We start from the raw sequence: 109,062 nt of genomic DNA on the forward strand, positions 1-109,062 counted from the left end.
CGACAGGCGGCTGGGGATCGCTGAGATCCTTGGTCCGCAAGGCGCGAGGCGAAGGCCTGCTGTTGTCAGGGATATGGAGCACGCTGCTCAAGCAGAACAAGGCCGACGGCTATATGTGCGTGTCTTGCTCATGGGCAAAGCCAGCCCAGCCGAGGCCTTTCGAATTCTGTGAAAACGGCGCCAAGGCGACGATGTGGGACCAGACCAAGCTGCGCTGCGAACCCGCTTTCTTCGCCGAGCATTCGGTGACGGAACTGCTCGATTGGCCGGACCACGATCTGGAGAAACAGGGCAGGCTAACAGAGCCCATGCGCTACAGTGCCGCCACCGACCGTTACGAGCCGGTCTCCTGGGACGATGCGTTCCGCGACATAGCTGCCGAATTGCGGCGGCTCGATCCCAAATCGGTAGTGTTCTACACGTCTGGCCGGGCCTCGCTCGAGGCCTCGTTCATGTACCAGCTTTTTGCGCGAATCTATGGGTCTTCGAACCTGCCCGATTCGTCCAACATGTGTCATGAATCGACCTCGGTCGGCTTGCCGGAATCGATCGGCTCGCCGGTCGGGACCGTGCAGCTCGAAGACTTTGCGAAATGCGACATGATGTTCTTCTTCGGGCACAACACCGGGGTGACGGCGCCGCGCCTGCTGCATCCGCTGCAAGAGGCACGTCAACGCAACGTGCCCGTCTTCACCTTCAATCCCTTGCCCGAGCGGGGACTGAAACGCTTCAAGAACCCGCAAAACCCTGTCGACATGCTGTCGCCCGGGCCTGGCACCAAAATGTCCAGCGACTTCTTCCAGGTTCGTTCCGGCGGCGACATTGCCGCGATAACGGGCATCGCCAAAGCGTTGCAGGCGCTCGACGATGCCGCCCGCGAAAGCGGCAGGACGCGTGTCCTCGACACGGCTTTCATCGCCGAGCACACGCATGGCTTCGCCGAGTTCGAAGCCTTCCTGCGCAAAACCCAGTGGAGCGATATCGTCGCGCGATCCGGCATTGCGCAGACCGACCTGGAACATGTCGCCGAGGTCTACAGCCATGCCAACGCGGTGATCGGCAATTACGGCATGGGCCTGACCCAGCATCGGCACGGCACCGAGAACGTCCAGATGCTGTGCAACCTTTTGATGCTGCGCGGCAATATCGGAAAAGCCGGCGCCGGCATTTCGCCGCTGCGCGGGCATTCCAATGTCCAGGGGCAGCGCACCGTCGGCATATCGGAAAAACCCGAGCTCGTCCCGCTCGACAAGTTCGCCGAATTCTATGCCTTTGAACCGCCGCGCGAGAAAGGTCGCGATACGGTCGAAACCTGCGAAGGCGTCATCGACGGATCGGTCAAGGGCTTCGTCGGACTGGGCGGCAATTTCGTGCGGGCCGTTCCGGAAACCGGCCTGGTCGAAAAGGCCTGGCGTGGGCTCGACCTGCATGTCGAGATCGCGACCAAACTCAACCGCAGCCACCTGATCGCCGGGCGGACAACCTATTTGCTGCCTTGCCTGTCACGGCTGGAAAGAGATCATCAGGCAAGCGGCGACCAAAGGGTGTCGGTAGAGGATTCCACCGCCTGTATCCACGGCTCGTTCGGATCGCGACCTCCGGCTTCGCCGCATCTGCTTTCCGAGCCCAGGATCGTTGCCGAGCTTGCCAAGGCGACAGTGCCGGGCAGAAGTTCGATCCCATGGGACGAGTGGGTTGGGGATTATTCCCGCATCCGCGACGAAATCGAGCGCTGCTACCCCCAACATTTCCGCGACTTCAACGAGCGTTTCCTGACGCCCGGCGGCTTCCATCGCGACATCAAGGCGAGCAAGCGGGTGTGGGAGACGCCGAACAAGAAGGCCAACTTCAAGCTGCCAAGTGGCCTTGAAACCGATCCCGACATCGATGTCGCCGGCCGTGATGTGCTGACACTGATCACGGTGCGCTCCAACGACCAGTTCAACACGACCGTCTACGGCTACAACGACCGGCTGCGCGGCATCAGCGGCACACGCATGGTGCTGTTGATGAACGAGAAGGATATCCAGCGCCTCGGTTTGAGCGCCGGACAGGAAGTCGATCTCGAAGCCAATGCGCAGGACGGTGTGGAGCGCCGCGTGCACGGGCTGCGCGTTACACCTTACTCGGTGCCGGAGGGAAATTGCGCCGGTTACTACCCCGAGCTCAACCCGCTGGTTCCTTTGTGGCACAGAGCCGAGAAGGCTCATGTTCCGGCGGTCAAATCGGTACCGGTGCGGATATTGCCATAGGCGTTCGTCGTTCGCGGCAGGCACGCACCACGCCGATGTGACCTGGCGCGACTTTCAAATCGCGACCTCAGCCGGCTCGCGCGAGTTCATCCACGGCATTCAGGATCGCACTCTGGCTCGCCGGCTTCTGCACGATCCTGCAAGCGCGGAACCCGGCCGGAATTTCGCGTTCGCCAAAGCCTGAGAGGAAGGCGAACGGAACACCACGCGTCCGCAACGCTTCCGCAATCGGATAGCTGGTTTCGTCGTTCAACTGGATATCCAGTAACGCCGCGTCGACGCCGCCTTCGCCAACGAGCCGGAGTGCCGCCGTCACCGACGAAACAGGTCCAACCACCTGATGGCCGGCTTTGCGCAGGTAAGCCGCCGCATCGTCGGCGATCAGCCATTCATCCTCGACGATCAGCACACGCACCTTTCCGGTCACGACGAGCCCTCGCGGGTCAGAGGAAATGCGATTTCCGCCTCCAAACCATTTGAGCGGAAACTTGTTTCAACTTTTCCGCCCAGCCTATAGCCGATTTCTCCGCGTAGAAGGGTAAGGCCGAAGCCGCTGTCGGTTGGCTCCTTGACGCGGGGGCCGCCCTTCTCGCGCCAGACGAGCTTGAAGGTTCCGTCGGCCACCGACCATTTGACAACTATCCGCCCGGCAGGCCTCGACAGTGCGCCATACTTGGCGGCATTCGTCGCCAGTTCGTGGATGGCCATGCCGAAGGAAAGCCCTTGTGCCGGCTTGAGATTTACCCTCTTGCCATCGAGCTCAAACCGTTCGGGGCCGAAGGGATCGAGTTCCTGACGCAGCAGTTCCTCGACGGAGGCTTCCGTCCAGCTCTCGCGCGAGAGCAGACTATAGGCTCGTGACATGGCATGCAGGCGCCCGATCAAGGCTTCGGCGAACTCCTCTTTCGATGCCGAGTTTTCACGGGTCCGGTTGGTGATGCTGGCCACGACCGCCAGCATGTTCTTGACGCGATGGTTCAGCTCGGAGATGAGCACCTGCTGACGCTCTTCCGCCTGCGCCAGCGTCGTCACGTCGATCAGGGTCACGACGACGCCCTGGATGCTGCCGCTCTTGTCCCGGTACGGGTTGATGCGAACCAGGTAGAACCGGCCCTTGTCGTCGCGCGCAAGGTGATGGTTCAGGATCTCTCCCGTCTCGAGCACTGCCTCGATGTGAGGCCTCAGCTCGGGATAGTCGAGCTGGCTTGAAAGGTCGGTCAGCGGCCGTCCGACATCGGATGGGCGCAGATTGAAGAAGGCCGATGCAGCGGGGGTAAAGGTCCGCACCACAAGGTTGCGGTCGAGGAATATGGTTGCGATCTCTGTGCTTTCGAACAGGTTTCTGAGATCGCTGTTGGCGCGGTCGAGCTCCTCAATCTTGCTGGTCAGCTCTGCGTTGATGGTGCTGAGCTCTTCGTTGAGCGACTGCTTCTCCTCCTTCGAGGCCTCAAGCTCCTCATTAGTCGACTGCGCCTCTTCATTGGCGGAGAACGTCTTCGTCTTATAGCTGGAAAAGTCGTGACCGGAATGGCCGCGCAGAGTGGGGTCGATTTCATCGGCGGCCCGACCCATGTCAGCCTTGTGCTCGCCACCCCCCTCGGCCAGCCCGTTCAGCACATTGAAGCCGCGGCCAAACGCCTGAAGCTTTGCGCCGATCTCCTCGGCGGGCGCTGCGATATCGATCAGGCCGCTCGAAATCGCGCTTTGCGGCATGTCCGGGTTGCGCGCGCCGGAACCGTTGGAGGCTTGGGCAATCGTCAGTCCGCCATGTTCCTTGATCGCCCGGGCGCCCAGCGTGCCGTCCGAATCGCCCCCCGACAGGATGATGCCTATGGCGTACTCCCCTTGGTCCTCGGCCAGTGCACGGAAGAAGATGTCGATCGGTTTGCGCTCGCGGTTAAGCGTGTTCGGCCGGCGCAGCGAAAGCGCGCCCTTACGGATGGTGAGGACGACGTTTTGCGGCATCACATAGACTTGGTCGGGTTGGACCGCCATGCCCTCCTCGGCGACGATGACCGGCATGCCGGTGTAACGTGCGATAACGTCATGCAGCAGGCTTTCGCGCTCTGGGCTCAGATTAGTGACGACGACGAACGCCATGCCGGTGCCGCCGGTCAGTCCTTTGAACAGGCCCTCCATCGCGGGAATGCCGCCGGCCGATGCGCCGACGCCGACAATGGGAAATCTTCCGTTCTGGAACACCATGCCACGCCTCGGTAACAGCCGCGGCTGCGAAACCGCCAAATCGGACCTCAGACTAATGCATGTCGCGCAAAAGTGTGCAGCGGTTTTGCGATAACGAGATGAATAAAAACAACAGCCTAAAGCGCGTCGCATGAGGCCGGCAAAACGCGACGTGCTTTAGGACCGGACCGAGCCTCAGGCCAGTAAATAGTCCTCGAACGGAACAAAGCACCGCCGGTGGGCATTAACATCCGGTTTTCGAGGCGGTTCCAATGGCAAAACGACCACCTGAGATAAAGCCGGCAAAACAAATCTCGTTACGTTCGCCGGATCTGGCCAAGGTCCCGGTATCCGAAGAAATCCCGCCTCGTCTGCTCGCGCGCGCGGAACGGTTGCAAGAGGCTTTGTCCCGTCATTTTGTACAAGTCCGCGCCGACAGCCGTGACTCCCGCAGAAAGAAGGAACAAAGAGGTGCGCGACCTGCAAGGCTTGCATATCCTGATCGTCGAGGACGAATGGATGCTGGCGGGCGATCTTGCACGTTATTTCAGCAAGATGGGCGCCGTCGTGCTTGGCCCCGTGGCGACGGTCGAACAGGCGTCGAAGCATACCGATGAGGCGGAAGCCGCAATCCTGGACGTCAATCTCAACGGAAGACGGGTATTCCCGATCGCGGACGAACTGATGCGCCGCGGCGTGCCGTTCGTGTTTTTCAGCGGCGACGAAGACATCGTTATTCCTGAGCGCCTTCGGTATGCCAGCAGCCTCAGAAAATCCTCGGACGGCCAGGCTGTTTTCGATGCTCTCTTCCCCTCCGAGCCCAAAGCATCAAGCGGAAATCTGGCGACCGAGCCGTCAGACGACGTATTTTCCCTGCTGCCTAAGCTCAGGCTCGCAGCGCGTCTGCTGCTGGGAGACGTTGACGCTTCCGACCGGCTGGTCGAGCGGACGCTCGAGCAGGCGATCGGCGAGATCGACAGGAGACGATCCGGTTCCTCCACCGAGGACTGGCTTAACGGCATCATGCGAAACATCGTCAAGGCACGCGGAGCAAACCTGCTGCACTGACCATGCCCGCCGGCAACTAGTATCTCTGCACATGGATTATGACTCTTTGGCGGTTGGCTTTGGATAGGCCTTGGCCAATTTGAGGCGCGCCTGTTCGGTTGAGAACATCCAGTTGCGGCGGGCGCTAGTTTTGTTTCGCAGGTGCTCCCAGGCAGCGGTCTCTGTGACGAGGCGATCGTAGCTGTCGATGCGACGATCGAGGCACTGGCCGCGCAGAACGCCGATTTCGATCTCGACCATGTTGAGCCAGCTGGCGTGCTTGGGCGTGTAGTGGAACTCCAGCCGTCGCAGGATGCGTCGCACCTCTGATGGCGGCAGGGCCTGATAGGGCGCGGCGGGCGTGTGGGTTGATAGATTGTCGAGCACCACCCTGACGCGTTCGGCCTGGGGTAATGAATATCGACGAGGTCGCGCATGCAGTGGGCAAAGTCTTGTGCTGCGCGCCGTTCGGCGACCTTGACCTCACGCCAGGAACGATGCGCGTCGAGGAGACGAACAGGTTTGCGGTGCCGTTGCGCTTCTTCGGCGTCACCGCACCTTCAGTCCATCAGATGGTGCTCGCCCTTGAGCGCGCTGGATTGATCCGCAGGCAACCGGGCCTCGCGCGCTGCATTGAATTGCTTGTCGAACCCGATATCTTACCCAGGCTACAACCCATCGAACCCGTCATTGCTGTGATATCAGGAGCACCCACTGCCAATGACCGAACAGGAAATGATTATCAACGCGTTGGGTGTCGCTCCCAGTGTTGACGTCGCGCTGGAAGCACGCCGGCGTATCGACTTTCTCGGCACGTATCTGCGTGCATCGGGCCTCAGCACCTATGTGCTGGGGATCAGCGGCGGGGTGGATTCACTCGCCGCGGCCCTTCTGGCTCAACGAGCCGTCGAAGAACTGCGATCGGCTGGATACGACGCCAAATTCCTGGCCGTTCGGCTCCCGTATGGCAACCAGGCCGACGAGAGCGACGCCCAGCGGGCTTTGGACACCATAGGGGCGGACGAAGTGCATCGGGTCGACATCAAGCCGGCTGCCGACGCAATGCTAGATTCGATCAAGCGGGCTGGTGTCGAGTTCGGCGACGCAGGCCGCGAGGATTTCTTGCTTGGCAACATCAAGGCGCGTCAGCGCATGATTGCCCAGTTCGCGCTCGCCGGCGCCAGCCGAGGACTGGTCATCGGCACCGACCATGCGGCCGAGGCACTGATGGGCTTCTTCACCAAGTTCGGCGACGGCGCCGCCGATATCCTTCCTCTTTCGGGGCTAAACAAACGCAGGGTGCGAGCCTTGGCCGCGCATCTGGGCGCTCCGCCCGAACTCGTCGACAAGATCCCGACCGCCGACCTGGAGAACCTTGTCCCGCTTCGTCCTGACGAAGATGCCCACGGCGTCACGTATGAACAGATCGACGATTTCCTCGAAGGCAAGGAAATCGACGAGGCCGCGCGGACGCGGATTCTTCATGTGCATTCCAGCACGGCACATAAGCGCGCGCTTCCGGTGACAGCGATTGCGCTAACACTCTCGCCATGACGGCATTGGCAATAATTCCATGATACCGTTTCGTGGTCAGCACCTCGTGGAGATTGCTTCCGCATGTTGGCAACCGCATCGATGAGCACTGTGACGGCATGAACAGCCGGACCCTCGATAACATTCCGCACTCGGGTTTGCTACCTTCGAGCGCCTGAGCAGGTTGGCCGATCCGACGTAGGCGGCGACGCCATCTGCAAGCACGATCCTCACGTGAAAGGGTTCTTGCGTGAGGTCGCCGCCGCCATAGTCGATGATGCGCGTCGTCGCCTTTTCCAGGCGAAGTCTAGCCTCGGCGCACCCCGAGAGTTGGGAGGCATCCCTTATGACGAGGACGCGCTCGATCGCTTCCGTCGTCTCGAATAGTTCTGCGGCCAACGCGCCATGCAGCGCTTCTTCAGCGTCACCGCGCCTTCCGGCCATCAGATGGTGCTCACCCTCGAGCGGGCCGGATTGATCCGCAGGCAACCGGGCCTCGCGCACAGCATTGAACTGCTCGTCAAACCCGATATCCTACCCAGGCTACAACCCATCGAACCCGTCGAACCCTCTGCGCAGGGGTACTAGACGATGTTAGCCTTTCCGGCTGCGCTCGACGAACTTGTTGAAGCGGCTAGTCTTTCCGCCGCTGGTCTCATCCTGGTAGAGGAACGCCAGTTCGTTCTCATCGAAGATCCTGAAGAACTCGTCCCATTCAACGGGCTCGAACGTCTCTTCAGGCTCGCCGAAGTCGATGCGCAGTATGCCGCCCTCGCCCTTGGTGCGCACCACCGCCGGCCGCCCGTCGCGATCCTCGGCCCAACGGCGGATTTCGTCGTGATCGGTGGTCGTCTTCGATTCAGACATCGCAATCTCCCTTCGATTCCACCGCAGACCGCGAGACCCCGCGTTGCCGGTCTGCCTCCACACAACCAGCAGATGCATCGCTGCCCGGCATGTGCGCGGTTGGTCGAACATGGCTCCTAACACCAAGCAGCCTTCGATGTTCCCACGCCTGGTTGAACCTACCCCGGCGAGCCTCCTGAACTTTGTTGAAGCAAGGGAACAAACCTTTCGCCCGGAAGTTTGGGGCGGCAAAGCCATTCGTATGAGGAGTTGTCGTGAAACGTATACTGGTCACGGGAGGCTGCGGTTTTATCGGCCGCCACGTCGCCCAGGAACTCGTTGAACATGGCTATGGGGTTTCAATTCTCGATGCGCTGCTGGACCAGGTGCATGGCGGCGAGGCAATCAGCCTGCCGGCAGGCGCCAAGCTGATCAAAGGCGACGTTCGTGATCGCGACGCCATCGCAGAGGCGGTCGACGATGTCGACGCGATCATTCACCTGGCGGCTGAAGTGGGTGTCGGCCAGTCCATGTACGAGATCGCCCGCTATGTCGGCGCCAACGACCTCGGCACCGCCACGTTGCTGGAAGCACTGATCAAACGCCCGATCGAACGGATCGTCGTTGCTTCGTCGATGAGCGTCTATGGCGAGGGTCTCTATGCCACGCCGGACGGCCGGCGCATCGACAATGCAAGACGGCAGCCGGACGACATCCGCAGCGGCCAATGGAATCCCCTGTCGCCGGAAGGAGAAGTCCTGTTGCCCCTGCCGACCGACGAGCAGAAACCCGTCGACCTCGCCTCGATCTACGCGTTGACGAAATACGCCCAGGAACGAGCCGTGCTGATCTTCGGCGAAGCCTATGGCGTCGATGCGGTGGCGCTGCGCCTGTTCAATGTCTTCGGTGCCGGACAGGCACTCTCCAACCCGTATACTGGCGTGTTGGCGAACTTCGCCTCGCGCATCGCCAATGGCCAGCGGCCGCTGATTTTCGAAGACGGCGAACAGCAGCGCGACTTCGTTCATGTACGCGATGTCGCCCTCGCCTTCCGGCTGGCGCTGGAACAGCCCGAGGCGCGCGGCCACGTCATCAACATCGGCAGCGGGCGGGCCTACGCGGTCAGCGAGGTCGCCCGGCTGCTCGCCGAAGCCATGGGCGTGCCTGGGCGCCAGCCCGAAATCCTCGGCAAGGCACGCTCCGGCGATATCCGCAACTGCTTTGCCGATATCTCCAAGGCGCGCGAACTGCTCGGCTTCCAGCCGCAGCACCGGCTGGAGCATTCGCTCGGCGATTTCGCCGCCTGGGTGCGCAACACGGTCGCCATCGATCGCAGTGCAGAGATGAAGCGGGAACTCGAAGCGCGAGGGCTGGTATCATGAGACCGGATTCACGCAATTTTCGCGAAGCGCCCGTCGCCATTATCGGCGGCAGCGGCTTCATCGGCTCGAACCTCGCCGATAGCCTGTTGTCGGACGGCGAGCCGGTGCTGGTCATCGACAATCTGAGCCGTCCCGGCGTCGAGCAGAACCTGGAATGGCTGACGCAAAAGCACGGCAACCGCCTCGCTGTCGAGATCGCCGATGTCCGTGACGCCGAGGCGCTCACGCCGTTGGTGGCAGGCTCGAGGGCGGTTTTCCACTTTGCCGCGCAGACCGCCGTCACCACGAGCCTGGTTCGGCCGGACGAGGATTTCGACATCAACCTGCGCGGGACGTTCAACGTCCTGGAAGCCGCTCGCCGCAGCGGCAAGCGCATCCCCGTCGTTTTCGCCAGCACCAACAAGGTCTATGGCCGCCTCGCCGACCTCGCCATGCGCGAAGAAGACGGCAGATACGCGCCTCGCGACGCGGGCATCCGTGCGCATGGCGTCGACGAGACGCGCGGCCTTGATTTCTGCACGCCCTATGGCTGCTCCAAGGGCGCGGCGGACCAGTATGTCCTCGACTACGCCAAGTCATACGATCTGCCGACGGCGGTGCTGCGCATGAGCTGCATCTATGGACCGCGCCAGTTCGGGACGGAGGATCAGGGCTGGGTCGCCCATTTCCTGCTTAACGCGTTCTCCGACCGGCCGATCACCATCTACGGCGATGGCAAGCAGGTGCGCGACATCCTCCACGTTGCCGACGCGGTCGCGGCTTACCGCGCCGTGCTCGACCGCATCGAGGCGATCAAGGGCCAAGCATTCAATCTCGGCGGCGGACCGGACAACGCCGTCAGCCTGCGCATGCTGCTGAAGGAGATTCGCGACATAACGAAACGGGACGTTCCGATTCGTTACGACCGCGAACGCACCGGCGACCAACCGTTCTTCGTCGCCGACACACGCGCGATCGAGGCGGCACTGGGATGGAAAGCGCACGTCCCGTGGCAAAACGGCATCCGCGACCTCGCCGACTGGCTGCAGCGTCATCGCCTCGACGCGCATCCCGAACCGGCGAGGTACGTGGCATGAGGGTCGCTCTGGTCAATCCGTCCTGGACGTACCAGGACAGCATCTATTTCGGCTGCCGCCAGCCGCATCTGCCGCTCGAACTCGGCTATTCGAAAGCGCTGCTCGAAGCAGCTGGCCACGAGGTGCTGATGCTGGACGGGCAGATCCAGAAGCTCGACAACGCCGCGCTCGCCGATCGCGTCGCCGCATTCGAGCCTGACATGACCGTCGTCAGCACCGCGCCGACCTACCTGTTCTGGCGCTGCGCACCGCCCGAGTTGCGCGTGCCGGCCGATTTCCTCAATCATCTTGCCGGGCGCGGCGGTCGCACCGTCGCCGTCGGGCCGCATGGCTCGGCGACGCCGACGCCGACTTTGCGCAAGCTTGGCGTCGACATTGTCGTGCGCGGCGAATGCGAGGAAGTGGTCGCGGAACTTGCCCGGCGCGACGACTGGACCGCGGTGCCGTCCACGGCCCATTTCGAGGATGGAGAACTGGTCTCGAACGGCGGCGTCCATGCGAGCTCGTTCATCGATCACCCGCCGCTCGAATGGCCGTCGGACTGGATTGCCGCGCATTCGCACCACCATCACCGCTTCGACGACAACCAGGTCGGTTTCGGTGCGGAGGTCGAGGCGTCGCGCGGCTGCCCGTACAATTGCAGCTTCTGCGCCAAGATCGATTTCCGCGATGCCTATCGCCGCCGGAACCACGAAGCAGTTATCGCCGAGATCGACCGGCTGATCGCACAGGGCGTCGGCTACATCTACTTCATCGACGAGATCTTCCTGCCGCAAAAGGCTTTGCTGGAGGCGCTGGTCGATCGCGATGTGAAGTTCGGCGTGCAGACCCGTATCGACCTCTGGAAACCGGAACTGCTGAGACTGCTCGGCGCCTCCGGCTGCGTCTCCATAGAGGCGGGGCTCGAAAGCCTGACTGTGGAAGGCCGCGCCATGCTGGCAAAACGCTGCCGTTTGGGCACCGAGGAGCTGGCCGCGTTGCTGGTCGACGCAAGGCGCCACGTGCCGTTCGTGCAGGCCAATCTGATCGGCGTGGTTGAGGACGATCCCGCGCTCGTCGATTATTGGCGGAAGCACCTGATCGACAACGGCGTTTGGGCCAACGAACCGGTGCCGCTCTATCCTTATCCGAGTTCGCCGAGCTACCGCGAACTTTGGGGCGAGCCGGACGATCTCGCCTGGGAGCGCGCGCATGAACATTATCTCGCATCCTTCCGAACGTTCAGCGACATCCAGGAGAAGCGGCCGCGTCCGCTGGCCGAATTGGAGGCCACATGTTGCGGACACTGAGCCCGCGGCCGCGGCGTATCCTGATGACTGTCGATGCCGTTGGGGGCGTCTGGCGTTATGCGCTCGATCTGGCCAGGCAACTGGTCGCCGGCGGCGACAGCGTCGTGCTTGCCGGGCTTGGTCCGGAACCGTCCAGGCAGCAGGCGGAGGAGGCCCAGTCATTCGCGGCGCTGACATGGCTCAACACGCCGCCCGACTGGATGACCCGCAACGAGCACGACCTCGACACATTGCAGCAGGAGCTGCACCCGCTCATACGTGACTACGCCGTCGAAATCGTCCATCTCAACGCGCCGACGCAGGCCGCGGGGCTCGATGTGCCCTGCCCGGTGGTAGCGGTCTCGCATTCCTGCGTGGTGACATGGTTCCACGCCGTCAAGGGACAGGCGGCGGACGGCGAATGGGCTTGGCAGAAGGACCGCAACCGGCGCGGTCTCGACAAAGCAGGCATTGTCGTTGCGCCGAGCCGCAGCCATGCCGACATGCTCGAAACCTGCTACGGGCCGATCGCGCGCCTGTGCGTCGTCGGCAACGGCGCACGGCCCGGCGCGAAGAGCGAAAGGCGGGAATCGGTCGTTTTCGCCGCCGCGCGCTGGTGGGACGAAGGAAAGAATGCGGCGGTGCTGGACCAGGCCGCCTCCCTGACGCAATGGCCGGTCTTCGTCGCCGGCTCGCAGCAAGGGCCGGACGGCCAGCATGTTGGCTTCAGTGGCGCCGTTCCCCTCGGGCCGGTGCCACATGAGGAAGTGCGCTCGCTGATGGCTCGGGCCGGTATCTTCGTATCGCCGTCGCTCTACGAACCGTTCGGCCTGGCCACGCTGGAAGCCGCAATGTCGGCAACGCCCTTGGTGCTCGCCGATATCGCGACCTACCAGGAACTGTGGGACGGCGCGGCCCTGTTCTACGACGTGCGCGATCCGAGTGATCTCGCCAGCTGCATCAATGGCCTTTGCAATGACGCGCAGCGCCGGCGAGAGCTCGGTGAGGCGGCGGCGCGCCGAAGCCGCAGATTTTCACTGGCAAGGCAGGCGACCGCCATGCGCGGCGTCTACGACAAGGCGGCCCTGGCCACCATGGCGGATAATTGATTATGCGATTTTTATTCTACACCCATTCGATCGTTTCCGACTGGAACCACGGCAACGCACATTTCCTGCGCGGCATCATGCGCGAGCTGGTCGTGCGCGGGCACCAGGCGATCGCGCTGGAACCCGCCGACGGTTGGAGCCGGTCGAACCTGGTAGCCGAGAAAGGGTCCTTCGCGATCGAGCGATTCCGGAAGGATTTCCCCGAGTTGATGCCGGTGACCTACGATGCCGCTTTCGACCACGAAGCCTGGATATCCGATGCCGATGTGGTGATCGTGCATGAGTGGACCGAGCCGGACCTTGTTGCGCGGCTGGGCAAGGCGAAAGCAACTGGCGGCCGTTCCACGCTGCTGTTCCACGACACGCACCATCGCGCCATCTCGGCCACGCAAGCGATTTCTGCCTTGCAGCTTGAACATTACGACGGCGTGCTCGCCTTCGGCGCGGCGCTGCGGGAAAGCTATCTTCGCGCCGGATGGGGCAAGCGGGTCTTTACCTGGCACGAGGCAGCCGATGACCATCTGTTCGAGCCCCATCCTGAAATCGAGCGCTGCGCCGACCTGATCTGGATCGGCAATTGGGGCGACGACGAGCGCAGCGCCGAAATCAGGGAATTCCTGGTCGAGCCGGTGCGTGAGCTCGGATTGAGCGGCACTGTCCACGGCGTTCGCTATCCACGGCAAGCGCTCGCCGACCTTGCGGCCGCCGGCCTGCAATACGAAGGTTGGATCGCCAACGCCGACGTGCCGAAGGCGTTTGCAGCAAACCGCATCACAGTGCACATCCCCAGGCGTCCATACCGCGAAAGCCTGCCAGGCATCCCGACCATCCGTATGTTCGAGGCGCTCGCCTGCGGCATCCCGCTGGTTTCGGCGCCGTGGTCCGATGTCGAACGCCTGTTCAGGCCCGGCGTAGATTTTCTGTTTGCAAACAACGGTTCCGAGATGCGGCGTCATCTTCGCGCCGTGCTGCACGACGCGGATCTCGCCGCCTCTCTGGCGACTTCGGGCCTCGAGACCATCCGCTTGCGGCACACATGCCGGCACCGGGCGAATGAGCTGTTCGGCGTGCTCGCCGAATGCGGGCACCGCCAAGCCGCCGACACGATCCTTGCAAAGGAGGCCGCCGAATGAAGATCGCATTTTACGGGTCGAGCCTGCTGTCGTCCTATTGGAACGGCGCGGCCACCTATTACCGCGGACTGCTCAAGGCCCTGGCAAGGCTCGGCTATGACATCACCTTCTACGAGCCGGACGTCTACGATCGCCAGAAGAACCGCGATATCGCGGCGCCGGACTGGTGTGCCGTCGTCGTCTACGAGGCCACTCCGCATGCCATGATGCAGGTGGCGGCGCGGGCGGCGGAGGCAGATATCGTCGTCAAGGCAAGCGGCGTCGGTTTCGCCGACGACGCGCTGTTGCGGGCGGTGCTCGATCACGCCCGTGCCGATGCGCTCACCGTATTCTGGGATGTCGATGCGCCGGCGACGCTTGGCCAGTTGCGCGACGAGCCCGATCATCCGCTGCATCGCGCGCTGCAGGAAATCGACCTGGTGCTGACCTATGGCGGCGGCGACCCGGTGGTCTGGGCCTATCGGGCAATGGGGGCGGCCGAATGCGTGCCGATCTACAACGCGCTCGATCCGGAAACGCATCATCCGGTCGGCAAGGACATGCGCTTTGCCTGCGATCTCGCCTTTCTCGGCAACCGGCTGCCGGACCGCGAGGCGCGCGTCGAGGCCTTCTTCCTCGACCCGGCCGGCCGCTCGGCCGATCAGCGCTTCCTGCTCGGCGGATCGGGCTGGGGCGACAAGCAGATGCCCGCCAATGTCCGATGGCTCGGCCATGTCGGCACGCGCGACCACAATGCATTGAACGTCACGGCCAAAGCGGTGCTGAACATCAGCCGCGACAGCATGGCGGCCAATGGCTTTTCACCTGCGACGCGCGTTTTTGAGGCGGCGGGCGCCGGCGCATGCCTCATCACCGACGCCTGGCTCGGCGTGGACCTGTTCCTGAAACCCGGCGAGGAAATCCTGGTCGCGCGCGATGGCGAGGACGTCGCCGAGATCATGCAAAGCCTTAGTGCCGAACGGGCTAAGGCGATCGGAACATCGGCGCTTCGGCGCGTGCTTGGCGAACATACCTATACGACACGTGCCGTTTTAGCCGACGCCATCTTCAGGCGCCATTTCGAGCGTCCGACCGTGGAGGCGGCCGAATGACAAAGCCGCTCGACATCGTCTTTCTTGGCCTGTCGCTCTCCTCATCCTGGGGAAACGGCCACGCCACCACCTTTCGGGGGCTGCTTAAAGGTCTCCACGAACTCGGCCACCGCGTCACTTTTCTCGAACGCGACGTGCCGTGGTACGCAAGTCACCGGGATCTGCGCGATCCCGATTTCTGCGCCTTGCGCTACTATGAAACGATCGATGATCTTCGCCGCAATTTTGCGCGCTGCCTGCGCGATGCCGATATCGTGGTCGTCGGCTCCTTCGTTCCCGAAGGCCCTGAAATCATCGACGTCGTGGCATCGCTGTGCACGGGTCAGTTCTGCTTCTACGACATCGACACTCCGATCACGCTGGCAAAGCTTTCGGCCGATGATTGCGAGTACATTGCCAGGCGGCAGGTCCCGTATTTCGACGTCTACTTCTCCTTCACCGGCGGGCCGACGCTTGCCCGTCTGACGGCGGAATTCGGCGCGAGGCGGGCCGAGCCGCTCTACTGCTCCGTCGACCCGGAACGGCATCACGGAACCGGTGATCCAATCCGCTGGGATCTCGGCTATCTCGGCACCTACAGCCCCGACCGCCAGGCGACGCTGGAAGCCCTGCTGTTCGAACCGGCGCGTCGCATGCCGGAGCGCCGCTTCGTCGTGGCAGGCTCGCAATATCCGCGCGAAATCGCCTGGCCGGACAATGTGGATCGCATCGAACACCTGCCGCCGGCAGATCACGCCGCCTTTTACAGCCGCCAACGCTACACGTTGAACGTCACGCGCAGTTCCATGATCGCGGCCGGATGGTCGCCCAGCGTGCGCCTCTTCGAGGCAGCCGCCTGCGGCACGGCGATCATCAGCGATAGCTGGGCCGGACTGGACAGCCTGTTTCCAGAGCGGACGATCCACACGGCGCGCAGGACCGAGGACGTAATCGGTATCCTGTCTGGGGAATCCGACGGCGCCCGGCTTGCCATGGCCAGGCAGGCGCGCGTGCTCATCCTCGCAGCTCACACAAGCATCGCAAGAGCCCGCGAATTCGTTTCGCTGCTGGCGCAGACCAAATCGCCACGTTCTGTTCTCGATCTGGACGTCGAGAGCGCAGCATGACCCGCAGACGGGAGAAGATAGAGATGCAGCTATCAAGAAAGGCGCAACGGACCAAGACCGTGCTTGTCGCCGGCGGCGCAGGTTTCCTCGGTTCGCATCTTTGCGAGACAATGCTCCAGGCCGGCTGGCGCGTGATCTGCGTCGACAATTTCCTTACCGGCCGCATGGAGAACATAGCATCGATCGCCGATCGTCCGGATTTTCGGCTGATCAAGCAAGACATTTGCCGACCGTTGGAGCTTGGCGAACCGGTGGACCGCATCTTCAACATGGCGTGCGCGGCCTCGCCACCACGCTATCAGGCCGACCCGGTCCACACGACACGGACTTGCGTCATCGGGACGCTCAATCTGCTGGAGCTCGCCGCCCGCAATGGTGCCCGCTTCCTGCAGGCGTCCACCAGCGAAGTGTATGGCGATCCAGAACAGCATCCGCAAAATGAGGACTATGTCGGCCACGTAAATTGCATCGGCCCCCGCGCCTGCTATGACGAAGGCAAGCGCACCGCCGAAACCTTGTGCTTCGACTATCTGAGAATGGGAAAAGCCGATATCCGTGTCGCGCGCATCTTCAACACCTATGGTCCCAGGATGGACCCTGCGGACGGACGGATCGTTTCCAATCTGATCATGCAGGCACTCGAGAGACGGCCGCTGACGATATTCGGCGACGGGCTGCAGACCAGGTCGTTCTGCTACGTTTCCGATCTGGTCGACGGCTTGATCCGGTTGATGGAGGTCGATCCCAACCCGCGCCAGCCGATCAATCTAGGCAATCCGGGGGAGTTCACCATCCTGCAATTGGCGGGCCTGGTGAGAGGCATGACCGCCACCAAATCGGACTTGAAATTCCTGCCGCTGCCGCAAGACGATCCTCGTCGTCGGCAACCCGACATTTCCCGTGCAAGGAAGCTTCTCGGCTGGTCGCCAAAAGTGCCGCTCAGGCAGGGTTTGATGCGCACGATCGGCTATTTTGCCGAGCTTGAGACGGCGCAGATGATCGACAGAAGACGTCGAATTGCCGCCACCGTGCGTTCTGCATCAGGCCGGCTGCAAAATCTGCCGGCCTGAGGCGGGGAGCGTCTGGCCGCTGCTTGGTCACGACGGAAAGCGCCGTCGTCTCGGATTTGGTCACTTTTTCTCGTCGCGGGAACAACCCGTCCAGCTTCTGGTTCTGTCAAGGTACCGGCATGGAGACGATTGTGCATCCGAAGCGATCCGCCAAAGACATCGAACAAATGGCCGCAAAGGAGACGGCTGCCTTCCTGCGGCGCGCCTCCATCACCTATCTGGAATGTTGTGTGAGCCTGATGATGACGCATCTTCAGCGCGAGGAGGTAGCGGCCATCCTCGAAAAGGAAGCGGATATGCTGCGCCGGCTGGACTGATCCCGCTCGAGCGGCGGCAGGTCGCCTTGGCTTTCCAGGAAACGAAGCAGCGCGGCAGCGTAACGTCTTGCCGCGGCCGCCAGCCGGATCTGTTCCCGATCATCGCCCGATCGCTCAGCCATGCTCCACAAGCCAAGCTGGAAGGCGAGATAGCAGGGCTCGTAGTAGTGGACCAGATTGGCATCGACGGGACGAGACGTAGTCGCCTCGACAGCTTTGCACAGTGCCGCAGTCGCCGCGTCGGCGAGGCTGTACTCGACACGGGCGCCAGCAATGTCCCAGGCGATGTCCTGGCAGCCGACCAGATCGTGCGACCGACAATGGTCGAGGGCGTCCGTCTTGATCAGCGTTCCGCCGCGCGAAAGGATGAACTCCCACGGATGAAGCCGCCCGTCGATTTCGACCCGCTGCATGGTCTTTGGTGGAGCCTGTTTCGAGAACCAGTTCCGCAGCTCCGCCGCGCGGCTTTCGCCCAAAGCCTCGCTTGTATTCTGCACGGCCATGTCGGCAAGCGCCTCCAGCGAGGCGCCCGGTTCGGAGGCGGGCAGATTGGCTGCGCGCCAGGACAGATAGCGCGCGAGATGAGCGACCATTTTTTCTTTCGAATGCCTTGCCCGCTCCAGCGTTGTACCGTCGATCCAGCGTTCAACGAGAAAGCCATGGCACAGCCCGGCGATGTCCGGGCCAAAGCCTGCGTCATTCAGCCTAGTGGCAGTCTCGGCCTTGTGCATTCCGATTTCACCGAGGCCGACGAATTTGACCGACCATTTTTCCCGGCCCGCAGAAGCAAGAAACTTTCGCCGCTCGAAGCCGCGGTGAACAGGTGGCCAATGTTCCTCCGTCCTGTCTCGAAAGCGACGCCACTCTCCGCCAGATATTTCGGTCAAGTTGACCGCTGTGCTGCCGATCGTCCTGGCCACCCAATCCCGCAACGTCGGGACAGCGGATCCAGCGGGGAAAGTCCGTTCGAAATCCGCGGTGTGTTTTTGGCAAACCGTCCATGCCTCACGACTGTCCGCCGATGCCTCGGGACCCGGCCCACCCGAATGGCTGGGGAACAGATGGATGCGCCCGGCATCGATATCCAGCGCTTGCAGCCATGCGACGACTGCGTGAAACGAGCTGCCGGACAGGCCCGGGCCCTCATCGACGACAGCGAAATGGGCCGATGGCCTTGTCCTCCAGCCGCCGATCAGTTCCGGATCGGCGGCAAGCCGCCTGCGAAACGGATGACCGGTCGGACGGACGCTGACGGGTGCCGGCGCGCCGATGGCTGCCGCCACCATCGCTGCCAATCCCAGGCCGATGCTGCGGATGCCGATTACGCATGTGTTCGCATCGAGACCCGACTGCCGTGCGGCGACGAAATAGCTCTCCGGATAGAGCGCGTAATGGGCGTAGCCCTCGGCCGTGCCGATGAGGATTTCGCCATCGCAATCGAGTTCGGCCAGCATTCGCGGCACTTCGGCATCGACCGGGCCGTCGATGGCGAATCCGGCCGCCCACGATCTGCCCACGTCCCGGGCCAAGCCGACCAGGAGATTTGCGCCCGCGATCCGTTGTCGGGAATTCCTGTCCATGCCGTTGGCCTCGAATTCAGCATCGGCAAGCCCCTGGACCAATTCCGAGATCTTGATGAACAGGCCGACCAGGGCTGCGTGGCGTTCGATCCCACTTGGCATGTCCGCAATGTGCTCGGCCGCTTTGCAGGCTGAGCCGCGAACATGTTGCGCGCTCTGCATTCGCTTGTGGTCGCCATAGACGATCATTGTCCGTCCCGGTTGGCCTCACTGCACAACTCGGCGAGCGCTACTTTGATCCACCATCGGTTGCACGATTTTTGCAGCCGGCAAGGAACAATCAGCGAGGCAGGTGGTTTGGCACGAAGAACTTACCTTCAACAGCATAGGCAGCGGTTTCGTGGGATCGAAGAAAGTTCGGATCGGAATAGTAGGCGTCGGCAACTGCGCCTCCTCCCTTATTCAGGGCATCACCTATTACCGTGACGCAAGGAGCAATGAGCCCATCCCCGGGCTGATGCATGCCGATCTTGGCGGCTACCATGTCAAAGACATCGAGGTGGTCTGCGCTTTCGATGTCGCCAAGGGCAAAGTCGGATGCGATGTGGCAGACGCGATCTACAGCGCGCCGAACAATACTTTCCGCTTTGCCGATGTGGCGGCTACCGGCGTTCGCGTCGAACGCGGGCCGACACTGGACGGCATCGGCAAATATCTGCGCGACGAGATCGCGGAGGCCGACGAGCCGGTCGCCGACGTCGGCAAGATCCTCGCCGAAAGCGGCGCCGAAATCCTGGTGTCCTATCTGCCTGTCGGTTCGGAGGAGGCAACGCGCTTTTATGCCGAGTGCGCGCTCGAGGCGGGCTGTGCCTTCGTCAACTGCATACCCGTCTTCATCGCCTCGCGGCCGGAGTGGCGCCGGCGCTTCGAGCAGCACGGCCTGCCGCTGATCGGCGACGACATCAAGAGCCAGGTCGGTGCGACGATCGTCCACCGGCTGCTCGCCAACCTGTTCCGCGAGCGCGGCGTGCGCATCGATCGCACCTACCAGCTCAATTTCGGCGGCAACACCGACTTCCTCAACATGCTGGAACGCGAGCGGCTGGAATCGAAGAAGATCTCAAAGACGCAATCCGTCACCAGCCAGATCGACGTTCCCCTGGAGCCCGGCAACATTCACGTCGGGCCGAGCGACCATGTGCCGTGGCTGACCGATCGCAAGTGGGCCTATATCCGGGTCGAAGGTACGACCTTCGGCGGTGTGCCGCTGAATGCCGAGCTCAAGCTGGAAGTGTGGGATTCGCCCAATTCGGCCGGCGTCGTCATCGATGCGGTGCGTTGCGCCAAGCTGGCGCTCGACCGCGGTATCGCGGGCGCGCTGACCGGTCCCTGCAGCTATTTCATGAAATCGCCGCCCGAGCAGTTCACCGACGCGGAAGCCCGCCAGCGCACGCTCTCTTTCATCGCCGGCAAGGACGAGCCGATGCTCGATGCCGCGGAATGACGACGACGTTCTTTCTGGTGCGCCACGCCGCGCACGACAATGTCGGCTGTTATCTTGCCGGACGGATGGCCGGCGTTTGCCTCGGCGAAGCCGGCAAGGCACAGGCCTCGCATCTGGCAGACCGCATGGCACGCGAGGCGATAGCGGCAATCTTCTGCAGCCCGCGCGAACGCACGCAGGAGACCGCCAATCCGATCGCGCTCGCCTGCAATGCCGGTGAAATCGTGATCCGCGAGGAACTCGATGAGATCGACTTCGGCACCTGGTCGGGAAAGACCTTCGAAGAGCTGAACCAGGATGCCGACTGGCGGGTGTGGAACGACCAGCGTCAGCAGGCGAGAACACCGAGCGGCGAGACCATGCTGGACGTGCAGCAACGCGTCGTCTCATTGATCGAGCAGGTCCGCGGCACCTACCAGAACCAGGGCGTCGCACTGGTCAGCCATGCCGACGTCATCAAGGCCGCCGTGTGCAAGGTGCTCGGCCTGTCGCTGGGAAACTGCTTTCGCTTCGATATCGACCCAGCGTCGATCACCACGGTTGTTTGGGGGGACTGGGGGTCGAACCTGATCAGACTCAACGAAGCTGCCTGACGAGGAATTGCCGGATGCGCATGGTCATTTTCGGTCTTACCGTGACATCGTCGTGGGGCAATGGGCACGCCACGCTGTGGCGCGGATTGATCCGGGCGATGGCCGGGCTGGGCTGGTCTATCACCTTCTTCGAACGCAACACTCCCTATTATGCCGGGACGCGCGACCTCGACCAGTTGGATGGCGGCAACCTCGTCCTTTATCAGGATTGGGAGGACATCCAGCGCGTTGCCGAGCAGGCGATGAATGAGGCCGATGTGGTCATCGTCACCTCCTATTGCCCCGATGCCGTGAGCGCGTCGCGCCTTGCCCACCAGGCCTGTCGCGGGCTGAAGGTGTTCTACGATCTGGATACGCCGGTGACGCTGGCGCGGATCGAACAAGGTGATCCTCCGGCCTATTTCGGGCCGGAAGGGCTTCGCGATTTCGATCTCGTGCTGAGCTACACGGGAGGAACCGCGATCGACGCATTGAGGTCGATGCTGGGTGCGCGTCGCGTCATGCCGCTCTACGGCCATGTCGATCCAGAGCGACACCGGCCCGCCCCGCCCAGGCCGGAGTTTGCCGGCGACCTTTCCTATCTTGGAACCTATGCGGCAGACCGCCAGGCCGGGGTCGAGAGGCTGCTGGTCAGTCCGGCTGCGCGCCTGCCGGAGCGCCGCTTCATCATTGGCGGCGCACAATATCCGCAGGAATTCCCGTGGAGCGACAATATTTTCTTCGTCCGGCATCTGCCGCCGGCCGACCACCCCGCCTTCTTTTCATCATCACGGCTGACCCTGAACGTGACCCGCGAGGCGATGGCCGAAAGGGGCTGGTGTCCTTCCGGCCGGCTGTTCGAAGCCGCCGCTTGCGGTGCCGCGATGGTGAGCGACACATGGCCGGGACTGGAGGCCTTTTTCCGGCCCGGCGAAGAGATCGTCGTGGCGAACAGCACCGACGACGTGGTCGCCGCGCTCGACCTGTCCGACGCCGAGCTTGACGCTATCCGCCGCCGAGCGCGCGAGCGGGTGCTGGACGAACACACCTCGGCGCGGCGCGCGAAGGAATTCGACCGCATCCTGTCCGATGCACTGCACGGCTCCACGCATGGCGAGCCGTTGAAGGAGGCAGTTTGATGTTGGGCATCGTGCCCGCAGCCGGACGGGGAAGCCGCATCCAGCCGCTCGGCTTTTCGAAGGAGCTTCTGCCGGTCGGCAGCCGCATCGAAGGCAACACCGAGCGGCCTTGCGCGGTCAGCGAATACCTGGTGCGCCGCATGGTGCGCGCGGGCGCCGACAAGATCTGCTTCGTCATCGGCTCGGGTAAGTCGGATATCCTCGAATATTATTCTGCCGGCTATGCCGACGCGACTGCGCTGTTTGTGGTGCAGCCCTCTCCGGTCGGCCTTTGCGACGCCATCTTCCGTGCCGCACCGCTCGTCACAGCCGATGAGACCGTTCTGGTCGGGTTGCCCGATACGATCTGGTTTCCCGAAGACGGCTTCCTGGCCCTCCCGGACGACGGCCTGTCCTTCCTGCTGTTTCCAGTGGACCAGCCGGAGTTCTTCGATGCCGTCGTTGTCGACCAGGACGACCGGGTGAAGCAAATCCAGGTCAAGCAGCAGAATGCCCAATCGAACTGGATCTGGGGTGCGTTCAAGATGCCCGGCCGCACCCTTCACCAGCTCGCCGCGCTGTGGCGGGAACGGGACCGGTGCGACGAATATATCGGCACGCTGGTCAATGCCTATCTTGCCGCCGGAGGCGATGCCTATGGCATTAAGGCTGGCACCGCCTATGTCGACGTCGGCACCTTCAACGGCTACCGCACCGCACTTCGCCTGCTTGAAAGCGCCGCCGGTACCAAGGACGACCAAGTCGCCATTACGCTGCCCGGCCACCAGCACGTCCCTGTCCTCGCAGGCGAAGGAGGCTAGCCATGCTGCATTCCGATGCCGAAATCCGCCGCCGTATCGATGCGCTCGGCCCATGGTTCCACAATATGGAACTGGCCGGCATCGAAACCGCTCCCGACCATTTCCTTGGCAACTATCCGCTGATCAAATGGCGCAAATTCGCGGACGCGATTCCCGCCGATCTTTCCGGCAAGGCGGTGCTCGACATAGGCTGCAATGCGGGTTTCTATTCGATCGAGATGAAACGCCGCGGCGCCGGCCGCGTGCTTGGCATCGATTTCGATGAGGCTTACCTGGCGCAGGCGCGCTTTGCCGCTGAGGTTGCGGACTGCGACATCGAATTCCGGCAGCTCTCGGTCTACGACGTTGGCGCCCTGCATGAGCGGTTCGACATCGTGCTGTTCATGGGCGTGCTCTACCATTTGCGCCATCCCTTGCTCGCACTCGATCTGATCCGTGAGCACGTCGCCCGGGACCTGATGATCTTCCAGTCGATGCAGCGCGGCAGCACCAACGTGCCGGCGCTCGAGCAGAATTATCATTTCTGGACCCACGACCTGTTCGACCGGCCGGAGTTCCCAAAGCTGCATTTCATCGAGCATCGCTATGCCGACGACCCGACCAACTGGTGGATTCCCAATCGCGCCTGCACCGAAGCCATGCTGCGCAGCGCCGGCTTCGAGATCGTCCTGCAACCGGAGCAGGAGGTCTATTTCTGCCGCACCGCCGACGTGCCGGCCGGTGGCGGCGTCGTCTACCCGTCGAAAGGACAAATAAATGATTGAAGCCGCGATGATCTGGAACGAGCCCAACAACAAATCCCACTGGGATCCCGAGCTCGACCCCGACTGGAGCCGCTTCGCCAACATGGCAACCCTGGTCGCCGACGCGATCGCGTCGGAGAATCCGGCCTTGACCAAGGTCCTTGGCGGCATCTCGCCGATCGATGCCGGTTTCATGACACGGATGAAGGAGTTCGACGTGCTCGATCATGTCGATGCTGTCGCCGTGCACGGTTTCCCGCTCGACTGGAACCTCTGGCAGATCCACGAATGGCCGCAGAAGATCGGGGAGATTTCGGCTGTCACCGATCTTCCGGTATGGGTCAGCGAGGTCGGCGTGTCGACCTTCGGCGCCGAGGAGGTACAGGTCTGGGGCCTGCGCCGGACCGCGGAATTGCTGATCGGCAACGCACCGCGCATCCAATGGTATAGCCTCTACGACCTGCCGCGCGAGTGGGAAGCGACGACGCGCCATCGCGAGGCGGAAGGCTCGTCTTACTACCGCCATTTCTACATGGGCCTGCTCCGCCAGGACGGCACGCCAAAGCCCGCGCTCGAGGAGTTCCTGCACCACACGCCGGCAATGGGACTGGTGCAGTGGTTCCATTTCGAAGATCACCGGCTGGGTGACGCCGTCGCCTGGATGAAACGGCTCGGCGTCACCAATCTGCGCACCGGGCTTTCCTGGGCCGACAGCTTCAGGCCGAACGCACTTGACTGGTTCGACCGGCAGATGGAGGCTTTGGCCGACTTCGACGTGACGGTTACTTTCTGCTTCACGCCGGAACACCGCGGAATGATGCCGCACCACAGCAGTCCGCCGCTGGTGCCGGAGGAATTCGCCGACTTCTGCGCGGCAATGACGCGCCGATATGCCGGCAGCATCGCTGCCCCTTCGGTCGGCAGGCTGCGCGCCTCCGCAGCGTGAGGAGCTTCGGCTCTCCAGCCATGACGCTCACCGTCCTCAACGTCGCCTATCCCCTCGCCCCGGTCGGGCCGGATGCGGTCGGCGGCGCCGAGCAGGTTCTGTCGATGCTCGACCAGGCGCTCGTACGCGCCGGACACCGTTCGATCGTGATCGGCTGCCAAGGCTCGAGCGCGGCGGGTGTCCTCATCGAGACGCCGGCCGAACCGGGCGTGCTCGATGAAGCGGCGAGGCACCGGGCACAGCGTGCTCATCGCGCCGCAATTGCTGCCGCGCGCGCCCGTTGGCCAATCGACGTGGTTCATTTGCACGGCATCGATTTCGACGCCTATCTGCCGGGCGACGGGCCGACATTGGTGACCTTGCATTTGCCGCTCGACTGGTATCCGGCCGACGCTCTCAATCCGGCGCGAAACGATCTATGGCTGCATGCTGTATCCGCGGCTCAGCAAAGAACCGCGCCGCCGGGAGCCAGGCTGATCGGGCCGATTCCCAACGGAGTGGACGTCGACGCGCTGAGCGAACCGCAGGCCAAACACGACTTTGCGCTCGTGCTCAGCCGCGTCTGCCCGGAAAAGGGCATCCATCTGGCGCTGGACGCAGCCAAGAAGGCCAGCGTGCCGCTGGTCATCGGTGGCAAGGTCTACCCCTATGAAACGCACACAGCGTATTTTCGCGACGAGGTCGAACCCCGGCTGGACGACCGGCGCCGCTTCCTTGGTCCGCTCGGCTTTGTCGCCAAGCGGCGCCTGCTGAACACAGCCCGCTGCCTAGTCATCCCGAGCCTTGCCGCGGAAACCAGTTCGCTCGTCGCCATGGAGGCGCTCGCCTGCGGCACCCCCGTGGTGGCCTTCCCGAATGGCGCACTGCCGGATGTGGTCGAGCACGGCAAGACCGGGTATCTGGTTGGGGATGTCGACAAGATGGCCGAAGCCATCGCTGCCGCACCCAGCCTGGACCCCGAGACCTGCCGGGCCGAGGCGCGGCGGCGCTTTTCACTCGACCGCATGGTTTCCTCCTACATGGACGCCTATCGGGCGCTGGCACGGCTCGGCACAGACAGCGGGCAGCTCGCGACGGCAAAGTGAGCGCGACATGCTCCGCAGTGAGATCATCGACGATCCGGCGGACCTCGAAGCCCTCGAGCCGCACTGGTGGGAACTCTGGTCGAGCAGTCCCTCGGCGACGCCGTTCCAGTCTCCCGCATGGTTGCTGCCATGGTGGCGGACATTTGCTCCCGGCGACCTAGCGACGGTCGCCATCTGGCGTGGCGACGATCTGGTCGGCCTGGCGCCACTCTATCTGGAACGCCACGACGCCGGCGCGCGATTGCTTCCGCTCGGCATTTCGGTGAGCGACTATCTGGATGTCCTTTGTCTTCCCGAGATCGCCGAACCGGTCGGCGCAGTCATCGGTGGCGCCGTTCTTTCCGTCGGCTGGTCACAGTGGATCTTGCAGGACCTGCCTCCCGGCGGCGCCGGCCTTGCCATCAGGCATGCCGCGCTCGAATCGTGCCAAGCCGTCGGTCACGCCGCTTGCCCGGTGCTCGCCCTCGCCGGCGACCAGACGCTTCAAGGCTGTGTTCCGGCGCGGCGGAGGCGTCAATTGCGCCGCGCCCACAGGGCCGCGTCGAGACGCGGCAGTGTCTCCATCGAACCCGCTTTGTCCGATCCGCAGACATTCCTCGACCACCTGATCCGCCTTCACCGCGCGCGCTGGGCCGGACACGGCGACGGCGTGCTGTCCGATTCCCGCGTGGAAGAATTCCACCGTCAGGCGCTGCCGCAAATGGCCGCCCAAGCGCTTGCCCGATGCTGGCTTATCACGATCGGTAACGCGATCGTGGGCGCCTATTACGGGTTCCATCATCGTGGCCGCGCTTGCGCTTATCTCGGTGGCTTCGATCCGACCTATGCCGAGGAAAGTCCCGGCGCGCTGCTCATCGGCCAAGCGATAAGGCAGGCGATCTGCGAAGGCGCGGAAGAGTTCGATTTTCTGCGCGGGCAAGAGGCCTACAAGTACAGCTGGGGCGCCGTAGACCGGTGGACGATGCGCAAGATCTGGACGCGGAGCAAAGGGCGATGAGCGCGACGCAGCCAGGATCTCGGCGGTCGACATCAGCAAGGCGGGTGCTGGAGGACTGCATGGCAGACGGTGCCGGCGTCGAAGCCGTCATCGCCAGGCTGGCTCTCCGTTTCGAGACAGGAATCGATGCTGCAGAACTGGCGAAGATTGCACAAAACACACATTCGGCCGATTCGCGAAAGACGGCAAAACTACGACGGATTGCCGACCTGCTTCAGCGCAGGCCCGAGATCTTCGCCACGCTGCGCAAAACAGGTGGTGCCGTTCGGCACGAGCGTGGCGAGGACGAGACCGACGATGCGGTCGTCAAGCGGCTGGCGGCCGGGTTTGACGCGGCGGCGGCGATCTCCCCGGCGGCGAGCGTCCAGCTGTCATCGCTGGGCAATGAGGAAAAGCTCTCTGCCGCTACGGCTGAGATCGTTGCATGGCTGGAGAGGCGAGGCTTTACCGGCACTGACCGCGACATACTGGATATCGGCTGTGGTATCGGTCGGTTCGAACAGGCGCTCTCCGCTCTGTCGCACCGGATCGTTGGCAGCGATATATCCCCAGCGATGATCTCGATCGCCCGCCGGCGATGCGCCGGGCTCGGCAATGTAGAATTCCGCCCTGCGCGCGGTTTCGATCTTGCCGATTTTTGCGATGCCAGCTTCGACCGCGTGCTGGCCGTCGACAGCTTTCCCTATCTGGTGCTGGCCGGCCTTGCGGAGCGACATTTCGTGGAAATCGCGCGCGTGCTGAAGAGGCCGGGCATGGCCGCGCTTTTGAATTATTCATATCGCGGATCGCCGGCGCTGGATCGCGCCGATGTCCATAACTTCGCCAACGCAAATGGCATGCAAGTCCTCGTCGACGGCGAAAAGCCTTTCCGGCACTGGGACGGCGATGCCTTCCTGCTTACGATTTCCGGCGGAACATTGCGGCCCAACGATGGTTCGGATGCCGAACGGGAAAAGCCGCTATTCGACAGTATGAAGGAGGACAAGATGGCGTCCGGCAGCAAGAAGCACATCGGTCGCGGCAGTCACGGCAAAGGCGCTGGCGCTGGCGCGATGACCGATCTTCCCAAGGACAAGATCGGAGAGAACGCCGTTCTGTCCAACAGAGACAAGAAGCAGCACACCAAGGAGCGTGGGCTCGACGGCAATCGGGTCAAGTCCGAGCAGTACCAGGATCATTCAGCGGATCGGCGGCCTGAAGACTGATCGTTGCGGCAGCATGTGGCTTGCAGCCGGTGAGCAATTGAAAGGCGGCGAGAGCCCAACCGCTGACGAAGCTGTGCAAGGACCGATGCCGGTCGCATGGACGCCCTGCAAATTCTTGCAAACTCGCACTGTTGCCACCAGAGTGAGGTGAAGGAACCAACATTTGCCAAGAGAACGCGATGTCTCGCTCAAGGGAAGATTCCGGCAGCAGGCGTGCCGATCTGACGATAGATCGGGAAATCGCTTCCTTGCTTGCGGCCATCGAGCAGGAAAGGGTTCCTGACCGGCTGACCAAACTTGCGATCGAATTGCAGCATGCGCTTATCGAAAGGCGCTTGCGCGAAACCAGTAACTAACGTGACGTGTATTAGCGGCGCCTCTCGGCTTCGAAGTCCAGTTGTCCTTCGGACAGATAGCTGCGCCTTTCCATCAGGGTTTGCGAGGAACTTTCGCCAAGATATTCCAGCACGCCGGCGCGTGCCCTGTTGAGCCGGCTCTTCACGGTTCCCACCGCGCAACCGCATATTTCGGCCGTTTCCTCATAGCTGATGCCCAGAACGCCTATCAACATCAGAACCTCGCGCTGGTGCTCAGGAAGACTCTGGATGGCCTGGTGGACCTCCTTGCCCTGTACGGACCATTCCTGCGTCGCTTCCGAGATCGGCCGCAGCGAAGCGCAGTCGAGCAGGCCGGGCGCTTCCCTCACCGCGGCCCTGACACGCGTGTAGTAGGTGTTGCGCATGATCGTGAAGAGCCATGACTTCATGCGCGTTCCAGCTTCGAACTTGTCAATGTTGGCCAAGCCCTTGGTCAGCGTCTCCTGGACCAGGTCGTCGGCATCATCGGGAGTGCGGCAGAAGGTGCGGGCGAAAGCCCTCAAAGCGGGTATGAGGTCGACGATGGAAACTTCTTCGGTTTCGCGAGTCGCCAAGGCGTAGGCTGTAGGTGGCAATGGTCCAGCTCCCGTCCAGAATGAGTTCGTGAGCGCAGACCAGTTAAATGCATTGGGCGAAAGATCGTTCCGGCTGGCGAAAATCACCCGGATCGGGAACCGGAGCGGCTTGGCTGGGCAACCCAGCCGGCGGTGATATTTTTGACGGAACAACCACCGGTATCGCGGAGTTGGAATCCAGGCCGTCCGAAAATCCGGGGCGCCGCCATTGGCGTGTCGAAACGCGATTTTCGCAGCGAGCCTGGGCCGCCACCTTAAGGACAGTCCGCCACCTCAAAACAGGAGGAACCCATGACAGGAAACAAGCACGCCAAAGGCAAAACGCCGGCCGATAGCGACCTTGCCAACGATCCCGGCATCGGCAGTTCCAAGGGCACGATCAAGGAGGGCGACCGGCTCGATCAGGGCGACAACACGTTCGAAGGCGATGTCGAGAACGACACCACGCCTCAAGGCGGTATCAATCCCCGGCAAAAGATGCGGACCAACAAATGACGCCAGCATCGGCCGGCGCACGATCGAACAAACCCGCTGCAACCCGTGCAGCAATCCCGCGTTAAAGAGCATGGGCCTCGCGTCCGCCCAGCGTTGATGCGACAGGCTCTTTCGCGGAGACACAGATGACAAAAAAATCGTTTGGCCGCCCCGTTCCAATTCTCGTCGGCCTTGGTTTCCCTCGCCATGTCGAAAATATCTGGCAGGCCTATGACGTCTTGAACGAATGGCCGAGTCGCGGCCCGGCGCACAAGGCGGCGTTCGACGCCTGTCGCGCCGGGCTGGCTGACGAGGTCGATGCCGAGACCGTGCGCGCGGCGTTCGAAGCATTCGCCCGCAAGGCGGGCATTCTGGCGCACGATGTCGCCGCCGAAATACCAGCAGGCACCAATCCCACTGCGGTTCGCGACGTCGGCTAAAATGCCCAGCAGGCCATGTGACCTGCTGAGGCTAATTTATATCAAGGGTGGTTAAATCGGGAGGACCGCCATGCTGGAGATAAAGTTCGATGCTCCGGTTTGCATCTACTTCGGCAAGCCGGGACGATCGCGAATGGTCAGCTCCGTTTTCGAGGCTTCTTACTGCCTCAAAAGCGAGAAATGGCCTGCCCGCAATGCCCCGTTGTCGCTGATGGCGGGAGATGCATTGGATGGCGCCCAGATCGGCCAGATTACGGCAGCGGAAGCCCGCGAAGCATTTATCGACGCGGCTTTGGAAGCGAAGATTCTTGTCGAAGGCGAGCCGCATGACACACATGCCCGGACGGCCTTCATGCCGGACGGCGGGTGAACCGGCAGGCTGCTTCCCCGCAGAGCCGTTTATCACGAATGGCTGGCTTCCTCGGCCTTTTTCTCCCGCTGCTGCCTGAGGACCTCGTCGGTTCCGACCAGCTTCTTCGATCCGCCGGGGATCGCGGTGGAAACAACAGCCGGCGGGTCGCTTGCGGGGAAAGAATCCTCCAGACCCGCCTGCAGCTGGTCTTCCAGCGTCTGCGGCTCTTCCGAGCGGCCAGGGGTCCTTCGGGTGTCTACATTCTCCAGCGGCTGTGTCATGTCCGGTGAAGACCTGACTTCTCGAATCCAGCCATAGAGCTGTTCGATGGCAAATTCCTTCATTGTGTCGAAATCGGCCTTTTCGTCACGCGATGCCTCGATTTGGTCAACCATGGTCTTCTCGAACCGTTCGAGGCTCTCGCTTCCACACGCTCGGCAGAGACGCACCAGCGCCTCGCGCAGTATGAGCGGCGCAAAGTGCGCTGTCGCCTCGAGCCTGAGCTGCTGCAAACGCTCCGGGGTAGCGGCTTGGAACTTCGACATGCTCGACCTCTTCGCCTAGTGGAGCATGTCAACGAAAATTGTCGGCGGATGTTCCATCGGCGGCCGCTGCATCGCTCGATCCTCAGCGGTGCGCTCCACCACCGACTGCCATGCGGATACCGAGACAGACGACGAAGCAGCTGTGCCGGATGACCGTCCGGCCGCCCGCTATGTAGAACCCATGCGGCCACTTCGGCCCGGGTTCGCCAGATGCCTTGGTGCCATCGTTGGACCTGCCGGCATTTCGCATCATCTTGAGTGCTTCGTCCCTGGTCAGGCCGCACCTGCGGGCAAAACAATCGATCTCATAGGCCAACTCGGCCGACAGGTCGTGTTTGGCATGCATTTTTCGCTGGTGTTTGCGTGCGCCCATTCAGGCTCGGTCCCGGATCAGCCGGTTCCCAGCGCCTGGCCAATCCGTTTCCGCAAGTTTTCTCACGCGCCGTCTGGCCGGCCCACCCTGTCCTTGAGTTCGTTCAGGAATGCGAGCAGCGCGTCCTCAGGATCGTCGGCCGCTTCGGTCAGCATATCGATGCCCCAGCGGCCGAGGACAGCCTCCTGGACGATGCTCGGCTGGGACATGAAGATGAAGGATTTCGGGCGATTCTTCTCATAGCCGGAGCGGCGCCAGGTCTGCCAAAGCCGGTGCAGCAGCAGACGGATGTTCATGTCGGACATGCTGTAGCCGATGAACAGGATGGTGCGCCCGAGCGCGTCAGCGCGAAACTTCACGTCGAGCGGCGAATCGAACGAAAGCCGCTCAAAATAATCGGTCTCCGCCAGAACCAGCGATTTGTCGTCGTCGAAATCGCCGTGGAATTTTATGATCTGCGTCACCTCGCCGGTGGCCTTTGGCAAGTCCTTTGCATTGGCGACTTTGACAAAGGGCCGGCTATGGATCTCGAAGGCAACCTCGAGATTGCGATCATAATTGGTGGTGTAGATGATCGGAAAATCGAGCGATACGATGAGCTTGTGGATTGCCGACCGCTGCACTTCTTCGCGCGATACGCTCCATTCGCGATCCATCCAGCTGCGCAAAGGGCCGAGGCTCCCCTGCTTCAGCCGGTAGTATTCGGCAAGGGCCTGATAGCTGGCCTCCGGTGCGCCGATCATGTCCTCGTGAAGGCCGAGTTCGCTTTGCATGTGCTCGATGAGCTTTTGCCAGGACGGCAAGCCGACGCTCATCGACACCCCGGCTCCAACGAACAAGATAGCTCGTCGCTCTTTCACCGATTGAGCCAGTTGCTCGACTGCAGACAGCATTCGACACAACTGCGATAGGCGCCGCTCCGTTCCAGCCGAGCCCGGACCGCCGCCGGAATAGATTTACTTCCGACGTGAGTGCGAACACTCGGATCGGCTGTTCCGAGCGCCCGGCCGCCGACTTTGGCCAACCGAACCCGACATTTATTTCGTTGCATTTGGCACTTCTGCGCCGCTCACGCGTTGGAGAGTGTTCAACAAACACGGCGCAGCTGCAGCTAATGGAGCTCTGCGCCAACGTCGGCAAACTCGACAGCCAATGAGGCAAGCGCGACTGGTGGCGGCGAAAAATAGGGTGCCTGGCAAAAGGGGAAAGAGGCCATTGGCTGCGATGCTGGGATGGACGCTGCTGGCAAGCTTCGCGCTGACTACCGCGGCGGTTGCTCAGTCAACGTCAAGCTTTGCGATAAATCCGCCTGCCGCAGCTGCTCCGCCCGACGACGGCCAATGGGCGATGCCGGCAAAGAACTACGCCTCGACTCGCTACAGCGAACTTGCGGAGATCACCGAAGACAACGTCAAAAACCTGCAGGTGGCCTTCACCTTCTCGACCGGCGTCAACAAGGGTCAGGAGGCTGCGCCCCTGGTGGTCGGCAACACGATGTACATCGTGACACCGTTTCCCAACATTCTCTACGCGCTTGACCTTACCAAGCCCGGCGCGCCGATGAAGTGGAAGTTCGAGCCCAATCCCGAGCCTGCGGCGCAGGGCGTTGCCTGTTGCGACGTGGTCAACCGCGGTGCAGCCTTCTTCGAAGGGCGCATCTATTTCAACACGCTCGATGGCCACACGATCGCCGTCGATGCGGCCACCGGCAAACCGGTCTGGAACACCCACATCGGCAACATCAACATCGGCGAGACCATCACCATGGCGCCGCTGGTGGTGAAGGGCAAAGTGCTGGTCGGCAATTCCGGCGGCGAAATGGGCGTACGCGGCTGGATCAAGGCGCTCGACGCCGGCGACGGGCACGTCGTCTGGACGGCCTACAATACCGGACCGGACGCCGAGGTGCTGATCGGCCCCGATTTCAAGCCGCATTACGACATGGACAAGGGCAAGGATCTCGGCGTGACGTCGTGGCCGCCCGACGCCTGGAAGATCGGCGGCGGCAATGTGTGGGGCTGGATCTCCTATGACCCGGACCTAAACCTGATCTTCCATGGCACCGGAAATCCCGGTCCGTGGAATCCGGATCTGCGGCCCGGCGACAACAAATGGACCGCCGGCATCTTTGCCCGCGATCCCGACACCGGCGCAGCCAAATGGTTCTATCAATGGACCCCGCACGATTTGCACGACTACGACGGCATCAACGAACAGGTGCTGCTCGACATGACCTGGCAGGGCAAGCCCCGCAAGGTGCTGGTCCGACCGGAACGCAACGGCTACGTCTATCTGTTGGATCGCACCACAGGCGAGGTCCTGTCGGCAGTCCCCTTCGGGCCAGTCAATTCCAGCACGGGCGTCGACCTCAAGACCGGCCGGCTGATTGTAAATCCGGACAAGAAGACCGGCACCGGCAAGGTCGTGCGCGACATCTGCCCGACCGCATCGGGCCTCAAGGACTGGCAGCCTTCGGCATTCTCGCCCAAGACTGGTCTGCTCTACATCCCGCACAACAATCTCTGCATGGACGAAGAGGGCGTCGAGGTGAATTACATCGCCGGCACGCCCTATGTCGGCATGAACGTGCGCATGATCCCCGGGCCGGGCGGCAATCGCGGTGCTTTCACCGCCTGGGATGTCGCCGCCGCCAAGCCGGCGTGGAGCCTGAAGGAGAACTTTCCGGTGTGGAGCGGCGCCGTCGCCACCGCCGGCAACGTCGTGTTCTATGGCACTATGGAAGGCTGGTTCAAGGCGGTCAGCGCCAGGACCGGCGAACTGCTGTGGCAGTTCAAGACGTCGTCCGGCATCATCGGCCAGCCGATCACCTATCGCGGCCCGGACGGGCACCAATATGTCGCGATTCTTTCGGGCGTCGGCGGCTGGGCCGGCGCGATCGTATCCGCCGATCTCGATCCGCGCGACGCCACCGCCGCGCTCGGCTTCGTCAACGTCATGAAGGATCTGAAGGATGTAACCACGCCGGGAGGTGCGCTGTATGTGTTCCGGCTGCCTTGAGAAGATCGGCCGAGTTGCGCGCGCACGGAGAAAATCTTCCCGGCGGTTTGGCGCCGCGGTCGGCGCACTGGCGCTCTCGCTCGTCGCCGCCGTTGCCGATGCGCGCGAATTGAGGATCTGCGCCGATCCCAACAACATGCCGTTCTCCAATGCCGCCAGGCAGGGCTTTGAAAACAAGATCGCCGAACTCGTCGCGACGGAGCTTGGCGCAGCGGTTTCCTACACGTGGTGGGCACAGCGGCGCGGCTTCGTCCGCAACACGTTGAAAGCTGGCTTGTGCGATCTTGTGCCCGGCACGCCCGCCAATCTCGAGATGCTGCGCACGACCGCGCCCTACTACCGGTCTTCTTATGTGTTCGTGACACGCCAAGATGTGCCCGAAATCACGTCCTTCAACGATCCTCGCCTGCGAGATCTGCACATCGGCGTCCAGCTGATAGGCGACGATGGCGCCAACTCGCCCCCCGTCCAGGCGCTTGGCCGTCGTGGCATCGTCGGCCATCTCATCGGTTTCCCCGTCTATGGCGACTATTCGGCGCCGAACCCGCCAGCACGCATCATTGAGGCGGTCGCGAATGGCGACATCGATATGGCCGTCGTCTGGGGACCGTTGGCCGGCTACTTCGGTGCCAGGCAAGAAATACCGTTGCGGATTACGCCGGTTGCGCCGCGCATCGACGGTCCGCTGCTGCCGATGATCTACGACATCTCGATGGGTGTGCGCCACGACGACGATGCGCTGCGCAGCGAGGTAGACGCAGCGCTCGCCAAACACCGCGCCGAGATCGATGCAATCCTGGCGGAATATGGCGTGCCTCGCCTCGACGTCGCCGGGGCGGCAGTGCGATGAACCGCTGCCTTCCATGCTTGCTGTCGGCGATGCTCGTCCTTGCCGCTTGCCAGCGTGAGGAACGCGAAACGCGTCCACAGTCGGCGCTCGGCTCGGGCGATCAACCGGCAGCCGTGACGGCCCTCGAGCCGGGCGGCCAACGGCCGACCTCGTCCGACAACAAGGCCGGCGTGTTCGAGGCCAACGCCTTCCACCTCAGCGAGGGCAAGCGTCTGTTCAACTGGTTCAACTGTTCCGGCTGCCATGCCAATGGCGGCGGCGGCATGGGCCCGGCCCTCATGGACCAGAAGTGGCTCTATGGCAGCTCGATCGAAAGCATCCACGCCACGATCAGGGACGGCCGGCCCAACGGCATGCCGAGCTTCCGCGATACGATCCCGGATGACCAGATCTGGGAGCTTGCTGCCTTCGTCCGGGCACTGAGCGGTAACGCACCGTCCTCCGCCGCGCCGGGCCGCGACGACGACATGATGCCCCATCCATCCGAGAATCGCCTGCCGGACGCCGCGACGCTGGGGAAGTCGCCGTGAGCCGCGGTGTCTGGACGGTGTGCGGGTGCACGGCCTGCATCCTGCTCCTCGCAGGATGCAGCGGCTGGCAATCCGCGCTCGACCCAAAGGGCCCGGCCGCGGGCGAACTCGCATGGCTGATCTGGTTGTTCACCGCGCTGTGCACGGTGGTCTGGCTTCTGGTGATGGCCGTGCTGATCGTGCCATTGGCCCGGCGCGCGGCGCCGCTCGGCGACCCGCTTGTCCTCGACGCTGCGGCCGAGCGCAGCAAGATGCGAATTGTCGTCGCCGCACTCGCCGCTACCGCCCTGATCCTGGTCGGCCTGACGCTGCTGAGCTACTTCGCTAACCGGACGCTCGCCGCCATCGGCTCGGATGCGGCGCTGACGATCCGGGTGACCGGGCATCAATGGTGGTGGGAGGTGCGCTACGAAAACGATCAGCCGAACCGCATCCTGACGACCGCCAATGAAATCCACATCCCGGCGAGCGAGCCGGTGCGGCTTGTGGTGACCTCGACCGACGTTATTCATTCCTTCTGGGTGCCGAACCTCTCGGGTAAGCTGGACCTTATCCCCGGCCACGAGAACGTTCTCGATCTGAAGGCGGACAAGCCCGGCGTCTATCGCGGGCAATGCGCCGAGTTCTGCGGCGCGCAGCATGCCAATATGAGCACCTTCATCATCGCCGAACCTCGGCCCGTCTTCGATGCCTGGCTGAACGATCAGCTGCGGCCGGCGGCCGCCCCCGTGTCGGCCGAGGCCAAAACCGGCCACGACCTGTTCCTCAAACGGCCATGCGTGATGTGCCACAAGATCGGCGGCACCATCGCCGGCGGCACGGTCGCCCCAAACCTCACCCATATCGCAAGCCGGCAAACGCTCGCTGCCGGCACGCTGACAATGAGCCGCGGCAATCTCGCAGCCTGGATAGCCAATCCGCAGGGGATCAAGCCAGGCGCCCACATGCCCGTGGTGCGACTGGACGGGGACGAACTGAATGCGATCGTCGCCTATCTCGAGGGCCTGAAATGAGCAGCGCCCGTGAGCGTCGGCTCGCCGGCGAGGGAGCAGCGGCCGGCAAAGGAGACCTGGCCCCCGAGCGCGACGGTCCTCGCGATACCAGCCTCGACGACTCCAGCCTTGACCGCTGGCTGGCGCGGACATGGCAGACGGCGCCGGGCATCATCGGTGCGCTCTCGAGCGTCGACCACAAGATTGTCGCGCGGCGCTACCTGATCACCGCTTTCGCCTTCCTATGCCTCGGTGGCCTCAGCGCCGTTGCCATGCGCATCCAACTGTCGGGGCCGGAGCGCGGGCTGATCGGGCCCGACCGCTACAACCAGCTGTTCACCATGCATGGCGTGACGATGATGTTCCTGTTTGCGGTGCCGATCGTTCAGGCGACCGGCATCTACCTCGTGCCGCTGATGGTCGGCACCCGCAACATCGCCTTTCCGCGCCTCAATGCATTCAGCTTCTGGATTTATCTCTCCGGTGGCCTCTTCGCCTGGGTGTCGTTTGCTCTCGACATGGCGCCCGACGTCGGCTGGTTCTCCTACGTGCCGCTGTCCGGTCCTGAATTCGGGCCAGGCAAGCGTTCCGACGTGTGGGCGCAGATGATCACCTATACCGAAGTGTCATCGTTGGCGGTCGCGGTTGCCACCATCGTCACCGTGCTGAAGCAGCGTGCGCCGGGCATGTCGCTGGACAAGATTCCGCTCTATGTCTGGGCGATGCTGGTCACCTCCTTCGTCATCGTGTTCGCCATGCCGGCGGTCATGATCACGTCGACGTTCCTGATCCTCGACCGCCTGGTCGGCACCCATATCTTCAATCCCGCCGAGGGCGGCGACGTATTGCTGTTCCAGCACCTGTTCTGGTTCTTCGGCCACCCCGAAGTCTACATCATATTCCTGCCGGCTACCGGCATGGTGTCCTCGATCATCACCGCTTTCGCCCGGCGTCCGGTATTCGGCTATCTGGGCATGGTACTGGCCTTGATCGCGGTCGGCTTTCTGTCGTTCGGCCTGTGGGTTCACCACATGTTCGCAACCGGTCTGCCCAAGCTCGGCGCGAGCTTCTTCACCGCCTCGAGCATGCTGATCGCCATCCCGAACGGGCTGCAGATCTTCTGCTGGCTGGCGACATTGTGGGACGGACGCCCGATAATCAGAACGCCGCTGCTGTTCGTGTTCGGCTTCTTCTTCACGTTCGTCGCGGGCGGCCTGACTGGGGTGATGCTGGCGTCGGTGCCATTGGACCTGCAAGTGCACGACACCTATTTCGTGGTCGCGCATTTCCATTACGTGCTGATCGGCGGGTCGGTGTTCCCGCTGCTCGGCGCGACCTATTTCTGGTTCCCCAAGATCACCGGCCGGATGATGAGCGAACGTCTCGGACGCTGGCACTTCTGGCTTGCCTTCCTAGGCTTCAATGCGGCGTTCTTTCCGATGCACGTTGTCGGCCTGTGGGGCATGCCGCGGCGGGTCTACACCTATCCGGTGGAACTCGGCTGGGGCAACATCAACCTGTTCATCACAGCCGGCGCGGTCATCCTGTTCCTAAGCTTCGTTCTGTTCACTATAAACCTGGTGTACAGCGCCTCGAGGGGCGCCCCGGCCGGGGACAATCCCTGGAATGCCGGCACGCTGGAATGGGCGACGAGCTCTCCACCGCCGAGCTATAATTTCGCTCGGATCCCGGTGGTTACCCACGCCGAGCCGCTCTGGGCCGAACGTGACACGCTGCCTGTCGCGACCGGGCTTCGCGTCGACGCGCGCGAACTTGTCATTTCGACCGTGGCAGAGGCGCATCCAGATGTGCGCGAGAAGTCGGCGACGCCGTCGATCTGGCCATTGTTCGCCGCGCTCGCCGTCGGCGCCACCTTTCTCTATTCGATCTTCAGCCCGTGGGCGGTGGTCTGGGGAGCCGGGCCGATCGCCATCACTTTGATCGGTTGGTTCTGGCCGAAAGGCGATCCGGAGGATGAGGAATGAAACAGCGTCCTGCCGCCGATCTTTCCAAACTCCCGACCTTCGGGATCGGACCGCGCAGCCCGACCTGGTGGGGCACCCTCGCCTTCATGGCGCTGGAGGGCACCGGCTTCGCGCTCGCCGCAGGCACCTATCTTTACCTCGCCTATCTGTCGCCCAAATGGCCATTGGGCGTGCCGCCGCCCAACCATTGGCCGGGCACCATCGTCACGCTGTTGCTGCTCGCCAGCGTGGTGCCCAATCACATACTGAACCGCTACGCCGAAGCCTGTGCCATGGTGCCCGTGCGCATCGGCCTGATCGTCATGTCGCTGCTAGGTATCGCACCGCTTGTCGTGCGGTGGTTCGAATTTCCGGCCCTCAACATTTATTGGGATACCAATGCGTACGGCTCGATGCTGTGGGTCCTGCTCGGCCTTCACACAACGCACCTGATTACCGACGTCGGCGACACGCTGGTGCTGACGGTCCTGATGTTCACGCGCCATGGCTATAGCGGCCGGCGTTTCGGGGACGTTGGCGACAACGTCTTCTACTGGGATTTCGTGGTCGCGACCTGGATCCCGATCTATCTGTTGATCTACTGGATGCCGAGGCTTGACTGAGATGCGTGCGCTTCGCTTGGGCACATCATGGGGCGGGCTGTTGTCCGGGCCTTTGGCCTGGGCGGTGTCGACCCAGCTGAATTATGCGTTCGTGGAGTGGCAGTGCGCCCACGGTATTCCCGTCATACCGGTCATTGCGCTGGTGCTGACAGTGCTGGCCTTGCTCGGCGGCGTGCTTTCGTGGCGGGCGCGACAGCAAGGTGGCGCCGCCTTTAAACCGGATCGTACGCGCGGCACCGAGCATTTCGTCGCCAATATCGGCATTCTCAGCGCGGTGCTGTTTGCGCTGGTAATCGTCATGCAAGGCGCGGCTTCGCTCATTGTTGACGGCTGCCTACGATGAGCTTCGACGCGCTCTTCTCGACCTCGATCTGCTACGGTGCTGGCGCCCCGCAGGCCGGCTGGACGCTGGCGTTGCCGATCACGCTGCCGCTAACCATGGTCGCACTGCTTTACGCGGCAGGCGCCTTTCGGCTGTGGCGGCGGAGTGCCCGCAGCCGCCCGTTGCGGTTGCGGCAAGCCCTGCTGTTTGCGACCGGCTGGGCCATTTTGGCGGCAGCACTGGTCAGTCCGCTCCACGCATTCGGTGAGCGCGTTTTCACCGCCCACATGATCGAGCACGAGCTGTTGATGGCGGTGGCGGCACCCCTGCTGGTCGCCTCCCGTCCGGCGGCGGCGATGATGTGGGCATTGCCGATCAAGCTGCGGCTGGCATTTGGCGCAGCCGGGCAGGCGAAGGTGCTTCGAATCGTTTGGGCCGCCGTCAGCCGCCCTCTAGCCGCGACCTTCCTGCACGGCGTCGCGATATGGGCGTGGCACGTTCCGGCGCTGTTCGAGGCGGCGCTTGCACAGGGTGTCCTGCATTATGCGCAACATGCCAGCTTCTTCGGTACGGGGCTGCTGTTCTGGTGGGTGCTGCTGCCGCGTTCAGGCCGCGAACAAGCCTACGGCAGCGCAGTCATGCACCTCTTTTTCACCTCGCTGCACACCGGCCTGCTCGGGGTGCTGCTGCTGGTCTCGCCAAGGCTGTGGTACCCGGTAAACGCAGCCGGCGCGGAATTGTGGAGCCTTAGCCCGCTCGAGGACCAGCAGCTCGCCGGCTTGGTGATGTGGGTTCCGGCCGGCCTGATTTATGGCGGAGCCGCGTTGCTGCTGGCCGGTCTGTGGATTCGCTCAAGTGGACAGAGAAGATGGGAGGCGTCGCATGCGCTCCAGGCTGTCTAAGCTGGTCATTGGTACCGGGACGGCAATTGCCGTGCTGGCCGCAGCTTGGGCGGCGCTGACGTTGTGGCCGGAGCGCCTCGTCAGGGTCGCGCATAAGACGGACAATGCCCCTGGCAGCATCGGCGTGCGCGCAACATCGCGCTTCACTCCGTCCGGACCCATCCTCGGCGCCGCGGCAATTGTCGTGCTTGTTGCAGCCCTGGCCGGGATCGCGTTGTACTTTGAGCAAAGCCGTCGAGTGGAGCAGAAGGCCGACAATGCAACCGGCGGTGTTGGCGCCCGCGCCATACCAATCATCATGGCCAATGGCTGTGCCGGATGCCACACGATCACCGGCGTGCCCGGCGCGCAGGGACTGGTCGGTCCACGCCTCGACGCCAGCTTGGCCACCCGGGTCTATATCGGCGGCGTATTGTCCAACAACCCGCGAAACATGGTCCGTTGGATACGCGCCGCAAGAGAGATCAATCCGCACACGGCAATGCCTTCGACCAGAATTTCCGAGCAGGAGGCGCGGGATATCGCGGCCTATCTCTATTCGCTGAAATGAAAGTCATCGCTCATCCCGGCAGCTGCACGCGGCCTGTCTTCACCAGTCGATCGCAGGCCGAGTGATCATCAGCCAGAAAATCCCGAGTACCGCAGCGAAGGCGGGGAAGCCGAAGGCGAACCACAGCCAGAAGAGCCGATGATAGCGCGGCGGCAACGGCGCGCCTGCAGCGGCGGCTTGCGATGCCAGCTTGCGCATCTGCATTTGCATCCAGACGACCGGGAGCCAGAACATTCCGGTGAAGATATAGAGCGCGATCGAAAGTACGATCCAGCCCTCCGACAGCGAGTAGCCTGCCTGCCAGGCGAGCGCGGCTCCGGTCAAAGGCTGCGCGACCACGGCCGTCGCGGTGAAAAGGAAGTCGGCGACGACGACGATACGCGCCACGGCCGCAACCGTCGCGGCATTGCCGGTCCTGTGGGCGAGCAGCATGAAGAAAGCGATACCGGCGCCGGTACCAAGCAGCACGGATGCGCCGATGACATGCAGAAATTTCAGCAGGAAATAGAGCATCAACGCTCCTCCAGCACTGCCAAGGCCACAAAGTGCAGCACCAGGATCGGCAACACCTTGAGGAACGGCCCAAGCGGGTCGTTCCACAGATCGGGGCTCAGGAAGCTTCCGACGACCAGGTAGAAGAGCGAGAGCGCGATGCCGCCATAGAGGCCTTTTCGCGTCGCTGGCCGCCAGGCTAGGAGCGCGCCGACGGCGATGTCGGCAAGAGCACCGGCTATCACGGTCGGCGCCGACAAGATGCCAGCCCCCGTGCTTTGCATCAGCTCGATGCCACCGTTATAGCCGGTGGTCAGCGACACAATACCCGTCACGATCCAGAAGAAGGGCAGGACGACGAAGATCGCAGGCTTGATGAAATACAGCCGGGCAAACCATTTTTCCTGCACCGTTGCCGGATTGAGCGCGAGGAAGCCCGCCAGGGTTTGCGGGCGTATGCCGGTCGCGGCGGTCCAGTCCGAGGGATCTCCAACCGCTCCTCGGGCGATCTCTCTGGCCGCGTTGGTGCGCATCGGTGGACGCCAGCCGAACATCGCGGCAAGGTCGCCGAGGCGGTAGAGAAGCCTTGCAACAGCCGCCGGCAAGACAAACCTGGCTGCAGGAGCCCAGCCGAGCCATCGGCGATAGCTGCCGACGACCTCGTCCATGCTCAGCTGTTCGGGACCGACAAGTTCCAACACGACGCGAGACGGACTGTCGGGATCGAGAAGGAAGACGACTGTTGAGACCACATCGTCGAGTAGTACCACCTGGAGCCGGCCGGTGCCGGGCATGGACGGTAGCACCGGCAGCGAGGCGAGACCCCTAAACAATGCGCTGGCCCCAAACACCGGCCGGCCGAGCACCACGGACGGGCGCAGGATCACCCAATCCAGATCAAGCGCCATAAGCGCTTGGTCGCCGGCCAGTTTCGTCGCCGAGAATGCCGAAGGCTGCGCCCGATCGACGCCTATCGCCGAGAAGTGGATTACCCGGGCAACCCCTGCCCGCGCACAGGCGAGGAAGAGTGCTGCCGCCGCATCGCGATGGACTTCGCGCGTCTTTTCGCGAGGGCTGTCCTGCAGGACGCCGGCACAATTCACGACGGCGTCGACACCCCTGAGATGCGGTAGCCAGTCTTCGGGCTGCAGCGCCGCCGCCATGTCCAGCACCAGCAATTGATAATTGCCGGCCCGGTTTGCGCCGGGGCTGCGGACCAATCCGATCACCTCATGCCTTTCGGAAAGAAGGCGTGCCACGACGGAGGCACCGATCAGGCCGGTGGCGCCGGTAACCAGGACTTTCACTGGACCCCATTCTCCGACGGCGGGAAAGTATCGTTCATTCCGGTTTATCGCCCTCGATACTCCCCTTCATACCGGAAAGTTCTTCCGTCGTGCATAACAACCGCGGCCGCGCCGGGTCGGAGATGTCGAGCTTGTCCCAGGGAATGCGGTACACGCTGTCGCGACTGCGCAATCGAAAGACGTCGAGGACCGCAATGCCGATAGCCGAAGCGGACAGACGCTCGAAGGCCGCGTAGATGCCGACATGGTACTCGGTAACCACCAGGTCGTCGTCATCCGGTTCGGCGCGTATCTCCTCGATACGGCCGATGCTTTTGCCGTGCGAAAGCACATTCCTGCCAGCCAATTGCTCAAGATTGACGGTGGCCATCATCCAGCTCCCGGAATACGCCCAATGACATGATCGCGCAGCCAGTCCTGCCAGTCGAAAATCGCCGTTTCGCGGACGTCGATATCGAACTCGATGTCGACGCCGATGTCGCGCACCTTGTTCCAGGCGATGCGGTGCGGCTCGGCATGGCGCTTGCCGCCGAGCCTTGCCGCAACCCGCGCCATCCAGCGCCCGGGTCGCTCGCCAAGCCGACGCCCCAGCGTGATCGAGCCGAGCTCGACCGCAACGATTTTAGGCGGCTCGCCTGGCCTGAGCTCGGCCACCAGCCCGTCGACCTTGCCGATCTTGACCTGCTCGCGGTCGACTACTTGCTTGTCCAGGATGTCGCGCAGCAACTTCATCACGTGCCTCCGAATATCTGCAAAGGAATGGTCACGATCGCGAGCACGAAACCGAGCGCGATGATGAAGATGACCGCGGCATTCGCTATCATGCCATTGCGGTGCTCGCCGACATAACGCTCGTCATTCAGCAGGAAGAGGAACGGCACCACGGTCAGCGGCAGGCTGGCGGCCGTCAGCGCCATGGAAAAGATGGTGAGCTTCAGCGGATCGAGGCCCAGTGCGATCGGAATGGCGGCGAGAACCAACAAGATCGTATAGACGGTGCTGAAACCCGGGTCGTCGCGCGGTTTCAGGTTCTCGCCCCAAGTCCAGCCGAAACCCTGCGCCACAAGGTAGGCTTGCTGCAGGCCGATTTCGAGCGCGGCACCGAAGCAGGCAATGCCTAGTGAAGCAACGAACAGGACAAATCCCCAGAAACCGAAGATCGGAATCAGCATCAGTGGCAGTTGGTGGTAGTCATCGACCTGCTCTATGCCGTGCGCGGCCAGCACGAGCGCCGCCACAATCAGCACACCGATAGCGATTGTGCCGCCAAAACTCATGCCCAGGCCGGCAATGGCCCGATTGGCTCCGAGATAGCTCTTGTCCCACTCGTCCTCGATCGCTCCCGACGAATAGAACATGAACAGATAGGGCGAGATCGACGCACCAAGAATGCTGACCGCCATGAACCAGTAGTTGGCCGCGTCGTGATCCGGCAGTGTGGGCACGGCCCCGGCCGCGACCTGCTCCCAATCGGGCTTCAGCATGACTGCGCCAACCACGAAGCACAGCGTGACCAGCCCGAGGATCGCGACGCCTTTTTCGATGAATCCGAACGTGCCTTTCCAAAGGAACAGCCATGCCAGAAAAGCGACCGGCAGCGCCCACCACTGAAAGCCGATGCCGGTGGCGAGCTCGAGCGCAATGGCAACACCGCCGATTTCGGCTGCCATGACCAGGAAGTTGACCAGCAAGGTCGCAAGCAACGGCCACAGAAAGGCGTTGAAGCCAAACCGTTCCCGGATCCCGTCGGCGATGGTGTGATGGCTAACTGCGGCGAAGCGTCCGGCCATTTCGACCAGGAAGATGATGCAGAACGTGCCCAGGACGACGGCCCATATCAGCTGAAACCTGAACGCCGCGCCGGCCTGAGCGGCGGTCGCCACTGATCCGACCTCAAGAAAGCCGCCAACGCTGGTGACGACGCCGAGCGATATTTCGAGCAGCTTCTTCATGATTTCGGCGCGAAATATTTCGCGTAGGACGTGCTCAGATCGGCGGCGGCGGCCCGCAGATCCTGCTGCGCGTGTTCCACTTCCGAGCGGTTGCCGTTCTGCACGGCCGTCGCCGCGCGAATTACCGCTGCCGAAAGCCGTCCAACCGCCATCGTCAGACCGGCTTGCCCGCTGGGCTCAGGCGACTTGGCGGACTGGATTTGCGCACCGGCATCGGCGAGCGCCTTGCCGGCCGATTGCAAAGTGCGCGACGTGTATTCCGACGGGGCTCCCCCAGCGATCCAGCTCTCCAGGACCAGCGATGCAGTCTGTGTGGCGGAAGCCGCGGTTTTCGACTGCTGCTCGACCTGGTCGGAAGGCGAGCATGCCGTCAATACAAATATTATCAGCAGCAAGCACGGGCGGTCTGGTCGAAGACCGACGGCTGTAACGGCATTTACAATACGTGCTTGTAGCGTTGCTGCCACACGATTGTTCTCCCCGCACCAAGCGACTTCGGCGCGAAGTTTGATCTAGAGCGCTGGGTGATCAGGTCAACTGAACCGCGATGAACGGCGCTGGCACCGCGGAACAAACCAGCGATCGCCGGATTAGGGGCTGAGGAGGCAAAGGCCATGGATAGGGAAGAGCGTATCAGGCAGCGAGCCCATGAGATCTGGGAGCGCGAAGGCCGTCCGCAAGGACGCGAGCGCGAGCACTGGGATCAGGCCGTGCAGGAGATCGAAGCTGAGGGTTCCGAGGCCGAACGCGGCCCGGTCGTGCCCGATCCAACGGTCGAGGCCGGCTCCGATCCGGAGGCACGCGGCAGCAAGCGGCGGCGAGGGACATGAGGCCGATGCCTCGTTTCGTCGCCTGGATCGTGGTCGTACTGGTCGTGCTGTTCGCCGCCTGGCTGATGATCGGGCGCGACAGAACCGGCGGCGGAGGTCAGCCCACGCCGCACGCAATTGATCAAAATGGATAGGAGCCGACATGACGGGAACCGATACTCATCCTGAACAAGACCCGGCGGAAGGATCGCGATCGGTAGTGGAAAATCAGCTCCGCAAGGAGCAAGGCGGCGAGGGTCAAGATCGCAAAGCCGAGCCAGCTTCCGACAAATCCGGCAGCAAGACCAAGACGCCTTCGGAAGCGCGCAAGAAAGGCTCAGGCTTGGATTGAGCCGGCCGAAAGCAGGCTCACACTGCCGTTTGCCGCGAAATAATAGGGATAGCGCTCCTGGACGATTTCGAGCACCTCGAAGATGCGGCGAAGATGCGTTCGCATCGCCTCTTCCGCCGCAAACGCGTCGGCCTGCTCAAGCGCATCGACAATCCGCCGATGCTGGCCGAGGACCACCGACATGCTGTCGAGGCGCGGAAAAGACAGGAAGCGGAAGCGGTCCATGTGCAGCTTCGCCGCGCTGATGTCGGCCCAGATTCCGGGAAACCCGGCATGACTGGCGATATGCTGGTGGAACAGCTCGTCCGACTTGAAGAAGCGCCTGTCGTCCGCGATGGAGGCGAACGTCTCCTGGACGGCCAGTTCGCCTTTTAGCACGGCAAGCAGGTCAGCACGGCGCGGGCTCTCGACCGCGCGCTTGATCAGGCCGACTTCGAGCGCTTCGCGCAGGAACTGCGATTTCTCGAGATCGGCAATCCGGAGCGGCGCCACCATGCTGCCGCGCTGCGGATAAATGTCGATCAAGCCAAGACCGGCCAGCCGGGCGAGCGCCTCCCTGACCGGCGTGCGGCTCACGCCGAGGGCTTCCGACATCGCCTTTTCAGAAATCAGCTCGTGCGGCTTCAGGCGGAAGGTCAGGATCTGGTCGAGCAGAACCTCGAACGTCCTCGCCGCGACCGATACGCCGGGGCCGGTTTCGCCCAACCGCCCCTCGGTGATGGTCCGCATTCCCAAAAGCCCTGCCATCGGCGACCCCTTATTGGCTCTGCAGCTTCAAGCCGTTCATGAAATGCCTGCGCAAGCAGCAGCGCCGACGTTATTCCTTGCGCGGAGAACCGCCGATGCGCGCCAGCAGGCCGCCATCGACGCGTACGACCTCGCCGGTGACGAAGGAGGCATCGTCGGACAGCAGGAAGGCGACGACTGCGGCAATCTCTTGCGGCTGGGCGGTACGGCCGAGCGGATGCATATTGTCGAGGATGCGCAGGATCTCGTCGGGCTTATCGTTGAGCTTGACCGCATCCCGCAGCATCGGCGTGTCGACCGCACCCGGAGCGACGGCATTGACGCGCACGCCGAGCGGCGCATAGTCGACGGCCATCGATTTGACCAAGCCGATCAGGCCGTGCTTGGCCGTGCTGTAGGCCAGAACCCCTTCCTGGCTGGCCAGACCCTGCACCGAGCTCATATGGACGATGGCGCCGCGGCTTTGCCGCAGCAGCGGCATCGCCGCGCGGGAGAGCAGGTAGGCAGCCTTGAGGTTGACGTTCATCACCTCGTCCCAAAGCGCCTCGTCCGTGGTCTCCACCGTTCCGTAACGCTGGATGCCGGCATTGTGGGAGAGCATGTCGAGCCCGCCGAACGCGGACCGGGCAAGCTCGACGGCGCGGCCGCAGGCCTCAGTGTCGGCGGTCGAGCCGAGCACGGTGTGCACGGTCACGCCGCGCGCCGAAAGCTGCGCCGCGACCTCATCCAGCTGATCGCCCGCCCGGTCGAACAGGATCAGGTCGACGCCTTGCTCGGCCAGTCTTTCGGCGACAGCACGGCCGATGCCCATGGCCGCCCCCGTGACCAGTGCGCGTTTTTTGAACTCAGCCATTTATCCTCCCTCGAACAGTTGCGCAGGAACTGCCATGGTAGTCGACGGCCGCCACTTGACGTGCTCTTTCCACCGAGCCGGCCCAAGCGGGTTCGGCATCATGTCGATCCTTGCATGAAAGCCAGCGTTTCCGCGCGCGTCGGTGCGCCAAGACGTCCGCCAAAGCGCAGGCATTTCAGGGCGGCGGCGGCGCTGGCCACTGCTATCGCCCGCTCTTCGTCCCAACCTTCGGCCAGGCCGAGAGCGAAGGTGCCGTGGAACACGTCGCCTGCCGCCAGAGTGTCGACGGCTTCGACCCGCGGCGACGGCAGATGACGGACGTCATTGCTGCCCGAGTAGCGGAACACGGTGCCGTTCGCGCCATCGGTGACCGCCACGAAGGCGCCGGTCCGTTCGCCGAGAATGGCGACGGCAGAACCGGCGGATATCTCCGGACCGCAAAGGATGCGTGCCGCCGGCAGCGAAGCAACGACATGCGAGGCGAGCGGCAGCAGCCGGTCGAGCACCGGTCGCGACGCGACATCGGCGTCAAGGATCGCCGGGATGCCGCACTCGCGAGCCTTCGCCAGCGCCAGGGCCGCGGCTCCGGGCCAGCGGACATCAACCAGCACGGCGTCGAAGCGGGAAAAATCCGCGGGCGGAAGACGGTCAGGATCGGCTTGCGTGACTGCATCGTAGAAGGGCACAATCATACGCTCGCCGGCGGCATCGACCAGGATCGTGGCAATGGCCGAGCGGCCATCTTCAACCCTGCGCACCAGCGAACAGTCGACCCGCTCCGCCTCCATCTGGCCGATGACATCGCGGCCGACAGCATCGTCGCCGACGCTTGCCCATAGCCAGACCTGCCCGCCCTGGCGGCTGGCCGACGCGGCGGCACTTGCCGCCATGCCGGCCGCGATCTGCACGGCCTCGCTTGGCAGGAACTTGCCGGCGCCGGAGGGCAGGACATCGAGGCGCAAGATCGTGTCGTAGGTGAGCGCGCCGACGCAGAGCAGGCGGGGCGCCGTCATTGCAGCCGGTAGCCGCGCTGATGGGCAATCGCCGTCATCACGCCTCTCAATTCGGCAAGGCCGCGAAGACGGCCGATCACGGGGTAGCCGGGATGGGTGTGCCGCGCGGCGTCATCGATCAGCTCGTGGCCATGATCCGGGCGAAACGGCAGCAGCGCCGCCGGTTCCCCGGCGTCGCGGCGGCGTTGCTGCTCGTCGAGCAAGATCGAAACCACCGAGACCATGTTGACATCGCCGCTCAGATGCTCGGATTCCATGAACGAGCCGTCCGGGTCCTTGCTGACGTTGCGCAGATGCACGAAGTTTATCTTGTGCGCAAAGCGGCTGGCGATGGCGGGCACGTCATTGGCCGGGTTGGCGCCCAGCGACCCCGTGCACAAGGTGAGGCCGCTATGGGCCGATGGCACGGCGTCCAGGATAAGGGCGATGTCGTCGGCGTTCTTGACGATCCGGCACGGGCCGACGAGATCGCGCGGCGGATCGTCCGGGTGGATCGCCAACATGACGCCCGCCTCTTCGGCCGCCGGCAGCACGTTTTCGAGAAAACGGATGAGGTTCTCGCGCAGCCGGTCGTGCGACAGGCTCGACTGCTCGGCCACCACTTCGCGCAATTCCGCTACGTCGTAGCGCTTGAAGGCGCCTGGCAGGCCGGCCATGATGTTGGCAAGCAGACGCTCTTTTGACGCACCCGGCGTCGTCTCGAACCATTCGCTCGCCCGCTGGAGAACATCGGACGCATAGTCGCGCTCCGATCCCTTGCGCCGCAGCATGTAGCAATCGAACGCGGCAAGCTCGTGCATGTTCATGCGGAGCGCCCGTCCGCCGCCCGGCAGCGGCGCAGCCAGGTCGGTCCGGGTCCAGTCGAGGATCAGCATAAAGTTGTAGCAGACCGTGCGCACACCGCAGGCGCCGAGATTGCGTAAGGTCTGCCTGAAATTGTCGTAGAGCCGGTCGAGATCGCCGCGGCCGAGCTTGATGTCCTCGTGCACGGGCACACTCTCGACGACGCTCCATTTCAGGCCCATCGCCGGATCCGCCTCGATAAGCGCCTGGCGCTGCCTGACGGCGTCGATCGGCCAGACTTCGCCGTAAGGGATGTCGTGCAATGCCGTCACGATGCCGGTTGCGCCGGCCTGCCTCGCGTGGGCAAGCGTTGCCGCGTCGCTCGGACCAAACCATCGCCACGTCTGCTCCATTCGACCTCCAGCTACGGAATTTCCCGATGACCGCTGGTGTATTGGATGCTACCATGGCAGTCAATTGTGCCTGTGTCCGCGTTCGGGCGGCCGCCCTATGAGAGATTACAACGATACGTGGCGTTCAGATTGAACGGCTATTCAAGGTCCGAGTTTCGGCTGGCCCAAATCGCGCCGCGTTCGAACATCGTGCGCATTTGCGGCACGGCGAACTCGTCGGCGGTGTGCCCGAGCGCGCTGTAGAAGACGCGGCCCTTGCCGTAGCGGCGCTTCCAGACAACCGGCATGACGACGCCGGCGATGAAATCGAGATGCTCGCCGGTGAAAGTAGTCGTCGCCAGCACCTCGTTGGTCGGATCGACATGCATGTAATACTGCTCTGAACGGTAGGCGAAGCCGTCGATGCCCTGCATAACCGGATCGCCTGGCCTGGTGATGTCGACGTGATAGTCGATGATGTTGCCGGGATGGGCGACCCACTGGCCGCCGGTCATGAACTGGTATTCCGGCTCGTTGCGGAAGCTGTCGCACATGGTGCCGTGAAAGCCCGCAAGGCCGGTGCCGGCCCCGACGGCGCTGGTCAGGTTTTGCAGCTCCGGCTTTTCGATCGTCGACATGGTGATCACCGGGACAATGAGATCGAGCTTGCCCAGCTGCGGATCGGCAAGTGCCGAAGTCCCCTGCTCCAGCTGCACGTCGAAGCCGTTGCCAGCCAGCATCTCCTTGACGATTTCGGCGCTTCGGGCCGGGGTGTGACCTTCCCAGCCGCCCCAGAAAATCAGTGCCGTCTTGCTCATCGCATTATTCCCTATTCCAGAATTCCGAAAGGCAGGTCGGCGCGCATCGGCGCCGGCCGGGCGCAGCCATATCTGAGATCGATACACTGGCCTATCTCTGCTGAAGAGATGATCGATTCCATGATTTCCAGGACATGGAGGGAAAGATCGAGGCTGGCGCGGTGTTGCCTGCCCGAGACGATCGCCTGCGCCATGTCGGCAAGGCCGAGGCCCCGGTAATTGCCGTCGCCATACGAATGGATCTGATCGGCCACCGTCCAGTCGCCCTTGCGCTGGTTGGTCCTGATGTCGCCCTGGAACTGGTTGGGATCGGAGACGATCATCGAGCCCGTGGTTCGGTAAAGTTCGATGTGATTGTGTTCATGCTTCCAGACGTCGAAGCTGGTGGTGATCGAGACCGCGGCGCCATTCTCGAATGCGAGCAGGCCGGAAATATGGGTCGGCACCTCGACCCGGATGGTTTCGCCCTGGCGCGGTCCAGAACCGATGGTGCGGGTGGCGTAGGATGACTTCGCCTGCCCGGTCACGGATTTTACCGGACCCAGGAGATTGACCAGGCAGGTCAGATAGTACGGTCCCATGTCGAGCATCGGCCCACCGCCGGGCTGATAGTAGAAATCCGGATTGGGATGCCAGAGCTCGTGGCCGGGCACCTGCATGAAGGCAGAGCCGGCGACAATGGTCCCAGCCGTATCCTCATCGACCAGCCGCCGCGCCGTCTGGTGGGAGCCGCCAAGAAAGGTGTCGGGTGCGCAGCCGACGCGCACGCCCTTTTCGCGCGCGGCCGCGACCAGCCGCTCGGCGTCGCTGAGCGTCGTTGCCAGCGGCTTCTCCGAATAGACGTGCTTGCCTTGCCCGACAGCTTGCAAGCCGACCGGCACATGATGCTGCGGCGTCGTCAGGTTGAGCACGATCTCGACGCGCGGATCGGCCAACAGCGCGTCGACCGGCATGGCAGCCAGGCCGTAGGCCGCTGCCTTGGCCTCGGCCGCCGTCCGGTTGATGTCGGCGACGCCGACAATGTCGAGCACCGGGAATTGTGGCGATGCCTTCAGATAGGCATCCGAAATGTTGCCGCAGCCGATAATGCCGACACCAATCCTCCGCATGGGCTTCTCCTCAAAAGGCGGCATTGATGAAACAGCAGAACTCGTTTGTCACCCCCCTTTCGGCCAGACGACGTTATCCCGTGACAAGGATATACCTCGAGAGCCTCAGAACCGCCGCCCGATCACAATCGCGCGCCTATGCGCGAGCCGCTTGCTTTCGAGGTCGAACGGCCGGTACTCAGCAACATTGCTTCATGTAGCTTGCTCGACATTTTTGATGCCGGCTTTAGAAGGACGCACATGATCCGCCCACAAGGAACCATCGCACCGATCCTGACGCCGTTCGAAAACGACGGCCGCATTGCCCGCGACCTCTGGATATCACACGCCAAGTGGGTGCTGGATCAGGGAGCGCATTTCCTGTCGCCGTTCGGCACCACGGGCGAGGCGTTGTCCGTCTCGTTGCGCGAGCGCATGCAAGCGCTGGAGTGGCTGGTCGAGGCCGGCATTTCGCCAAGCCATCTGATGCCCGGCACCGGTGTCACAGCACTTGCCGAGACCGTCGAGCTGACGGCGCATGCCGTCGGGCTCGGCTGTGCCGGGGTGATGGTGCTGCCGTCGTTCTTCTATACGGCCGCCGGCGACAACGGACAGGCCCGCTACTATGGCGAGCTGATCGAACGGGTGGCGAACCCGGCGATGAGGATGATCCTCTACCACATCCCGCAGAATTCCGGCGTAGCGGTGAGCCCGGCGCTGACCGCCCGCTTGAGCCAAGCGTTTCCGGATGTCGTGGTGGCTTACAAGGACAGCGCCGGCGATTGGAACAACACCGCGGCGGTCATTGCGGCAGCCCCAAGGGTCGCGGTGTTCCCTAGTTCGGAAGCACAGCTGACGAAAGGCCTCGCCAACGGTGCTGCGGGGTGCATCTCGGCGACGGTCAATCTGAATGCCGCAGCGATCCGGGCCCTCTACGACGCAGCGCTCGCGGGAGAGGACATTACTGACGCGGATGCCGCCATCAAGGCGTTCCGCAAAATCATCCAGGACGCCGGCCTCATCTCCGCGATGAAGGCAGTGCTGGCGGTACGGGCCGGCGACAGACGCTGGCTGAACCTGCGCGCGCCGCATGAGAACGCGACGCAAGCCACCGGCGAAGCTTTGCTCGCTGCTCTCGGCCCGCTAGCCGACCATATCGGCCGGAGCTGACTATCGGGCCGTGTTCAGGGCGGCAGCAGCGCGTATCAGCGCCTTGAACGCATTCTCATCTATGTCTTCGCCCTCACGGATATCGATGGCGCGCCTGGTGTTGCCTTCGAGACTGGAGTTGAACAGGCCTGAAGGATCCGGCAGGGAGGCGCCCTTTGCGAAGGTCACCTTCACGACGTTGTTGTAGGTCTCGCCGGTGCAGATTATTCCGGCGTGCGACCACACCGGAACGCCTCGCCACTTCCACTCCTCGACCACTTCCGGGTCAGCCTGCTTGACGAGAGCGCGGACATGGGAAAGCGTCTTGCCTCGCCAATCGCCCAGCTCACTGATCCTCGCATCTATCAGCTGAGAGGGGGAGCTCTCTGCATTTCCTTCCATAGAGCCACTCTTCATCACCATTGTCGCTTTCCCTAGGGTTGTTGCCGCTCGCCCGTCACATGAATACCGCTAGTCGGCACCGGGTTTGCGGGAATGACTGGCATTCCACTCACATTCGCTCGCCAGGCAACTGGCTGGCTTGCTTTACCCAGTCGGTGAGTTGAGCTTCGTCGAGCTGGTCGTCCTCGCGGATGTCGAAGTAGCGCACGTCCTTGTGCTTGGACTCGCCTGGAGGGACAGGATGCAGCGACGTGCCGCGGAAGAAAGCCAGCTTGATGTACTTTGTGAAGCAATGGAAGTTGAGGAACCAGCCTTGACCCTCTACGCCATAGAAGGGCGAGTTCCATTTGACGGCCTTGCGCAGGTTGGGAACGTTGCGCTCGATGAGTGCGTCGAGGCGGCGGCCGACGTCGCGTTTCCAGCCCGGCATGGCCGCGATGTAGGCCTGCACAGGAGCGTCACCATCACCCTTCGGGATCTGCGGGTTGCCGCCTGCGAGGAGGACCGGCTTGGCGGCTGCAGGCTTGGCGGCGGGCTTCTTCGCGACCGCCGCTGACTTGATGGACGTCTTGTTGGCCATGCGTTCACTCCAATGCGCCGGCGCCCCCTGCGTTGCGCCACTTGGGAGCGTAAGGCAGCACGAACATGTACAGACCGGTAAGCAGGAGCAAGCCGAGTGGAAACAGCGGCAAGAGGTATACCCAGTAGGCGGGCTCCTTGCCTACTCCCAGGCTGATGAAGATGGCGGCGACGACCGCCGCAAAGATAATCGACAGCCAGCGGTGGATCTGCCGAACCCATTTGTTCCAATCCATTGAGACCTCCTCTGAAGACGAAGCGGATCGGGCGGCCCGTTTGGCGACTCCCGCCGGGCAGCCACGCCACTGAGCGCATGCTTTACCAGCGCGCCAGTTGGGTGATTTGAACGAGGTTGCCGCAGTTGTCGTTCAGCTGGGCGATGGTCGAGCCGGTTACTTCGGTCGGCGGCATCGTGAACTCGGCGCCGCGCGCTTTTATGCGCTCGTAGTCGCCCTTGACGTTATCGGTGAAGAACATGACCGCGGGCTGGCCCTGCTGGAAAATGGCTTGCTGGTAGGCCTTGGCCGCCGGGTTGTCATTGAGCGCGAGTTGCAGCTCGGCACCGTCCGGCTCGTCGGGTGATGCGACGGTCAGCCAGCGAAACGGCCCATTGCTGAAATCGGCCTTCTTGGTAAAGCCGAGCGTTTCGGTGTAAAAGCCCAGTGCCTTTTCCTGGTCGTCCACGTATACTTTGGCCAACTTGATCTTCATTGGCTTGCCTCCATTATCGCCTCGTGATGTCGCTCTGTAACAGAGCCCTTGCTTGGATAGCCCAGCGGATCTCAGTCCGTCCGCGCCAGAACCTGCTCCAGATCGTCAAAGAACCTCGGCCAGCCGACTTTGGCACCCCGGAAGTAAGGCTGCTGATCCGGCCGGAAGCCCGACTGTTCCATGCGCAAGCGGGCTCCGGTGCTCGTGGGGGTGAGGGTCCAGGAGACGACACTCTTGAGATCCTTGGTATCCCACGTGTAAGTCAGTGTTCTGTTCGGCTCGACCGTCTGCACCTGACATTCGACAGCGCCCCAGTCTGCGTGAAAATTGAAACGGTGGTCCGCGACAGGTTTGAAGTCATTTTTCATGAGCCACTCCTCGATCAAGTGTGGTTGCGTGAGCGCGCGCCAGATCTTCTCGGGCGGATAAGCGATTTCCCGTTCGACAACGACGGAGAGCGTTTCGGTCGCCATTTCGTTCACTGGTCCATCCTTTTGAGCAGGTCTTCGAGGTCGTCGAACCGGCTCTGCCAGAACCCGGTCATCTGGCTTGTCCAGTCAATCAGGGGGGCAAGCGCAGCAAGCTGCGCGCTATAATGGGTCTGTCGCCCTGCATGGCGGTCGCGCACGAGCCCGGCCTGCCTCAAAACGCCGAGATGTTTTGACACGGCCGGTTGCGAGATCCCGGCCTGAGCCGTCAGAGCCCCGACCGTCTGCTCTCCTTCGCGACACAGCCGCTCAAAAATAGCGCGCCGAGTCGGATCGGCAAGCGTTCTGAAGAGCACATCGTGAGCGTTTGGCATTGGGATCGATAACCCTTCGGCTATTGGTCGATGTATAACCACCGGGATATGTATGAGTCAAGTGGGAAGCGGCATGTTTCTCGTTGCAGGTCACCTGCTTCGCTCACGCAGCCAGTTGCTTATTCGCCGTGCTCTGCACTGGAATTGTCACGCGTTATACGCTACATGACCATCTACATGGTCAGGAGCGTGACATGGACGCGGTCAATCTGGCGGACGCCAAGGCACATCTGAGTGAGCTCGTCGACCGGGTTGAAGCTGGAGACTCGATCGACATAACCCGGCGTGGCAAGCCGGTCGCCAGGCTCACGGCCGTGGCCCGCCCTCGCAAACGGATCGACGCCGTCCTGCTCCAATCCCTGACCGCAACCATGCCTCTGCAGGCTCAGGCTGCCGCCGATCTGGTGCGATCGATGCGAGATGGCGATCGCTATTGACGTCCTATCTCGATACTTCGCTGATCATCGCGGCGCTATCCAACGAAGCCATGACCGCGCGCGTTCAGGGCTGGCTGGCGGAGCAGGACCCAGCGCAACTTGTGATCAGCGACTGGACCATCACCGAGATGTCCTCCGCCATGGCGATCAAGCTTCGGACCGGACAGATCGACCTGGAGCAACGCGCGGCAGCGCTCGCGATGTTCAATAGGCTTGTCGCTGAGAGCTTCACCGTGCTGCCGGTGACGGGCGGGCATTTTCGGGTCGCCGCGAAATTCGCCGATCAGCATATCCTCGGGCTTCGTGCTGGCGACGCCCTGCACCTCGCGACGGCATCGGAGCATGGCGCCACGGTGTGGACCCTCGACCAGCGGCTCGCCGAGGCAGGACCGATTCTCGGCGTGCCGACGCAGTTGCTGGCATGATCGAGGCCCTCTCCTCCAAAATGAATAAACCGATTGGCTGCAATTCTTGACCTTGACGACTTGTGGATATACATTTCTTCCAGCGTATATCTAAGAGAGGAAGTGGCATGCAGGTCGCCAAATGGGGAAACAGTCTTGCGGTCCGCCTTCCCGCCGCTGTGGTCGAAGCGCTTGAACTCAGGGAAGGCGATGAGATCGAAATCCATGTCGCTGACGCCCGCCAGCTTGGCGTCGCGCGGAAGCCCGGGCGTGAGGAGTTGCTGAAGCGTCTCCGCGCCTTCCGCGGTCGGCTTCCCGCTGACTTCAAATTCGATCGGGACGAGGCAAATGCCCGTTAGTTTTTTCGATACCAATGTCCTTCTTTATATCGCGTCAGGCGACACGGCGAAGGCGGATCGGGCCGAGGCGGTCATCGCCGATGGCGGGGCGATCAGCGTGCAGGTTCTCAATGAACTCACCAATGTCGCGCGTCGGAAGATGCAAATGTCATGGGACGACACGCATGCGCTGCTGACCACGCTGCGCGGCCTGTTGACGGTTCATCCGCTCACGCTCGAGACCCACGAAACAGGATTGAGGCTCGCCGAGCGGTACGGCCTTTCCACCTATGACGCGATGATCGCCTCCGCGGCGGTTCACGCTGGCTGCGATACACTTTGGTCGGAGGACATGCAGCACGGAATGGCGCTCGACGAAGGCTTGCGCATCGTTAATCCCTTTCGCGTTGCGAGCTGATCACGCTCATTGAAGGGAGCTGGCCGGGAGCGAACTGGCGGCTTTCGATGTTGCCGAGCGGCGCGTCGGGCACGGAGAGCGATGCTGTCAACCACAAGCGTCTGCGCGGGCGAGGAGAAAGGCCGCTTCGCGCACGTTGCGGGTGAGCTTGGCCGCAGCCTCGAATTCGGCGCGGGCCTCGGCCAGCCGGCCGGCCCGAAACAGAAAATCGCCCCTCGCCGCCGGCAATGGCGCATAATTGCGCAAGGCGGCGGCGTCGGCAATCTCGTCTACCAGCCGCAGGCCCGCTTCGGGCCCGAAGGCCATGCTGTGCGCGACCGCTCGATTGAGATCGACCACCGGCGAGGGCATCACTGCACGCAGCCGGTCGTAGAGCGCTGCGATACGGGGCCAGTCGGTATCGGCCGGACTGCGCGCCCGCGCGTGACAGGCTGCAAGCGCGGCCTGCAACACATAGGGGCCATCGCCCCCGAGGGCTTCGGCACGGGCCAGCGCGTCAAGGCCTCGGCGGATCAGCAGCTGGTCCCAGCGCGCGCGGTTTTGCTCGGTCAGGGTCAAGAGGGCGCCGTCCGGCCCGATGCGTGCCGGCAGGCGCGATGCCTGGATTTCCATCAGAGCCAGCAGGCCGAACACCTCGGCATCCTCGGCCATCAACCCCGCCAGCATGCGGCCGAGCCGTTGTGCCTCCAGGCACAGGCTCGGCCGGACAAGGTCGTCGCCTGCCGTGGCAGCATAGCCTTCATTGAAGATGAGGTAGATGACCTCCAGCACCGAGGACAGACGCGCCGCACGCTCGGCGCCGCGCGGCACCTCGAAGCTGAGCCCGGCCTTTCCGATCGTCCTCTTTGCGCGGACGATGCGCTGGGCGATCGTCACCTCGCTCGACAGGAAAGCACGGGCGATCTCGTCCGTCGTCAGGCCGCCGATGACACGCAGCGTGAGGGCCGCGCGGGCGTCGGCCGAAAGTATGGGGTGGCAGGCTGTGAAGATGAGGCCCAGCAGCTCGTCGCCAAGATCGTCGTTCATGGCCATTTCGTTTCCCTCGGCCGTACCATCGCACTCGCCGTCCAGCTCCCGCGCGATCTCCTCATGCTTGCGCTCGCGCATCTTGTCGTGACGGATCGCGTCGATGGCGCGGCGTTTGGCGACCGTCATCAGCCAAGCGCCGGGATTGGCCGGAACGCCGGTCCTGGACCATTCGGATAGGGCTATGACGAGGGCGTCCTGCACCAGTTCCTCTGCAAGATCGACATTGCGCACGAGGCGGGCCAGGCCCGCGATGAGCCGGGCACGTTCAATGCGAAAAATCGCCTCGATCGCCTGCTGCGTCTCGCCTGCCGTCATGCTGCCTTATCGGCCAAAGCCATAACGAAGGCAAAACAGGTTGCGGCCAACAGGTTCAGTTGCCGCTGAGCTTCTCGCGCGTCCGGTCATGGATTTGCGTGACCTCCGGCGTCAGATTCCCATTGCCAATCAGCCATCTCGTACAGCGGCCGGATTTCAATCTCGCTCGGTCCCGGCATGGGATTGGGGCAGCGCTTCACCCAGGCGACCGCCTCGTCCATGTCCTTGACTTCCCAGAGCCAAAAACCGGCGACCAGTTCTCGGGTCTCGGCGAAAGGCCCGTCGATGACCGTCCGGCGGGGACCATCGAACGCAACGCGCTTGCCCTGCGAGGAGGGCTTGAGGCCATCGGCGTCGAGCAAGATGCCGGCATTGCGCAGCTCGTCGTTGAACCTGCCCATCGCCTCCATCGCCTCCTTCGCCTCGGGCGTGGGGACAAAGCCCTTTTCGCTGTCTTCGGTAGCCTTCACGAGCACCATCACACGCATCGTCTGTCTCCTTGTTGAGCCGGACTCACCGGCCGGCATCGAAACGACGAACGGAGTTTAGGAAATCGACATTGTCCTGCAAATTTTTTTCGAGGTTGAGGAGAAAGCCGCCGATCGCGGCTCCCCTGGTCAGGAATCGCGATGGCGCGATATCGAGATTGGGCGCAACGCTGGTCGCCGATTGTAAGTAATTGAGTGGCCCGCCTAAACCATTTCGGGACGTTTTGAAGCCTCGCGGATCGCCTTGTGTACGCTGCGCTGCAAATCCATGAAGGCCGGGGTTTCCATGACCTCTTCCCGGCGCGGGCGCTCGATGTCGACATTGAAGGTCTGCATGATGCGTCCCGGGCCGATCCCCATCACGACGATGCGGTCCGACAGGTAGACGGCTTCTTCCACATCATGGGTGACGAAGAGCACGGTGAGCCTGTGCTCCTCCCAGATCTGCGTCAGGAGTTCCTGCATCTGATGCCTGGTCAGGGCATCGAGCGCGCCAAAGGGCTCGTCCATCAGAAGCATTTTGGGTCGATAGGAAAGAGCACGCGCTATGGCCACCCGTTGCTTCATGCCGCCCGAAAGCTCAGACGGATAACGATTGGCGCTGTGCGGGAGCTTGACCAGATCGAGATGCTCGCGTGCTATCCTGCGGCAGGTCGCGCGATCATGACCCGCGGCCTTGAGGGCGAACTCGATATTCTGCTGCGCCGTCAGCCAGGGAAGCAGGGTGTAGGACTGGAAGACGACGCCGCGGTCGAGGCCCGGCTGCAGGATCGGCGCGCCATCGATGGCAATATCTCCCGCGTCGAAATCCTGCAGTCCGGCAACGATCGACAGCAGCGTGCTCTTGCCGCAACCCGACGTGCCCACCAGCGAGACGAACTCGTTGTCGGCAAGATCGAGGTTGATATCGCGCAGCACTTCCGTGCGCCGCGCGCCCGTGCCGAAGCTCTTGTGGAGACCCTCGATCCGCAGTTTGGGCAAACTCATCGGCCCGGCCTCATTGCACGTGGCCCTCCTGCCGGAACAGCACTTTTCCCAGTGCCTTCATGACCTGGTCGGTAATGAGGCCAAGCACGCCCAGCAGCAGGATGTAGCCGATGATGGTGTTTGTCTGGAAATAACGCTGGGACACGGTGATGCGGTAGCCGAGCCCTGATGTCGCTGCGACAAGTTCCGCCAACACCAGCCAGGTCCATGCCCAGCCGAGACTGATGCGCAACGTGTCCCAGATGCCTGGCAAGGCGCTGGGAACCACGATGCGGGTCAAGATCCTGCGATCCGGCAGCCCGAGCGTCCTGCCAAGGCCAATGAAATCAGCGGGAACCCGCTTCACATTGTCCATGATCATCAGCACCTGCTGGAAGAAGGTGCCGATGAAGATGATCAGGAACTTCTGGGCATCGCCGGTCCCCGACCACAGGATGGAGAGGGGCACGAAAGCGACCACCGGCATGTAACGGATAAAATCCACAAGCGGCTCGATCGCCGCTTCCCAGGTCCTGAAGCTGCCGATCAGCACGCCAATCGGAATCGCCAATGCCGAGGCGATGAGGAAGCCAACAGAAATACGGTATATCGAGGTCCTGAGATCCAGCCACAGCGTGCCGTCACCCGAGAGCTTGCCGAGCTGGGTCACCACGCTCCCCGGCGAGGGCAGGAAAATCGGCTTCACCAGCCCCAGCCCCGTTGCCGCCCACCAGGCGAGACCGAGGCCGGCAAAAACCGCCACTGCTATCATCAGGAAGCGCGAGCGTGCGATGGGCGCGCCGACCCCGGAGTAGGGGCCACGGCGCATCGGCTGTTTGATCACCGGCCCCGGCGCTGCGTGAGACGGGCTCGGCTTGGTCGCACGCTGCTCGGACATTTGCGTCACCACCGCGAGCCGGCCCTCGTCATTTCGCGGCCTTGACGAATGACGGGTCGATCATCTGCTCCGGCGTCACGTCCGCCTGAAGCAGCCCGGCGTTCTTGGCGGCTGCCTCGACATCGGCGAATGTCTTGGTGGAAAATTCGCCCGTCAGCGCATCCTTGTTTTCGGCGAGAGTATAGTAACGCACGCCATCAAAGGCGGTGTTGAGGTCTTCGACGCTCGAACCGACTGCCTTGGAGATGATCGCCCGGCCGTCGGGCGTGTCGGCATTGTAAGCCTTCAGGGCCGCATCCCAGGTCTTGATCATGGCAAGCACCTGGCCGGGACGCGACTTGATCACCTCATCGCGCACCACGAACACGTCACTGATTAGGCCGGGATCTTCGCCTGCGGTGAAGAGCAGCTTGACGTCCTTGTTCTGTGCCCTGGCCGCGGTGAGATAAGGCTCATAGGTAACCGCGACCGGAACCTGGCCAGCGATCAACGCGCTGCCGGCATCCGCCGCCGGCATTGGAACCGGCTGGACATCGGCGATGGACATGCCATTCTTGGCGAGCGCGTATTTGAGCAGGATGTCGCTCGTCGTGCCTTCCTCGAAAGCCACCTGTTTGCCCTTGAGGTCGGCGACGGAGGCGACGTCCTTGCCGGCGATCATGGCGTCTGCCGTCATGCTGACGTCGAGCAGAAGCACGATCTTCACCGGCAGGCCGGCCGCAACCATTCCCATAGCCGTGTGGGTCGCGATGTTGGCGGCATCGAGCTGGCCGCTCGCCAGGGCGGCGTTGATGTCCTTGTCCTCGGCGAAGTTCACGATCTGCACGTCGGACAGCCCGTTTGCCTTGAACAGACCCTTGGCTTCGGCGACGTGCCACTGGCCGTAGCCAAGCCATGGCTCGATGCCGATCTTGAATGTTCCTGCCTCAGGCGTCGCCGGAATTGTCGTGTCGGCCGCGTAGACCGCCGGGGCAAACCCGACGGCAGCAGCCATAACGAGTGCCCGAAATTGTCCTGCTAGGTTACGCATCATCTTGTTCCCCTTGATGATCAGGCCGCTTTTTTGAACCAAACATCCGGCCTGGTGAGAATGCGGGCTTCTGCTCTTGCGGCACCGTGCCTCGGCATCTTAGCTGTCCGTTCAACGAAATTGCGACGACACTTCAACGTCAGCAACAGCGGATGTCAAGGCTAAATACATACATGCATATACAAGTTAGCCCCCTCCTTCCGACTCTGATTCGCTTCACTGCGATCAGGTTTTTTTGGATGGAGAATATCGACTGCCAAGCGAGTAGCGGCTGCCAACGTAAGTCAGCTTGCTGATCGTGGCAACGACGGCGCCCGTCCATGTCCGGCGATGCAGAAACAGGCAGCAGCTGCCGACGTCGATGCCCAGATACCGCGCCGTCTCGGCATCGGCAGGGGTCGCCGAGATGATGTGCTCGACCTCCGTCACCGGGGTTTTCTGCATGAGATAGTCGTAGGTCGCTGTCCTGGAAAAATCCTGCTTGTCATAGTCGGGTATCAGGCCCGGGTTGACGAAGCGCTCTTCCAGTTGCACAGGCAGGTCGTTCTCGAAGTTAACGACGATGGAATGATAGACCGACACGCGCTTTGCAAACTCGAACGAAAGCGCGAGCTCCTTTGTCGGCATGATCTTTTCGAGCACGATAACCTCGGAGCGATGCCTGTTTCCCCGCGCGACAATTTCCGCCGCGATGTTGTTGATCTCGATCAGTGCGGATTGCGGTCGAGGTGGCGCGATGAATGTGCCGACGCCCTGGAGCCGGATCAGAAAACCCGCAGAGGTCAACTCCCGCAAGGCACGATGGACCGTCATCCGAGACACGCCGAGTGTCGCCACGAATTCATTTTCGGACGGCAGCTTGCGGTCCTTGCTCCATCGCCCCGTTCCGATGTTCGTCAGGATGTAGTCCTTGACCTTCTCGTAAAGAGGGCTGGCGGTGTCGGGCAAAGTTATCATTTCAAAAATCCTCTCCGGCAAGGTTCGGAAATCACACGCGCCCGGCAGACCGCATCCGGATGATTGTTTTCAAGCCGTCGCCCTGCCCCGCCAACAGCCGCTCATAGGCTGCGGGAACATCATCCAGGCAGATCTCGCGGTCGATCAGTTCGACCATGGGCTCGGTCAATTCGCCGAGCATCCGAATGGCGTCGGGAAGCTCATCGGCAAAGGCGTGGCATCCCAGCAATGCTATTTCGCGTTCAACCAGGATGTTGGGATCGATATCGAGGCGGCCATGGAATATGCCGACCATCGCAACGGTGCCGCCGGCATCGAGAACGCCGAGCAACTGGCCGAGTGCTGCGACGCTGCCGGTTGCTTCGACGGCAGCGAGCAAGGGGGCATCCGCGGTGGCGGCGGCAATGGCGTCCCGGTTCAAATCGACGATGCTGGCGCCGGTCACACGCGCCACGCGGGCGCAGCGGCCAGGGTTGCGATCGGCGACGAGCACGGTACCTGCGAATGTCCGGGAAAGCAGCAGTGCGGCAAGCCCGCCGATAGTCCCGCAGCCGACGACAAGAACGGAGCCGGCCGTTTTCGGCAGACGCCGCACTGCGTGCAACGCTACAGCCAGCGGCTCGGCCATCGCCGCGACCCGTTCGTCAAGCACGGCATCGACGATGTGCAGCAGGCGCGCGGGCAGGACCGCCTGTTCGGCAAATCCGCCGTCGCATATCTCGCCGACAAAGCCCAGCGACGTGCAAAGATGCCGCCTGCCTGCATGGCATTGCGCGCATTCTCCACACCAGAAACGGGAATCGGCGACCACGCGGTCGCCAACACCGACGGTGTCCACGCCCTCGCCGATGGCGATCACCGTGCCTGTCAGCTCATGGCCAGCCGTCGAAGGCGACCGGCTTATCCATTGGCCCGTGCGGAAGTTGTGGAGATCGGAACCGCAAATGCCTGCGGCATCGACCCTCAGCTTCACCCAGCCTGGCTCGGGAGCGCCTGGCGCGGCGATATCCTCGACGCGCAAGTCGCCGGGTCCATAGAGTCGCGCCGCCCTCATCGTCATCGTTTCCGCTCAGCCGGCGAGATAGCGATCGCGGATCTCCGAAACCGCGTTCTCATGCGAGCTGAATCCTTCGTAGCGGGCGAGCCTGCGGGCATGCAGGGCGAGTTCCGGATAGGCCGCCGAGGTCACATAGCCGACCGACGATCTCTTGACGAAATCCGTCACGGAAAGCGGTCCAAAGGTTCGCGCCCACCGGCTGGTCGGCAGCACCGCATTGGGTCCCAGGACGAAGTTGGCGAGGGTCACCGGCGTATGCGGACCCATGAGGATCTCGGCAGCTTCCGTGATACGTCCGAGATGCGCAAATGGCTCCGTTGACAGAATCTCGAGGTGCTCCGGCGCATAGTCGTTGATGAAGCGGTAGCTGTCCTCCAGCGACTCGGTCAGCACGATGCCGCCGCGCTTCCCAGTCAGCACCGCGCGTGAGAACTCCACACGCTGTTCGCTCATCCGGGACCAGTGTTCCGGTATCGCAATCAACGCGGCTTCGGCGACCTTGCGGCTGTGCGTCACCAGGTAGGCCGAGGAATCCGGCCCGTGCTCGGCCTCGATCAACAGGTCAAGAGCAGCCAGGCCGCCGTCGACGCTGTGATCGGCAAAAATGATCGCTTCGGACGGACCAGCAGGGAGGCCTGTGTTGATGATCGGGGACAACACGCTCTTTGCCGCCACCACCCACGGGCTCCCCGGCCCGACGATCTTGACGGCAGGCTTCACGGTCTCGGTTCCATAGGCGACGGCGGCGACCGCATGGGCGCCGCCGCACTTGTACACGGTCTCCACGCCGGCGAGGCGGGCAGCAACCAGCGTCGCGGCGTCGACGGAACCATCCGAAGTCGCAGGCGTCACGATCGCGATCTGGGGAACCCCGGCAATCACCGCCGGAACCGAGGTCATCATCGTCACCGAGGGAAAGGCGCCTTTGCCGCGCGGAACATAAAGCGCAACGGAAGCAATCGGTGTGTATCGGTCGCCCGCATAGGCGCCTGGCCGAACTTCCTTGAGCCACATCGTTTCCGGGCGCTGCTCCTCGTGGAAATGCATTATGTTCTCGATGCCGAACCGGATACTCTCCACGACATCCTTCTCGACCTTGTCGAATGCCGCGTCGAACTCCGCTTCCGAAACTTTCAGTCCACCGTCGGCAACATCGGCTTTGTCGAGTTCGCGTGCAAACCGGAGCAATGCCGCGTCACCTTCATCCTTGACGGCCTGGATGATTGGACGGACCTTTTCGATGAAGGAAGACAGATCTCCTTCGGCGCGTTTCAGTAAACTGGCCCGCTGATCGACACTGAGGGATGACAGGCGGTGGAAGCTGACGTCAGACATGGCGGCTCCTTTTCTTAGAACGCAATTACGATTAGCGCTTGTCGATCACTTCTGGGACACGTCTCCGGCCCCTGAAGCCTTCAAATCGATGCGAGAAAGCCTCCATCCACGGGAATGGACTGGCCGGTTATGTAGGCTGCCGCATCCGAAGCGAGGAACACCGCGATTCCGTGCAGGTCCGAGAGATCACCAAAACGGCGCTGCGGAATCTTGGCGAGCATCGATTGCTGCCATGCCTCGTTGCTGTAGAACACGTCTGTCATCGCTGTCCTGAAATAGCCAGGCGCAATGGCGTTGACCCGGATCCCGAGATCGGCCCACTCCGCTGCAAGCGCCCGCGTCATGCCGAGGAGGCCTGATTTCGACGAGCCGTACGGCACCGCCGTGGGAACCCCAACCTCGGAGGTCAGCGAGCAGAGATTGATAATGACGCCGGGCCGTCCGGCGTCTCTCATCTGCCGCGCGGCGGCTTGGGCGCAGAAGAAGGCGCCTTTGAGATTCGTATCGACAATCCGGTCCCACAAGGCCTCGTCGACATCGAGTGAAGGCCGGACCTCTTCCACCCCTGCATTGTTGACGAGAATATCGAGACCTCCGAGCAGGCTGCCGGCCTCGGCTGTCGCCGCCCGGCAGCGGTCGACATCGGTGACATCCAGGGCGATGGCATGCGCGACCCCGCCGGCGGTGCGGATGGCGGCCATCGTCTTCTCGAGCGAGGCCACGCTGCGCGCCGTGACCGCGACGTCGGCGCCGGCCGCGCTGAGCGCCTCGGCGATGCTGCGCCCGATGCCACGGCTTGCGCCGGTTACAAGCGCCTTCCTGCCTGACAGATCGAAGAGAGATGCGTTGCGCATGTCATCCTCCTTGGTAATGTCGCGCTTGGACCGATCGCGTCGAGACTATCCGAATGCAGCTTATCTATACAAGCATGTACATCATGGCTGTAGTGCGCCATGCGGAACTTTGCTTGTCAGAGCGGCAGCGCATTGGCCGACACCGGACCGGACGGTTCGCCCCAGCCCATCTGGAGTTCATCGGGAGGGATAGATGAAGCGCGCAGTAGACCACGACGCGATGAGCGTGGTTGGCTATACCACCCCCTGGAGTGCCAAAGCAGGCCAGCGGATCAAGCTCAGCCTGTCATGCGATCGGCCGATAAAGGCCACACGAATTTGCCGGCTCGACAAGCCGGCTCCGGAATTTCTCGCCTGGCCCATCGAAACGGTAGGTGAAGCACGGCGTCGGCATTTCGACCAAGGGTCGTTCCTGTTCGTGCGAGCCGGCGAACTGGCCAAAGTACAAGCCGTCCACGGCATACGTTTTGAGCTGTTCCTCACGCGCAACGAAGGTGCGCGCACGATCCTGGAGGCAGGCGCCCTCGGGCTGCGCCTCCGCGACGGCGCATTTGTCGTGGAAATCGGCGGCGAAACCCCTGTCGAGAAGAAGGCGCCAACTGGTGTGTGGCTCACTGTCGAGTTGGACCTGCGGCAGGAGCAGTTGCGCCTGCGCATCAAATCCCATGACCGTCTCGCGCCTTACGAACTCCACGAAGGTTTTGCCAGCCCTGAGCGGACCCTCCAGGCGCACGACATCCATTTCGGCGCAAGTGCCACCAACCACGAACCTACCCTCAACGCGAAATTTGCTGCGATCCGGCTCGACACCCCACAGGGGACCATTGCCTGGGATTTCCCGACGCTGTTACCAACGCAGCCGATCCTGTCGTCGGGCGGAGCAGATCCGTTGCTCCTCGACGTGATCAATCAGCCAGCCTTCTGCGTGACTTCGGCACGCTGGGACGGATCGAGCTTCGAGCCTCGCTTGGTGCCGTCGCACTACGACGCTATCCATTGCCACGACGACGACATCGGCCCGCTTGAGTGGCCGGTCTCGCACCGCGCGACGATCCCCGAAAACGCACACCCAGGCGTCTACGCGTTCCAGGTCGAATGGGAGGGTGGCTACGAACGCGTGGTGTTCTTCGTCACCTCTTCACAGGTTTCGTCGCCGCTGTTGTATCTCGTGCCGACGGCCACCTATCTCGCTTATGCGGACGAATATCTCCCGGATCATCTTTATGAATGGAAAGGCGACGACCGGGGACATCGCTTCGCGATCTCCAACAATCTGAAATCCCTTTACGACTACCATTCCGACCTTAGCGGTGTTTCCATCTGCTCCTACAAAAAGCCGAAAGTGACGCTCAGGGACGATTACGATTATCCGCTCTGCGGCTGCCCACACAATTTGCCGGTCGATCTGCACTTCCTCCGATTCTGCCACGACAATGGAATCGTGTTTGACGTCATGACCGATCACGATTTGCACGAATGCGGCATAGACGGTTTGCGTCGACATCAAGCCGTCGTCACCGGCAGTCATCCCGAATATATGTCGATCGAGATGGAGCAGGCGCTGCGGCAGTTTGTGGCCGAAGGCGGCAGCATCGCCTATCTCGGCGGAAACGGCTTTGCTGCCACTGTGGCTTTCAAGGACGATCTGATGGAGTTGCGGCGCTCGCCGCTGGAGGCCGGCCGAACCTGGGACGGCCCGGTCGCCGAACAGGCGCTGTCGATCACCAACGAACCAGGCGGCTATCTCCGTTGCCGCGGCCGAGGCGAATTCACGCTGATCGGTGGCGCGATCTCACTGATGGGTTTCGATGGCGCACGCCCCTTCACGCGCACTGAGGAAAGCCATGAAGCAGGATGCGCATGGCTGTTCGAAGGCGTTGAAAATGCGACCTTCGGCACCGACGGCATCGTGCTGGGCGGTGCCGCGGGCTACGAAGTGGATGCGACGGATCCAGCCCTCGGCACTTCCGCTGACACCGTCGTGATCGCGCGGGCGACGGGATTTCCCGACAGCTTCTTCCAGGATCCGACGCGCTGGTATGAGGGCGGGGATAGGCAACGCATCGCCCGCCGCTGCGCCGAAATGACCCTGCGAAAGCTCGCAGCAGGCGGCTTGATCTTTTCCGCAAGCTCGGTTGCCTGGTGCGGCGCGCTGCCGGCCGCAGGCGCCATGAACGACGTCGGCAGGATCACGCTCAATCTGCTTACCCGCCTCGGCGCCACGGAAGGAGAACCCGGCCGAGAAAAATCGACAAGCTGATTGACGCCGTTACGGAAAGGCCCGTATCCGGTTTTGGGAATCAAATCAGTCGGCGTGCACCGGCTTCGTCTCACATGCCTCTCGCCACCTGGCGGACGGCAGTTGCCTCAGCCGCAACCTTCAGGTGCGCTGCTTTGACAAACGGCGCTGAACCAGAATTTGGCGCGGCATCAACGACACCCTCGCCGACTAGGCAAGGAAGCTCGGTATCCCTTCCTCGGCGGCACGCAAGCGTTGTCCGACTATCCCGCAACGAATTGTCGGAACTGACCGATCTGGCCCGTCCTTGGGTCTCACCAGCGCAAGGAAGAAGCGATGAGAGACCTGATCTTGAAGATGTCCATATCGATCGACGGCTTCGTGAGTGACCTGGATGGCCGAAACACATGGATGTTCGGCGCCGATCAAGAGGGGAAGGCCTGGGGCGTAGAGTTCATATGGAACTCGAGCCTGCACATCATGGGCAGCCGCAGCTTCCGTGACATGGCCGCCTGGTGGCCGACCTCCTGCGAGCAGTTCGCGGCGCCGATGAACCAGATCCCCAAGGCCGTCTTCTCACGACGGGGACCGGAGATCCTGAGGGAGGTGAGCAAGTCGGCGGCGCTCGATGAGGCTCGCGCCGTCAACGCGGGAACCGGACAGCCGGCGAAGTTGCAGCCCGGTGGTGAAAGTTGGGCGGAGGCCTATGTGGCGAGCGGTGACTTGGCGGAGGAAGTCGCGAAGTTGAAAGCCCAAGAGGGCAAGCCGATCATCGCCCACGGCGGAGTGAGCTTCGCCCGCAGTCTCGTCGCCCAAGGACTGGTCGACCAGCTCGCCCTGATGGTGGCCCCCGTGGCGCTGGGCAAAGGCCTGCCGCTGTTCTCCGAACTCGCCGCGCCGATGTCTCTCAAGCTGGTGAGCTCGAAAGCCTTCCTGGGGGGCGCGGTGGCGCAGATTTACCGGCCAACGTGAACACGTCAGAGAATGTGTGCAGCCAACGAACCGACGAAGTGAGGGCGAGGTATAAATGAATGCGATCCCTTCGGATCGTCGTCGATCGATAGGAGCCCGTGCATGGCGAAGCTTGTGTTCGGAATGATGCAGTCGCTCGACGGCTATGTCGCTGGCGCCGAGGGCGGGCCCGGGCTGCCGATGCCGGGCGAGGCGCTCCATCGCCACTTCAACGCCCATGTGCGCGGGATCGCCGGCAGCCTCTACGGCCGGCGCATGTACGAGGTAATGCGCTATTGGGACGAGGATCAGCCGGGACAGGACCAGGTCGGGCGCGACTTTGCGGCGGCCTGGCGGGCGCAGCCGAAATGGGTCGTCTCTCGCACCCTGAAGTCGGTCGGGCCGAACGCCACGCTGGTGGACGACGATCTCAAAGGGTTCGTTAGGGCGCTTAAAGCCGCACACGAGGGCGAGATCGAAGTGGCCGGACCGGAGCTGGCGGGTAGTCTGACCGAGCTGGGCCTTATCGATGAGTACCGGCTCTACTTGCGTCCCATCGTGCTTGGTCGCGGCAAGCCATTCTTCGCCGGCCCCCGGCCACCGCTGCGTCTCGTGGCCAGCGACCGGGTTGGCGAGGACGCGATCAGAGTGACGTACGTTCCCGCCTGATCACAACCCACCCGACACCCTAACGTCCGTCGGACCGAATTTGAGCTCATTCCCACTCGATGGTGCCTGGCGGTTTGCTCGTCACGTCATAGTCGACGCGGTTGATGCCGCGCACCTCGTTGATGATGCCGGTGGCGGCGGCGCCCAGGAATGCCATGTCGTGACGGTAGATATCCGCGGTGCTGCCATCTACCGATGGTGACGCTTTCGGCGCGTATGCGCGTACATACCGATAAGGGCAGCGGTCACGAGCCGCGCTGTCCCCACGGGCATTGCTCTACCTGCGCCCTTCAAAGAAAAGGAGCATTGTGACGGGGCTTAGCTATAGATGCTGTAGCATTGATCTAATGCGATTTATCGCAGCATCGACACCTTGCCTAGGCAGACTTTCAACCTTGTAAAATGAAAGGAACGTAAGCGAGGCTTGAGGAGCACAGGTATTCAGAATAGCTGTCTTGAGAACACGCCGCACTGGCCGCCTGAGGATCAGCCAATCGACCCACCAAGGTGAGCCCAAAGTGGTTATTGCAACCACCTTCCTTAACTGGCGAAGTCGCGGTTGTATGGCACCAAGATCGGCTGCGTGATCGTATGCAATACCAGGCACCCATACCCTGTCGAACCAGCCCTTCAATATAGCTGGAGGTCCGAACCACCACGTGGGAAAAATCAAGACGATAGTCTCGGCCCAGAGAAGATCCTCAATCTCTTTAGCTACCTCTGTAGTCTCGAATCCGGAATAGTAGCTCGCGCGCTCCGCCGGTGTAAGAGCCGGGAAGAAGCCAGATCGATACAGATCAACATGTCGGCACTGGTGCTTCGCATCCATCAGGGTGTCGATAGCTGCGTTCGAAAGCGTTTGGCAAAGGCTTGGATTGAGTGGATGAGCCGTGACAATCAAACATCGCATACCAATATTTGAATCCTCCCCAATTTGGTTGCGCTCCGCGTCATCATTCGTGCGGCGCGGTGCTCGGGCAAAGCTTCTCATACCAATCATGGATTTCGAAATAGCTGTACGCGCCACAGTCTTCAAAGAGCAATTGTTTTCGACGCCGAGAATGGCCCTTCTACAGCGGTACGCTCGAGACAGCGCCATCGGTGACCTGCCAGGCGTCAGTCGCGCGATATGGACAGCCCCGCGAGAAGCGGCGCGTACGCGGCGAGCCTGCGGGATACGAACTCCGTGAAGAGCCGCACGCGCTTCGTCTTGCGTGTCTCCCCCTGTGTGAGAAGCCAGAGCGTTCCGTACATGTGCAGGTCGGTGCCCGGCACCCTCACCAGTAGGGGGTCGGCATCTCCGACGAAGCACGGCAGTGTCGTCATCCCGAGCCCTTGCCGTACTGCAACGATCTGCGCCTCGCCGTCCGTGGTCCTGAAGGGAACCCCCGTGGTACGAACCTCACCCTCGCGGGCCCAGTTCGGGATGCCATGAATGCTTATGACGATCCACCGGATGGGATCAGGCGCACCCGCACGCCATGCGGCTAGTCGATCGCGAGACATGTAGACGCCGCCGAACAGCTCCGGTCCCTTCAGGCCGTGAAGATTGAGCGGCAGGGTTTTGCGGTCGTAGACGACGCGGATCGCGACGTCGGCCTCTCGGTTGGTCAGATTTGCCAGCTCGCCGGACGACAAGATTTCCATCTCGATGTCCGGATGCAGACGCGCGAAATCGGCGAAGTCCGGCATGAGCAGGTGTGTCGCGAGGGGCGGTGCCAGCGTCACCCGCAGAAGCCCGCGCACGCTTTGGTCGCGCCCGAAGACGCGCGTCTCCAGCAGGTGCGACGACACTTCCATCTGGTCCGCGAACTCGAGGACCTCCTCGCCCGCAGCCGTCAGGCGGTAGCCCGAAGGCAGCTTTTCGAACATCTGCACCCCGAGGCGTTCCTCGAGCTGGGCGACACGTCGCAGCACGGTCGAGTGGTTCACACCGAGGCGCTCGGCGGCGGCCCGCACCGAGCCTCCGCGCGCGACGGCAAGAAAGTAGCGAACGTCATCCCAGTCGATCATGGTGCAACCCGGCACCGCGCGGTGCGCCTTCCAAAGCCCGTATCTAACACATCGAACAGCAGTACGGGCGGTCATTATAGCCTATGTCGACGAGCGCGGCTCAATTCCGAACGGCGAACGCCGATCGTCGCGGCTGGCGTCAGTCGTCCAGCCGGATCAATTTCGCACCACCGATGTGCGCGCTTCCGCACTCAACAACTGACGCTGGCGGACCCATTTCGAGGTTCTCGGAGGCAGATGCCGTCCCGACACCACGAAAGGAGAAGTCATGGGAAAACTTGAGGGTAAGGTTGCAGTCATCACGGGTGGATCGAGCGGCATGGCGCTGGCGAGCGCCAAGCGGTTCGTTGAAGAAGGCGCCTATGTTTTCATCACGGGCCGGAGACAGGAGGCGCTGGACGAGGCCGTCAAGCTGATCGGCCGGAACGTGACCGGCGTGCGCGGCGACGCGGCCAATCTCGACGACCTCGACCGCCTGTTCGATACAGTCAAGCGGGAAAAGGGCAGGATCGACGTCCTGTACGCGAGCGCCGGCACGGGCGAAGCCGTCCCACTGGGCGAGATTACCGAGCAGCACTTCGATGCGGCCTTCGGCCTGAATACGCGCGGCACGCTGTTTACGGTTCAGAAGGCGTTGCCGCTGTTCAACGATGGCGGATCGATCTTCATGACCGGGTCAGTTGCTTCGGTGAAAGGTTTTCCTGGTTACAGCGTGTATGCGGCGAGCAAGGCGGCGCTGCACGCATTCGCACGCGGGTGGCTCAACGAACTCAAGGGCAGGAATATCCGGGTGAACGTGCTGCACCCGGGGCCGATCGCCACACCGATGCAGGACCAAGTTCTCACCGAGGAGGCGAAGCAGATGTTCGAATCCCTGATCCCGCGGGGAAAGATGGGGCGTCCTGAGGAAATTGCGACGGCCGCGCTGTTTCTTGCTTCCGACGATTCGAGCTTCGTGAATGGGGTGGAGTTGTCTGTCGATGGCGGCTTCTCGGCCATCTGAAATCGCGCCGGATCGCGGGAAGCGGCTGACCGGCGGGAACTAGCGTGTCCATGGTGGAACGACCACGCAAAGGTCGCCACACAGCGGAACGAATAACCCAGCGCCGTTGAAGGCCGGGGAAATCAATACGAACACCGATCGGAGAAGCATTATGAGCTACGCAATTGTAGGATTCGGTAAGATAGGCCAGGCCCTCGCCCACGCCTTCGCCCGTAAAAACATCGACGTGGCCGTCGCGAGCCGCCGGCCGCCCGAGGCGTTGGCGCCGCAGGCTCGGGCGATTGGACCCACGGTCGTCGCCAAGTCGCTGCGGGATGCACTTGAGGCCGACACAATTATCTTGGCGGTCCCGTTCGAGGAGCATCGCGAGGTTGCGAAAGCCCTGCCGAGTTGGAAAGGCAAGACGGTCATCGACGCGACGAACGTGTTTCCAGTGCCTGAAGAGCTGGACGGTCTCCCGTCCTCCGCCTTCGTCGCGAAGACGTTCACCGGCGCCAAATTCGTGAAAGGTTTCAATCACCTGGTTGCGGCAACCCTGGCTGCCGATCCGATCGTCGAGGGCGGGCACCGGGTCGTCTTTCTGTCGAGCGACGACGAGGACGCGATCGCTCCCGTGGCGGCCTTGGCCAAACAACTCGGGTTCGCACCCGTCAAGCTGGGAAAGCTCAACGAGGGTGGCGCGCTGGTGCACGCACGCGGCCGCACTTGGGGCCAGCTCATCTTCCAGGATTTGTTCAAGAAGGAGCAGTAATCGATGTACGACCATGTGACCTGGCCCCAGCGATATGATCCGAAAACGTCGGCCATCTACGCACTCAACGACATTGACGTGAAGGCGCCGCCTGAAGCGGTCTGGAAGCTGCTCGTCGAAGCCGAGAATTGGTCGAGCTACTTTCCCGCCGAGGATCAGGTCAAGATCCTGACGGGGGAGCCGGAACTGGCGCTCGGAACGCGATACAGCCGTGTGACGGTTGGATTTCCGATGAGTCTGGTCGTGACGGAATGCGAGCCCCTTCGCAGGCTCGCATGGGCGACGACAGTTGATGGCGACGAGACCGGCTCAAGCGCATACCATGGCTGGGTCATCACGCCTACGGACCATGGCTGCCATGTGCTGACCGAGGAAACGCAGCAGGGCCCCTTCTTCCTCGATGAGCTCGGGCGCAAACATCCCGGCGCACTCTACCGGTATCACCAAGACTGGGTCGAAAGCCTCGCCCACGCAGCGGAGGCGGAAACAGCGAAGACGACAGTGGATTGATTGCGCTTCCTATTTAATTTTGGAGATGAATGAGATGAATATCGAACTCAAAGGCCGCAAGGCCATTGTTACCGGATCCACCGCCGGTATCGGCCGCGCGACGGCGGAGGGGTTGGCGCGTGCCGGTGCATCGGTCGTCGTCAACGGCCGTGGAAACGCTCGGGTCGATGAGGCGGTGCGGCAGATGCGGCAGGCCTTCCCCGGCAGCGACATCTCGGGTATCGCCGCTGATCTTGCGACAGCGGAGGGGGCAAAGGCCTTGATCGCGCATGCGCCAGACGCCGATATCCTTGTGAACAACGTCGGTACAGCACACATCCGGAGCTACAACGGCGTCGAGGATATCGCAAATATCCCCGATGAGGACTGGCTTGACCTCTTCCAGTTGAACGTAATGAGTGGCGTGCGCGCGAGCCGTCATTACCTGCCGCGGATGGTGGCGAAAGGCTGGGGCCGCGTCGTGTTCATAAGTAGCGAATCCGCAGTCAACATCCCTAAGGAAATGCTCGACTATGGCATGACCAAGACCGCTCAACTCGCGGTCTCACGCGGGCTTGCCGAGGCGGTCGCGGGCACGGGCGTCACCGTCAACGCCGTCCTGCCGGGACCTACCCGCTCTGAGATCCTGGGCAACTTCATGGCGAAACAGGCTGACGCAAATGGAATCACGCAGCACGAAGCCGAGCAGGGCTTCCTGCAGGCGATGCGTCCGACGAGCCTCATCCACCGTTTCGCGACCACCGATGAGGTGGCCAACATGATCATCTACACATGCTCGGAGCAGGCTTCGGCGACCACCGGCGCGGCTTTGCGGGTGGATGGTGGCGTGGTCCGCTTCGTCGCGTAGCAGGACGACCAAATTGTTCCGTTCGCCAACTCGGGTCCGCTGTCGGCTAAGCTGCTGAAGCATGGCACGCTTAAGTCTACAGGGATCTGCCGCACGGCATGCGCACGATCCACGCATTGCGGGAGCACTCTGAAACTATGCGAGGCACGAGAACGTATTCAGCTACGGCGCCGTCCCCGCTGTGCTCGGCGGCCGTGCGCTCGTCTCGTTGGTCCCGCCCCGGGGCTTAGACCATGATACAAATCCACGGAACATGATGTCTATTGTCCGAGGAATTGGATCGGCGCTCCAATCCCAATCCAAAGCATGTGCTGTGAACGGCGCGGTGTATCGATCCCTTTGAGCATCTCTACACATAATCGAAGGTCTATCGCCGACCTGCAAAACGGCTGCTTGTTCTTGCAGAATCGCCCGCGAACTATCGCCTCCTATCGTTGACCAACAATTTCCGAATATATCCGACAGTACTCCAACCTACTCTACCGTACGCCCCCTACTCCCACTCGATTGTTCTAAATCTAGTTAGACCATTGATATAGCTAGGTTTTTTATTCGTTGCCGCGCAAGAAGCCGACCCATGGGCCGTCAAAACGTTACAGTCTTGATTTCAAAGGGAAAAATAGCACGAAAATTTTTTGTGCGGTTTCGGCATCTATCGAAGTCGATCGCCTTTCCGGACCCACTTTGGGCAACTCAGGTGGGTTTCACAGCGAACGAAGAAAGTACCGTCACTAACTTTCATAGCACAGCGCGCGCCACAACGCGACCCGCCGCGGCAGCGTCATCCAAGCGCCATCCCTCTCCGTTTGTAGGTGAACTGGATACCGCTGGCAGTGCAAACTGGACACTCCCGGCAGTATAAACTGGACACCTCAAGACCCACTCCCTCCGAGGGCGCGACAGCACGGTTCAAGGTGCAATGTCGCGCCCTCACTTGCTGAACTTCTTCCCGGGAGGGGGCCGGGGGAGGTTGAATAGCCTGTGGGTCTTTTGGGACCGTTTGCGGACCGGCCTGAGCCTAGGAATCGTTTTGCTCAACTGCCCCTTCGAGACGGCTGACCGGCCAAAGACGCCCCTCAGGGGAGAGGGGGCCCGCGTTCCGTGGCACCGGCCCGCAACCTTCAGAATATGATAGCCCGCGGCAACCGGAGAAGGGAATCTGTGCTCTCAAACCAGCATCGACTGCTGGGAGAAGATGCCCGCCATCGCGCCGTGCGATGATGCCGTGGTGACCGAGGCCATGAGGGGGTTGGCGAGGTCGCCGGCGGCGTAGATGCCGGGAATGCTAGTTTCGCGGCGCTCGTCCACCTTGAGGACGATGCCGAGGGACGTATCGACCGTGGCGAGGCCCAGTGATTCATGCAGGCTTGCGGACGGCTTGTTGCGCGGATGGGCGAACAGGATGTCGACCGCGACATTGCGGCCGGTATCGAGATTGACGGTGGCGATATGGCCCCCGTGATGGGCGATCTCGGTGATCCGGCCATCGACGACAGGTATGTTGCGGCGCGCCAGATCGGCCCGGATATCGGGTGGAATGTCGTGACCATCGGCGAAGAGCGTCAACGTGTCGGTCCAATCGTGGTACAGCCTGACATAAGTATGCGACTGCGGGCCGGACCAGACGAGGCCCCAATGCTGGCCGGCGACTTCAAAGCCGTCGCAATAGGGGCAGGGTACGATGGACGTGCCCCAGCTTTCGGCAAAGCCCGGAACATCAGGCATCTGGTCGGCGACGCCATAGCTCAGGATCAGGCGCCGCGCCCCAAGGCTTTCGCCATCGCCAATGAGGACGGAGAAATCGTCGATGGCGCCGGAGACGCTGTCGGCCCGGGCACTGACCAGCCTGATCGTGGGATAACGCGCCAGCTGCTGCCGCGCCTCGGCCAGGATGTCCAGCGGTGGCTTGTGATCGTGACCGAGCAGGCCATGCGAGTGGCCGGCGAAGCGATTGCGCGGCAGGCCGGTATCGAGAACGGTGACCTTGCGGCGGGCACGGCCGAGCTGCAGGGCGCCGGCGAGACCGGCAAAGCTGCCGCCGATGATGATGACGTCATCCATGGTGATAAGCTCCGTGTTGTGGATGGAGGGGGTTGGGCCGGGCCTGGCGCGAAATATCGTCCAGCGATACGCGCTCGAGACGGGCAGCGAGCAGGGCTTCGGCATCGACGAGAAAGTCGCCCATCACTGTGTTGACCGGCCGGACAATGCCGCATTCGATATCGCCGGGCGGCCCGGGGAAACTTGATTTGGAGGACAGGTTGAAACCTATCCATTGGCTTGCACATTTCAGATACTACATGGTATCGTAATGCAAGAATTAGGATACTGTCAAGTACTGGAATTGTCGTGACCGAAAACAGCCAGGGCCGGCGCGGCCGGCCCGCCAACGAGGCGCTTGGCCAAACGATAGTCGACGCCGCGTGCGAACTCTTTGTGGAATTGGGTTTTCAAGCGACGACATTAGACAAGGTCGCCCAGCGGGCGAAGATATCCAAGCTCAGCATCTATCGGCACTTCGAGAACAAGGAGGCGCTGTTCAGCGCGGCCATCGCGGCCCGCTGCCATCAGTTTGCACCACAGGCCCTTTTTGAAGGCGTCGACGGTTCGGCCGAAGATCAGCTCATGGCGGTGGGATCATCCTTGCTTCGCACGCTGTTGAGCTCGGACGTCCGCAGTGTCGAAGCCATGATCATGGCCGACAAGACGAATCAAAAGTCGTTAAGCAAGCTCCAATACGAAGCCGGCCCCGCCCATGTCATCGCCCAAATCGAGGCCCTGTTGCGTCAGTTGCACGCGAAGGCGGTTCTGAACGTGCCCGATCCTCTCCGGTCCGCCCGCTTGTTTGCCGCGCTTTTCAAAGGATCCGATCTCCTGATTATCGCACACTTCGATGAGGCGAGAGCAGAGGACGACAACGAAATCGAATCCTATTGCCGGTCGGCCGTCGCCATGTTCATCGCCGCGCACGGTGGCAACGACCACGCGGGCGGATAAGCATTTGATTGCTCCGGGCAGCTTGGCCGGGACCGTCGTCCAGGCGCTTCGTCATATTGGGCCGGCGCGCGCGGCCGAGCTTGCACAGATCGCGGCACCTCATCTTTCTCCCAACGATAAAAAGACGCTCGCATCTACCGCGGTCCAAGCTCCCGCCTGGATGCGGTCGACGCTTCTCTCCATCGCAGATCCGGCAGCAGTCGGGACAACATTTGATAGGTGATGCGACGGTGCCATCCGACGATATGCGATCGGGTCCGGAACATCGATCGGTACCGCAGCCAAAGCTGAAACTATGTATGTCGATAACTAAAGTACCGTCAGCGCGGAAATGTCATGCTACGGGTAATTTTCGTTATATATTTCAAAGCGTTGACACACAGAAAAGTACCGTCAAACCCTAAAAAGGAATGACGGTACTTTTTAGAATGCTCTGTCGGATACAAAAGCACCGTCAAAAGTACCGTCAGAGTGATCTGCTACAAGCTGCGAGCCGCGCCAGGCGCTCCGATAAACTTAACGATTTCAATGACTTGATAGGTTTGTCAATTCCATTGATAATGTGCCCTGGCTAGCAGTCTGCCCTGCCCGCAAATCATTGTATTTTCTGCGAAATTCTACGCTAGAGCCGCCTATCATCGCCGTTTCCCTCACTCCCACTCGATCGTTTTGAGCCATGGTAACGCGTTGACGCGGCAGCACAAACTTTTCTGCACGCCCTAAAGAACCGACTCTGCGATTCGTCAGAAATCTGCGCTCTTGATTTCAAAAGGGAATTTCGGCGATTCGGGATCGGCTCGGTTTCGGCGACTATCGACAACAATCGGTCGATTTTCGACAGCCGCGCCGCAACAAGCCGCGACCCACTGGGGACCAAAAAAAGGACCGTCAAACACGGCCGAACGGTCCGCACGGTAGCGCCCGGCATTCGCTCGTCGCCGTGGCGTGCCTCACTTGCCGTATGACGCAAGGAACACCCGTACGCCGGCCGCGGCGTGCCGTCGAAGCTTCGCCGGTTTCGGAATCGACTCGTCACCCAACAGCATGGCCCTGTTCAATGGCTCGCCCATAATCAACCAATTGAACTGGGAAGCGGCGACGGCCGGATCATCGATCGCAAGCAGGCCGCGATCAGCCAAGCGCTCGAACAACACTGCCATCGCCGCAATTGCGCGCCCGGGTCCGCCATCGAAGAGCGCCTTTGCCAGTTCTGGGAAGCGGCCGACCTCGCCGATCACCAGACGGCGCAGCTGCATGACGCGCGGCGTGAGTACAGTGGTAAGCTGTCGGTACGCATAGCGCTGAAGATAATCGGCAATATCTTCGCCCTCGGCGAGTTCGGGCATTTTACTGTGGACCCTATCGCTGGCTCGATTGGTCACGCTGCTCACGATCTCCACGAACAGCATCTCCTTGTTCGGAAAATTCTTGTAGACGGTCTGTTTCGACACCGCCGCAAGCGCCGCGATCTCGTCCATATTGGTGGCCAGATAGCCCTTTTGCAGAAACACTTCTGTCGCCGCCTCGAGGATGGCCCGCCGCTTTTTCGCCGACCGGCCGTGCGGTTCGAGTTCTTCTGAAACACCTGCTGAACGCGTCGTGGTCATGCTCCTGGCGTGTCCGCTGCCGATTGATTCATGGTACTGGACCGTCTAGTTTGATTTGGACCGAGATGCAATGGGGAGAGATCGACAATGCACATCCAGTTCGCGGAGCTTCCGGTGTTCGACCAGGAACGCGCCAAGGCGTTCTACATCGATCACCTGAACTGCCGCGTCGTCGCCGATCAGCCAATGGGCAATGATGGGTGGCGATGGATCGAACTCGGATTTCCAGGTGCCGAAACCACCCTCCACTTCCTAAGGCGCAAGGACGAAACACCATCTGAGGGGCCCGTCCTCGTGCTGGTTGACAACGAAATCGAAGTCACCGTTCAGAGACTCAAATCGCGAGGCGCCGAGATCATAGCAGAACCGCGCCCCGCGCCATGGCAACCGGGGCGCACGATCGCGGAATTTCGGGACAGCGAGGGCAATCGCATGATGATCACCAGCAGATGACGCACTCACCTATCATGACCGCAACTTGCTCTTGCGGTGGCGTCGAACTCAAAGCCTTTGGCAGGCCGATCGTGAGCAGTGCCTGCTACTGCGACGACTGCCGGAAGGGAGCTGATCAGATCGAAGCTTTGCCAGGTGCTGGCGCCATACGCGATCCCGATGGCGGCACCGCATACATCCTCTATCGAAAGGACCGCATCGAGTGCTCCAAGGGGGCCGAATTGCTGAGGGGTTACAAGCTTAAGGAAACTTCAGCCACGAATAGGGTCATCGCCATGTGCTGCAATTCAGCGATGTTAATGAACTTCGATAGAGGTCCGCATTGGGTCTCGGCATACAGAGCGCGGTTTCACGGAGAACTCCCGCCACTGCAGCTGCGGATTTGCACTAAGTTCAAGTCGGACAGCGATGTCATTCCTGACGACGTGCCGAGCCACCGGGGTTATCCTCTAGGGTTCGTCGTTAAACTTTTGGCATCGCGCGTGGCGATGTTGCTAGGTCGATAAACCGGCCGCCAGCCTGCGCGATAAGACATTCAGATAGGTGCGCAAATCGGATACAGCCTTGCCGCTCAGGGTTCAGGCCTGAACGAATTTCTGTAGGCGATCCGCCACGATCAGCCCTGCCCGGCTGTTCAAGTGCACGCCGTCGGTGTGAAATAGCCAGCCATTTACGCGGGCGACATCATCCGGACGCTGCCGCAGCACCAGTACGCGAAAAGCATCGCGATAGAATGGAAGAAAGTTGAACGCCGTGTAGGCCCGGCCAGGCGAGGCGCGAACCGCCTCGGTGAGCGCCTCATGGAGCGGGACATAGCCGCAGCGTTCCTCGTGCGCGATGGCCGCCACGATCGCAGAATATTCCTTGATCCGCCGGTTGAGCTCGCTCTGGAACGGGTCGTCCGAATCCGGCGCTTCTCCTATCGGAGGGAGCGAGCAAAGGCCGATGTCCGCCGCCGTCTCGCGCTTCAGCCTGCGTGCTATCTCGGCCAGATTCTCGTGGAACCAATCGGGCGAAGGCGTGCGGGGCAGACGCTTCCAAAACGTAAAGAACCGCCGCACTTTGCGTGACACGAGCGTGAGAACATCATTCCCGCCGACCCAGACGATGACCTTGTCGGGACGACAGGCGAGCACATCCGGCAACCGCTGCAGCGCGTTGTAGGCCAAGTCGCCGCCGACGCCAAAATTCCGGAACTCAAATTGCCCGTTGCCCGGCCGCCGGCGGAGCTCCGCCATCCAATCGAATGCCTGGCCCTTGCCCGCCGTGCTGCTCGACCCGAGGCACGCCACGATTTTTCGTTGAGGACGCACCATCGTAACTCCGCCAGGCCAGAAGTGAGAAATCGTCGCCTTATGCTCTTCCCAAAACGGCTTGCCCAGTCATGAGTTTCAGGTCGGATTCCGCGGCGTTTTCCAACATCCATGGACAGGCATAATAATCTTCGATGCGATCGATGACGCGACCGGCGACATGGACACGAACCGGCCACGCGACCTGCCACCGGTCGCCTCGCTGGAAGAGCACGATCAGGACAGGCTCTCCGTCGATCGCCCCCAACTCCATGGTCCACGTCTCCGGGTTTCGCTCGTATTCGACGAAATAGGGAGAACTTCTGAGCAGGCCGTCGAAGCAGTCGGCGACCCGCAACCGAGCATCGGCGCTGGTGAGGCTCCGCACGCCATCCCAGTCATGGCGGTTGAAGAGGTCAACATAGCGCTGCAAGAGCCGCGCGGTGTCGGGATCAAGCGGACGGTTCGGTTCACCGGCAGGTTCAGGGGCCAAGTCGGCGAGCTTCGCCCGTCCGCGGGAGAGCGCGGATTTGACGCCCCCAACCGTCGAGTCCACGAGTTCTGCGGTCTCTTCCAGCGAATAGTCGAACACGTCCTTCAGGAGGAGGCAGGCGCGCTCCTTGGGCGGCAAGCGGCCAACCAGCCGTTCGATGGCGCGGCGTGCATCGGTCGCTGCCGGCTCTGCAGAGACAACGCCGATGTCGTCCGAATAGGCGTGCTCCGCGCGCTCGCGCACATCGCGTCGCCTCAGAAAGTCGATGCAGCGATTGTGAGCGATGCGAAACAGCCAGGGCTTCAGCCGGCGGGCATCGTCGAGGGTCTCAATCTTCGTGTAGGCCTCGAACAGCGTCTCCTGCACGAGATCCTCACCGTCGAGGCGTGAGCCCGTCATGCGGGCGCAGTAGCGATGCAGTTGGGCGCGGACGCCTGACACCGTCTCGAGGAAGGCGCGATATCGCGCATCGAACAGGCCGGTCGGTCGCTCGGGCATGTCCTTCAGCTGCCACATCTTGGTTTCAATTTGCCAGTCATGCGACCTCCTGACCTTCAGCGCGTGTTGCCGCGGTTGCGGCCAGACCAAGCTTGGGGCGAACCCATTGTGCCGACCGCGCGATCGCGTCGTCGGCTTCGGGCGCGCGCCCAGCCATCATCTGGAACGAGTGCAGCATCCCCGGAAATACGTCCAGGCGCGCCTCGACGCCGGCGGCCTTTGCGCGATCGGCAAGCGCTCGGCTGTCGTCGAGCAGGGTTTCGTCTCCACCCACTTGCAGATAGATCGGCGGCAGGCCCTTCAGATCGGCAAAGATCGGGCTGGCGAGTGGATGCCGGGGATCGGTCCCTGCAAGGACTTGCGATACCAGCATATCCACGACCGCCCTCTGGAAGAAGGCGTCCTTCTCGCGGTTGCTTTCGTAGGAGTGCCCGCTCGCCGACAGATCATACCAGCCAGAGATGCTGAGAATCGCGGTCGGCAGCGGCCGCCCCGCATCGCGGAGTTTCATCGCCGCCGCAACGATCAGGCCAGCACCAGCGGAATCGCCTGCAGCTATGGTGTGCTTCGGCGCGACACCCTGCTCGGCGAGCCATTCGAACGCGGTCACGGCCTGCTCGATTTGGCGCGGAAACTTGCTCTGGAAAACGTAGTCGTACGTAGCGAGCAGAGCGTAACAGCCGATCGCCTTAGCAAGGTGTCCGACCATCTTGCGATGGGTCCAGATCGATCCGCCGACATAGCCACCGCCGTGCAGGTAAAGCATGACCCGGTCTTTGGCCGCCGTTTTTGGCTGAACCCACAGCGCGGTCTTGTCGCCGAGGTTGGTCTCGACGTAATCGACGCCGCCCGGTTCTGCCGTCAAAACGGACCACTCGGATGCTTCCTGTGGCGATTCTCGACCGCTGCGCCAGGCCTCCGCAAGCGTTTCGTAGTGTATCTTGTTCGCCAGGCTCTGCTTGCTGTTCATGTCACGCTCCAATTCGTCCAGGAGGGCGATGTCAAGGATGACCGTGCCCATGAACAGCTAAGACGGATGAACCCAGCGAAAGGATACGTGGCCGGCAGATGCAACGCCTCGCCGGTGGCAGTTGCCGCGGACCCCGGGTGTCAAACCCAGCAAGGCTAGGCTGCTCCACCCTTCTCTGTGGGACGTTCGTTCCAGACATTCGCCGATCGGCCAGATGCTTCGTCTATGCCGTCGCCGGGTGGCCGGGGGCTGGGACTATTGACTATTATCGCCGAGCCAACATCGCCTTAAACATGCTGGTCTATCCTCTTCTACTCCGCAGTACTCCTCGTCACTCCCACTCGATGGTGCCTGGCGGCTTGCTCGTCACGTCGTAGACCACGCGGTTGATGCCGCGTACCTCGTTGATGATGCGGGTGGCGGCTGCTCCCAGGAATGCCATGTCGTAATGGTAGAAGTCGGCCGTCATGCCGTCGACCGAGGTGACGGCGCGCAGCGCGCAGACGAACTCGTAGGTGCGGCCGTCGCCCATCACGCCGACGGTCTGCACCGGCAGCAGCACGGCGAAGGCCTGCCAGATGGCGTCGTAGAGGCCGGCCTTGCGGATCTCGTCGAGATAGATGGCGTCGGCCTCGCGCAGGATCTCCAGCTTTTCGCGGGTGATGCCGCCCGGACAGCGGATGGCGAGACCGGGACCGGGGAACGGATGCCGGCCAATGAAGCTGTCGGGCAGGCCGAGCTCCTTGCCGAGCGCCCTCACCTCGTCCTTGAACAATTCGCGCAGCGGCTCGACCAGCTGCATGTTCATGCGTTCGGGCAAGCCACCGACATTGTGATGCGACTTGATGGTCACCGACGGGCCGCCGCTGAAAGAGACGCTTTCGATGACGTCGGGATAGAGGGTGCCTTGTGCCAGGAAATCGGCGCCGCCGAGCTTCTCGGCCTCCTCCTCGAACACTTCGATGAACAGCCGCCCGATGGTCTTGCGCTTCTTCTCGGGGTCCGACTCGCCCTCGAGCGCGCCGATGAAACGGTCCGAAGCGTCGACCAGGATCAGCGGCAGATTGTAATGCTGGCGAAACATCTCCACCACGCCTGATGCCTCGTCCTTGCGCATCAGACCGTGGTCGACAAGGATGCAGGTGAGCTGGTCGCCGACCGCCTCATGGATCAGCAAGGCCGCGACCGAGGAATCAACGCCGCCCGACAGCGCGCAGATCACCTTGCCCTTGCCGACCTGTTTGCGGATCGTCTCGACCGCGTGCTCGCGGTAGGCGCGCATCGTCCAGTCGCCTTCGGACGCACTTATGCGGTAGTTCGCTCCTGGAACAGCGTCTCGATCAGCGGGCACTCCGGCAACGTGCCGTCAGCGCATTGCGCGACCACCTCCTTCAGCATGCGCTCCATCCGTTTGAGGTCAGCGATTTTCGTCCGCACGTCCTTAAGATGGGCGGCGGCCACATCTCTTGCCTCGCCGCAAGGCCGATCGCGTTCATCCACGAGGCGCAGCAGTTCGCGGATTTCATCGAGGGAAAAGCCTAGCTCTCGCGCGCGTAGCACGAAGCAAAGGCGCCGCTCGTGCATGGTGTCGTAGCTGCGATAGCCGCTCGTCGTACGCGGCGGCTCGGGCAGAAGGCCGACCTTCTCGTAATAGCGCACGGTCTCCAGATTGCAGCCCGTACGCTGCGCGAGCTCGGCCCGTTGCAGGCCCTTCACCGCGGCATGATCGCGCATCGCAAAATCCCTCTTGACCCTGTAGTGACTACAGACCGCATGCTACGGCACGCTTGGGATTTCGGCAAGGAAGAGAGGCCGGACATGGTTGCATCGCGATCCGGAACAACGGCGGCCCAAACTGCCGCTGCAGACTTGTCTGCCTCTGAACGAGGCGACGCCGGGCGGCAGCGTCTGATCGCCGTGGGCGGCATTCTCGGCGCACTCGCGGCTTCCTCCTGCTGCATCGTGCCGCTGCTTCTGTTCAGCCTTGGCATCGGCGGGGCCTGGATCGGCAATCTGACGGCGCTCGCGCCTTACAAGCCATTCTTCGTCGCCGGCACGGCAAGCCTTCTCGGATGCGGCTTCTACCTCGTCTACTGGAAGCCCAGGCGAGCCTGCGCCGATGACGCCGCTTGCGCGCGCCCGATCCCTAGCCGCTTCGTTCAACTCGCGCTCTGGATCGCGACGGTGCTCGTATTGGCCGCCTTCGCCTTCGACTACATCGCCCCGCTGCTGCTCGGCGCCTGAGACAAAGGAGTTTCATCCATGACCAAGTATTTGAGCGCGCTCGCCCTGATCGGCTCCGTTATCGTGGCTCCGGCCGCGTGGGCTGGCGAGCGCACCGTCACCTTCGCTGTCGACAACATGACCTGCGCCTCATGTCCCTACATCGTGCAGAGCTCAATGGCGGCGGTCCCCGGCGTTGCGAAGGTCGCCGTCTCCTTCGAAGCCAAGACCGCGACCGTGACCTTCGACGACGCTAAGACGAACCCGGATACTATCGCGACCGCTAGCATGAATGCCGGCTATCCGGCCCATCCGACACAGCAGGGCAGTTGAGATGAGCGACCGCGCCCTGGTCCGCGCCGGCGTGGCCGGCGCCATCCTCGCCGCGATCTGCTGCGCGGCGCCGCTCCTCGCCGTGGGTCTGCCCCTGGCCGGCCTTGGCGCGTGGTTGGCAGGCGCCGGTCTGGTGGTGCTTCCCCTGATCGGCGCGAGCCTCGGCCTCGTCGCGTGGGGCGTCCATTATCGCCGGGCACAAGCCGCGGGCTGCGAGAAGAAGATTCACAAGGAAAGCATGAAGCAATGAACGATTGCTGCGCATCCTCCTCGCCCCAGGGCAAGCTTGCAGCTTCCGCATCCGCGACACCGCCGAGCTACACCGTGCGGCCCGGCGTGACGTTTCCGGACTGGTCTGTGGTCACATCTCCCCTCGTCAAAGACGCACTGCTGGCCATGAACGATGTTCTGCGGATCATGGCTGGACCCAACCAACCCGCCGATCGTTGGAGCGACCGCGACCGTCTCGTGGATCGAGTTCGCGTTGCGCTGCTTAAGCTCTACGCCGAGGCAGGGCGAGCACCTACCCAAAGTGCGATTGCCAAGCGCGCGGGGCTGAGCGAGACGACCGTTCAGCCGCAGCTCGAAGAACTCCAACGTCGTGACCTCGTCGTGCTCAACGGCGATCGGATCGTCGGAGCCTATCCCTTTACCGACCGGGATGCGGACCATCAGGTCACCTTGGACGGACGCGTCGTTAACGCCATGTGCGCAGTGGACGCGCTCGGCATCGGCGCCATGACCGGTCGCGACATCGCGATTGCATCGCGCTGCCGCCATTGTGGTGCGCCAATTCGGATCAGCACACGGGATCAAGGTAGGATGCTGGCTCGCGTTGAACCGAAGACGTCCGTTATGTGGCAAAGTGTCCATTACGAAGGCGCGTGCGCGGCGAACTCGCTGTGCGCGACGACCGCGTTCTTCTGTTCGGAAGACCATCTCTCCGCCTGGCGCCGCGAGCGTACCGCGGACGAGCCTGGTTTTCGGCTGTCGATCGAGGAAGGACTGGAGGCGGGTCGCGCTCTCTTCGGACCCAGCCTCGCTGGCCTCGAGATGGCACCACACGCGTCGGTCCGCGCGGCGTTGAAGAGCGCTGCAGCAACAGACCGCCCCTTCCGCGCGAACGGTCGCAATGGTGGCGCCTACGATCTCGTCGTCATCGGCGCCGGCTCAGCCGGCTTCTCGGCTTCGATCACCGCCGCCGATCAGGGTGCGCAAGTCGCCCTCATCGGCCACGGCACCATCGGCGGCACTTGCGTCAATATCGGTTGCGTCCCATCGAAGACGCTGATCCGCGCTGCCGAGACACTTCACAACGCTCGCGTGGCAGCACGTTTCGCCGGCATCGCGGCCGAGGCCGAGCTGACGGACTGGCGCGGAACCGTCCGCCAGAAGGACGCGCTGGTTTCCGATCTGCGCCAGGCCAAGTACATTGACCTGCTGCCGGCCTATAACGGCATCGCCTATCGCGAGGGCGCGGCGCGGCTCGTGGAAGGTGGTGTCGAGGTAGACGGCGGGCGCATTCCCGCTGGCAAGATCATAATCGCGACCGGCGCGCGACCGGCGGTGCCCGCCATCCCTGGCATCGAGACCGTACGCTATCTGGCCAGCACGACCGCGCTCGATCTTGAGGAGCTACCACGATCGTTGCTCGTCATCGGAGGCGGCTACATCGGGGCGGAACTCGCCCAGATGTTCGCCCGCGCCGGCGTCAAGGTGACGCTCGTTTGCCGGTCTCGGCTGCTCCCCGAGGCCGAGCCCGAGATCGGCGCGGCCCTGACGGGGTATTTCGAGGACGAAGGGATCACCGTGGTCTCTGGCATCGCCTACCGTGCTATCCGCGGGACCGAGAACGGCATTGTGCTCGACGTTTCCATCGACTGCCACGATACGACGATCGACGCCGATCAGGTGCTGATCACTACCGGTCGCACGCCCAACATCGAAGACCTTGGGCTCGCCGAGCACGGCATCGTGCTCTCACCGAAAGGCGGCATTGTCGTTGATGACCGCATGCGCACCTCCGGGGCCGGCATCTATGCTGCCGGCGATGTCACCGGCCGCGACCAGTTCGTCTACATGGCCGCCTATGGTGCCAAGCTTGCTGCCAAGAATGCGCTCAACGGCGACAGCCTGCGCTACGACAACAGCGCCATGCCTGCCATCGTTTTCACCGACCCGCAAGTGGCGAGCGTGGGCCTCACCGAGGCCGCGGCCCGTGCCGCCGGACATGCCGTCCGTGTCTCGACGATCGGTCTCGAGCGGGTGCCGCGCGCACTCGCCGCTCGCGACACCCGTGGGCTCATCAAGCTCGTGGCCGATGCCAGCAGTGGCCGGTTGCTCGGCGCGCATATTCTCGCGCCGGAAGGAGCCGACAGTATCCAGACCGCGGCGCTGGCGATCCGGCAAGGCCTCAATGTCGAGGATCTCGCCGATGCGATCTTTCCGTATTTAACCACTGTCGAGGGCTTGAAGCTCGCGGCACTCGGCTTTGCCAAGGACGTCGCCAAGTTGTCGTGCTGCGCTGGCTAGGATTGCGTTCATTTTCCGATTGCGACGCCAGCTGCGCCGATCTCCAGCGAACCGCCGAATTGTACGCTCCAGCACGCCAATATACTCCGCCGACCACACCTCTCTTTACTTTTCGAGAAAGCGCCATCAAATCACACGAGGAATATCCTGAGTCATTGGAGGTCGCTCAAGAGTGCCACGAAGACTTGTCGTAACTACTTCAAACTACGCTATTGCCGCCATTTGTATCCGTCACTCCCACTCAATTGTGCCTGGCGGTTTGCTCGTCACGTCGTAGACGACGCGGTTGATGCCGCGTACCTCGTTGATGATGCGGGTGGCGGCTGCTCCCAGGAATGCCATGTCGTAATGGTAGAAGTCGGCCGTCATGCCGTCGACCGAGGTGACGGCGCGCAGCGCGCAGACGAACTCGTAGGTGCGGCCGTCGCCCATCACGCCGACGGTCTGCACCGGCAGCAGCACGGCGAAGGCCTGCCAGATGGCGTCGTAGAGTCCGGCCTTGCGGATCTCGTCGAGATAGATGGCGTCGGCCTCGCGCAGGATCTCCAGCTTTTCGCGGGTGATGCCGCCCGGACAGCGGATGGCGAGACCGGGACCGGGGAACGGATGCCGGCCAATGAAGCTGTCGGGCAGGCCGAGCTCCTTGCCGAGCGCCCTCACCTCGTCCTTGAACAATTCGCGCAGCGGCTCGACCAGCTGCATGTTCATGCGTTCGGGCAAGCCGCCGACATTGTGATGCGACTTGATGGTCACCGACGGGCCGCCGCTGAAAGAGACGCTTTCGATGACGTCGGGATAGAGGGTGCCTTGTGCCAGGAAATCGGCGCCGCCGAGCTTCTCGGCCTCCTCCTCGAACACTTCGATGAACAGCCGCCCGATGGTCTTGCGCTTCTTCTCGGGGTCCGACTCGCCCTCGAGCGCGCCGATGAAACGGTCCGCAGCGTCGACCAGGATCAGCGGCAGATTGTAATGCTGGCGAAACATCTCCACCACGCCTGATGCCTCGTCCTTGCGCATCAGACCGTGGTCGACAAGGATGCAGGTGAGCTGGTCGCCGACCGCCTCGTGGATCAGCAAGGCCGCGACCGAGGAATCGACGCCGCCCGACAGCGCGCAGATCACCTTGCCCTTGCCGACCTGTTTGCGGATCGTCTCGACCGCGTGCTCGCGGTAGGCGCGCATCGTCCAGTCGCCTTCGATGCCGGCGATGTTGTGGACGAAGTTGCGGAGCAGCCTGGCGCCGTCCGGCGTATGCACCACTTCGGGGTGGAACATGAGGCCGTACATTTTGCGTTCGACATTGCCGAAGATAGCGAAGGGCGAGCCCTCCGATTTTCCGAGCACCTCGAACCCCTTGGGCAGGGAGATGACGCGGTCGCCATGGCTCATCCACACCTGGTGGCGCTGGCCGGGCGCCCACAGGCCGTCGAACAACGGGCTGTCCTTGGCGATCTCGACGAAGGCGCGGCCGAATTCGCGGTGGTCGGAGCTTTCGGCGACGCCGCCCATCTGCACGCACATCGCCATCTGGCCATAGCAGATGCCGAGCACCGGCACGCCGGCGTCGAAGACGATCTGCGGCGCGCGCGGACTGCCGATGTCGCCGGTCGAGGCCGGGCCGCCGGACAGGATCACCGCCTTCGGATTGACGCGCTTGAACGCCGCCTCGGCCGACTGGAAGGGCACGATCTCGGAAAAGACGCCGGCCTCGCGGATGCGGCGGGCGATCAGCTGGGTGAACTGGCTGCCGAAATCGACAATCAGGACGGTGTCGGGATGATTGGCTGTTTTCATGGCGAGCGTTTAGAGAAAGAAACGAGTCGGCGCAATGGGTTGTGAGGTCGCGCTTTCACTTCGATTCCGGTGTGTCGTCCTGAACGCCAGAGGCTTTGTCCAATGCATCCGTTTGCGTTGTATCGAGCGACTGCAAGGCGCCCATCAGCGCCGCGAAACGCTCGTGACCAAGGCGGGCAACATAGCTCCGTTCGATCTGCAGCTTGATGCGGTCGCCATCGCGCAGGGCGTCCAGGCCCTTGCGGGTGTAGCGCACAAGCTTGCCGCGACCGTCTTGCGGATCGGGCAGACGCTGCAACACACCTTCCGTCTCCAGGCCATCGAGCAATTGCTGAATCGCCTGCTTTGAGATCGCCGAGCGCTCGATCAGCGCCGACTGGCGCATGCCGCCGCGCGGGATGTGTCCAAGCAGGCCGGCACGCGCTTCGGTGAACCAGTGATGGCCGGCAGCGCGCATCGCAGCGGCGAACTCGGTCTGCCAGGCGCGGCTCGCCTGCCACAGCCGCCAACCTATGTGATCCGGCAGCGCTTCAGGTTTTTCGTCAAGGCCCTTGACCAAATTCTTCTCGCCCGATACATAGTCAAGCATCTTGACTACTAGTTCACTCTAAGTGGCGATGCCGGTCAAGGCAATCGGCGACTTCAATTCAGGAGGAAATCATGGCAGCACTTCAGAAGGAAACCCTTGCAATGCTCATTCCGGGCATGACCCATGTGTTGGAACGAAACGGCAAGGAGGCTTACGTCTATTTTGAAAGCGAGGGTGCCGCGCACATGCTGCTCGACGATGGCGAGGCGCGAAGCGGGCGCTGGCGGATGCTCGATGACGGTTATGTCGCCGACTGGGACACCGGCGCGACCGGACGCTGGACCCTCGATCACGAGCCCGGGTCAGTCACTTACATCAATCGCGACAACGCCGTTCGCTTCAGGATGATCGGCGTGCTGTTCGGCAACGCTAAGAAGCTGCCGCCCCAACAAGCTTGAAGTCGATCGCGCCCGAGGCGATCGCCTGTTCCAGCAGTTGCACCGCCGCGGCCAGCTTCTCGTCGATGACGTGCAGATATTCGGTCCAGTCGCCGACATGCCTCAGATCGGCTGCCCCGTCGGAAATGCCGCGCAGGCCGATAAGCGGCACGTCGAACAGCTGGCAGGCGCGCAGGCAGGCGAAGGTCTCCATATCGACCATGTCGGCGGCGATCGCGTCGTAGGCGGCGCCGGAGACGATTGCCGCCCCGGTCGACAGCGTCGCCTGTCTGACGCCTGGTATCCTGAACGGCAGCGGCACGCTGACAGGCAGGTCGAGGAACGGCGTGGCGCCCTTCTCGAACCCGAGGGGCGAGGCGTCCATGTCGCGGTAGGCGACTGAAACGGCCTGGTAGATTTCCGTCTGCTCCAGCGTCCGGCTGCCCGCCGACCCGAGCGACACGACGAGATCGGGCAGCGCCATCCCGGCATGCAGCCGGGATAGTTCGGCGCTGAGTCCGACGCCGGCCTCGACCGGTCCGACGCCGGTCAGCAGCGGCGTGAACAGCCGCTGCAGGTGTGGACCGTATTCGGCTTCGGCCGCCATGACGAAGAGAACGGATTTGCCGGAGATCGGGGTGAGCTCACCAGGTGTCTTGCCGGCCATGATCGTCCATCCTCCCCTGCCCGTTCCTCAGCCCTCGATGCCGTCGCGGCCGAGCACTGTCATCATCGTTCCGGTCATCGTGGCGATCAGCTTGGCCTCGCCGTCGACGGCGAACGCATAGGCCTGGCCGTCGGCGACGATGATGGTGCGGCCGGGCTTGGTAACCGAGCCGCGAAACAGGAAACGCTCGCCCCTGCCCGGCGCCAGCAGATTGACCTTGAACTCGATGGTCAGCACGCCGGAATTTTCCGGCATCAGCGAGAATGCCGCATAGCCGCAGGCCGAGTCGAGAGCCGTCGAAATGACGCCGGCATGGAGAAAGCCGTGCTGCTGCGTCAATGCCGCAGAATAGGGCATTTCGATCTCGATGATGCCGGGCGTCACCAGCGTCAGCTCGGCGCCAATCGTCATCATCGCGTTCTGGCGCGCGAAGGACGTCCTGACGCGGTCCTCGTAATCGGGAGCAGGAACGATCTTTGCTGCCATGGCCGTCGCCCTTCGTTTCTCGACAAATCTTATTGCAAAGGCATTTATCGCAGAGGGGTGGGCGGCAGGCAATCGCAAATGCTGCACTGCAGCATTCGGCTTAGCCCTGTATCGATGGCAACGATTCAGCCGGCCCGCCGCAGCGCGCAGAAGTAAAAGCCGTCGGTGCCGCTCAGCAACGGCGACAGCGAAATGCCGCCCGCAGCGCCTATCCGCATTGCCGCTTCGTGGCCCGCAAAACGGCTGTCCCAAAGCTGGCGGTGATCGAGCGGGACAAAACCGGGATGGCGGTCCCGGAAGGCCGAAACCTGGTCGCCATTCTCCTCGTCGAACACCGAACAGGTGATGTAGACCAGCAGGCCGCCGGGTTTGACGAAGTCCCTGGCGGCATCGAGTATCGTCTCCTGCTCGCCCTTGCGGGCGTCGAGCTGTCTTTGCGTCAGCCGCCATTTGGCATCCGGCCGGCGCCGCCAGGTGCCGCTGCCGGTGCAGGGCGCATCGATCAGGACGATGTCCATATGCTTGCCGAGCGGCGCGAGTTCGGCCGGCTTGGTGACGATCTGCACATTGCGGTTTTCCGAGCGGCGGATGCGGTCGAAGATCGGCGCCAGCCTTGCCTTCTCCGCATCGTGAGCGAAGATCTGGCCTCGATTATCCATCGCCGCGGACAGCGCCAGCGTCTTGCCGCCGGCGCCGGCGCAAAAGTCGAGCACCTGCATTCCAGGCTCGGCGCCGGCCAGTTCAGCCGCAATCTGCGAACCCTCGTCCTGGACCTCGAACCAGCCTTTCTGGAAGGCCGGCTCGGCCTGCACGTTCGGGTGCCTGCCGTCGCCTTCGATCGGCGGGATGCGGATACCGTGCGGCGCGATCCGGGCAGGCTTGGCGCCGGTCTCCGCCAGTTCCGCCAGCACCTTGCCGCGATCGGCCTTCAGCGTGTTGACCCTGAGGTCGAGCGGCGGGCGTGTCGCCAGCGCGGCACCCTCTTCCACCCAGGCCGTGCCGAACGCCCGTTCGAACAGCGGCATGCACCAGTCGGGGATGTCTGCCCTGACGGCCGGCGGCGCATCGGCAAGCCGGCGACCGCCGAGCGTTGTCAGTTCGTCGGCGGTAAGCAGCGGCGGCGCGAACTTGTCGCCCTCGAGCGCCTCGTTCAGCGACTGCGCCGTCTGGCCCCATTCGAGCAGCAGCGCGCCGAAGCCGATGGCGCGCGGCGTGTCCTCGCCGAGCAGCCAGCCTGCGGAGCGCTTGCGGCGCAGCGCGTCGTAGACGATGTTGCCGATCGCGGCACGGTCGCCGCCACCGGCGAAGCGGTGCGACAGGCCCCAGTCCTTCAGCGCATCGGCCACCGGCCGGTGACGCCGGCCAATATCGTCAAGCACTTCGATGGCTGCCGCCAGCCGCCCGCCCAGTCTCATTGTCGTCTTCCATTACTCAGCAAATTAATTCCGGCCCTGCTCTTAGAGCTTTTCGTGCCCTGATTGAAACAGTTCTGTTTCGCCGACGGCGAGACGATCCATGCGGAGGGGTGACGAATGTGGGTTGGTGCATAGCGAGCCGCGGCCACCAGGCGGGCGCCGGCATGCGGAACGAAACAATTCGATCAATATATTACACGTTTCTAATGTGCATGTCCGGCGCTCACAAGCATAGCGGCTTGCGCAACTGCTCTGCTTTGCAAGTTTTGCGGTTGCGAATACTCTTTGCGCGGTGATTCGCGTCGCAGAAAAAGCGGAGCCGCGGGTCGATACGAGGAGAGGGCAATGAAAACTTATCTGGCGGAAGTTCTAGGCACGTTTCTATTGGTGTTCATCGGCACGGCTTCGGTGGTGACGGGCGGCTTCGGCGGCGCGCTGCCGCTTGGCCAGGAAGGCATCGGTCTGGCGTTCGGCATCGGCCTGATCGCGGCGGCCTATGCGATCGGCCCGATTTCCGGCGCCCATCTCAATCCGGCGGTGACGCTCGGTGTGTTCCTCGCCGGGCGGATGCCGGCCAGGGACGTCATTCCCTACTGGATCGCGCAGATCATCGGCGCCATCATCGCGTCGTTGGCGCTGTGGATCATCGTCTCCGGACAGGTCGGCGGTCACACCGGCGGCTTCGGCGCCAATGGCTGGGATGTGACGAAATGGGGCGTCAGCTCGGCCTTCCTGTGGGAGCTGATCGGCACCTTCACCTTCGTCACGGTGATCCTCGGCGTCACCAACGCCAAGCACACCACGGCCTTCGCCGGCCTGGTCATCGGCCTGACGCTGGCGGGCCTGCATTTCGCCATCATCCCGGTGACCGGCACGTCGCTCAACCCGGCCCGTTCGATCGGACCGGCGCTGTTTTCGGGAACTGCGGCGATCGGCCAGCTCTGGCTGTTCATCGTCGCGCCGCTGATCGGCGGCGCCATTGCCGGCGTGGTCGCCAAGGCCGGTATCTTCGAGAAAGACTGACTTTTCGGAAGCCCAACGAAAAAGGCGCGGGTCGAGACCCGCGCCCTTTTTGTTGCGTCGAGAAATTCGTATGCCCGGATCAGGCCGCGAGGTCAAAACGGTCGGCGTTCATCACCTTGGTCCAGGCGGCGGCGAAATCCCTGACGAACTTCTGCCCGGCGTCGGCCGATCCGTAGACCTCGGCAAGCGCACGCAATTGCGCGTGCGAGCCGAAGATCAGGTCGGCGCGGGTGCCGGTCCACTTGACCGCCCTGGTCTTGCGGTCGCGTGCTTCGTAGACTTCATCGGACCCGGCGGCCGGATCCCAGACCGTGTTCATGGAGAGCAGATTGACGAAGAAATCGTTGGTCAACGTGCCCGGCCTGTCGGTGAACACGCCGTGCTTCGACTGACCGCTGTTGGCGCCGAGCACCCGCAACCCGCCGACGAGCACCGTCATCTCCGGCGCCGTCAAGGTCAGCAGCTGCGCCCGGTCGACCAGCATCGCTTCGACCGACATCGGCGGCTTACCCCTGACATAATTGCGGAAGCCATCGACTTTCGGCTCGAGCGCGGCGAAGGACTGGACGTCGGTCTGTTCCTGTGAAGCGTCCATGCGGCCCGGCGTGAACGGCACCCCCACGTCATGGCCGCCGTCCTTGGCCGCCTTCTCGACCGCGGCGACGCCGCCGAGAACGATCAGGTCGGCAAGCGAGATCTTCTTGCCGCCGGACTGCGAGTTATTGAAGCCCTTCTGGATGCCTTCGAGTGTCTCGAGCACCTTGGCCAGCTGCGCCGGCTGGTTGACCTCCCAATCCTTCTGCGGGGCCAGGCGGATGCGGGCGCCGTTGGCGCCGCCGCGCTTGTCGGAGCCGCGGAAAGTCGAGGCCGAGGCCCAGGCGGTCGAGACCAGTTCGGAAACGGACAGGCCGGAGGCCAGGATCTTCGCCTTCAGCGAGGCGATGTCCTGTTCGCTGACCAGCTCGTGGTCGATTGCCGGTATCGGGTCCTGCCAGATCAGCTCTTCCTTCGGCACGAGCGGCCCGAGATAGCGGACGGCCGGACCCATGTCGCGATGGGTCAGCTTGAACCAGGCGCGCGCGAAGGCATCGGCGAACTGATCAGGATTCTGATGGAAGCGCCGCGAGATCTTCTCGTAGGCCGGGTCGACGCGCAGCGCGAGGTCGGTGGTCAGCATCGCCGGCGCGCGGCGCTTCGACGGATCGTGCGCGTCCGGTACGGTGCCTGCACCGGCGCCGCCCTTCGGCGTCCACTGATGGGCGCCGGCCGGGCTCTTGGTCAGCTCCCATTCGTAGTTGAACAGATTGTCGAAGAAATTGTTGCTCCATTTGGTCGGCGTCGTGGTCCAGGTCACCTCGAGACCCGAGGTGATGGCGTCGCCGGCAATGCCGGTGGCATGCTTGCTCGACCAGCCGAGGCCCTGCGCCTCGATGCCGGCGCCTTCCGGCTCCGCCCCGACCAGCGATGCATCACCGGCGCCGTGGGTCTTGCCGAAGGTGTGACCGCCGGCGATGAGCGCCACGGTTTCCTCGTCGTTCATGGCCATGCGGGCGAAGGTCTCGCGGATATCGCGCGCCGCGGCCAATGGATCGGGCGTGCCGTTCGGCCCTTCCGGGTTGACGTAGATCAGCCCCATCTGCACGGCGCCGAGATGGCCGTGAAGTTCGCGGTCGCCGGAATAGCGCTCGTCGGCGAGCCACTTGGTTTCCGATCCCCAGTCGACGTCCTGCTCCGGCTCCCAGACATCGGCGCGGCCGCCGGCGAAGCCGAACGTCTTGAAGCCCATCGATTCCAGCGCGACGTTGCCGGTGAGGATCAACAGGTCGGCCCAGGAGATTTTCCTGCCGTATTTCTGCTTGACCGGCCACAGCAGCCGGCGCGCCTTGTCGAGATTGGCGTTGTCCGGCCAGCTGTTGAGTGGCGCGAAACGCTGCTGGCCGGCGCCGGCGCCGCCACGGCCGTCGCCGATGCGATAGGTGCCGGCGCTGTGCCAGGCCATGCGGATGAAGAGCGGGCCGTAATGACCGAAATCGGCCGGCCACCAATCCTGCGAATCGGTCATCACCTGGTGCAGATCCCTGATCACCGCATCGAGATCGAGGCTCTTGAATTCCTTGGCGTAGTCGAAGTCCTCGTCCATCGGATCCGAGAGGCTGGACTGCTGGTGGAGGACGCCAAGGTCGAGCTGGTTCGGCCACCAGTCGCGGTTGGTCCTGGCGGCCGGTCCATGTGGGACCGGGCATTTGCCGGCGCTATTGTCGTCGGTTTTCGCGTCCATCTTTGCCTCCGATTTGTTGATTTTCCGGGATTTTGTTGATTTTCCGGGCAGGGCCAGCGGCCGCGCCATCTTGGAATGGTTCCAGACTAGCCCGCCCAGCCGATAAAGACAAATTGCCTTTGCTGTTTATTCTGATAGGTTTTCCTTATGATCGGTTTGACCGTCCGGCAGATGCATTATTTCGAGGCGCTGGCGCAGACGCTGCATTTCGGCCGTGCCGCAAAACTCGCCGGCGTCAGCCAGCCGGCGCTGTCTTCGCAGATCGCCGAGATGGAGCTGCGGCTGAATTGCCGTCTGTTCGAGCGCGGCGGCAAGGTGGTGCGGATGACCGACGACGCGCAGGTCCTGCTGCCGCGCATCGAGCGCATTCTTGCCGACGTCCGCGACGTCGAGGCGACGGCCCGGCGCGGCCGCCCGGCGCTGGAAGGCCGCTTCCGGCTCGGCATCATCCCGACGGTAGCGCCCTATCTCCTGCCGCATGTGCTGCCGGAGCTGAAACGGCATTTCCCGGCCTTACAGCTGGAACTGCGCGAAGCCGTGACCGCCTCGCTGGTCGAGGACACCGGCTCGGGGAAGCTCGATGCCTTCGTCGCGGCGCTGCCTCTCGATTACCCAGGCCTGGTTACCGAGGAACTTTTCTCCGACCGGTTCTTCCTGGCCGTGCCGGCCGGCGACCCCGCCTTCGCCTCGCCGCCGGTGCCACCGGAGAGCCCGGCACTGGAGCGGCTGATGCTGCTCGAGGAAGGCCATTGCCTGCGCGAACAGGCGCTCGCCGTCTGCGGCAACGTGCGGCCGGTGGCGATGGCAAGCTATGGCGCGACCAGCCTGACGACGCTGCTGCAGATGGTGGCGCATGGGCTCGGCGTCACGCTCATCCCGGAAATGGCGGCCGGGCCAGCCAGCACTATCCCCGATTTGAAGATCGTGCCGTTCCAGGAACCGATGCCGCAGCGCACGATCTGCCTCGCCTGGCGGCGCAACAAGGTTCGGCACGACGAATGCGTCGAACTGGCGAAGATCATCCGCGGGCTGGATGCGGCGGTGCTGGCAGCGTAGAGCGGCGGGTCAAGGATCCGGTTTTAGCCCCGAAGCCAACCCGCAAGAAAGGAACGGCTTCAATCCTTTTCCCAGGCTGCGAGCAACGGGCCGTTGCTTCCATAGACAGGGTCCTTGCGCGGACGGCCAACCCTGGGGATCGTGACGACTGCCTTGGCATGGTCGGCGGCGGTCGTACACAGGTCATAGGTGCCGGATGGAGGATAGGCGCCGACAACCAGAAAATCGTCGGATGCGAAAAGACGTTGGTGCCCGGTGCCGGCCGGAAGAACCGCGACGTCGCCGGCCTTCAGCGACAGCGTTCGTCCCTTGTTGCCGCCAAAGCGGACCTTGGCCGTGCCGCGCGCAACGCCGAGCGCCTCGTGGATGCGCGAATGGTAGTGGACGTAGCCGTAGATGCCGTTGCGCCAGCTATCGCCCCAGCCATTGGCTTCGAAAAGCGCCTCCATGACGGCCGCCGGATCGAATTCCTCGGGCAGCGTCACGGCGCCGCGATAGACGACAAGCGGCCAGAACGGATGGTTGGGCACAAGGCCATCATCCCGGAACCGAAATTCATTCGCTTTGCGCGGCCGGAGAAGATCGGCGACCTCTCGCCGGCCCGGTCTGGCGGCACTGGTGACCTGCTCGACGGCTTTCTTCGTGGTTTGCAGAATGCTCATGATGCGGCCTTGGATTGGTGGTGGCTTCATGCCGACTTAACCGGCTGCACGGCGCTCGGTTCCGCTGAGGGCAGAGATCTGCGATCTGTGCGGTCGGCATTTGACGTCCGGGCACATGGAAGCCGCCCAAGTTTCAAGGCTTGAACACCGCAAGCATGTGAAGATCCAATCGGTCCCGCCGCTGTGTCGTCCCATGGCACGGATGAGACGATACACTGTTTACCACAGCGCTCGCGACAACTCGCGAAACGGGCGACCCGCAGAGGCTTTTTTCGTGTTATGATGCACCTGCAACGCGCCTAATCTCGACCTCGGCAATATGACAAAGGTCGAAAGCAATTTTTGCCCTGGCGTCGCCCAGCACGGACTCAACCCCCGATGGCTGGGTGTGCTTACCCGGGCGAGGAGGTTGTCCATGTCCACGAGTAATGTCGAACGCCCGCTGCAGCCGGGCGACCGGGCGCCGAATATTATTCTCGATGCGATCTCCCGCGAAGGCAAAATCGCGCTCACTGATTTTCGAGGTCGTAGCCCATTGTTGATCGGCTTGTTTCGAGGCCTGCACTGTGCGTTCTGCCGGCGCAATGTCGCGGCAATGGCGCAACTCAAGCCGGCTCTGGCTGAGAAAGGCGTCGAATGCCTGGCGGTCGTCAATACGCCGGTAGAGCGGGCACGGCTCTATTTCCGTTACCATCCGACACCCGATCTTCTCGCCGCGTCCGACCCGGAGCGGGCCTCGCACCGTGCTTTCGGCTTGCGCGAGATCGGGATGGACAAGGTCATGGGGATCCGTATCGATCTCCCGGGTGAGTTGCCCGAGCCTATGGACCCCATCGCAATAAACGAGTTGCTCAACAAGAAGGAGGGGTATGAGATTACGGAAGCCGATCAGCAGATGATGGCTTCCGCTAAGGAGCTGCTGGTTGGTCAGTTTCTCATCGACCGAGGGGGCATTGTACGCTGGAGCTTCACTGAAGTTCTGGAGGCTGGCCTCAATACCCCCAAGGCGCCGAATCCGGAGGAATTGATGTCAGCGGCTTCCCAAGTTGCACATTAATGGGCTGCGGAAATAGGCGGCTGACAACTCGCTCGACGACCGCGCCCTTCCCGCTCACTACCGGGGAAAGGCCGTCCTGGGTCAAAACCTGAAGATCGTGGATGACCGCTTCGCGCCCGATCTCGGCCGTAGAGATCAGCTTCTCCGCGTCCTGAAAGCAGACATCGCAAGCGAGGACTCCGGAGGTCGCGGTTGCGCCCTCAAGCCCCGCCCGGTCGACCAGATAGAAGATCGCATTGGCCTCGCCGCCCTGCATCGTCTCGCTGAGCTGGATGCGGCTGTTAGGCTGGATCAGACGGAGCAGGGTCTCCGCCGCACCTCGACGCCGAGGTCGCGCAGATCGTGGCCGTTGCCGCGCCGCGCCGATTTTCTGGAGTGATAAGCCGCGCCCGACGCGGCGAATTCGTAACCCTACTCGGCGGCCGTCTCCGATGGCGCCTCTGCCGGCCCCGAAGGCTCGGCCTCGGCACGGGGCTTGCGCCGTGAAAACAGCGACCTGAGCGTGACGTAGAACACCGGCGTCAGGAACAGGCCGACGAAGGTGACGCCGAGCATGCCGGAGAATACCGCGGTGCCGAGCGACTGGCGCATTTCTGCGCCCGGGCCCGTTGCGATCATCAGCGGCACGACGCCGAGGATGAACGAGAAAGCGGTCATCAGGATCGGCCGCAGCCTGAGCCGGCAGGCTTCGACGGCAGCCTCGGCGGCCGACAGCCCGCGTTCCTGCGCCTGCCGCGCGAATTCGACGATCAGGATCGCGTTCTTGGCGGCAAGCCCGATTAGCACGATGAGGCCGATCTGCACGAGGATGTTGTTGTCCAGCCCTCGGAACGACACGCCGAGCAACGCCGCGAGCACGCCGAGCGGCACCACCAGCACAATGGCGAACGGCAGCACCCAGCTTTCATATTGCGCCGCCAGCGCCAGGAACACGAACAACACCGACAGTCCGAAGATATAGACAGCGGCATTGCCGGTGTTGCGCTCCTGATAGGCGAGCTCGGTCCATTCATAGGAGGTACCGGCCGGCAGCGTCTTTGCCGTGATCCCTTCCATCAATGCCAGCGCGTCGCCCGTGGAAACGCCGGGCGCGGCGTTGCCCTGCAACGGCACCGAAACGTACATGTTGTAGCGCTGGACCAGCGCCGGGCCGGTGACGTCGCGGATCTCGACCAACGTGCCGAGCGGAACCAGCGCGCCGGTCGCCGAGCGCACCTTCAGTTTCAAGATGTCGGCGCGATCGAGACGGAACGCCTGGTCGGCCTGCGCCCGCACCTGGTAGACGCGCCCGAAAGCGTTGAAGTCGTTGACGTAGGCGGTGCCCAAATTGATCGACAGCGCCTCGAAGATGTTGGGGATCGGCACGTTCAGGATGCGCGCCTTGTCGCGATCGATCGCCAGGAAGAATTGCGGGCTCGACGCGGAGAACGTGGTGAACACGCCCGTCAGCCCCGGCGTCTTGTTGGCCTTGCCGGCGATTTCGTTGGCAAGCGCCAGGATCTGCCGCATGTCGGCGCTGTTGCGCTCCTGGATCTGCAGCTTGAAGCCGCCGGCATTGCCGACGCCGCGGATCGGCGGCGGCGGCAGTGCGATAATGAAGGCTTCCTTGATGCTTTGCAGGCTGCCGAACAGATTGCCGATGACCTGGGTCGCCGACTGGCCGGCTTTTAGTCGCTCGTCAAACGGCTTGAACCTGGCGAAGATCACGCCCGCGTTGCTGGCGTTGGTGAAGGTCGCGCCGGAGAAGCCGGCGAAGGCGACTGCGTAGTCGACGCCTGGCGTTTTCTGGATGATCTGCGACGCCTGCTGAATGACCGCATCGGTCCTCGACAGCGAAGCGCCGTCCGGCAACTGGATGACGACGATCGCATAGCCCTGGTCAAGCGACGGAATGAAACCGCGCGGCACCGACTGCACCATGTAGACCGTGGCGTAGATGAGGGCCGCGAAAACGGCCAGCATGGCGGCGATCGTTATCCACGAGCCGACCAGCACGCGGATGATGCTCGAATACCAATGGGCGACCCTGTCGAAGCCGCGATTGAAGCCGTCGGCGAGCGCCCGTCCGAACCGCGCCAGGAAAAAGCGCGGCGGCGCCGCCGCGGCGTGATGCGGCTTGAACAGCAGTGCGGCCAGCGCCGGCGAAAGCGTCAGCGAATTGAATGCCGAGATCGCCGTCGACACCGCGATGGTGATCGCAAACTGCAGATAGAACTGCCCAGAAATGCCGGGGATGAAGGCTGTCGGTACGAACACGGCTATCAGCACCAGCGAGATCGCGATGACGGCCGTTCCGACTTCGTCCATGGTCAGGTGCGACGCCGGATTGGGCGCCAGCCCTCTGGCGATATTGCGCTCGACGTTTTCGACCACGACGATCGCATCGTCGACGACGATGCCGATCGCCAGAACTAGGCCGAACAGCGTCAGCATGTTGAGCGAGAAGCCGGCGGCGTAAAGCACCGCCAGCGTGCCGATCAGCGACACGGGGATCGCCACGATCGGCACGATCGCCATGCGCCACGATTGCAGGAAGACGATGATGACGATGATGACCAGCAGCATCGCCTCGAGAATCGTCTTGTAGACCTCCTGGATCGACTCGGCGACGAACTCGGTCGGATTGTAGACGATGTCGTAGCTCAACCCCTTCGGGAAGTCGCGGGAAAGCTCCTTCATCTTGTCCTGGATCTCCGCGGCTGCGGCGAGCGCATTGGTGCCCGGCCGCTGGAAGATGGCGAGCGCCACCGCCGGTTTGCCGTTGAGATAGGAGTTGGTGACGTAATCCTTGGCGCCGAGCTCGATGCGCGCCACGTCCTGCAGCGAGATCAGGCGGCCGTCGTCGGTCGATTTGACGATCACGTATCGGAAGTCGCGTGCGTCGTTGAAGCGGCCTTGCGTGGTGACCGTGTACTGGAACGCCGTGCCGGTGCTGGTCGGCGGCGCGCCGATCGAGCCGCCCGACACCTGGACGTTCTGGTCGCGCAGCGCCTGCACCACATCGCCCGAGGTCATCCCCAGGGCGGACAGTTTTTCCGGATCGAGCCAGATGCGCAGCGAATATTCGCGTTCGCCGAAGATGATGAGGTCGCCGACGCCGTCTAGTCTGAGCAGTATGTCGCGCACCCGCGAGCGGGCGTAGTTCGAGACGTAGAGCTGGTCGTACGTATTGTCGGGCGACAGCATGTGCACGACCATCATCAGGTCGGGCGAGCTCTTGGTGGTGGTGATGCCGAGGCGGCGGACTTCTTCGGGCAGGCGCGGCTCGGCGACCGACACGCGGTTCTGCACCAGCACCTGAGCCTGGTCGAGATCGGTGCCCAGCTTGAAGGTGATGGTCAGCGCCATCGCCCCGTCGCCCGACGAATAGGACGACATGTAGAGCATGCCCTCGACGCCGTTGATCTCCTGCTCGATCGGCGTTGCCACCGTCGCTGCGACCGTCTCGGCGTCAGCACCCGGATACTGCGCGCGAACGACGATGGTCGGCGGCGCGATCTCGGGATATTGCGCGACCGGCAGTTGGGTATAAGCAATCCCGCCGAGGATCAGCAGGACGATCGAAACGACCGATGCGAAGATCGGACGGTCGACGAAGAAATGTGCGAACCTCATTGCTGCAACTCGGCGGTCTCGGCCTTGGGCGGCAACGTCACCATCTCGACCTTCACCTTGGTGCCGGGCCTGGCGTGCATCAGCCCTTTGACGATGATTGTCTCGTCGCCGGTCAGGCCCTGGCGGATGACCCGGTAGCCGTCGAGAAGCGGGCCGGTGCGCACGGGCTTCGCCGACACCATCCCGGCCTCATCCACCAGGAACACGATGCGGCGATCCTGATCGGCGCCGATCGCCTCGTCGGGCACCAGCACGCCGCTATGCGGCAGCGACCCCGGCACGTTGATGCGCCCGAACATGCCTGGCTGGAGAATGCCATCGGCGTTGGGAAACCTTGCACGCACCCGCATGGTGCCGGTCGCGTTGTCGATCCGGTTCTCGGCAAAATCGAGCTTGCCTTTGAATACCGCCTCCGCGCGGTCGGCGACGCGAACTACCACCTCGAGCCCGCCGGCGCCTTCCTGCATGCTGCCGCCGCGCTCCTTCGCGTCGCGGGCATAGCTGAAATACAGGCGCTCATCGACGTCGAAATAGAAGTCGATCGGATCGCGCGTAACGATGGTCGTCAGCAAGGTGGAATCCGGCTGCACGAGGTTGCCGACCGACACCAGCCGGCGGTCGATGCGGCCGGACAAGGGCGCCTTGATCTCAGTGAATTCCATGTTCAGGCTGGCCGTCGTCAGCGCAGCCGTCGCGCCCTGCATCTGCGCCTGCGCCGAAAGGTATTCCCGCCGTCGGTCGTCGACCGTCGCGGTTGAGATATTGCCGGTCTTGGCGAGTTCGTCGGCGCGATCCAGCTGCATCTTGGAGAATTCGAGCAGACTCTTGGCGACGTCCACTTGCGACTTGGCAGCATCATAAGCCGCCTGGTACGGACGCTCGTCGATGGTGAAGAGCAGGTCGCCCTTGTTGACCAGTGCGCCGTCCTGGAAGCTGACCTTGTCCAGATAGCCGCTGACGCGCGAACGGATGGCGACCTGGTCGACGGCTTCGAAGCGCCCGACGAACTCGTCGTCTTCGACGATTTCACGGACCACCGGCTTGGCCGCTGTCACCACGGGTAGCTGCTGGTCCTGCGCAAACGCAGTGCTGCTGAAAGCCATGCCGAGCAGGAATGCCGCCGACACGGCGGCGCGGGGAAGCCGGCCGGCCGATCGACAGGGTCGCCCGCCCGCGTCGCGATGCAATTGCCCATTCTCTGGGGTGTCCATTTGCGTCCTCGCTCGCTGGACCCGGAGGTCGGTTGATCCGCTTCTACGCTCAGGCTTTTCGTCGAGATCAGAGCACTGCAGTGTTGTGCATGGCAACATGATCATTTTCCATGTGGGCTGAAATGTCCACCCTGTGGCTGCCCCGCCACCCGCCACTGGCAACGCAGATCCACCGGGCAGTCCGGGACGCCATTGAGACCGGACGGCTAGACCCGGGAGCAGACCTTGGTCCCGTCGGGCTGAAAGTCCGCAATCCTTCTTCAAACGTTAAAGCCGCCATTCCGCTATCGGCTGCAGATCGAGACGTTCAAGGCCTTGGTGCTAAGCGTCCGCCCACGGCGCAAAGGATACAAATTGGCGCCCACCCCTCAAGCCGTCTTTGCTGTCACCACTCTCAATTCTCGACCATCGCCTCATCCGGAACTTCTGCGGCTTGCCTACTTCGCAACTCGGTGCGGAAACTGATGACCGCTCGTTCGAAAACCTGTCGATAGTGGTTTCCTGGCCCATCCGCCCCACCCCCTCACGGCACAAATATCAAAAACACCCAAGTAAAAAACACCACCAGATGGACCAAGCCGGTCAGGAACGTCGTCCTCTCCGTGCTAAAGCTCACATTGCAGATGAAAAGCGCCAGAACCAAAAGTACCGTGTCGGTCGCCGGCAGGCCCAGGGTCAGGCCTCTTCCGGTTAGCAGGCTGGCGGCGGCGATTGCCGGTATTGTCAAACCGATTGTCGCGCAGGCCGAGCCCATCGCGACGTTCAGGCCGCGCTGCAGCTCGTTGTTGAGTGCGGCACGAACCGCCGAAATGGCCTCCGGCATCAGAACCAGCGCGGCGATCATTGCGCCGACAATGGCGTCGGCCTGCGGCACCTGGTAGGCGACGAGCGCATCTTCGACGCTGGCTGCGACCTGTTCGGCCAGCATGACGATGCCGATCAGCCCGATCAGCAGGAGAACAGCGCCGGCGGCGACGCTTTCGTGAGCGTCGGTTCGCACTGCGGCGCCATGCGCTTGCCCGTCGATGAAATCGTCGCGGTGGCGGACAGTCTGCGCGAACAGAAAACCGGCATAGAGCAGCACTGAAAGCACGCTGACGAAGCCAAGTTGGGCCGCCGAAAACGTGCCGGGATCGGTGGTTCGCGTGTAGGTCGGCAGAATAAGCGTCATGACGCTGAGCGCGACCAGAACCGCCAGATAGGCGCTGGTCCCTTGCCGGACGATCGCCTGCTTGCGATGGCGCCAGCCGCCAAACGTCAGGCACATGCCGACAACACCGGTGGAGGTGATCATCACCGTCGAGAACACGGATTCGCGTGCAAGCGTCGGGTTGTTGGCCCCATGCAGCATGATGGAAACGATGATCGACACTTCGATTGCCGTCACCGCGATGGTCAGCACCAACGTGCCGTACGGCTCGCCTACCCGCCTGGCCACCGCCTCGGCGTGGTCGAGCACCACGAAAATGGTGGTGAACATGATCGCGCTCGACAGCGCGCCGATGAATATCCTGGTGCCCAGCGACCCTTCGTCCACCGACACCCCGCTGGCCCTGACCGCGACAGCTATCGCCAGCGCGGCCAGCGGCATGCCGTAGGAAACCGCCGATCTTGCGAGACCACTCATTGTCACCTTCTTGCCTTCCCGCAAATCCCGTGGAAGGGCGATTTGCAACCACTGTTGCGCACCGCGGCCATCCAGAGAAATCGCATATGACAGGTCATGACGCCATCGCAGCGTACCCCACCCCCTAGCCCCTCCCCACAAGGGAAGGACAATCGCACCCGCAGGAAGCTCGCGCGCTAGCCGGGCGTGTTGGCCTTGACGACCTTCTTGCATTCGGGCGTCAGCTCGCTCATGTGACCGGCCAGGCATTTGACGACGCGGCCACCGCCCGGCAACACGCCCCTGCACAATCTCTGGTAATCTGCTTGGCAGGCCTCACGCTCGGCCGCCGTCTGCGCCAGCACCGCAGTGGCTGCCAGCTGAGTTGCCAGGAAAAGCACGCCTAACCCAATCCGCATGGAACACCCCTCAAATATGTTGCCCAAACAACGCCTCCGTCACGCGTAGATACAAACGGAAGCCTTTTCACGCCGTCTTCTGCGTCACCAATCCCAGTTCATCGACCATCGCCTGGCGCATCAGGAATTTCTGCGGCTTGCCGGTCACCGTCATCGGCAATTCGGTGCGGAAGCGGATGTAGCGCGGGATCTTGAAATGGGCGATCTGGCCGGCGCAGAACGCCTTGATCTCCTGCTCGGTGGTGATCTGGCCGGGCTTGAGCACGATCCAGGCGCACAGCTCCTCGCCATATTTCGGGTCGGGAATGCCGAACACCTGCACCTCCTTGACCTTGGGGTGGCGATAGAGAAACTCCTCGACCTCGCGCGGATAGACGTTCTCGCCGCCGCGGATGACCATGTCCTTGACCCGGCCGACGATGTTGCAATAGCCCTCGGCATCGATGGTGGCGAGGTCGCCGGTGTGCATCCAGCCGTCGGCGTCGATCGCCTCGCGGGTCTTCTGCTCGTCGTCCCAATAGCCCTTCATCACGGAATAGCCGCGCGTGCAGAGCTCGCCTGGCGCGCCGACCGCGACGGTGGCACCTTCGGCGTCGATGGCCTTGACCTCGACATGCGGATGGACGCGGCCGACGGTCGAGACGCGCTTTTCCAGCGGGTCGTCGACGCTGCTCTGGAACGACACCGGGCTGGTCTCGGTCATGCCGTAGGCGATGGTCACCTCTGCCATATGCATCAGCGACACAACCTTCTTCATCACCTCGATCGGGCATGGCGAGCCGGCCATGATGCCGGTGCGCAGGCTGGTGAGATCGAAGGAGGCGAACTCGGGATGGTCGAGCAGGCCGACGAACATGGTCGGCACGCCGTAAAGCGCGGTGCAGCTTTCCGTTGCCACCGCCTTCAACGTGGCGCCGGCGTCAAAACCCTCGCTGGGGAAAACCATGGTCGCGCCCTTGGTGACGCAGCCCATCGTGCCCATCGACATGCCGAAGCAATGATAGAGCGGCACCGGGATGCACAGCAGGTCGTCGACGGTGAGCCGGATTGCCGCGGTGACGAAATTGCCGTTGTTGACGATGTTGTTGTGGGTCAGCGTCGCGCCCTTGGGCGCGCCAGTCGTGCCGCTGGTGAACTGGATGTTGATGGCGTCGTCCGGTTTCAGCCCCGCGGAAATCCGGTCGAGCTTGTCATGCTCGTCGCGCCCGGCCATCGCCAGCACGTCGGCGAAATTGAACATGCCCGCAGAATTCTCCTCGTCCATGCGGATAACGATCTTCAGTGCCGGCAGCTTGTTGGCGTCGAGCTTACCGGGGGTGGCCTTTGCGATCTCCGGCGCCAGCGTCTCGATCATGCCGAGATAGTCGGAGCTCTTGAATGTGGCGGCGGTGACCAGCGCCTTGCAACCGACCTTGTTCAAGGCATATTCCAGCTCGACCAACCGATAGGCCGGGTTGATGTTGACCAGGATCAGGCCGATGCGGGCGGTGGCGAATTGCGTCACCAGCCATTCCCAGCGGTTCGGCGACCAGATGCCGACGCGATTGCCTTTCTCGAGGCCGAGCGCCAGGAAGCCGGCGGCCAGCGCATCGACCGTCTCCGACAGTTCCTCCCAGGTAAAGCGCTTGTCCTGCTCGACGAAGACGGCGGCATCGAGCGTGCCGTATTTGCCGACCGTATCGGCAAACAGCGCCGGGATGGTCAGGTTGAGCAGCGGCACGCTGCGCTCGCCCGAGACATGCGCCGTGCCGTCGACCGGCGCAATGAACGAACCGCCATCGCGCCTGGAGCGCAAATTGCTGGCATTCTTCAACTCGTCGAGATTGATCGGCATCGCCGTGTCCTCCGCAGACAGAACGAGCCTATCAGCCCAGCGGGGTGGTGGAAATCCCGCCGATGGCAGGGCTGGGTGGGAACTCGCCTGTAAGGGCCGAAAATAAAAAACCCGCCTCGGCGGGCGGGTCTTCGGGGCCAATTGGCACCATAGCGAAATTAGTAGCATAGCTGCCGGCACAAAGCAAGAACAAAATTGCTGTACGCCAAGAAAATCGCTTCAGGTTGGTGCCAGCGGCCAAGCTGCCAATCTCCCTCCTTGAGGGGGAGATGGCCGGCAGGCCAGAGGGGGTCGTCTCGCGTGGAGCACCTGCCTGTTCTGTCCGTTAGGAGAGTCGCGTCAAGACGTACCGACCCCCTCTGTCGCCTTCGGCGACATCTCCCCCTCAAGGGGGGAGATTGGCGACGTCAGCCTGAATTCACCGATGCCATCCTGGCCGCAATATCGCGCAAAGTCGCCTCGTCGGCCACAGCGCGCTGCTTCCTCGACGCGACGAGACAGGCCTGCGAGCGCAGGATGAGCCCATCGGCCAGCACCTTGAGATGGTTGGCGCGCAGCGTCGCGCCTGACGTGGTGATGTCGACGACGATATCGGCCAATCCGGCTGCCGGCGCGCCTTCGGTGGCGCCCAGGCTTTCGACGATGCGGTAGACCTGGATGCCGTGCTTTTGCGAAAAGAACTGCTGGGTCAGGCGCCAGTATTTGGTGGCGATCCTGAGCCGGCGGCCGTGGCGCTGGCGGAAATCGGCGGCGACGTCGTCCAGGTCGGCCATGGTGTCGACATCGAGCCAGATGTCGGGCACGGCGACGACGACATCGGCATTGCCGAAACCGAGGCGGGCGATGATTTCGGCGCGCGCCTCGCAATCGGCGAGGTTTTCGCGCAAAAGGTCCTCGCCGGTGATGCCGAGATCGACGGACCCCTGGCCGATTTCGCCTGATATCTCCGAGGCCGACAGGAACGCTATCTCGACGCCGTCAAGGCCGTCGATGCGGGCGCGATAT

119 protein-coding genes and 6 pseudogenes (2 of these 125 only partly in view) are annotated in these 109,062 nt (G+C 62.7%); 64 read left to right on the forward strand and 61 right to left on the reverse strand.

The window, feature by feature from the left end; translation table 11 throughout:
• Window positions 1-2,252, forward strand: the 3' portion of a protein-coding gene (locus tag NKI52_RS11140) for an FdhF/YdeP family oxidoreductase (protein WP_352697964.1). Its footprint begins 49 nt before the window's first position; only the last 2,252 of its 2,301 coding nucleotides appear in the window; the start codon falls outside the window, past its left edge; its stop codon occupies window positions 2,250-2,252.
• 67 nt (window positions 2,253-2,319) lie between these two features.
• Here the strand turns inward: NKI52_RS11140 and NKI52_RS11145 are convergent, their stop codons facing one another.
• Together NKI52_RS11145 and NKI52_RS11150 are read right to left on the reverse strand one after the other, a co-directional pair.
• Entirely contained in the window at window positions 2,320-2,661 is a 342-nt protein-coding gene (locus NKI52_RS11145; RefSeq protein WP_245274673.1) for a response regulator, read from the reverse strand.
• Window positions 2,662-2,675: 14 nt separating this feature from the next.
• Entirely contained in the window at window positions 2,676-4,457 is a 1,782-nt protein-coding gene (locus NKI52_RS11150) for a chemotaxis protein CheB (RefSeq protein WP_352697966.1), read from the reverse strand.
• Window positions 4,458-4,907: 450 nt separating this feature from the next.
• Between NKI52_RS11150 and NKI52_RS11155 the strand changes: the two genes are divergently transcribed.
• Window positions 4,908-5,504, forward strand: coding sequence for a response regulator (locus tag NKI52_RS11155; protein ID WP_036238319.1), 597 nt, complete (start codon window positions 4,908-4,910; stop codon window positions 5,502-5,504).
• A 36-nt stretch (window positions 5,505-5,540) separates the two neighbouring features.
• Here NKI52_RS11155 and NKI52_RS11160 read toward each other — a convergent pair.
• Window positions 5,541-6,024 (reverse strand): annotated as a pseudogene (locus tag NKI52_RS11160) (transposase); the annotation flags it as partial.
• Between the two features lie 179 nt (window positions 6,025-6,203).
• On the opposite strand from NKI52_RS11160, the gene nadE reads away from it, so the two are divergent.
• Complete coding sequence (gene nadE, locus NKI52_RS11165; protein ID WP_352697968.1) at window positions 6,204-7,037, forward strand: NAD(+) synthase; 834 nt, start codon at window positions 6,204-6,206, stop codon at window positions 7,035-7,037.
• A 384-nt stretch (window positions 7,038-7,421) separates the two neighbouring features.
• Window positions 7,422-7,604 (forward strand): hypothetical protein, encoded by a 183-nt coding sequence (locus NKI52_RS11170; RefSeq protein WP_352697970.1) that lies wholly within the window; start codon window positions 7,422-7,424, stop codon window positions 7,602-7,604.
• Window positions 7,605-7,610: 6 nt separating this feature from the next.
• On the opposite strand, the gene NKI52_RS11175 is transcribed toward NKI52_RS11170, so the two are convergent.
• Complete coding sequence (locus NKI52_RS11175; RefSeq protein ID WP_023676123.1) at window positions 7,611-7,883, reverse strand: hypothetical protein; 273 nt, start codon at window positions 7,881-7,883, stop codon at window positions 7,611-7,613.
• 254 nt (window positions 7,884-8,137) lie between these two features.
• Here NKI52_RS11175 and NKI52_RS11180 point away from each other — a divergent pair, with 254 nt between their 5' ends.
• Genes NKI52_RS11180 through NKI52_RS11220 form a run of 9 tightly spaced genes read left to right on the forward strand, consistent with a single transcriptional unit; the run spans window position 8,138 to window position 17,414 of the window.
• Window positions 8,138-9,244, forward strand: coding sequence for an NAD-dependent epimerase/dehydratase family protein (locus NKI52_RS11180; protein WP_352697972.1), 1,107 nt, complete (start codon window positions 8,138-8,140; stop codon window positions 9,242-9,244).
• Window positions 9,241-10,320, forward strand: coding sequence for an NAD-dependent epimerase/dehydratase family protein (locus NKI52_RS11185; RefSeq protein WP_352697974.1), 1,080 nt, complete (start codon window positions 9,241-9,243; stop codon window positions 10,318-10,320). The genes NKI52_RS11180 and NKI52_RS11185 overlap by 4 nt, the downstream gene beginning before the upstream one ends.
• Window positions 10,317-11,609: a TIGR04295 family B12-binding domain-containing radical SAM protein gene (locus NKI52_RS11190; RefSeq protein WP_352697976.1), complete on the forward strand. Its 1,293-nt coding sequence runs from the start codon at window positions 10,317-10,319 to the stop codon at window positions 11,607-11,609. Before NKI52_RS11185 ends, NKI52_RS11190 begins: the two co-directional genes overlap by 4 nt.
• Window positions 11,594-12,697 carry a glycosyltransferase family 4 protein gene (locus tag NKI52_RS11195; protein WP_352697978.1) on the forward strand — a complete coding sequence of 368 codons (1,104 nt, stop codon included), beginning with the start codon at window positions 11,594-11,596 and terminating at the stop codon, window positions 12,695-12,697. The genes NKI52_RS11190 and NKI52_RS11195 overlap by 16 nt, the downstream gene beginning before the upstream one ends.
• Window positions 12,698-12,699: 2 nt before the next feature.
• On the forward strand, window positions 12,700-13,830 hold the full coding sequence (locus tag NKI52_RS11200; RefSeq protein ID WP_352697980.1) for a CgeB family protein: 1,131 nt from the start codon (window positions 12,700-12,702) through the stop codon (window positions 13,828-13,830).
• A complete protein-coding gene (locus NKI52_RS11205; protein WP_352697982.1) occupies window positions 13,827-14,921 on the forward strand; it encodes a CgeB family protein in 1,095 nt (364 codons plus the stop codon). Before NKI52_RS11200 ends, NKI52_RS11205 begins: the two co-directional genes overlap by 4 nt.
• A complete protein-coding gene (locus tag NKI52_RS11210; protein WP_352634531.1) occupies window positions 14,918-16,027 on the forward strand; it encodes a CgeB family protein in 1,110 nt (369 codons plus the stop codon). The genes NKI52_RS11205 and NKI52_RS11210 overlap by 4 nt, the downstream gene beginning before the upstream one ends.
• A gap of 23 nt (window positions 16,028-16,050) precedes the next feature.
• Window positions 16,051-17,097, forward strand: a complete 1,047-nt coding sequence (locus tag NKI52_RS11215; protein WP_352697984.1) for a UDP-glucuronic acid decarboxylase family protein — start codon at window positions 16,051-16,053, stop codon at window positions 17,095-17,097.
• Between the two features lie 23 nt (window positions 17,098-17,120).
• Window positions 17,121-17,414, forward strand: coding sequence for a hypothetical protein (locus NKI52_RS11220; RefSeq protein ID WP_031211608.1), 294 nt, complete (start codon window positions 17,121-17,123; stop codon window positions 17,412-17,414).
• Here the strand turns inward: NKI52_RS11220 and NKI52_RS11225 are convergent.
• Window positions 17,351-19,096, reverse strand: a complete 1,746-nt coding sequence (locus NKI52_RS11225) for a hypothetical protein (protein ID WP_352697986.1) — start codon at window positions 19,094-19,096, stop codon at window positions 17,351-17,353. The two genes, NKI52_RS11220 and NKI52_RS11225, sit on opposite strands and share 64 nt — an antisense overlap.
• Window positions 19,097-19,334: 238 nt before the next feature.
• Between NKI52_RS11225 and NKI52_RS11230 the strand changes: the two genes are divergently transcribed.
• From NKI52_RS11230 to NKI52_RS11275, 10 genes and pseudogenes are all read left to right on the forward strand, one after another.
• On the forward strand, window positions 19,335-20,438 hold the full coding sequence (locus tag NKI52_RS11230; protein ID WP_352634539.1) for an inositol-3-phosphate synthase: 1,104 nt from the start codon (window positions 19,335-19,337) through the stop codon (window positions 20,436-20,438).
• A complete protein-coding gene (locus NKI52_RS11235; RefSeq protein ID WP_023676135.1) occupies window positions 20,435-21,031 on the forward strand; it encodes a histidine phosphatase family protein in 597 nt (198 codons plus the stop codon). Before NKI52_RS11230 ends, NKI52_RS11235 begins: the two co-directional genes overlap by 4 nt.
• A 14-nt stretch (window positions 21,032-21,045) precedes the next feature.
• Entirely contained in the window at window positions 21,046-22,149 is a 1,104-nt protein-coding gene (locus NKI52_RS11240; protein ID WP_352697988.1) for a CgeB family protein, read from the forward strand.
• Window positions 22,149-22,949: a nucleotidyltransferase family protein gene (locus tag NKI52_RS11245; RefSeq protein ID WP_352697990.1), complete on the forward strand. Its 801-nt coding sequence runs from the start codon at window positions 22,149-22,151 to the stop codon at window positions 22,947-22,949. Before NKI52_RS11240 ends, NKI52_RS11245 begins: the two co-directional genes overlap by 1 nt.
• A gap of 2 nt (window positions 22,950-22,951) precedes the next feature.
• Complete coding sequence (locus NKI52_RS11250) at window positions 22,952-23,713, forward strand: TIGR04290 family methyltransferase (protein WP_352623179.1); 762 nt, start codon at window positions 22,952-22,954, stop codon at window positions 23,711-23,713.
• On the forward strand, window positions 23,706-24,638 hold the full coding sequence (locus NKI52_RS11255; protein ID WP_352697992.1) for a glycoside hydrolase 5 family protein: 933 nt from the start codon (window positions 23,706-23,708) through the stop codon (window positions 24,636-24,638). Before NKI52_RS11250 ends, NKI52_RS11255 begins: the two co-directional genes overlap by 8 nt.
• Before the next feature lie 20 nt (window positions 24,639-24,658).
• Window positions 24,659-25,723 (forward strand): glycosyltransferase family 4 protein, encoded by a 1,065-nt coding sequence (locus NKI52_RS11260; RefSeq protein ID WP_352691140.1) that lies wholly within the window; start codon window positions 24,659-24,661, stop codon window positions 25,721-25,723.
• A gap of 7 nt (window positions 25,724-25,730) precedes the next feature.
• Window positions 25,731-26,720 (forward strand): GNAT family N-acetyltransferase, encoded by a 990-nt coding sequence (locus tag NKI52_RS11265; protein ID WP_352697994.1) that lies wholly within the window; start codon window positions 25,731-25,733, stop codon window positions 26,718-26,720.
• 59 nt (window positions 26,721-26,779) lie between these two features.
• Window positions 26,780-27,481: pseudogene (locus NKI52_RS11270) on the forward strand (class I SAM-dependent methyltransferase); the annotation flags it as partial.
• Between the two features lie 225 nt (window positions 27,482-27,706).
• On the forward strand, window positions 27,707-27,925 hold the full coding sequence (locus NKI52_RS11275; protein ID WP_023676213.1) for a hypothetical protein: 219 nt from the start codon (window positions 27,707-27,709) through the stop codon (window positions 27,923-27,925).
• A 188-nt stretch (window positions 27,926-28,113) separates the two neighbouring features.
• On the opposite strand, the gene NKI52_RS11280 is transcribed toward NKI52_RS11275, so the two are convergent.
• Window positions 28,114-28,242 (reverse strand): hypothetical protein, encoded by a 129-nt coding sequence (locus NKI52_RS11280; protein ID WP_352569237.1) that lies wholly within the window; start codon window positions 28,240-28,242, stop codon window positions 28,114-28,116.
• 50 nt (window positions 28,243-28,292) lie between these two features.
• Window positions 28,293-28,856 (reverse strand): sigma-70 family RNA polymerase sigma factor, encoded by a 564-nt coding sequence (locus tag NKI52_RS11285; protein ID WP_023676143.1) that lies wholly within the window; start codon window positions 28,854-28,856, stop codon window positions 28,293-28,295.
• 312 nt (window positions 28,857-29,168) lie between these two features.
• Here NKI52_RS11285 and NKI52_RS11290 point away from each other — a divergent pair, with 312 nt between their 5' ends.
• The 3 genes from NKI52_RS11290 (at window position 29,169) to NKI52_RS11300 (ending at window position 30,161) form a co-directional block, all read left to right on the forward strand.
• A complete protein-coding gene (locus NKI52_RS11290) occupies window positions 29,169-29,372 on the forward strand; it encodes a hypothetical protein (protein ID WP_023676144.1) in 204 nt (67 codons plus the stop codon).
• 125 nt (window positions 29,373-29,497) lie between these two features.
• Window positions 29,498-29,791, forward strand: coding sequence for a DUF982 domain-containing protein (locus NKI52_RS11295; protein WP_023676145.1), 294 nt, complete (start codon window positions 29,498-29,500; stop codon window positions 29,789-29,791).
• Window positions 29,792-29,861: 70 nt separating this feature from the next.
• Entirely contained in the window at window positions 29,862-30,161 is a 300-nt protein-coding gene (locus NKI52_RS11300; RefSeq protein ID WP_023676146.1) for a DUF982 domain-containing protein, read from the forward strand.
• Window positions 30,162-30,193: 32 nt separating this feature from the next.
• On the opposite strand, the gene NKI52_RS11305 is transcribed toward NKI52_RS11300, so the two are convergent.
• The 3 genes from NKI52_RS11305 to NKI52_RS11315 all read right to left on the reverse strand — a co-directional run bounded on the left by NKI52_RS11305 (window position 30,194) and on the right by NKI52_RS11315 (window position 31,954).
• Complete coding sequence (locus NKI52_RS11305) at window positions 30,194-30,688, reverse strand: hypothetical protein (RefSeq protein ID WP_023676147.1); 495 nt, start codon at window positions 30,686-30,688, stop codon at window positions 30,194-30,196.
• Window positions 30,689-30,770: 82 nt separating this feature from the next.
• Window positions 30,771-31,061 (reverse strand): hypothetical protein, encoded by a 291-nt coding sequence (locus NKI52_RS11310; protein ID WP_156937320.1) that lies wholly within the window; start codon window positions 31,059-31,061, stop codon window positions 30,771-30,773.
• A 62-nt stretch (window positions 31,062-31,123) separates the two neighbouring features.
• A complete protein-coding gene (locus NKI52_RS11315; protein WP_023676149.1) occupies window positions 31,124-31,954 on the reverse strand; it encodes an SIR2 family NAD-dependent protein deacylase in 831 nt (276 codons plus the stop codon).
• A 331-nt stretch (window positions 31,955-32,285) separates the two neighbouring features.
• Here NKI52_RS11315 and NKI52_RS11320 point away from each other — a divergent pair, with 331 nt between their 5' ends.
• From NKI52_RS11320 to NKI52_RS11360, 9 genes are read left to right on the forward strand one after another with little or no spacing between them, the layout of a single operon-like run.
• Entirely contained in the window at window positions 32,286-34,079 is a 1,794-nt protein-coding gene (locus NKI52_RS11320) for a methanol/ethanol family PQQ-dependent dehydrogenase (protein ID WP_352698076.1), read from the forward strand.
• Entirely contained in the window at window positions 34,060-34,929 is an 870-nt protein-coding gene (locus NKI52_RS11325) for a substrate-binding domain-containing protein (RefSeq protein WP_352697996.1), read from the forward strand. The genes NKI52_RS11320 and NKI52_RS11325 overlap by 20 nt, the downstream gene beginning before the upstream one ends.
• Window positions 34,926-35,459, forward strand: coding sequence for a c-type cytochrome (locus NKI52_RS11330; RefSeq protein ID WP_023676152.1), 534 nt, complete (start codon window positions 34,926-34,928; stop codon window positions 35,457-35,459). Before NKI52_RS11325 ends, NKI52_RS11330 begins: the two co-directional genes overlap by 4 nt.
• Window positions 35,456-36,472 carry a cytochrome c oxidase subunit II gene (gene coxB, locus NKI52_RS11335; protein WP_352697998.1) on the forward strand — a complete coding sequence of 339 codons (1,017 nt, stop codon included), beginning with the start codon at window positions 35,456-35,458 and terminating at the stop codon, window positions 36,470-36,472. Before NKI52_RS11330 ends, coxB begins: the two co-directional genes overlap by 4 nt.
• Window positions 36,469-38,436, forward strand: coding sequence for a cytochrome c oxidase subunit I (ctaD, locus tag NKI52_RS11340; RefSeq protein ID WP_352698000.1), 1,968 nt, complete (start codon window positions 36,469-36,471; stop codon window positions 38,434-38,436). Before coxB ends, ctaD begins: the two co-directional genes overlap by 4 nt.
• Window positions 38,433-39,038: a cytochrome c oxidase subunit 3 gene (locus NKI52_RS11345; RefSeq protein WP_352457412.1), complete on the forward strand. Its 606-nt coding sequence runs from the start codon at window positions 38,433-38,435 to the stop codon at window positions 39,036-39,038. The genes ctaD and NKI52_RS11345 overlap by 4 nt, the downstream gene beginning before the upstream one ends.
• Window position 39,039: 1 nt before the next feature.
• Complete coding sequence (locus tag NKI52_RS11350; protein ID WP_352457440.1) at window positions 39,040-39,381, forward strand: hypothetical protein; 342 nt, start codon at window positions 39,040-39,042, stop codon at window positions 39,379-39,381.
• Window positions 39,378-40,262, forward strand: a complete 885-nt coding sequence (locus NKI52_RS11355) for a cytochrome c oxidase assembly protein (protein ID WP_352698002.1) — start codon at window positions 39,378-39,380, stop codon at window positions 40,260-40,262. Before NKI52_RS11350 ends, NKI52_RS11355 begins: the two co-directional genes overlap by 4 nt.
• Window positions 40,243-40,812: a c-type cytochrome gene (locus NKI52_RS11360; protein WP_352691133.1), complete on the forward strand. Its 570-nt coding sequence runs from the start codon at window positions 40,243-40,245 to the stop codon at window positions 40,810-40,812. Before NKI52_RS11355 ends, NKI52_RS11360 begins: the two co-directional genes overlap by 20 nt.
• Before the next feature lie 39 nt (window positions 40,813-40,851).
• On the opposite strand, the gene NKI52_RS11365 is transcribed toward NKI52_RS11360, so the two are convergent.
• Genes NKI52_RS11365 through NKI52_RS11390 form a run of 6 tightly spaced genes read right to left on the reverse strand, consistent with a single transcriptional unit; the run spans window position 40,852 to window position 44,958 of the window.
• The gene (locus NKI52_RS11365; RefSeq protein WP_023676159.1) at window positions 40,852-41,325 is read right to left on the reverse strand and encodes a DUF2269 family protein; all 474 of its coding nucleotides are present in this window, start codon (window positions 41,323-41,325) and stop codon (window positions 40,852-40,854) included.
• On the reverse strand, window positions 41,325-42,611 hold the full coding sequence (locus NKI52_RS11370) for an SDR family oxidoreductase (protein ID WP_352691132.1): 1,287 nt from the start codon (window positions 42,609-42,611) through the stop codon (window positions 41,325-41,327). Before NKI52_RS11370 ends, NKI52_RS11365 begins: the two co-directional genes overlap by 1 nt.
• 34 nt (window positions 42,612-42,645) lie before the next feature.
• On the reverse strand, window positions 42,646-42,984 hold the full coding sequence (locus tag NKI52_RS11375) for a hypothetical protein (protein WP_352698004.1): 339 nt from the start codon (window positions 42,982-42,984) through the stop codon (window positions 42,646-42,648).
• Complete coding sequence (locus NKI52_RS11380; protein WP_023676162.1) at window positions 42,981-43,343, reverse strand: hypothetical protein; 363 nt, start codon at window positions 43,341-43,343, stop codon at window positions 42,981-42,983. The genes NKI52_RS11375 and NKI52_RS11380 overlap by 4 nt, the downstream gene beginning before the upstream one ends.
• Window positions 43,343-44,563 carry an NRAMP family divalent metal transporter gene (locus NKI52_RS11385; protein WP_023676163.1) on the reverse strand — a complete coding sequence of 407 codons (1,221 nt, stop codon included), beginning with the start codon at window positions 44,561-44,563 and terminating at the stop codon, window positions 43,343-43,345. Before NKI52_RS11385 ends, NKI52_RS11380 begins: the two co-directional genes overlap by 1 nt.
• Window positions 44,560-44,958, reverse strand: coding sequence for a hypothetical protein (locus tag NKI52_RS11390; protein ID WP_245274675.1), 399 nt, complete (start codon window positions 44,956-44,958; stop codon window positions 44,560-44,562). The genes NKI52_RS11385 and NKI52_RS11390 overlap by 4 nt, the downstream gene beginning before the upstream one ends.
• 219 nt (window positions 44,959-45,177) lie before the next feature.
• Between NKI52_RS11390 and NKI52_RS11395 the strand changes: the two genes are divergently transcribed.
• The 3 genes from NKI52_RS11395 to NKI52_RS11405 are packed head-to-tail and all read left to right on the forward strand — an operon-like array spanning window position 45,178 to window position 45,724.
• Window positions 45,178-45,393, forward strand: a complete 216-nt coding sequence (locus tag NKI52_RS11395) for a DUF2934 domain-containing protein (RefSeq protein ID WP_023676165.1) — start codon at window positions 45,178-45,180, stop codon at window positions 45,391-45,393.
• 5 nt (window positions 45,394-45,398) lie between these two features.
• Complete coding sequence (locus NKI52_RS11400; RefSeq protein WP_280952094.1) at window positions 45,399-45,527, forward strand: hypothetical protein; 129 nt, start codon at window positions 45,399-45,401, stop codon at window positions 45,525-45,527.
• An 8-nt stretch (window positions 45,528-45,535) separates the two neighbouring features.
• Window positions 45,536-45,724, forward strand: a complete 189-nt coding sequence (locus NKI52_RS11405) for a hypothetical protein (protein WP_156937321.1) — start codon at window positions 45,536-45,538, stop codon at window positions 45,722-45,724.
• On the opposite strand, the gene NKI52_RS11410 is transcribed toward NKI52_RS11405, so the two are convergent.
• The 6 genes from NKI52_RS11410 to NKI52_RS11435 all read right to left on the reverse strand — a co-directional run bounded on the left by NKI52_RS11410 (window position 45,710) and on the right by NKI52_RS11435 (window position 51,439).
• Entirely contained in the window at window positions 45,710-46,471 is a 762-nt protein-coding gene (locus NKI52_RS11410; protein ID WP_352569222.1) for a GntR family transcriptional regulator, read from the reverse strand. The two genes, NKI52_RS11405 and NKI52_RS11410, sit on opposite strands and share 15 nt — an antisense overlap.
• Window positions 46,472-46,541: 70 nt before the next feature.
• Window positions 46,542-47,324: an SDR family NAD(P)-dependent oxidoreductase gene (locus tag NKI52_RS11415; protein ID WP_352457404.1), complete on the reverse strand. Its 783-nt coding sequence runs from the start codon at window positions 47,322-47,324 to the stop codon at window positions 46,542-46,544.
• A 98-nt stretch (window positions 47,325-47,422) separates the two neighbouring features.
• The gene (locus NKI52_RS11420) at window positions 47,423-48,337 is read right to left on the reverse strand and encodes a PfkB family carbohydrate kinase (RefSeq protein ID WP_352680330.1); all 915 of its coding nucleotides are present in this window, start codon (window positions 48,335-48,337) and stop codon (window positions 47,423-47,425) included.
• The gene (gene uxuA / locus NKI52_RS11425; protein ID WP_352698006.1) at window positions 48,334-49,533 is read right to left on the reverse strand and encodes a mannonate dehydratase; all 1,200 of its coding nucleotides are present in this window, start codon (window positions 49,531-49,533) and stop codon (window positions 48,334-48,336) included. Before uxuA ends, NKI52_RS11420 begins: the two co-directional genes overlap by 4 nt.
• Window positions 49,534-49,670: 137 nt before the next feature.
• Entirely contained in the window at window positions 49,671-50,330 is a 660-nt protein-coding gene (locus tag NKI52_RS11430) for a ThuA domain-containing protein (protein ID WP_352698007.1), read from the reverse strand.
• An 11-nt stretch (window positions 50,331-50,341) separates the two neighbouring features.
• Entirely contained in the window at window positions 50,342-51,439 is a 1,098-nt protein-coding gene (locus tag NKI52_RS11435; protein ID WP_352698009.1) for a Gfo/Idh/MocA family protein, read from the reverse strand.
• A gap of 240 nt (window positions 51,440-51,679) precedes the next feature.
• On the opposite strand from NKI52_RS11435, the gene NKI52_RS11440 reads away from it, so the two are divergent.
• Entirely contained in the window at window positions 51,680-52,588 is a 909-nt protein-coding gene (locus NKI52_RS11440; RefSeq protein ID WP_352698011.1) for a dihydrodipicolinate synthase family protein, read from the forward strand.
• Here the strand turns inward: NKI52_RS11440 and NKI52_RS11445 are convergent, their stop codons facing one another.
• From NKI52_RS11445 to NKI52_RS11470, 6 genes are all read right to left on the reverse strand, one after another.
• Window positions 52,589-52,969, reverse strand: coding sequence for a DUF1801 domain-containing protein (locus tag NKI52_RS11445; RefSeq protein WP_352457399.1), 381 nt, complete (start codon window positions 52,967-52,969; stop codon window positions 52,589-52,591).
• A gap of 109 nt (window positions 52,970-53,078) precedes the next feature.
• Window positions 53,079-53,549, reverse strand: coding sequence for a DUF1801 domain-containing protein (locus tag NKI52_RS11450; protein WP_352691124.1), 471 nt, complete (start codon window positions 53,547-53,549; stop codon window positions 53,079-53,081).
• 4 nt (window positions 53,550-53,553) lie between these two features.
• Entirely contained in the window at window positions 53,554-53,784 is a 231-nt protein-coding gene (locus NKI52_RS11455) for a hypothetical protein (RefSeq protein ID WP_352578800.1), read from the reverse strand.
• An 82-nt stretch (window positions 53,785-53,866) separates the two neighbouring features.
• The gene (locus NKI52_RS11460; protein ID WP_352451012.1) at window positions 53,867-54,259 is read right to left on the reverse strand and encodes a VOC family protein; all 393 of its coding nucleotides are present in this window, start codon (window positions 54,257-54,259) and stop codon (window positions 53,867-53,869) included.
• 71 nt (window positions 54,260-54,330) lie between these two features.
• The gene (locus tag NKI52_RS11465) at window positions 54,331-54,741 is read right to left on the reverse strand and encodes an SRPBCC family protein (protein ID WP_352578799.1); all 411 of its coding nucleotides are present in this window, start codon (window positions 54,739-54,741) and stop codon (window positions 54,331-54,333) included.
• On the reverse strand, window positions 54,738-55,061 hold the full coding sequence (locus NKI52_RS11470; RefSeq protein WP_023716560.1) for an ArsR/SmtB family transcription factor: 324 nt from the start codon (window positions 55,059-55,061) through the stop codon (window positions 54,738-54,740). Before NKI52_RS11470 ends, NKI52_RS11465 begins: the two co-directional genes overlap by 4 nt.
• Before the next feature lie 194 nt (window positions 55,062-55,255).
• Between NKI52_RS11470 and NKI52_RS11475 the strand changes: the two genes are divergently transcribed.
• The 4 genes from NKI52_RS11475 (at window position 55,256) to NKI52_RS11490 (ending at window position 56,658) form a co-directional block, all read left to right on the forward strand.
• Complete coding sequence (locus tag NKI52_RS11475) at window positions 55,256-55,498, forward strand: type II toxin-antitoxin system Phd/YefM family antitoxin (RefSeq protein ID WP_352468031.1); 243 nt, start codon at window positions 55,256-55,258, stop codon at window positions 55,496-55,498.
• Complete coding sequence (locus NKI52_RS11480) at window positions 55,495-55,923, forward strand: type II toxin-antitoxin system VapC family toxin (RefSeq protein ID WP_352578798.1); 429 nt, start codon at window positions 55,495-55,497, stop codon at window positions 55,921-55,923. The genes NKI52_RS11475 and NKI52_RS11480 overlap by 4 nt, the downstream gene beginning before the upstream one ends.
• Window positions 55,924-56,030: 107 nt before the next feature.
• Window positions 56,031-56,261: an AbrB/MazE/SpoVT family DNA-binding domain-containing protein gene (locus NKI52_RS11485; RefSeq protein ID WP_023676182.1), complete on the forward strand. Its 231-nt coding sequence runs from the start codon at window positions 56,031-56,033 to the stop codon at window positions 56,259-56,261.
• Window positions 56,251-56,658, forward strand: a complete 408-nt coding sequence (locus tag NKI52_RS11490) for a PIN domain-containing protein (RefSeq protein ID WP_352578797.1) — start codon at window positions 56,251-56,253, stop codon at window positions 56,656-56,658. Before NKI52_RS11485 ends, NKI52_RS11490 begins: the two co-directional genes overlap by 11 nt.
• A gap of 87 nt (window positions 56,659-56,745) precedes the next feature.
• Here the strand turns inward: NKI52_RS11490 and NKI52_RS11495 are convergent, their stop codons facing one another.
• The 9 genes from NKI52_RS11495 to NKI52_RS11535 form a co-directional block, all read right to left on the reverse strand.
• Complete coding sequence (locus NKI52_RS11495; RefSeq protein ID WP_352634581.1) at window positions 56,746-58,002, reverse strand: RNA polymerase sigma factor; 1,257 nt, start codon at window positions 58,000-58,002, stop codon at window positions 56,746-56,748.
• A gap of 86 nt (window positions 58,003-58,088) precedes the next feature.
• Window positions 58,089-58,490, reverse strand: coding sequence for a YciI family protein (locus NKI52_RS11500; RefSeq protein ID WP_352578795.1), 402 nt, complete (start codon window positions 58,488-58,490; stop codon window positions 58,089-58,091).
• Between the two features lie 204 nt (window positions 58,491-58,694).
• Window positions 58,695-59,477, reverse strand: coding sequence for an ABC transporter ATP-binding protein (locus NKI52_RS11505; protein ID WP_352634583.1), 783 nt, complete (start codon window positions 59,475-59,477; stop codon window positions 58,695-58,697).
• Window positions 59,478-59,487: 10 nt separating this feature from the next.
• Complete coding sequence (locus NKI52_RS11510; protein ID WP_352698078.1) at window positions 59,488-60,285, reverse strand: ABC transporter permease; 798 nt, start codon at window positions 60,283-60,285, stop codon at window positions 59,488-59,490.
• Window positions 60,286-60,382: 97 nt separating this feature from the next.
• On the reverse strand, window positions 60,383-61,384 hold the full coding sequence (locus tag NKI52_RS11515; RefSeq protein ID WP_352615287.1) for an ABC transporter substrate-binding protein: 1,002 nt from the start codon (window positions 61,382-61,384) through the stop codon (window positions 60,383-60,385).
• Window positions 61,385-61,609: 225 nt separating this feature from the next.
• A complete protein-coding gene (hutC, locus tag NKI52_RS11520) occupies window positions 61,610-62,341 on the reverse strand; it encodes a histidine utilization transcriptional repressor HutC (RefSeq protein WP_023676188.1) in 732 nt (243 codons plus the stop codon).
• A gap of 31 nt (window positions 62,342-62,372) precedes the next feature.
• Window positions 62,373-63,395: a zinc-dependent alcohol dehydrogenase gene (locus tag NKI52_RS11525; RefSeq protein WP_352698013.1), complete on the reverse strand. Its 1,023-nt coding sequence runs from the start codon at window positions 63,393-63,395 to the stop codon at window positions 62,373-62,375.
• A gap of 15 nt (window positions 63,396-63,410) precedes the next feature.
• On the reverse strand, window positions 63,411-64,733 hold the full coding sequence (hisD, locus tag NKI52_RS11530) for a histidinol dehydrogenase (protein WP_023676190.1): 1,323 nt from the start codon (window positions 64,731-64,733) through the stop codon (window positions 63,411-63,413).
• A gap of 80 nt (window positions 64,734-64,813) precedes the next feature.
• Window positions 64,814-65,587 carry an SDR family NAD(P)-dependent oxidoreductase gene (locus tag NKI52_RS11535; RefSeq protein WP_352451001.1) on the reverse strand — a complete coding sequence of 258 codons (774 nt, stop codon included), beginning with the start codon at window positions 65,585-65,587 and terminating at the stop codon, window positions 64,814-64,816.
• A gap of 193 nt (window positions 65,588-65,780) precedes the next feature.
• On the opposite strand from NKI52_RS11535, the gene NKI52_RS11540 reads away from it, so the two are divergent.
• The 3 genes from NKI52_RS11540 (at window position 65,781) to NKI52_RS11550 (ending at window position 69,446) form a co-directional block, all read left to right on the forward strand.
• On the forward strand, window positions 65,781-67,847 hold the full coding sequence (locus NKI52_RS11540; RefSeq protein WP_352698015.1) for a N,N-dimethylformamidase beta subunit family domain-containing protein: 2,067 nt from the start codon (window positions 65,781-65,783) through the stop codon (window positions 67,845-67,847).
• Between the two features lie 315 nt (window positions 67,848-68,162).
• Window positions 68,163-68,798, forward strand: coding sequence for a dihydrofolate reductase family protein (locus tag NKI52_RS11545; protein WP_352698017.1), 636 nt, complete (start codon window positions 68,163-68,165; stop codon window positions 68,796-68,798).
• Window positions 68,799-68,900: 102 nt separating this feature from the next.
• A complete protein-coding gene (locus tag NKI52_RS11550) occupies window positions 68,901-69,446 on the forward strand; it encodes a dihydrofolate reductase family protein (protein ID WP_352698019.1) in 546 nt (181 codons plus the stop codon).
• 46 nt (window positions 69,447-69,492) lie between these two features.
• On the opposite strand, the pseudogene NKI52_RS11555 reads toward NKI52_RS11550, so the two are convergent.
• The 3 genes and pseudogenes from NKI52_RS11555 to NKI52_RS11565 form a co-directional block, all read right to left on the reverse strand.
• Window positions 69,493-69,660 (reverse strand): annotated as a pseudogene (locus tag NKI52_RS11555) (GMP synthase (glutamine-hydrolyzing)); the annotation flags it as partial.
• A gap of 108 nt (window positions 69,661-69,768) precedes the next feature.
• Window positions 69,769-70,545, reverse strand: a complete 777-nt coding sequence (locus NKI52_RS11560; protein WP_352698021.1) for an NAD(P)H-dependent oxidoreductase — start codon at window positions 70,543-70,545, stop codon at window positions 69,769-69,771.
• Window positions 70,546-70,562: 17 nt separating this feature from the next.
• Complete coding sequence (locus tag NKI52_RS11565; protein ID WP_352698023.1) at window positions 70,563-71,459, reverse strand: LysR family transcriptional regulator; 897 nt, start codon at window positions 71,457-71,459, stop codon at window positions 70,563-70,565.
• A gap of 268 nt (window positions 71,460-71,727) precedes the next feature.
• Here NKI52_RS11565 and NKI52_RS11570 point away from each other — a divergent pair, with 268 nt between their 5' ends.
• From NKI52_RS11570 to NKI52_RS11590, 5 genes and pseudogenes are all read left to right on the forward strand, one after another.
• Entirely contained in the window at window positions 71,728-72,462 is a 735-nt protein-coding gene (locus NKI52_RS11570) for an SDR family NAD(P)-dependent oxidoreductase (RefSeq protein ID WP_023676197.1), read from the forward strand.
• A 151-nt stretch (window positions 72,463-72,613) separates the two neighbouring features.
• Window positions 72,614-73,213, forward strand: a complete 600-nt coding sequence (locus tag NKI52_RS11575; protein ID WP_352698025.1) for an NADPH-dependent F420 reductase — start codon at window positions 72,614-72,616, stop codon at window positions 73,211-73,213.
• A gap of 3 nt (window positions 73,214-73,216) precedes the next feature.
• Window positions 73,217-73,723, forward strand: coding sequence for an SRPBCC domain-containing protein (locus tag NKI52_RS11580; RefSeq protein WP_352698027.1), 507 nt, complete (start codon window positions 73,217-73,219; stop codon window positions 73,721-73,723).
• Window positions 73,724-73,757: 34 nt separating this feature from the next.
• Entirely contained in the window at window positions 73,758-74,570 is an 813-nt protein-coding gene (locus tag NKI52_RS11585; protein WP_352569204.1) for an SDR family NAD(P)-dependent oxidoreductase, read from the forward strand.
• 3 nt (window positions 74,571-74,573) lie between these two features.
• Window positions 74,574-74,686, forward strand: a pseudogene (locus NKI52_RS11590) (alpha/beta fold hydrolase); the annotation flags it as partial.
• Between the two features lie 1,051 nt (window positions 74,687-75,737).
• Here NKI52_RS11590 and NKI52_RS11595 read toward each other — a convergent pair.
• Window positions 75,738-76,631: an NAD(P)/FAD-dependent oxidoreductase gene (locus NKI52_RS11595; protein WP_023676203.1), complete on the reverse strand. Its 894-nt coding sequence runs from the start codon at window positions 76,629-76,631 to the stop codon at window positions 75,738-75,740.
• Here NKI52_RS11595 and NKI52_RS11600 point away from each other — a divergent pair.
• From NKI52_RS11600 to NKI52_RS11610, 3 genes and pseudogenes are all read left to right on the forward strand, one after another.
• Window positions 76,630-76,818 carry a hypothetical protein gene (locus NKI52_RS11600; protein WP_023676204.1) on the forward strand — a complete coding sequence of 63 codons (189 nt, stop codon included), beginning with the start codon at window positions 76,630-76,632 and terminating at the stop codon, window positions 76,816-76,818. The genes NKI52_RS11595 and NKI52_RS11600 overlap by 2 nt on opposite strands.
• Window positions 76,819-76,919: 101 nt before the next feature.
• A complete protein-coding gene (locus tag NKI52_RS11605) occupies window positions 76,920-77,567 on the forward strand; it encodes a TetR/AcrR family transcriptional regulator (protein WP_352698029.1) in 648 nt (215 codons plus the stop codon).
• Window positions 77,563-77,790: pseudogene (locus NKI52_RS11610) on the forward strand (hypothetical protein); the annotation flags it as partial. The gene NKI52_RS11605 and the pseudogene NKI52_RS11610, both read left to right, overlap by 5 nt.
• Window positions 77,791-78,517: 727 nt before the next feature.
• Here NKI52_RS11610 and NKI52_RS11615 read toward each other — a convergent pair.
• On the reverse strand, window positions 78,518-79,174 hold the full coding sequence (locus NKI52_RS11615) for a TetR/AcrR family transcriptional regulator (RefSeq protein ID WP_023676206.1): 657 nt from the start codon (window positions 79,172-79,174) through the stop codon (window positions 78,518-78,520).
• 87 nt (window positions 79,175-79,261) lie between these two features.
• Here NKI52_RS11615 and NKI52_RS11620 point away from each other — a divergent pair, with 87 nt between their 5' ends.
• Entirely contained in the window at window positions 79,262-79,627 is a 366-nt protein-coding gene (locus tag NKI52_RS11620; protein ID WP_023676207.1) for a VOC family protein, read from the forward strand.
• Window positions 79,628-79,641: 14 nt separating this feature from the next.
• Window positions 79,642-80,133: a GFA family protein gene (locus tag NKI52_RS32725; protein ID WP_502894794.1), complete on the forward strand. Its 492-nt coding sequence runs from the start codon at window positions 79,642-79,644 to the stop codon at window positions 80,131-80,133.
• Window positions 80,134-80,205: 72 nt separating this feature from the next.
• On the opposite strand, the gene NKI52_RS11625 is transcribed toward NKI52_RS32725, so the two are convergent.
• From NKI52_RS11625 to NKI52_RS11645, 5 genes and pseudogenes are all read right to left on the reverse strand, one after another.
• The gene (locus tag NKI52_RS11625) at window positions 80,206-80,943 is read right to left on the reverse strand and encodes an SGNH/GDSL hydrolase family protein (RefSeq protein ID WP_023676209.1); all 738 of its coding nucleotides are present in this window, start codon (window positions 80,941-80,943) and stop codon (window positions 80,206-80,208) included.
• A 37-nt stretch (window positions 80,944-80,980) separates the two neighbouring features.
• Window positions 80,981-81,928, reverse strand: a complete 948-nt coding sequence (locus NKI52_RS11630; RefSeq protein ID WP_352698031.1) for a sigma-70 family RNA polymerase sigma factor — start codon at window positions 81,926-81,928, stop codon at window positions 80,981-80,983.
• A 19-nt stretch (window positions 81,929-81,947) separates the two neighbouring features.
• On the reverse strand, window positions 81,948-82,880 hold the full coding sequence (locus tag NKI52_RS11635; protein ID WP_352698033.1) for an alpha/beta hydrolase: 933 nt from the start codon (window positions 82,878-82,880) through the stop codon (window positions 81,948-81,950).
• Between the two features lie 331 nt (window positions 82,881-83,211).
• A pseudogene (guaA, locus tag NKI52_RS11640) lies at window positions 83,212-84,171 on the reverse strand (glutamine-hydrolyzing GMP synthase); the annotation flags it as partial.
• Window positions 84,172-84,185: 14 nt separating this feature from the next.
• Window positions 84,186-84,614 carry a MerR family transcriptional regulator gene (locus NKI52_RS11645; protein WP_023680913.1) on the reverse strand — a complete coding sequence of 143 codons (429 nt, stop codon included), beginning with the start codon at window positions 84,612-84,614 and terminating at the stop codon, window positions 84,186-84,188.
• 84 nt (window positions 84,615-84,698) lie between these two features.
• Between NKI52_RS11645 and NKI52_RS11650 the strand changes: the two genes are divergently transcribed.
• Genes NKI52_RS11650 through merBA form a run of 4 tightly spaced genes read left to right on the forward strand, consistent with a single transcriptional unit; the run spans window position 84,699 to window position 87,968 of the window.
• A complete protein-coding gene (locus NKI52_RS11650) occupies window positions 84,699-85,124 on the forward strand; it encodes a mercuric transporter MerT family protein (RefSeq protein ID WP_031213451.1) in 426 nt (141 codons plus the stop codon).
• 18 nt (window positions 85,125-85,142) lie between these two features.
• Window positions 85,143-85,436, forward strand: coding sequence for a cation transporter (locus NKI52_RS11655; protein ID WP_023680911.1), 294 nt, complete (start codon window positions 85,143-85,145; stop codon window positions 85,434-85,436).
• A 1-nt stretch (window position 85,437) separates the two neighbouring features.
• The gene (locus NKI52_RS11660) at window positions 85,438-85,686 is read left to right on the forward strand and encodes a mercury transport protein (RefSeq protein WP_352649143.1); all 249 of its coding nucleotides are present in this window, start codon (window positions 85,438-85,440) and stop codon (window positions 85,684-85,686) included.
• Window positions 85,683-87,968: a bifunctional organomercurial lyase/mercury(II) reductase MerBA gene (gene merBA / locus NKI52_RS11665; protein ID WP_352698035.1), complete on the forward strand. Its 2,286-nt coding sequence runs from the start codon at window positions 85,683-85,685 to the stop codon at window positions 87,966-87,968. Before NKI52_RS11660 ends, merBA begins: the two co-directional genes overlap by 4 nt.
• 231 nt (window positions 87,969-88,199) lie before the next feature.
• Here the strand turns inward: merBA and guaA (NKI52_RS11670) are convergent, their stop codons facing one another.
• Window positions 88,200-89,762, reverse strand: coding sequence for a glutamine-hydrolyzing GMP synthase (guaA, locus tag NKI52_RS11670; RefSeq protein WP_352634594.1), 1,563 nt, complete (start codon window positions 89,760-89,762; stop codon window positions 88,200-88,202).
• Window positions 89,763-89,817: 55 nt separating this feature from the next.
• Window positions 89,818-90,351, reverse strand: a complete 534-nt coding sequence (locus tag NKI52_RS11675) for a MarR family winged helix-turn-helix transcriptional regulator (protein WP_245274715.1) — start codon at window positions 90,349-90,351, stop codon at window positions 89,818-89,820.
• Between the two features lie 71 nt (window positions 90,352-90,422).
• Here NKI52_RS11675 and NKI52_RS11680 point away from each other — a divergent pair, with 71 nt between their 5' ends.
• Window positions 90,423-90,749, forward strand: coding sequence for a hypothetical protein (locus NKI52_RS11680; RefSeq protein ID WP_023677142.1), 327 nt, complete (start codon window positions 90,423-90,425; stop codon window positions 90,747-90,749).
• Here the strand turns inward: NKI52_RS11680 and NKI52_RS11685 are convergent.
• The 3 genes from NKI52_RS11685 to NKI52_RS11695 form a co-directional block, all read right to left on the reverse strand.
• Window positions 90,721-91,395, reverse strand: a complete 675-nt coding sequence (locus NKI52_RS11685) for a 5'-methylthioadenosine/S-adenosylhomocysteine nucleosidase (protein WP_352634597.1) — start codon at window positions 91,393-91,395, stop codon at window positions 90,721-90,723. The genes NKI52_RS11680 and NKI52_RS11685 overlap by 29 nt on opposite strands.
• Before the next feature lie 27 nt (window positions 91,396-91,422).
• The gene (locus NKI52_RS11690) at window positions 91,423-91,881 is read right to left on the reverse strand and encodes a PaaI family thioesterase (RefSeq protein ID WP_023677140.1); all 459 of its coding nucleotides are present in this window, start codon (window positions 91,879-91,881) and stop codon (window positions 91,423-91,425) included.
• Window positions 91,882-92,006: 125 nt separating this feature from the next.
• Entirely contained in the window at window positions 92,007-93,296 is a 1,290-nt protein-coding gene (locus NKI52_RS11695; protein ID WP_352571592.1) for an RsmB/NOP family class I SAM-dependent RNA methyltransferase, read from the reverse strand.
• Between the two features lie 345 nt (window positions 93,297-93,641).
• Between NKI52_RS11695 and NKI52_RS11700 the strand changes: the two genes are divergently transcribed.
• Entirely contained in the window at window positions 93,642-94,319 is a 678-nt protein-coding gene (locus NKI52_RS11700; RefSeq protein ID WP_352641539.1) for an MIP family channel protein, read from the forward strand.
• 79 nt (window positions 94,320-94,398) lie between these two features.
• Here the strand turns inward: NKI52_RS11700 and katG are convergent, their stop codons facing one another.
• On the reverse strand, window positions 94,399-96,597 hold the full coding sequence (gene katG / locus NKI52_RS11705; RefSeq protein WP_352698038.1) for a catalase/peroxidase HPI: 2,199 nt from the start codon (window positions 96,595-96,597) through the stop codon (window positions 94,399-94,401).
• A 147-nt stretch (window positions 96,598-96,744) separates the two neighbouring features.
• On the opposite strand from katG, the gene NKI52_RS11710 reads away from it, so the two are divergent.
• A complete protein-coding gene (locus NKI52_RS11710; protein ID WP_352698040.1) occupies window positions 96,745-97,653 on the forward strand; it encodes a hydrogen peroxide-inducible genes activator in 909 nt (302 codons plus the stop codon).
• 59 nt (window positions 97,654-97,712) lie between these two features.
• On the opposite strand, the gene NKI52_RS11715 is transcribed toward NKI52_RS11710, so the two are convergent.
• Window positions 97,713-98,315, reverse strand: a complete 603-nt coding sequence (locus NKI52_RS11715) for a cupin (RefSeq protein WP_352698042.1) — start codon at window positions 98,313-98,315, stop codon at window positions 97,713-97,715.
• Window positions 98,316-98,730: 415 nt separating this feature from the next.
• Between NKI52_RS11715 and NKI52_RS11720 the strand changes: the two genes are divergently transcribed.
• Window positions 98,731-99,372 (forward strand): peroxiredoxin-like family protein, encoded by a 642-nt coding sequence (locus NKI52_RS11720; protein ID WP_352593740.1) that lies wholly within the window; start codon window positions 98,731-98,733, stop codon window positions 99,370-99,372.
• A 411-nt stretch (window positions 99,373-99,783) separates the two neighbouring features.
• Here the strand turns inward: NKI52_RS11720 and NKI52_RS11725 are convergent, their stop codons facing one another.
• From NKI52_RS11725 to hisG, 7 genes are all read right to left on the reverse strand, one after another.
• Window positions 99,784-102,987, reverse strand: a complete 3,204-nt coding sequence (locus tag NKI52_RS11725; protein WP_352577564.1) for an efflux RND transporter permease subunit — start codon at window positions 102,985-102,987, stop codon at window positions 99,784-99,786.
• Window positions 102,984-104,090, reverse strand: coding sequence for an efflux RND transporter periplasmic adaptor subunit (locus NKI52_RS11730; RefSeq protein WP_051406143.1), 1,107 nt, complete (start codon window positions 104,088-104,090; stop codon window positions 102,984-102,986). The genes NKI52_RS11725 and NKI52_RS11730 overlap by 4 nt, the downstream gene beginning before the upstream one ends.
• Before the next feature lie 631 nt (window positions 104,091-104,721).
• Complete coding sequence (locus tag NKI52_RS11735) at window positions 104,722-105,825, reverse strand: calcium:cation antiporter (protein ID WP_352698044.1); 1,104 nt, start codon at window positions 105,823-105,825, stop codon at window positions 104,722-104,724.
• A 176-nt stretch (window positions 105,826-106,001) separates the two neighbouring features.
• Window positions 106,002-106,223, reverse strand: coding sequence for a cysteine rich repeat-containing protein (locus NKI52_RS11740; protein ID WP_352698046.1), 222 nt, complete (start codon window positions 106,221-106,223; stop codon window positions 106,002-106,004).
• 67 nt (window positions 106,224-106,290) lie between these two features.
• Window positions 106,291-108,057: an AMP-binding protein gene (locus tag NKI52_RS11745; protein ID WP_352698048.1), complete on the reverse strand. Its 1,767-nt coding sequence runs from the start codon at window positions 108,055-108,057 to the stop codon at window positions 106,291-106,293.
• A 31-nt stretch (window positions 108,058-108,088) separates the two neighbouring features.
• Window positions 108,089-108,298, reverse strand: coding sequence for a hypothetical protein (locus NKI52_RS11750; protein ID WP_352698050.1), 210 nt, complete (start codon window positions 108,296-108,298; stop codon window positions 108,089-108,091).
• Window positions 108,299-108,464: 166 nt separating this feature from the next.
• Window positions 108,465-109,062: the 3' portion of an ATP phosphoribosyltransferase gene (gene hisG / locus NKI52_RS11755; RefSeq protein WP_352698052.1), read on the reverse strand. Its footprint extends 104 nt past the window's final position; the window shows 598 of its 702 coding nt (coding positions 105-702); the start codon falls outside the window, past its right edge; it ends in the stop codon at window positions 108,465-108,467.

The organism is Mesorhizobium sp. M0590, assembly GCF_040320905.1.
Classification (GTDB): Bacteria; Pseudomonadota; Alphaproteobacteria; order Rhizobiales; family Rhizobiaceae; genus Mesorhizobium.

What these genes read in the sequence shown, in the direction of transcription:
- NKI52_RS11150 (WP_352697966.1), bottom strand. Translation starts at nt 4,457, where the DNA reads ATGGTGTTCCAGAACGGAAGATTTCCCATTGTCGGCGTCGGCGCATCG.
- nadE (WP_352697968.1), top strand. Translation starts at nt 6,204, where the DNA reads ATGACCGAACAGGAAATGATTATCAACGCGTTGGGTGTCGCTCCCAGT.
- NKI52_RS11170 (WP_352697970.1), top strand. Translation starts at nt 7,422, where the DNA reads ATGCAGCGCTTCTTCAGCGTCACCGCGCCTTCCGGCCATCAGATGGTG.
- NKI52_RS11175 (WP_023676123.1), bottom strand. Translation starts at nt 7,883, where the DNA reads ATGTCTGAATCGAAGACGACCACCGATCACGACGAAATCCGCCGTTGG.
- NKI52_RS11185 (WP_352697974.1), top strand. Translation starts at nt 9,241, where the DNA reads ATGAGACCGGATTCACGCAATTTTCGCGAAGCGCCCGTCGCCATTATC.
- NKI52_RS11190 (WP_352697976.1), top strand. Translation starts at nt 10,317, where the DNA reads ATGAGGGTCGCTCTGGTCAATCCGTCCTGGACGTACCAGGACAGCATC.
- NKI52_RS11195 (WP_352697978.1), top strand. Translation starts at nt 11,594, where the DNA reads ATGTTGCGGACACTGAGCCCGCGGCCGCGGCGTATCCTGATGACTGTC.
- NKI52_RS11200 (WP_352697980.1), top strand. Translation starts at nt 12,700, where the DNA reads ATGCGATTTTTATTCTACACCCATTCGATCGTTTCCGACTGGAACCAC.
- NKI52_RS11205 (WP_352697982.1), top strand. Translation starts at nt 13,827, where the DNA reads ATGAAGATCGCATTTTACGGGTCGAGCCTGCTGTCGTCCTATTGGAAC.
- NKI52_RS11210 (WP_352634531.1), top strand. Translation starts at nt 14,918, where the DNA reads ATGACAAAGCCGCTCGACATCGTCTTTCTTGGCCTGTCGCTCTCCTCA.
- NKI52_RS11215 (WP_352697984.1), top strand. Translation starts at nt 16,051, where the DNA reads ATGCAGCTATCAAGAAAGGCGCAACGGACCAAGACCGTGCTTGTCGCC.
- NKI52_RS11225 (WP_352697986.1), bottom strand. Translation starts at nt 19,096, where the DNA reads ATGCCAAGTGGGATCGAACGCCACGCAGCCCTGGTCGGCCTGTTCATC.
- NKI52_RS11235 (WP_023676135.1), top strand. Translation starts at nt 20,435, where the DNA reads ATGACGACGACGTTCTTTCTGGTGCGCCACGCCGCGCACGACAATGTC.
- NKI52_RS11240 (WP_352697988.1), top strand. Translation starts at nt 21,046, where the DNA reads ATGCGCATGGTCATTTTCGGTCTTACCGTGACATCGTCGTGGGGCAAT.
- NKI52_RS11245 (WP_352697990.1), top strand. Translation starts at nt 22,149, where the DNA reads ATGTTGGGCATCGTGCCCGCAGCCGGACGGGGAAGCCGCATCCAGCCG.
- NKI52_RS11250 (WP_352623179.1), top strand. Translation starts at nt 22,952, where the DNA reads ATGCTGCATTCCGATGCCGAAATCCGCCGCCGTATCGATGCGCTCGGC.
- NKI52_RS11255 (WP_352697992.1), top strand. Translation starts at nt 23,706, where the DNA reads ATGATTGAAGCCGCGATGATCTGGAACGAGCCCAACAACAAATCCCAC.
- NKI52_RS11260 (WP_352691140.1), top strand. Translation starts at nt 24,659, where the DNA reads ATGACGCTCACCGTCCTCAACGTCGCCTATCCCCTCGCCCCGGTCGGG.
- NKI52_RS11265 (WP_352697994.1), top strand. Translation starts at nt 25,731, where the DNA reads ATGCTCCGCAGTGAGATCATCGACGATCCGGCGGACCTCGAAGCCCTC.
- NKI52_RS11275 (WP_023676213.1), top strand. Translation starts at nt 27,707, where the DNA reads ATGGCGTCCGGCAGCAAGAAGCACATCGGTCGCGGCAGTCACGGCAAA.
- NKI52_RS11280 (WP_352569237.1), bottom strand. Translation starts at nt 28,242, where the DNA reads ATGCTGCAATTCGATCGCAAGTTTGGTCAGCCGGTCAGGAACCCTTTC.
- NKI52_RS11290 (WP_023676144.1), top strand. Translation starts at nt 29,169, where the DNA reads ATGACAGGAAACAAGCACGCCAAAGGCAAAACGCCGGCCGATAGCGAC.
- NKI52_RS11295 (WP_023676145.1), top strand. Translation starts at nt 29,498, where the DNA reads ATGACAAAAAAATCGTTTGGCCGCCCCGTTCCAATTCTCGTCGGCCTT.
- NKI52_RS11300 (WP_023676146.1), top strand. Translation starts at nt 29,862, where the DNA reads ATGCTGGAGATAAAGTTCGATGCTCCGGTTTGCATCTACTTCGGCAAG.
- NKI52_RS11305 (WP_023676147.1), bottom strand. Translation starts at nt 30,688, where the DNA reads ATGTCGAAGTTCCAAGCCGCTACCCCGGAGCGTTTGCAGCAGCTCAGG.
- NKI52_RS11310 (WP_156937320.1), bottom strand. Translation starts at nt 31,061, where the DNA reads ATGGGCGCACGCAAACACCAGCGAAAAATGCATGCCAAACACGACCTG.
- NKI52_RS11315 (WP_023676149.1), bottom strand. Translation starts at nt 31,954, where the DNA reads ATGCTGTCTGCAGTCGAGCAACTGGCTCAATCGGTGAAAGAGCGACGA.
- NKI52_RS11320 (WP_352698076.1), top strand. Translation starts at nt 32,286, where the DNA reads ATGCTGGGATGGACGCTGCTGGCAAGCTTCGCGCTGACTACCGCGGCG.
- NKI52_RS11325 (WP_352697996.1), top strand. Translation starts at nt 34,060, where the DNA reads ATGTGTTCCGGCTGCCTTGAGAAGATCGGCCGAGTTGCGCGCGCACGG.
- NKI52_RS11330 (WP_023676152.1), top strand. Translation starts at nt 34,926, where the DNA reads ATGAACCGCTGCCTTCCATGCTTGCTGTCGGCGATGCTCGTCCTTGCC.
- ctaD (WP_352698000.1), top strand. Translation starts at nt 36,469, where the DNA reads ATGAGCAGCGCCCGTGAGCGTCGGCTCGCCGGCGAGGGAGCAGCGGCC.
- NKI52_RS11345 (WP_352457412.1), top strand. Translation starts at nt 38,433, where the DNA reads ATGAAACAGCGTCCTGCCGCCGATCTTTCCAAACTCCCGACCTTCGGG.
- NKI52_RS11350 (WP_352457440.1), top strand. Translation starts at nt 39,040, where the DNA reads ATGCGTGCGCTTCGCTTGGGCACATCATGGGGCGGGCTGTTGTCCGGG.
- NKI52_RS11355 (WP_352698002.1), top strand. Translation starts at nt 39,378, where the DNA reads ATGAGCTTCGACGCGCTCTTCTCGACCTCGATCTGCTACGGTGCTGGC.
- NKI52_RS11360 (WP_352691133.1), top strand. Translation starts at nt 40,243, where the DNA reads ATGCGCTCCAGGCTGTCTAAGCTGGTCATTGGTACCGGGACGGCAATT.
- NKI52_RS11365 (WP_023676159.1), bottom strand. Translation starts at nt 41,325, where the DNA reads ATGCTCTATTTCCTGCTGAAATTTCTGCATGTCATCGGCGCATCCGTG.
- NKI52_RS11375 (WP_352698004.1), bottom strand. Translation starts at nt 42,984, where the DNA reads ATGATGGCCACCGTCAATCTTGAGCAATTGGCTGGCAGGAATGTGCTT.
- NKI52_RS11380 (WP_023676162.1), bottom strand. Translation starts at nt 43,343, where the DNA reads ATGAAGTTGCTGCGCGACATCCTGGACAAGCAAGTAGTCGACCGCGAG.
- NKI52_RS11385 (WP_023676163.1), bottom strand. Translation starts at nt 44,563, where the DNA reads ATGAAGAAGCTGCTCGAAATATCGCTCGGCGTCGTCACCAGCGTTGGC.
- NKI52_RS11395 (WP_023676165.1), top strand. Translation starts at nt 45,178, where the DNA reads ATGGATAGGGAAGAGCGTATCAGGCAGCGAGCCCATGAGATCTGGGAG.
- NKI52_RS11400 (WP_280952094.1), top strand. Translation starts at nt 45,399, where the DNA reads ATGCCTCGTTTCGTCGCCTGGATCGTGGTCGTACTGGTCGTGCTGTTC.
- NKI52_RS11405 (WP_156937321.1), top strand. Translation starts at nt 45,536, where the DNA reads ATGACGGGAACCGATACTCATCCTGAACAAGACCCGGCGGAAGGATCG.
- NKI52_RS11410 (WP_352569222.1), bottom strand. Translation starts at nt 46,471, where the DNA reads ATGGCAGGGCTTTTGGGAATGCGGACCATCACCGAGGGGCGGTTGGGC.
- NKI52_RS11415 (WP_352457404.1), bottom strand. Translation starts at nt 47,324, where the DNA reads ATGGCTGAGTTCAAAAAACGCGCACTGGTCACGGGGGCGGCCATGGGC.
- NKI52_RS11420 (WP_352680330.1), bottom strand. Translation starts at nt 48,337, where the DNA reads ATGACGGCGCCCCGCCTGCTCTGCGTCGGCGCGCTCACCTACGACACG.
- uxuA (WP_352698006.1), bottom strand. Translation starts at nt 49,533, where the DNA reads ATGGAGCAGACGTGGCGATGGTTTGGTCCGAGCGACGCGGCAACGCTT.
- NKI52_RS11430 (WP_352698007.1), bottom strand. Translation starts at nt 50,330, where the DNA reads ATGAGCAAGACGGCACTGATTTTCTGGGGCGGCTGGGAAGGTCACACC.
- NKI52_RS11435 (WP_352698009.1), bottom strand. Translation starts at nt 51,439, where the DNA reads ATGCGGAGGATTGGTGTCGGCATTATCGGCTGCGGCAACATTTCGGAT.
- NKI52_RS11440 (WP_352698011.1), top strand. Translation starts at nt 51,680, where the DNA reads ATGATCCGCCCACAAGGAACCATCGCACCGATCCTGACGCCGTTCGAA.
- NKI52_RS11445 (WP_352457399.1), bottom strand. Translation starts at nt 52,969, where the DNA reads ATGGAAGGAAATGCAGAGAGCTCCCCCTCTCAGCTGATAGATGCGAGG.
- NKI52_RS11450 (WP_352691124.1), bottom strand. Translation starts at nt 53,549, where the DNA reads ATGGCCAACAAGACGTCCATCAAGTCAGCGGCGGTCGCGAAGAAGCCC.
- NKI52_RS11455 (WP_352578800.1), bottom strand. Translation starts at nt 53,784, where the DNA reads ATGGATTGGAACAAATGGGTTCGGCAGATCCACCGCTGGCTGTCGATT.
- NKI52_RS11460 (WP_352451012.1), bottom strand. Translation starts at nt 54,259, where the DNA reads ATGAAGATCAAGTTGGCCAAAGTATACGTGGACGACCAGGAAAAGGCA.
- NKI52_RS11470 (WP_023716560.1), bottom strand. Translation starts at nt 55,061, where the DNA reads ATGCCAAACGCTCACGATGTGCTCTTCAGAACGCTTGCCGATCCGACT.
- NKI52_RS11475 (WP_352468031.1), top strand. Translation starts at nt 55,256, where the DNA reads ATGGACGCGGTCAATCTGGCGGACGCCAAGGCACATCTGAGTGAGCTC.
- NKI52_RS11485 (WP_023676182.1), top strand. Translation starts at nt 56,031, where the DNA reads ATGCAGGTCGCCAAATGGGGAAACAGTCTTGCGGTCCGCCTTCCCGCC.
- NKI52_RS11490 (WP_352578797.1), top strand. Translation starts at nt 56,251, where the DNA reads ATGCCCGTTAGTTTTTTCGATACCAATGTCCTTCTTTATATCGCGTCA.
- NKI52_RS11495 (WP_352634581.1), bottom strand. Translation starts at nt 58,002, where the DNA reads ATGACGGCAGGCGAGACGCAGCAGGCGATCGAGGCGATTTTTCGCATT.
- NKI52_RS11500 (WP_352578795.1), bottom strand. Translation starts at nt 58,490, where the DNA reads ATGCGTGTGATGGTGCTCGTGAAGGCTACCGAAGACAGCGAAAAGGGC.
- NKI52_RS11505 (WP_352634583.1), bottom strand. Translation starts at nt 59,477, where the DNA reads ATGAGTTTGCCCAAACTGCGGATCGAGGGTCTCCACAAGAGCTTCGGC.
- NKI52_RS11510 (WP_352698078.1), bottom strand. Translation starts at nt 60,285, where the DNA reads ATGCGCCGTGGCCCCTACTCCGGGGTCGGCGCGCCCATCGCACGCTCG.
- NKI52_RS11515 (WP_352615287.1), bottom strand. Translation starts at nt 61,384, where the DNA reads ATGCGTAACCTAGCAGGACAATTTCGGGCACTCGTTATGGCTGCTGCC.
- hutC (WP_023676188.1), bottom strand. Translation starts at nt 62,341, where the DNA reads ATGATAACTTTGCCCGACACCGCCAGCCCTCTTTACGAGAAGGTCAAG.
- NKI52_RS11525 (WP_352698013.1), bottom strand. Translation starts at nt 63,395, where the DNA reads ATGAGGGCGGCGCGACTCTATGGACCCGGCGACTTGCGCGTCGAGGAT.
- hisD (WP_023676190.1), bottom strand. Translation starts at nt 64,733, where the DNA reads ATGTCTGACGTCAGCTTCCACCGCCTGTCATCCCTCAGTGTCGATCAG.
- NKI52_RS11535 (WP_352451001.1), bottom strand. Translation starts at nt 65,587, where the DNA reads ATGCGCAACGCATCTCTCTTCGATCTGTCAGGCAGGAAGGCGCTTGTA.
- NKI52_RS11540 (WP_352698015.1), top strand. Translation starts at nt 65,781, where the DNA reads ATGAAGCGCGCAGTAGACCACGACGCGATGAGCGTGGTTGGCTATACC.
- NKI52_RS11545 (WP_352698017.1), top strand. Translation starts at nt 68,163, where the DNA reads ATGAGAGACCTGATCTTGAAGATGTCCATATCGATCGACGGCTTCGTG.
- NKI52_RS11550 (WP_352698019.1), top strand. Translation starts at nt 68,901, where the DNA reads ATGGCGAAGCTTGTGTTCGGAATGATGCAGTCGCTCGACGGCTATGTC.
- NKI52_RS11560 (WP_352698021.1), bottom strand. Translation starts at nt 70,545, where the DNA reads ATGGCGCTGTCTCGAGCGTACCGCTGTAGAAGGGCCATTCTCGGCGTC.
- NKI52_RS11565 (WP_352698023.1), bottom strand. Translation starts at nt 71,459, where the DNA reads ATGATCGACTGGGATGACGTTCGCTACTTTCTTGCCGTCGCGCGCGGA.
- NKI52_RS11570 (WP_023676197.1), top strand. Translation starts at nt 71,728, where the DNA reads ATGGGAAAACTTGAGGGTAAGGTTGCAGTCATCACGGGTGGATCGAGC.
- NKI52_RS11575 (WP_352698025.1), top strand. Translation starts at nt 72,614, where the DNA reads ATGAGCTACGCAATTGTAGGATTCGGTAAGATAGGCCAGGCCCTCGCC.
- NKI52_RS11580 (WP_352698027.1), top strand. Translation starts at nt 73,217, where the DNA reads ATGTACGACCATGTGACCTGGCCCCAGCGATATGATCCGAAAACGTCG.
- NKI52_RS11585 (WP_352569204.1), top strand. Translation starts at nt 73,758, where the DNA reads ATGAATATCGAACTCAAAGGCCGCAAGGCCATTGTTACCGGATCCACC.
- NKI52_RS11600 (WP_023676204.1), top strand. Translation starts at nt 76,630, where the DNA reads ATGGTGATAAGCTCCGTGTTGTGGATGGAGGGGGTTGGGCCGGGCCTG.
- NKI52_RS11595 (WP_023676203.1), bottom strand. Translation starts at nt 76,631, where the DNA reads ATGGATGACGTCATCATCATCGGCGGCAGCTTTGCCGGTCTCGCCGGC.
- NKI52_RS11615 (WP_023676206.1), bottom strand. Translation starts at nt 79,174, where the DNA reads ATGACCACGACGCGTTCAGCAGGTGTTTCAGAAGAACTCGAACCGCAC.
- NKI52_RS11620 (WP_023676207.1), top strand. Translation starts at nt 79,262, where the DNA reads ATGCACATCCAGTTCGCGGAGCTTCCGGTGTTCGACCAGGAACGCGCC.
- NKI52_RS32725 (WP_502894794.1), top strand. Translation starts at nt 79,642, where the DNA reads ATGACCGCAACTTGCTCTTGCGGTGGCGTCGAACTCAAAGCCTTTGGC.
- NKI52_RS11625 (WP_023676209.1), bottom strand. Translation starts at nt 80,943, where the DNA reads ATGGTGCGTCCTCAACGAAAAATCGTGGCGTGCCTCGGGTCGAGCAGC.
- NKI52_RS11630 (WP_352698031.1), bottom strand. Translation starts at nt 81,928, where the DNA reads ATGTGGCAGCTGAAGGACATGCCCGAGCGACCGACCGGCCTGTTCGAT.
- NKI52_RS11635 (WP_352698033.1), bottom strand. Translation starts at nt 82,880, where the DNA reads ATGAACAGCAAGCAGAGCCTGGCGAACAAGATACACTACGAAACGCTT.
- NKI52_RS11645 (WP_023680913.1), bottom strand. Translation starts at nt 84,614, where the DNA reads ATGCGCGATCATGCCGCGGTGAAGGGCCTGCAACGGGCCGAGCTCGCG.
- NKI52_RS11650 (WP_031213451.1), top strand. Translation starts at nt 84,699, where the DNA reads ATGGTTGCATCGCGATCCGGAACAACGGCGGCCCAAACTGCCGCTGCA.
- NKI52_RS11655 (WP_023680911.1), top strand. Translation starts at nt 85,143, where the DNA reads ATGACCAAGTATTTGAGCGCGCTCGCCCTGATCGGCTCCGTTATCGTG.
- NKI52_RS11660 (WP_352649143.1), top strand. Translation starts at nt 85,438, where the DNA reads ATGAGCGACCGCGCCCTGGTCCGCGCCGGCGTGGCCGGCGCCATCCTC.
- merBA (WP_352698035.1), top strand. Translation starts at nt 85,683, where the DNA reads ATGAACGATTGCTGCGCATCCTCCTCGCCCCAGGGCAAGCTTGCAGCT.
- guaA (WP_352634594.1), bottom strand. Translation starts at nt 89,762, where the DNA reads ATGAAAACAGCCAATCATCCCGACACCGTCCTGATTGTCGATTTCGGC.
- NKI52_RS11675 (WP_245274715.1), bottom strand. Translation starts at nt 90,351, where the DNA reads ATGCTTGACTATGTATCGGGCGAGAAGAATTTGGTCAAGGGCCTTGAC.
- NKI52_RS11680 (WP_023677142.1), top strand. Translation starts at nt 90,423, where the DNA reads ATGGCAGCACTTCAGAAGGAAACCCTTGCAATGCTCATTCCGGGCATG.
- NKI52_RS11685 (WP_352634597.1), bottom strand. Translation starts at nt 91,395, where the DNA reads ATGGCCGGCAAGACACCTGGTGAGCTCACCCCGATCTCCGGCAAATCC.
- NKI52_RS11690 (WP_023677140.1), bottom strand. Translation starts at nt 91,881, where the DNA reads ATGGCAGCAAAGATCGTTCCTGCTCCCGATTACGAGGACCGCGTCAGG.
- NKI52_RS11695 (WP_352571592.1), bottom strand. Translation starts at nt 93,296, where the DNA reads ATGAGACTGGGCGGGCGGCTGGCGGCAGCCATCGAAGTGCTTGACGAT.
- NKI52_RS11700 (WP_352641539.1), top strand. Translation starts at nt 93,642, where the DNA reads ATGAAAACTTATCTGGCGGAAGTTCTAGGCACGTTTCTATTGGTGTTC.
- katG (WP_352698038.1), bottom strand. Translation starts at nt 96,597, where the DNA reads ATGGACGCGAAAACCGACGACAATAGCGCCGGCAAATGCCCGGTCCCA.
- NKI52_RS11710 (WP_352698040.1), top strand. Translation starts at nt 96,745, where the DNA reads ATGATCGGTTTGACCGTCCGGCAGATGCATTATTTCGAGGCGCTGGCG.
- NKI52_RS11715 (WP_352698042.1), bottom strand. Translation starts at nt 98,315, where the DNA reads ATGAGCATTCTGCAAACCACGAAGAAAGCCGTCGAGCAGGTCACCAGT.
- NKI52_RS11720 (WP_352593740.1), top strand. Translation starts at nt 98,731, where the DNA reads ATGTCCACGAGTAATGTCGAACGCCCGCTGCAGCCGGGCGACCGGGCG.
- NKI52_RS11725 (WP_352577564.1), bottom strand. Translation starts at nt 102,987, where the DNA reads ATGAGGTTCGCACATTTCTTCGTCGACCGTCCGATCTTCGCATCGGTC.
- NKI52_RS11730 (WP_051406143.1), bottom strand. Translation starts at nt 104,090, where the DNA reads ATGGCTTTCAGCAGCACTGCGTTTGCGCAGGACCAGCAGCTACCCGTG.
- NKI52_RS11735 (WP_352698044.1), bottom strand. Translation starts at nt 105,825, where the DNA reads ATGAGTGGTCTCGCAAGATCGGCGGTTTCCTACGGCATGCCGCTGGCC.
- NKI52_RS11740 (WP_352698046.1), bottom strand. Translation starts at nt 106,223, where the DNA reads ATGCGGATTGGGTTAGGCGTGCTTTTCCTGGCAACTCAGCTGGCAGCC.
- NKI52_RS11745 (WP_352698048.1), bottom strand. Translation starts at nt 108,057, where the DNA reads ATGCCGATCAATCTCGACGAGTTGAAGAATGCCAGCAATTTGCGCTCC.